Source organism: Xanthomonas sp. 1678 (genome assembly GCF_031455575.1).
Taxonomy (GTDB): domain Bacteria; phylum Pseudomonadota; class Gammaproteobacteria; order Xanthomonadales; family Xanthomonadaceae; genus Xanthomonas_A.
The window spans coordinates 1-112,099 of sequence record NZ_JAVDSZ010000003.1 but is presented as its reverse complement, the minus strand read 5'-3'; the positions used below and the strand labels follow the sequence as shown (position 1 = coordinate 112,099).

At 69.8% G+C, this 112,099-nt stretch carries 100 protein-coding genes and 1 tRNA gene (1 of these 101 cut by a window edge); 40 read left to right on the top strand and 61 right to left on the bottom strand.

Annotation, left to right across the window (positions count from 1 at the left end; genetic code table 11):
• The 10 genes from pgsA to J2Y70_RS06655 all read right to left on the bottom strand — a co-directional run.
• On the bottom strand, positions 1-515 hold the 5' portion of the coding sequence (gene pgsA, locus J2Y70_RS06700) for a CDP-diacylglycerol--glycerol-3-phosphate 3-phosphatidyltransferase (RefSeq protein WP_309914994.1). It extends 121 nt beyond the left edge of the window; the window shows 515 of its 636 coding nt (coding positions 1-515); the start codon lies at positions 513-515; its stop codon lies off the left edge, out of view.
• Between the two features lie 9 nt (positions 516-524).
• Entirely contained in the window at positions 525-2,381 is a 1,857-nt protein-coding gene (gene uvrC, locus J2Y70_RS06695; RefSeq protein WP_309914992.1) for an excinuclease ABC subunit UvrC, read from the bottom strand.
• Positions 2,378-3,799 carry a hypothetical protein gene (locus tag J2Y70_RS06690; RefSeq protein WP_309914989.1) on the bottom strand — a complete coding sequence of 474 codons (1,422 nt, stop codon included), beginning with the start codon at positions 3,797-3,799 and terminating at the stop codon, positions 2,378-2,380. Before J2Y70_RS06690 ends, uvrC begins: the two co-directional genes overlap by 4 nt.
• Positions 3,796-4,284: a low molecular weight protein-tyrosine-phosphatase gene (locus J2Y70_RS06685; RefSeq protein ID WP_309914986.1), complete on the bottom strand. Its 489-nt coding sequence runs from the start codon at positions 4,282-4,284 to the stop codon at positions 3,796-3,798. The genes J2Y70_RS06690 and J2Y70_RS06685 overlap by 4 nt, the downstream gene beginning before the upstream one ends.
• Complete coding sequence (gene kdsB, locus J2Y70_RS06680) at positions 4,281-5,069, bottom strand: 3-deoxy-manno-octulosonate cytidylyltransferase (RefSeq protein ID WP_309914984.1); 789 nt, start codon at positions 5,067-5,069, stop codon at positions 4,281-4,283. Before kdsB ends, J2Y70_RS06685 begins: the two co-directional genes overlap by 4 nt.
• Before the next feature lie 530 nt (positions 5,070-5,599).
• Complete coding sequence (gene lpxK, locus J2Y70_RS06675) at positions 5,600-6,634, bottom strand: tetraacyldisaccharide 4'-kinase (RefSeq protein WP_309914980.1); 1,035 nt, start codon at positions 6,632-6,634, stop codon at positions 5,600-5,602.
• Complete coding sequence (gene msbA, locus J2Y70_RS06670; RefSeq protein WP_309916209.1) at positions 6,634-8,370, bottom strand: lipid A export permease/ATP-binding protein MsbA; 1,737 nt, start codon at positions 8,368-8,370, stop codon at positions 6,634-6,636. The genes lpxK and msbA overlap by 1 nt, the downstream gene beginning before the upstream one ends.
• Positions 8,371-8,378: 8 nt before the next feature.
• Positions 8,379-8,801, bottom strand: coding sequence for a biopolymer transporter ExbD (locus J2Y70_RS06665; protein WP_263398019.1), 423 nt, complete (start codon positions 8,799-8,801; stop codon positions 8,379-8,381).
• A gap of 4 nt (positions 8,802-8,805) precedes the next feature.
• Positions 8,806-9,483 (bottom strand): MotA/TolQ/ExbB proton channel family protein, encoded by a 678-nt coding sequence (locus tag J2Y70_RS06660; protein WP_309916206.1) that lies wholly within the window; start codon positions 9,481-9,483, stop codon positions 8,806-8,808.
• On the bottom strand, positions 9,377-11,929 hold the full coding sequence (locus J2Y70_RS06655; protein ID WP_309914977.1) for a DNA internalization-related competence protein ComEC/Rec2: 2,553 nt from the start codon (positions 11,927-11,929) through the stop codon (positions 9,377-9,379). The genes J2Y70_RS06660 and J2Y70_RS06655 overlap by 107 nt, the downstream gene beginning before the upstream one ends.
• Here J2Y70_RS06655 and J2Y70_RS06650 point away from each other — a divergent pair.
• Positions 11,921-12,151: a hypothetical protein gene (locus J2Y70_RS06650; protein WP_309914975.1), complete on the top strand. Its 231-nt coding sequence runs from the start codon at positions 11,921-11,923 to the stop codon at positions 12,149-12,151. The two genes, J2Y70_RS06655 and J2Y70_RS06650, sit on opposite strands and share 9 nt — an antisense overlap.
• A 108-nt stretch (positions 12,152-12,259) precedes the next feature.
• Positions 12,260-13,324, top strand: coding sequence for an SDR family oxidoreductase (locus J2Y70_RS06645; RefSeq protein WP_309914972.1), 1,065 nt, complete (start codon positions 12,260-12,262; stop codon positions 13,322-13,324).
• Positions 13,325-13,990: 666 nt separating this feature from the next.
• On the opposite strand, the gene lolD is transcribed toward J2Y70_RS06645, so the two are convergent.
• The 9 genes from lolD to J2Y70_RS06600 all read right to left on the bottom strand — a co-directional run bounded on the left by lolD (position 13,991) and on the right by J2Y70_RS06600 (position 20,509).
• The gene (gene lolD, locus J2Y70_RS06640) at positions 13,991-14,728 is read right to left on the bottom strand and encodes a lipoprotein-releasing ABC transporter ATP-binding protein LolD (RefSeq protein ID WP_263398432.1); all 738 of its coding nucleotides are present in this window, start codon (positions 14,726-14,728) and stop codon (positions 13,991-13,993) included.
• Positions 14,729-14,738: 10 nt separating this feature from the next.
• The gene (locus J2Y70_RS06635) at positions 14,739-15,983 is read right to left on the bottom strand and encodes a lipoprotein-releasing ABC transporter permease subunit (RefSeq protein WP_309914969.1); all 1,245 of its coding nucleotides are present in this window, start codon (positions 15,981-15,983) and stop codon (positions 14,739-14,741) included.
• 23 nt (positions 15,984-16,006) lie between these two features.
• On the bottom strand, positions 16,007-16,462 hold the full coding sequence (locus J2Y70_RS06630; RefSeq protein ID WP_309914966.1) for a hypothetical protein: 456 nt from the start codon (positions 16,460-16,462) through the stop codon (positions 16,007-16,009).
• Positions 16,413-16,661, bottom strand: coding sequence for a succinate dehydrogenase assembly factor 2 (locus J2Y70_RS06625; protein WP_039006563.1), 249 nt, complete (start codon positions 16,659-16,661; stop codon positions 16,413-16,415). The genes J2Y70_RS06630 and J2Y70_RS06625 overlap by 50 nt, the downstream gene beginning before the upstream one ends.
• A 127-nt stretch (positions 16,662-16,788) precedes the next feature.
• Positions 16,789-17,571 carry a succinate dehydrogenase iron-sulfur subunit gene (locus J2Y70_RS06620; RefSeq protein ID WP_179564023.1) on the bottom strand — a complete coding sequence of 261 codons (783 nt, stop codon included), beginning with the start codon at positions 17,569-17,571 and terminating at the stop codon, positions 16,789-16,791.
• A 105-nt stretch (positions 17,572-17,676) separates the two neighbouring features.
• On the bottom strand, positions 17,677-19,467 hold the full coding sequence (gene sdhA / locus J2Y70_RS06615) for a succinate dehydrogenase flavoprotein subunit (RefSeq protein ID WP_309914959.1): 1,791 nt from the start codon (positions 19,465-19,467) through the stop codon (positions 17,677-17,679).
• 34 nt (positions 19,468-19,501) lie between these two features.
• Positions 19,502-19,888: a succinate dehydrogenase, hydrophobic membrane anchor protein gene (gene sdhD / locus J2Y70_RS06610; protein ID WP_184411015.1), complete on the bottom strand. Its 387-nt coding sequence runs from the start codon at positions 19,886-19,888 to the stop codon at positions 19,502-19,504.
• A complete protein-coding gene (sdhC, locus tag J2Y70_RS06605; protein WP_263398012.1) occupies positions 19,885-20,277 on the bottom strand; it encodes a succinate dehydrogenase, cytochrome b556 subunit in 393 nt (130 codons plus the stop codon). The genes sdhD and sdhC overlap by 4 nt, the downstream gene beginning before the upstream one ends.
• Positions 20,278-20,338: 61 nt before the next feature.
• On the bottom strand, positions 20,339-20,509 hold the full coding sequence (locus J2Y70_RS06600; RefSeq protein ID WP_263398011.1) for a DUF1674 domain-containing protein: 171 nt from the start codon (positions 20,507-20,509) through the stop codon (positions 20,339-20,341).
• A gap of 38 nt (positions 20,510-20,547) precedes the next feature.
• Here J2Y70_RS06600 and J2Y70_RS06595 point away from each other — a divergent pair, with 38 nt between their 5' ends.
• Positions 20,548-21,414, top strand: coding sequence for a folate-binding protein (locus J2Y70_RS06595; protein ID WP_309914953.1), 867 nt, complete (start codon positions 20,548-20,550; stop codon positions 21,412-21,414).
• A 32-nt stretch (positions 21,415-21,446) separates the two neighbouring features.
• Here the strand turns inward: J2Y70_RS06595 and J2Y70_RS06590 are convergent, their stop codons facing one another.
• On the bottom strand, positions 21,447-22,571 hold the full coding sequence (locus J2Y70_RS06590; protein WP_263398009.1) for an ABC transporter ATP-binding protein: 1,125 nt from the start codon (positions 22,569-22,571) through the stop codon (positions 21,447-21,449).
• Positions 22,572-23,007: 436 nt separating this feature from the next.
• Between J2Y70_RS06590 and zwf the strand changes: the two genes are divergently transcribed.
• The 5 genes from zwf (at position 23,008) to J2Y70_RS06565 (ending at position 28,965) form a co-directional block, all read left to right on the top strand.
• Complete coding sequence (zwf, locus tag J2Y70_RS06585) at positions 23,008-24,444, top strand: glucose-6-phosphate dehydrogenase (RefSeq protein WP_309914948.1); 1,437 nt, start codon at positions 23,008-23,010, stop codon at positions 24,442-24,444.
• Positions 24,441-25,448, top strand: coding sequence for a glucokinase (gene glk / locus J2Y70_RS06580; protein WP_309914946.1), 1,008 nt, complete (start codon positions 24,441-24,443; stop codon positions 25,446-25,448). Before zwf ends, glk begins: the two co-directional genes overlap by 4 nt.
• Positions 25,445-26,164, top strand: a complete 720-nt coding sequence (gene pgl, locus J2Y70_RS06575) for a 6-phosphogluconolactonase (protein WP_263398006.1) — start codon at positions 25,445-25,447, stop codon at positions 26,162-26,164. The genes glk and pgl overlap by 4 nt, the downstream gene beginning before the upstream one ends.
• 127 nt (positions 26,165-26,291) lie before the next feature.
• Entirely contained in the window at positions 26,292-28,208 is a 1,917-nt protein-coding gene (gene edd / locus J2Y70_RS06570; protein ID WP_309914941.1) for a phosphogluconate dehydratase, read from the top strand.
• A 97-nt stretch (positions 28,209-28,305) separates the two neighbouring features.
• Positions 28,306-28,965, top strand: coding sequence for a bifunctional 4-hydroxy-2-oxoglutarate aldolase/2-dehydro-3-deoxy-phosphogluconate aldolase (locus tag J2Y70_RS06565; protein ID WP_309914938.1), 660 nt, complete (start codon positions 28,306-28,308; stop codon positions 28,963-28,965).
• Between the two features lie 221 nt (positions 28,966-29,186).
• On the opposite strand, the gene J2Y70_RS06560 is transcribed toward J2Y70_RS06565, so the two are convergent.
• The 9 genes from J2Y70_RS06560 to J2Y70_RS06520 all read right to left on the bottom strand — a co-directional run bounded on the left by J2Y70_RS06560 (position 29,187) and on the right by J2Y70_RS06520 (position 42,531).
• Positions 29,187-32,330: a discoidin domain-containing protein gene (locus tag J2Y70_RS06560; protein WP_309914935.1), complete on the bottom strand. Its 3,144-nt coding sequence runs from the start codon at positions 32,328-32,330 to the stop codon at positions 29,187-29,189.
• Between the two features lie 509 nt (positions 32,331-32,839).
• Positions 32,840-33,676 carry a carbohydrate ABC transporter permease gene (locus J2Y70_RS06555; RefSeq protein ID WP_184411024.1) on the bottom strand — a complete coding sequence of 279 codons (837 nt, stop codon included), beginning with the start codon at positions 33,674-33,676 and terminating at the stop codon, positions 32,840-32,842.
• Positions 33,673-34,554: a carbohydrate ABC transporter permease gene (locus J2Y70_RS06550; RefSeq protein ID WP_263109714.1), complete on the bottom strand. Its 882-nt coding sequence runs from the start codon at positions 34,552-34,554 to the stop codon at positions 33,673-33,675. The genes J2Y70_RS06555 and J2Y70_RS06550 overlap by 4 nt, the downstream gene beginning before the upstream one ends.
• Positions 34,551-35,849, bottom strand: coding sequence for a sugar ABC transporter substrate-binding protein (locus tag J2Y70_RS06545; protein WP_309916203.1), 1,299 nt, complete (start codon positions 35,847-35,849; stop codon positions 34,551-34,553). Before J2Y70_RS06545 ends, J2Y70_RS06550 begins: the two co-directional genes overlap by 4 nt.
• Positions 35,850-35,860: 11 nt before the next feature.
• On the bottom strand, positions 35,861-37,486 hold the full coding sequence (locus J2Y70_RS06540; RefSeq protein ID WP_309914929.1) for a glucoamylase family protein: 1,626 nt from the start codon (positions 37,484-37,486) through the stop codon (positions 35,861-35,863).
• A gap of 100 nt (positions 37,487-37,586) precedes the next feature.
• On the bottom strand, positions 37,587-40,550 hold the full coding sequence (locus tag J2Y70_RS06535; protein WP_309914926.1) for a TonB-dependent receptor: 2,964 nt from the start codon (positions 40,548-40,550) through the stop codon (positions 37,587-37,589).
• Positions 40,551-40,668: 118 nt separating this feature from the next.
• On the bottom strand, positions 40,669-41,688 hold the full coding sequence (locus J2Y70_RS06530; RefSeq protein ID WP_309914923.1) for a LacI family DNA-binding transcriptional regulator: 1,020 nt from the start codon (positions 41,686-41,688) through the stop codon (positions 40,669-40,671).
• 247 nt (positions 41,689-41,935) lie between these two features.
• On the bottom strand, positions 41,936-42,235 hold the full coding sequence (locus tag J2Y70_RS06525; protein WP_309914920.1) for a BolA family protein: 300 nt from the start codon (positions 42,233-42,235) through the stop codon (positions 41,936-41,938).
• Complete coding sequence (locus tag J2Y70_RS06520; protein ID WP_309914918.1) at positions 42,232-42,531, bottom strand: YciI family protein; 300 nt, start codon at positions 42,529-42,531, stop codon at positions 42,232-42,234. Before J2Y70_RS06520 ends, J2Y70_RS06525 begins: the two co-directional genes overlap by 4 nt.
• A gap of 363 nt (positions 42,532-42,894) precedes the next feature.
• Here J2Y70_RS06520 and J2Y70_RS06515 point away from each other — a divergent pair, with 363 nt between their 5' ends.
• The 4 genes from J2Y70_RS06515 (at position 42,895) to J2Y70_RS06500 (ending at position 47,751) form a co-directional block, all read left to right on the top strand.
• Positions 42,895-43,833 (top strand): ScpA family protein, encoded by a 939-nt coding sequence (locus J2Y70_RS06515; protein WP_263397997.1) that lies wholly within the window; start codon positions 42,895-42,897, stop codon positions 43,831-43,833.
• Between the two features lie 22 nt (positions 43,834-43,855).
• A complete protein-coding gene (gene scpB / locus J2Y70_RS06510) occupies positions 43,856-44,875 on the top strand; it encodes an SMC-Scp complex subunit ScpB (protein WP_309914915.1) in 1,020 nt (339 codons plus the stop codon).
• Positions 44,868-46,430, top strand: coding sequence for a pseudouridine synthase (locus J2Y70_RS06505; RefSeq protein ID WP_263397995.1), 1,563 nt, complete (start codon positions 44,868-44,870; stop codon positions 46,428-46,430). Before scpB ends, J2Y70_RS06505 begins: the two co-directional genes overlap by 8 nt.
• A 628-nt stretch (positions 46,431-47,058) precedes the next feature.
• A complete protein-coding gene (locus J2Y70_RS06500) occupies positions 47,059-47,751 on the top strand; it encodes a hypothetical protein (RefSeq protein WP_309914913.1) in 693 nt (230 codons plus the stop codon).
• Positions 47,752-47,833: 82 nt separating this feature from the next.
• Here J2Y70_RS06500 and J2Y70_RS06495 read toward each other — a convergent pair whose 3' ends face one another.
• The 3 genes from J2Y70_RS06495 to J2Y70_RS06485 form a co-directional block, all read right to left on the bottom strand.
• Positions 47,834-48,268: a hypothetical protein gene (locus tag J2Y70_RS06495; protein WP_263397993.1), complete on the bottom strand. Its 435-nt coding sequence runs from the start codon at positions 48,266-48,268 to the stop codon at positions 47,834-47,836.
• A gap of 90 nt (positions 48,269-48,358) precedes the next feature.
• Positions 48,359-49,195, bottom strand: coding sequence for an amidohydrolase (locus J2Y70_RS06490; protein WP_309914908.1), 837 nt, complete (start codon positions 49,193-49,195; stop codon positions 48,359-48,361).
• A gap of 125 nt (positions 49,196-49,320) precedes the next feature.
• Positions 49,321-50,469, bottom strand: a complete 1,149-nt coding sequence (locus J2Y70_RS06485; protein WP_309914904.1) for a pyridoxal phosphate-dependent aminotransferase — start codon at positions 50,467-50,469, stop codon at positions 49,321-49,323.
• 229 nt (positions 50,470-50,698) lie between these two features.
• Here J2Y70_RS06485 and ccmA point away from each other — a divergent pair, with 229 nt between their 5' ends.
• From ccmA to J2Y70_RS06435, 10 genes are all read left to right on the top strand, one after another.
• Positions 50,699-51,346, top strand: coding sequence for a heme ABC exporter ATP-binding protein CcmA (gene ccmA, locus J2Y70_RS06480; RefSeq protein ID WP_263397989.1), 648 nt, complete (start codon positions 50,699-50,701; stop codon positions 51,344-51,346).
• On the top strand, positions 51,343-52,038 hold the full coding sequence (gene ccmB / locus J2Y70_RS06475) for a heme exporter protein CcmB (RefSeq protein WP_179563973.1): 696 nt from the start codon (positions 51,343-51,345) through the stop codon (positions 52,036-52,038). The genes ccmA and ccmB overlap by 4 nt, the downstream gene beginning before the upstream one ends.
• Before the next feature lie 115 nt (positions 52,039-52,153).
• Positions 52,154-52,903 (top strand): heme ABC transporter permease CcmC, encoded by a 750-nt coding sequence (ccmC, locus tag J2Y70_RS06470; protein ID WP_309914893.1) that lies wholly within the window; start codon positions 52,154-52,156, stop codon positions 52,901-52,903.
• Positions 52,900-53,073 carry a heme exporter protein CcmD gene (locus J2Y70_RS06465; RefSeq protein WP_309914891.1) on the top strand — a complete coding sequence of 58 codons (174 nt, stop codon included), beginning with the start codon at positions 52,900-52,902 and terminating at the stop codon, positions 53,071-53,073. The genes ccmC and J2Y70_RS06465 overlap by 4 nt, the downstream gene beginning before the upstream one ends.
• Positions 53,070-53,522, top strand: a complete 453-nt coding sequence (ccmE, locus tag J2Y70_RS06460) for a cytochrome c maturation protein CcmE (protein ID WP_263397986.1) — start codon at positions 53,070-53,072, stop codon at positions 53,520-53,522. Before J2Y70_RS06465 ends, ccmE begins: the two co-directional genes overlap by 4 nt.
• A gap of 120 nt (positions 53,523-53,642) precedes the next feature.
• Positions 53,643-55,577 carry a heme lyase CcmF/NrfE family subunit gene (locus J2Y70_RS06455; protein ID WP_309914886.1) on the top strand — a complete coding sequence of 645 codons (1,935 nt, stop codon included), beginning with the start codon at positions 53,643-53,645 and terminating at the stop codon, positions 55,575-55,577.
• Positions 55,574-56,182: a DsbE family thiol:disulfide interchange protein gene (locus J2Y70_RS06450; RefSeq protein WP_309916200.1), complete on the top strand. Its 609-nt coding sequence runs from the start codon at positions 55,574-55,576 to the stop codon at positions 56,180-56,182. The genes J2Y70_RS06455 and J2Y70_RS06450 overlap by 4 nt, the downstream gene beginning before the upstream one ends.
• Complete coding sequence (locus tag J2Y70_RS06445; RefSeq protein ID WP_309914883.1) at positions 56,179-56,622, top strand: cytochrome c-type biogenesis protein; 444 nt, start codon at positions 56,179-56,181, stop codon at positions 56,620-56,622. The genes J2Y70_RS06450 and J2Y70_RS06445 overlap by 4 nt, the downstream gene beginning before the upstream one ends.
• A 4-nt stretch (positions 56,623-56,626) precedes the next feature.
• A complete protein-coding gene (locus J2Y70_RS06440) occupies positions 56,627-57,703 on the top strand; it encodes a tetratricopeptide repeat protein (protein WP_309914880.1) in 1,077 nt (358 codons plus the stop codon).
• 459 nt (positions 57,704-58,162) lie between these two features.
• On the top strand, positions 58,163-59,275 hold the full coding sequence (locus J2Y70_RS06435) for a homoserine O-acetyltransferase (protein ID WP_309914877.1): 1,113 nt from the start codon (positions 58,163-58,165) through the stop codon (positions 59,273-59,275).
• Between the two features lie 455 nt (positions 59,276-59,730).
• Here the strand turns inward: J2Y70_RS06435 and cydC are convergent, their stop codons facing one another.
• Positions 59,731-61,407, bottom strand: a complete 1,677-nt coding sequence (gene cydC / locus J2Y70_RS06430; RefSeq protein WP_309914875.1) for a thiol reductant ABC exporter subunit CydC — start codon at positions 61,405-61,407, stop codon at positions 59,731-59,733.
• Positions 61,404-63,371: a thiol reductant ABC exporter subunit CydD gene (cydD, locus tag J2Y70_RS06425; protein ID WP_309914872.1), complete on the bottom strand. Its 1,968-nt coding sequence runs from the start codon at positions 63,369-63,371 to the stop codon at positions 61,404-61,406. The genes cydC and cydD overlap by 4 nt, the downstream gene beginning before the upstream one ends.
• A gap of 201 nt (positions 63,372-63,572) precedes the next feature.
• On the opposite strand from cydD, the gene J2Y70_RS06420 reads away from it, so the two are divergent.
• The 4 genes from J2Y70_RS06420 to J2Y70_RS06405 all read left to right on the top strand — a co-directional run bounded on the left by J2Y70_RS06420 (position 63,573) and on the right by J2Y70_RS06405 (position 66,615).
• The gene (locus J2Y70_RS06420) at positions 63,573-65,162 is read left to right on the top strand and encodes a cytochrome ubiquinol oxidase subunit I (protein WP_263397979.1); all 1,590 of its coding nucleotides are present in this window, start codon (positions 63,573-63,575) and stop codon (positions 65,160-65,162) included.
• Positions 65,163-65,181: 19 nt separating this feature from the next.
• A complete protein-coding gene (cydB, locus tag J2Y70_RS06415; protein WP_309914868.1) occupies positions 65,182-66,333 on the top strand; it encodes a cytochrome d ubiquinol oxidase subunit II in 1,152 nt (383 codons plus the stop codon).
• 34 nt (positions 66,334-66,367) lie between these two features.
• Complete coding sequence (cydX, locus tag J2Y70_RS06410) at positions 66,368-66,478, top strand: cytochrome bd-I oxidase subunit CydX (protein ID WP_309914865.1); 111 nt, start codon at positions 66,368-66,370, stop codon at positions 66,476-66,478.
• A 60-nt stretch (positions 66,479-66,538) separates the two neighbouring features.
• Positions 66,539-66,615, top strand: a tRNA-Pro gene (locus tag J2Y70_RS06405).
• Between the two features lie 368 nt (positions 66,616-66,983).
• Here the strand turns inward: J2Y70_RS06405 and J2Y70_RS06400 are convergent.
• Complete coding sequence (locus tag J2Y70_RS06400; RefSeq protein WP_309914862.1) at positions 66,984-68,900, bottom strand: CocE/NonD family hydrolase; 1,917 nt, start codon at positions 68,898-68,900, stop codon at positions 66,984-66,986.
• A 238-nt stretch (positions 68,901-69,138) separates the two neighbouring features.
• Here J2Y70_RS06400 and J2Y70_RS06395 point away from each other — a divergent pair, with 238 nt between their 5' ends.
• A complete protein-coding gene (locus J2Y70_RS06395) occupies positions 69,139-70,299 on the top strand; it encodes a GGDEF domain-containing protein (protein WP_309914859.1) in 1,161 nt (386 codons plus the stop codon).
• A 51-nt stretch (positions 70,300-70,350) separates the two neighbouring features.
• Here the strand turns inward: J2Y70_RS06395 and J2Y70_RS06390 are convergent, their stop codons facing one another.
• The 12 genes from J2Y70_RS06390 to J2Y70_RS06335 all read right to left on the bottom strand — a co-directional run bounded on the left by J2Y70_RS06390 (position 70,351) and on the right by J2Y70_RS06335 (position 82,728).
• Positions 70,351-71,598 (bottom strand): glutamate-5-semialdehyde dehydrogenase, encoded by a 1,248-nt coding sequence (locus tag J2Y70_RS06390; protein ID WP_309914854.1) that lies wholly within the window; start codon positions 71,596-71,598, stop codon positions 70,351-70,353.
• A gap of 179 nt (positions 71,599-71,777) precedes the next feature.
• Positions 71,778-72,962, bottom strand: a complete 1,185-nt coding sequence (gene proB / locus J2Y70_RS06385) for a glutamate 5-kinase (protein WP_309914851.1) — start codon at positions 72,960-72,962, stop codon at positions 71,778-71,780.
• A gap of 4 nt (positions 72,963-72,966) precedes the next feature.
• Positions 72,967-73,224: a YciI family protein gene (locus tag J2Y70_RS06380; RefSeq protein WP_309914846.1), complete on the bottom strand. Its 258-nt coding sequence runs from the start codon at positions 73,222-73,224 to the stop codon at positions 72,967-72,969.
• A gap of 134 nt (positions 73,225-73,358) precedes the next feature.
• The gene (gene argH, locus J2Y70_RS06375) at positions 73,359-74,657 is read right to left on the bottom strand and encodes an argininosuccinate lyase (protein WP_309914843.1); all 1,299 of its coding nucleotides are present in this window, start codon (positions 74,655-74,657) and stop codon (positions 73,359-73,361) included.
• Positions 74,658-74,764: 107 nt separating this feature from the next.
• Entirely contained in the window at positions 74,765-75,736 is a 972-nt protein-coding gene (argC, locus tag J2Y70_RS06370; RefSeq protein ID WP_309914840.1) for an N-acetyl-gamma-glutamyl-phosphate reductase, read from the bottom strand.
• Entirely contained in the window at positions 75,733-76,344 is a 612-nt protein-coding gene (locus tag J2Y70_RS06365; protein WP_309914837.1) for a GNAT family protein, read from the bottom strand. The genes argC and J2Y70_RS06365 overlap by 4 nt, the downstream gene beginning before the upstream one ends.
• 5 nt (positions 76,345-76,349) lie before the next feature.
• Positions 76,350-77,666 carry an acetylglutamate kinase gene (locus tag J2Y70_RS06360; protein WP_309914834.1) on the bottom strand — a complete coding sequence of 439 codons (1,317 nt, stop codon included), beginning with the start codon at positions 77,664-77,666 and terminating at the stop codon, positions 76,350-76,352.
• A gap of 85 nt (positions 77,667-77,751) precedes the next feature.
• On the bottom strand, positions 77,752-78,849 hold the full coding sequence (locus tag J2Y70_RS06355; RefSeq protein WP_309914830.1) for an acetylornithine deacetylase: 1,098 nt from the start codon (positions 78,847-78,849) through the stop codon (positions 77,752-77,754).
• Between the two features lie 5 nt (positions 78,850-78,854).
• Positions 78,855-79,298, bottom strand: a complete 444-nt coding sequence (locus tag J2Y70_RS06350) for a GNAT family N-acetyltransferase (protein ID WP_263397966.1) — start codon at positions 79,296-79,298, stop codon at positions 78,855-78,857.
• 250 nt (positions 79,299-79,548) lie between these two features.
• Positions 79,549-80,790 carry an argininosuccinate synthase gene (locus tag J2Y70_RS06345; RefSeq protein WP_309914827.1) on the bottom strand — a complete coding sequence of 414 codons (1,242 nt, stop codon included), beginning with the start codon at positions 80,788-80,790 and terminating at the stop codon, positions 79,549-79,551.
• Between the two features lie 73 nt (positions 80,791-80,863).
• The gene (locus tag J2Y70_RS06340; protein ID WP_309914824.1) at positions 80,864-81,889 is read right to left on the bottom strand and encodes an N-acetylornithine carbamoyltransferase; all 1,026 of its coding nucleotides are present in this window, start codon (positions 81,887-81,889) and stop codon (positions 80,864-80,866) included.
• A gap of 296 nt (positions 81,890-82,185) precedes the next feature.
• Positions 82,186-82,728: a hypothetical protein gene (locus J2Y70_RS06335; RefSeq protein WP_309916197.1), complete on the bottom strand. Its 543-nt coding sequence runs from the start codon at positions 82,726-82,728 to the stop codon at positions 82,186-82,188.
• Between the two features lie 389 nt (positions 82,729-83,117).
• Here J2Y70_RS06335 and cysS point away from each other — a divergent pair, with 389 nt between their 5' ends.
• From cysS to J2Y70_RS06320, 3 genes are all read left to right on the top strand, one after another.
• Complete coding sequence (gene cysS / locus J2Y70_RS06330; RefSeq protein ID WP_309914821.1) at positions 83,118-84,527, top strand: cysteine--tRNA ligase; 1,410 nt, start codon at positions 83,118-83,120, stop codon at positions 84,525-84,527.
• A 422-nt stretch (positions 84,528-84,949) separates the two neighbouring features.
• On the top strand, positions 84,950-85,387 hold the full coding sequence (locus J2Y70_RS06325) for a SufE family protein (protein WP_309914818.1): 438 nt from the start codon (positions 84,950-84,952) through the stop codon (positions 85,385-85,387).
• Positions 85,384-86,631, top strand: a complete 1,248-nt coding sequence (locus J2Y70_RS06320; RefSeq protein WP_309914813.1) for an MFS transporter — start codon at positions 85,384-85,386, stop codon at positions 86,629-86,631. The genes J2Y70_RS06325 and J2Y70_RS06320 overlap by 4 nt, the downstream gene beginning before the upstream one ends.
• Positions 86,632-86,653: 22 nt before the next feature.
• On the opposite strand, the gene J2Y70_RS06315 is transcribed toward J2Y70_RS06320, so the two are convergent.
• The 4 genes from J2Y70_RS06315 to J2Y70_RS06300 form a co-directional block, all read right to left on the bottom strand.
• Positions 86,654-87,778: an alpha/beta fold hydrolase gene (locus J2Y70_RS06315; RefSeq protein WP_309914810.1), complete on the bottom strand. Its 1,125-nt coding sequence runs from the start codon at positions 87,776-87,778 to the stop codon at positions 86,654-86,656.
• A gap of 529 nt (positions 87,779-88,307) precedes the next feature.
• On the bottom strand, positions 88,308-88,799 hold the full coding sequence (locus tag J2Y70_RS06310) for a S41 family peptidase (RefSeq protein WP_309914806.1): 492 nt from the start codon (positions 88,797-88,799) through the stop codon (positions 88,308-88,310).
• Positions 88,751-88,945 carry a hypothetical protein gene (locus J2Y70_RS06305; protein WP_309914803.1) on the bottom strand — a complete coding sequence of 65 codons (195 nt, stop codon included), beginning with the start codon at positions 88,943-88,945 and terminating at the stop codon, positions 88,751-88,753. Before J2Y70_RS06305 ends, J2Y70_RS06310 begins: the two co-directional genes overlap by 49 nt.
• Positions 88,946-89,103: 158 nt before the next feature.
• Complete coding sequence (locus J2Y70_RS06300) at positions 89,104-89,352, bottom strand: hypothetical protein (RefSeq protein WP_309914800.1); 249 nt, start codon at positions 89,350-89,352, stop codon at positions 89,104-89,106.
• Between the two features lie 364 nt (positions 89,353-89,716).
• On the opposite strand from J2Y70_RS06300, the gene J2Y70_RS06295 reads away from it, so the two are divergent.
• Positions 89,717-90,289 carry a peroxiredoxin gene (locus tag J2Y70_RS06295; RefSeq protein ID WP_263397958.1) on the top strand — a complete coding sequence of 191 codons (573 nt, stop codon included), beginning with the start codon at positions 89,717-89,719 and terminating at the stop codon, positions 90,287-90,289.
• Between the two features lie 277 nt (positions 90,290-90,566).
• Here the strand turns inward: J2Y70_RS06295 and dksA are convergent, their stop codons facing one another.
• Positions 90,567-91,670, bottom strand: a complete 1,104-nt coding sequence (dksA, locus tag J2Y70_RS06290) for an RNA polymerase-binding protein DksA (protein ID WP_309914794.1) — start codon at positions 91,668-91,670, stop codon at positions 90,567-90,569.
• 115 nt (positions 91,671-91,785) lie between these two features.
• On the opposite strand from dksA, the gene yidD reads away from it, so the two are divergent.
• From yidD to J2Y70_RS06275, 3 genes are read left to right on the top strand one after another with little or no spacing between them, the layout of a single operon-like run.
• Complete coding sequence (gene yidD / locus J2Y70_RS06285) at positions 91,786-92,058, top strand: membrane protein insertion efficiency factor YidD (protein WP_263113679.1); 273 nt, start codon at positions 91,786-91,788, stop codon at positions 92,056-92,058.
• The gene (locus tag J2Y70_RS06280) at positions 92,059-93,396 is read left to right on the top strand and encodes a dihydroorotase (RefSeq protein WP_309914790.1); all 1,338 of its coding nucleotides are present in this window, start codon (positions 92,059-92,061) and stop codon (positions 93,394-93,396) included.
• Positions 93,396-94,256 carry a M23 family metallopeptidase gene (locus J2Y70_RS06275; protein WP_309914787.1) on the top strand — a complete coding sequence of 287 codons (861 nt, stop codon included), beginning with the start codon at positions 93,396-93,398 and terminating at the stop codon, positions 94,254-94,256. The genes J2Y70_RS06280 and J2Y70_RS06275 overlap by 1 nt, the downstream gene beginning before the upstream one ends.
• Positions 94,257-94,733: 477 nt before the next feature.
• On the opposite strand, the gene J2Y70_RS06270 is transcribed toward J2Y70_RS06275, so the two are convergent.
• Together J2Y70_RS06270 and J2Y70_RS06265 are read right to left on the bottom strand one after the other, a co-directional pair.
• On the bottom strand, positions 94,734-95,690 hold the full coding sequence (locus J2Y70_RS06270; protein WP_309914784.1) for a hypothetical protein: 957 nt from the start codon (positions 95,688-95,690) through the stop codon (positions 94,734-94,736).
• Entirely contained in the window at positions 95,687-97,372 is a 1,686-nt protein-coding gene (locus tag J2Y70_RS06265; protein ID WP_309914781.1) for a diguanylate cyclase, read from the bottom strand. Before J2Y70_RS06265 ends, J2Y70_RS06270 begins: the two co-directional genes overlap by 4 nt.
• Before the next feature lie 494 nt (positions 97,373-97,866).
• Between J2Y70_RS06265 and eat the strand changes: the two genes are divergently transcribed.
• The 4 genes from eat (at position 97,867) to J2Y70_RS06245 (ending at position 102,165) form a co-directional block, all read left to right on the top strand.
• Positions 97,867-99,234 carry an ethanolamine permease gene (eat, locus tag J2Y70_RS06260; RefSeq protein ID WP_309914776.1) on the top strand — a complete coding sequence of 456 codons (1,368 nt, stop codon included), beginning with the start codon at positions 97,867-97,869 and terminating at the stop codon, positions 99,232-99,234.
• A gap of 49 nt (positions 99,235-99,283) precedes the next feature.
• Complete coding sequence (locus tag J2Y70_RS06255) at positions 99,284-100,678, top strand: ethanolamine ammonia-lyase subunit EutB (RefSeq protein ID WP_309914773.1); 1,395 nt, start codon at positions 99,284-99,286, stop codon at positions 100,676-100,678.
• Positions 100,679-100,688: 10 nt separating this feature from the next.
• Positions 100,689-101,510 (top strand): ethanolamine ammonia-lyase subunit EutC, encoded by an 822-nt coding sequence (eutC, locus tag J2Y70_RS06250; protein WP_309914770.1) that lies wholly within the window; start codon positions 100,689-100,691, stop codon positions 101,508-101,510.
• Positions 101,511-101,664: 154 nt separating this feature from the next.
• The gene (locus tag J2Y70_RS06245) at positions 101,665-102,165 is read left to right on the top strand and encodes a MarR family winged helix-turn-helix transcriptional regulator (RefSeq protein WP_263397949.1); all 501 of its coding nucleotides are present in this window, start codon (positions 101,665-101,667) and stop codon (positions 102,163-102,165) included.
• A gap of 114 nt (positions 102,166-102,279) precedes the next feature.
• Here the strand turns inward: J2Y70_RS06245 and J2Y70_RS06240 are convergent, their stop codons facing one another.
• The 7 genes from J2Y70_RS06240 to efp form a co-directional block, all read right to left on the bottom strand.
• Positions 102,280-103,797, bottom strand: a complete 1,518-nt coding sequence (locus J2Y70_RS06240) for an FAD-dependent oxidoreductase (protein WP_309914766.1) — start codon at positions 103,795-103,797, stop codon at positions 102,280-102,282.
• A gap of 744 nt (positions 103,798-104,541) precedes the next feature.
• The gene (locus tag J2Y70_RS06235; protein WP_309914763.1) at positions 104,542-105,243 is read right to left on the bottom strand and encodes a phytoene/squalene synthase family protein; all 702 of its coding nucleotides are present in this window, start codon (positions 105,241-105,243) and stop codon (positions 104,542-104,544) included.
• 22 nt (positions 105,244-105,265) lie between these two features.
• A complete protein-coding gene (locus tag J2Y70_RS06230) occupies positions 105,266-106,003 on the bottom strand; it encodes a phosphoglycolate phosphatase (RefSeq protein ID WP_309914760.1) in 738 nt (245 codons plus the stop codon).
• A 49-nt stretch (positions 106,004-106,052) separates the two neighbouring features.
• Entirely contained in the window at positions 106,053-106,772 is a 720-nt protein-coding gene (gene ubiG / locus J2Y70_RS06225) for a bifunctional 2-polyprenyl-6-hydroxyphenol methylase/3-demethylubiquinol 3-O-methyltransferase UbiG (RefSeq protein ID WP_309914756.1), read from the bottom strand.
• A 55-nt stretch (positions 106,773-106,827) separates the two neighbouring features.
• Positions 106,828-108,162 (bottom strand): TRZ/ATZ family hydrolase, encoded by a 1,335-nt coding sequence (locus J2Y70_RS06220; protein WP_309914754.1) that lies wholly within the window; start codon positions 108,160-108,162, stop codon positions 106,828-106,830.
• Positions 108,163-108,187: 25 nt separating this feature from the next.
• Positions 108,188-108,838 (bottom strand): TMEM175 family protein, encoded by a 651-nt coding sequence (locus J2Y70_RS06215; RefSeq protein WP_309914751.1) that lies wholly within the window; start codon positions 108,836-108,838, stop codon positions 108,188-108,190.
• 158 nt (positions 108,839-108,996) lie between these two features.
• Positions 108,997-109,563, bottom strand: coding sequence for an elongation factor P (efp, locus tag J2Y70_RS06210; RefSeq protein ID WP_263397942.1), 567 nt, complete (start codon positions 109,561-109,563; stop codon positions 108,997-108,999).
• Between the two features lie 101 nt (positions 109,564-109,664).
• On the opposite strand from efp, the gene epmB reads away from it, so the two are divergent.
• On the top strand, positions 109,665-110,696 hold the full coding sequence (epmB, locus tag J2Y70_RS06205; protein ID WP_309914746.1) for an EF-P beta-lysylation protein EpmB: 1,032 nt from the start codon (positions 109,665-109,667) through the stop codon (positions 110,694-110,696).
• Positions 110,697-110,954: 258 nt separating this feature from the next.
• Positions 110,955-111,983 (top strand): glycoside hydrolase family 43 protein, encoded by a 1,029-nt coding sequence (locus J2Y70_RS06200; RefSeq protein ID WP_309914743.1) that lies wholly within the window; start codon positions 110,955-110,957, stop codon positions 111,981-111,983.
• The last annotated feature ends 116 nt before the right edge of the window (positions 111,984-112,099 follow it).

Genomic DNA, 112,099 nt, shown 5'->3' with positions numbered 1-112,099 from the left:
GCGATCGCCAGCGTCCAGTCGCCGATGCGGAAGATGAACCGCCCCATCCACACGCTCTCCGGCGGCGAGCCGTCGGGCATCACCGAGTACAGCAGGCACAGCAGCGCGACCATCTGCGCGGTGGTCTTGACCTTGCCGATCATCGCCACCCGCACCTTGGCGCGCTGGCCGATCTCGGCCATCCACTCACGCAGCGCCGACACCGCGATCTCGCGGCCGACGATCACCGCCGCCCAGAACGCCATCCACGGCGTCGGGTGGCCCTGCACGATCAGGAACAGCGCCACCGCGACCATCAGCTTGTCGGCCACCGGGTCCAGGAACGCGCCGAACGCGGAATACTGGTGGTAGCGCCGCGCCACCCAGCCGTCCAGCCAGTCGGTGAACGCGGCCAGGCCGAAGATCGCCGCCGAGGCGAAGTTCGTCCACGTGTACGGGAGGTAGAACACCAGCACCAGCACCGGAATCATCACGATCCGCAGCAGCGTCAGCCAGGTGGGGATGGTCAACTTCATTGCGCTGCTCTACTCGCCTGCCGGATCGGGCACCGGCAGTCCGTGCAGGTTAGCGTAGATTCGCGCAGCGAGTGCGTCGTTGATGCCTTCCACGCGCGCGATCTCCGCTTCGCCGGCGGCCTTGAGCCCGGCCAGCCCGCCGAAATGCTTCAACAGGCTTGCGCGGCGGCGCGGACCGATGCCGGGGATGTCTTCCAGCTTGCTGGTCATGCGCGCTTTCTGGCGCCGCCCGCGGTGGCCGGTGATCGCGAAACGGTGCGCCTCGTCACGTACCTGCTGAATGAACTGCAGCGCCGGCGACGCCGCGCCGGGGCGCAGTTCGCGCCCGTCCGGCATCACCAGGGTCTCGTGGCCGGCGCGGCGTTCGGCGCCCTTGGCCACGCCGATCACCAGAATGCCTTCCACGCCCAGGTCGGCGAGCGCGGCGTTGGCCTGCGCCAGCTGGCCGGCGCCACCGTCGATCAGCAGCACGTCGGGCAGCACCACGTCGGCCTTGTCGCCCTCCGCGGCGCGGCGGAAACGGCGTTCGATCGCCTGACGCATCGCCGCGTAGTCGTCGCCCGGCTCGATGCCGCTGATGTTGTAGCGCCGGTACTGGCTGCGCACCGGGCCGCTGGCGTCGAACACCACGCACGAGGCCACGGTGGCCTCGCCCATGGTGTGGCTGATGTCGAAGCACTCCGCGCGCCTGACCGGTTCGGCCAGCCCCAGCATCTCGCGCAGCGCCTCGCTGCGCGCGTGCTGCGCGTTACGGCTGGTCAGTTCGGTGGCCAGCGTCGCCTGCGCGTTGCGGCTGGCCAGTTCCAGGTAGCCGGCGCGCTCGCCGCGCACGTTCCATTTCAACTGCACCTTGCGCTCGGCGGCCGAGCCCAGCGCCGCTTCGATCAGCTCGGCATCGGGGATCTCGCGGTCCAGCAGCACCTCGCGCGGCGGCGGCTGTTCGGCGTAGTACTGCGACACGAACGCGCCGAGCACTTCGGCGGCGCTGTCCTCGCCGTTGGTTTTGGGGAAGAACGCGCGGGTACCGAGATTGCGGCCGTCGCGGAACGCCAGCAGCAGCACGCAGGCGTTGGCGCCCTGCATCGCGCAGGCGAGCACGTCCAGGTCGGCGGCGCGGCCGTCCACGTACTGCCGGCTCTGCATGCTGCGCAGCGAGCCGAGCAGGTCGCGCAGGCGCGCGGCGCGCTCGAACTCCAGCTGTTCGCTGGCGGCCTGCATCGCCTGCACCAGTTCCTCGCCGAGCTGGTCGCTGCGTCCGTCCAGGAACATGGTCGCGCGGCGCACCGACTCGGCGTAATCGTCGGCCGGCACCAGCGCCACGCACGGCGCGCTGCAGCGCCCGATCTGGTATTGCAGGCACGGCCGCGAGCGGTTGCGGAACACGCTGTCCTCGCAGCTGCGCAGCTTGAACAGCTTGTGCATCAGGTTCAGCGTCTCGCGCACCGCGGTCACGCCCGGATACGGGCCGAAGTAGCGCCCGGGCACCGCGCGCGGGCCGCGGTGCAGCGCGATCCGCGGCCACTCCTCGCGGGTCAGCAGCACGAAGGGGTAGCTCTTGTCGTCGCGCAGCGACACGTTGTAGCGCGGCGACAGCGACTTGATCAGCTGGTTTTCCAGCAGCAGCGCCTCGCCTTCGCTGCGGGTCACGGTCACGTCCATGCGCGCGACCTGGGCCAGCATCGCCATGGTCCGCGCGTTCTTCGGCGAGGCGCTGAAATAACTGGACACGCGCTTGCGCAGCGCGCCGGCCTTGCCGACGTACAGCAAGGTGTCGTCGGCCGCGTACATGCGGTAGACGCCGGGCGCGGTGCTGAGGTTGGCGGCGAAGGCCTTGCCGTCGAACGGGGGCTGCAAGGACGCGGTCATTCGCTGATCGGCACGTCGCTCAGTTCGCCGCTGGCGATGTCGTAGCGCAGCACGGCGTGGGCGTCGGTCTCGGCGATCCACACCGTGCCCGCGGTCACCGCCAGCCCGGCCGGGCCGTGCAAGCGCCGCGGCAACGCAGTGGTGGACAGTTCGCCGCCGCCCAGGCGCAGGCTGCGCAGGCTGCCGTTGCCGCTGTCGGCGATCCACAGCAGCGGCGCGTCCGGGCTCAGCGCGATCGCCTGCGGGAACTGCAGGCGCGCGCGGCTGCGCGGGCCGTCCTCGTTGCCGAAATCCCACGGACCCTGCCCGCCGAGCAGGGTCTGCACCAGGTCGCCGCGCAACTGCAGCGAACGCACCGCCGAGCCCAGCGCGTCGCACACATACAGCGCCTGCTGCACCGCGGCCAGGCCGCACGGCTGCGCGAACGCGGCCAGGTGGCCGCTGCCGTCGCGCAGTTCCAGCACGCCCGAGCCGGCGCGCCAGCGCAGGCTGCGGTTGCCGAGTTCGTAGCTCCAGATGCGGTTGTCGCCGGCCATCGCGATATGCACCTGGTTGTCGGCCACCACCACGTCCTGCGGGTGGTTCAGCGGCGCTTGCTGCGCCTGCTGCACCGGTCCTTCGACCGGCTCGCCGGCGCGGCCGTTGCCGCACAGGGTGTCGACCTGGCCGTTGAGCAGGTTGATCCGGCGCAGCGCGTGGTTGCCGGTGTCGGCGACGTACAGCACGCCGCGCTCCAGCGCCAGGCCGCGCGGCCGGTGGAACGCCGCCTCGCCGAGCCCGCCGTCGATGAAATCGGCGGTGCCCAGCCCGAACTGGCGCAGGATGCGGCCGCCGGTGGTGCATTCGAGGATGCGGTGGTGGCCGCTGTCGGCGATGTACAGGCGATCGTCGGCGACCGCCAGGCCGACCGGGAAGCGCAGCGGCAGGCGCGGCTCGGGCTGGGTCTCGCGCGGCTGCCGCAGTTCGTCGTCCAGCGGCAGCGATTGCCCGGCGCACAGCGCGTTGAGCGCCTTCTCCAGGTCGGCGCCGCCGATCCCGACCAGGCGCTCGCGCTCGTAGCCGCCGGCGTCGAGCAGGACCAGCGTCGGCCACGCCTGCACGTCGAAACGCTGCCAGGCGGCCCAGTCGGCATCGAGCAGGATCGGCGCCGACACGCCCTGGCTGCGCAGCAGCTTCAGCGCCCGCTGCGGCTCGCGCTCGCTGTCGAAGCGCGGCACCTGCACCACGATCAGCTGCAGGCGCCCCGGATTGCGCGCCTGCCACTGGCTGAGCTCGGCCAGGCGCTGCGCGCACCACGCCGAGGCGGCGTTGACGAAGGCCAGCACCAGCGCCCGGCCCTGCTGCTCGCGCAGCGTGGTCGGCGCGGCATTGAGCCAGGTGCCGGGCTGCGGCAGTTCCAGGGCGGCGATCGAGTTCATCGGCCGATTATGCCGGAGCCGCCGTCGACGGACAGTCGCGCCACGCTGCCGGCGGCGGCTTCGTCTACCAGGCGCCAGACGTCCTCGAAGTGGTCGCTGCCGCCGGTGTAGGGGTCGGGGATCTCGCGGCGGCCCTCCAGCCCGGCCCAGGGCAGCCACAGCGCCACCCGCTCCCGCGCCGCGGCCGGAGCGCGCTGGCGCACGTCGCGCAGGTTGGCCGCGTCGGCGCACAGGATCCAGTCGAACCCGGCGAAATCGGTGTCTTGCAGCTGCCGCGCGCGCAGCCCGGCGATGTCCACCCCGTGGCCGCGGGCGCAGGCGATCGCGCGCCGGTCCGGCGGCTCGCCGCTGTGCCAGTCGCCGGTGCCGGCCGAATCCACCTGCACGCGCCCGGCCAGCGGCGAGCGCTGCAGGTGATGGCGCAGCGCGCCTTCGGCCATCGGCGAGCGGCAGATGTTGCCCAGGCAGACCAGCAGCAGCTTCATGCCAGGCTCCGCAGATGCGCCTCGGCGCGGGCCAGGTCCTCGGGCGTGTCGACCCCGGGCGGGAACGGCGCCGGCGACAGCGCCACCGCGATGCGGAAACCGGCTTCCAGCACCCGCAACTGCTCCAGCGCCTCCACCTGTTCCAGCCCGCCCGGCGGCATCGCCGCGAACCGGCGCAGGAACCCGGCGCGGTAGGCGTAGATGCCGATGTGGCGCAGCCATGGACCCGGCGGCAGGCGTTCGCGCGAGGCGGCGAAAGCGTCGCGGTGCCACGGGATCGGCGCGCGGCTGAAATACAGCGCATCGCCGCGCGCGCTGCGCACCAGCTTGACCACGTTCGGGTCGAACAGGCTGTCGGCCGACTCGACCGGCGTGCCCAGCGTCGCCATCTCCGCGCCGCTGGCGGCCAGCGCCTGCGCTACCGCGACGATTCCCGCGGCCGGCGCGAACGGCTCGTCGCCCTGCAGGTTGACCACCACGGTGGCGTCGTCCCAGCCGGCGATGTCGGCGCATTCGGCCAGGCGGTCGGTGCCGGAGGCGTGCGCCGCGGACGTCAGCGCAACGTGCACCCCTTCCAGGTCGGCCACCGCCGCGGCGATGCGCGGATCGTCCGCGGCCACCCACACCTGCTGCGCGCCGGCGCCCAGCGCGCGGCGCGCCACGTGCCGGACCAGCGGTTCGCCGCCGAGCGCGCGCAGCGGCTTGCCCGGCAGGCGCGAGGCGGCGTAGCGCGCCGGGATGGCGACCACGAACGGTGGCGGGGTCAGGTCGCGTTCGGCGCTCATGCGCGGCGCGCGCCGGCAGCGGCGGAATGCTGGAATTCGCGGAAGCCAAACATGGATGATCTTCTCCGTTGTCGATTCGGGGGCAACGCGTCTTCGCCAAGGCGCGGCGGCGGCAGGCGTTCGCTGCAGCGAGGCACGTCAGTTGCCGCGCGCGCGCGTGGCAGCCGCCTTCCCTGCCATTCTATAGGCCCTGCCGATCGCAGCTCTGCACACGCTCCAGTGCGCGAAAGCGTCTGCAGCGTCAGCGCCGGCTATGGCAGGCCCGCCGTGGGAGCAGCAGCGCACGCAACGCCTTCCCGTGCCGGACGACGGTGTTCGACGGCAGCACTTCAGCCGGCGCAGGATCTTGTGGGAGCGACTTCAGTCGCGACGGGCTTTACCGGTAACGCCCCGTCGCGACTGAAGTCGCTCCCACAGGATTCGGCGCTGCCATGCTTCGTCGCTGCAAACGTCACGGATGCGCCCTGTGCGCATGCTCCAGCTGCTTCACTCGATGCCAAGCCCGTGCGACGGCACGAGCGCACGCGCCGCTATTCGCTGGCGTCGCCGCTGCGCCCGCGCAGCTTGTCCAGCCGGTCGAGCAGGCCGATCCAGAACGCGGCCGGCAACTCCGCCACCAGCGGCACGCTGAAGCACCAGTCGTCGACCAGCGACGCGCACTTGACCGCGTCCTTCTCGGTCATCAGCACCGGCAGTTCGCTGCCGAACGATAGGTCGGCGGCGCGGTAGCGGTGGTGGTCGGGAAACGCATGCGGCACCACGCCGATGCCATGCGCGCGCAGCATGTCGAAGAAGCGCTGCGGATGGGCGATGCCGGCGACAGCGTGCACGCGCTGCCCGGCGAAGCTGCGCAGGGGCCGCGCGCGGCCGCCCTGCAGCGGTTGCGCGCTGTCGATGCGCAGGCGCATCGCCCACTCGCCGAAACCGGCCTGGATCTCGCCAGCATCGCTGGCCTGGCCCAGGTTGATGACCCGGAAATCGCATTCGCGGCCGCGCGCCACCGGCTCGCGCAATGGCCCGGCCGGCAGCAGGCGGCCGTTGCCGTAGCGGCGGTGGCCGTCGACCACTTCGATCTCGATGTCGCGCTGCAGCCGGTAGTGCTGCAGGCCGTCGTCGCAGACCACGATGTCGCAGCCGGCCTGCAGCAGCGCGCGCGCGGCGGCGACGCGGTCGCGGTCCACCCGCACCGGCGCGCCGGTCTTGTGCGCGATCAGCACCGGCTCGTCGCCGCCCAGCTCGGGCGTGGTGCCCGGCTCGATCCAGCGCGCGACCTGGTCCTGGCTGCGGCCGTAGCCGCGGGTGGCGACGCCGGGCTTCCAGCCGGCCTCCTGCAGCTTGCGCACCAGGGCGATGGTCAGCGGGGTCTTGCCGGTGCCGCCGGCGGTGAGGTTGCCGACCACGACCACCGGCACCGCGACGCTGTAGCGCTTGCGCCAGCCGCGCCGGTACAGCGCGCGGCGCAGGCCGATCGCCGCCGCGTACACCGGGGTCAGCAGGCGCGCGTACAGCGGCGGCGTGCCCTGGCCGTACCAATAGCCGGGCGTGTGGGGCCCACGACCGCTCATCAGGCCTGCCTTTCGCGGAACTGCATGCTGTGCAGGTGGGCGTACAGGCCGCCCTGGGCGAGCAGCGCGTGGTGGGTGCCGCGCTCGACGATGCGGCCATGATCCATCACCAGCACCTGGTCGGCGTGTTCGATGGTGGACAGGCGGTGCGCGATGACCAGCGTGGTGCGCTCGGGCATCAGCCGATGCAGCGCGTCCTGCACCAGCCGCTCGGACTCGTTATCCAGCGCGGCGGTGGCTTCGTCGAGGATCAGGATCGGCGCGTCGCGCAGGATCGCGCGGGCGATCGCCAGGCGCTGGCGCTGGCCGCCGGACAGCAGCGCGCCGTTCTCGCCGACCGGGGTGCGCAGCTGCAACGGCAGGCGCTCGATGAACTCCCAGGCGTTGGCGGCCTCGGCCGCGGCACGGATCTGCGTGTCGCTGGCCTCGGTGCCGTAGGCGATGTTGGCGGCGATGGTGTCGTCGAACAGCATCACCCGCTGCCCGACCAGCGCGATCTGCCGGCGCAGATCGTGCAGGCGGTAGTCGTGCAGCGGCACCCCGTCCAGGGTGATGCGGCCGCCGCTGGGTTCGTAGAAGCGCGGCACCAGCCGCACCAGGCTGGTCTTGCCGCTGCCGGAGCGGCCGACGATGGCGGTGACCGTGCCTGGCCTGGCGCTGAAGCTGATGTCGTCCAGCGCCAGCCCGGCGTCGTCGCGGTAGCGCAACATCACCCGGTCGAACTCAAGTTCGCCGCGCACGCGCTGCACCGACACGCTGCCACTGTCGCGCTCCTCCGGCGTGTCCAGGATCGAGAACAGCCGCTCGGCCGCGGCCACGCCGCGCGAGATCGAGGTCTGCACGCTGGTCAGCCGGCGCAGCGACGGGATGATCGCCATCATCGAGGTCATTAGCGCGATGAACTGGCCCGGGTTCAGGCGCCCGGCCAGCGCCTCGCGGGTGGAGACCCAGACGATCGCCGCCAGTGCCACCGCGGCCAGGAACTGGACCATGCTCGAGGCCAGCGCGCGGGTGGTCTCGACCTTCATGTTCAGGCCCAGCATGCGGTTGGCCAGCGCCGCGTAGTGGCTGATTTCCAGGGCCTGGGTGCCGTGCACCTTCACTTCCTGCTGCGCTCCGAGCGACTGCTCGGCGCGTTGCGCCATCGAGCCCATGCCGTCCTGGATGCCGCGGCTGATCTTGCGGTAGCGCTTGCCGACGTAGGACACGATGACCCCGATCAGCGGCGCCACCACCAGCAGCGCCAGGGTCACCTTGACGCTCATCTGCAGCATCACCACCAGCATGCCGACGATGGTCAGGGTATCGGCCACCAGCGTCTTCAGCGCATCGGAGGCGGCCTGGGTGACCTGTTCGGTATCGAAGTTCAGCCGGCTGACCATCACCGGCGTGGCCTCCACGTCGAAGTGCGAGGACGGCAGGTGCAGGTACTTGGCCAGCACCTGCTCGCGCAGGTCGCGCACCACGCTGCGCCCGGTGCGCGCCATGCAGTAGTCGCCGACGAAGGTGGCGACGCTGCGCATCAGGAACAGGCCCAGGATCGCCAGCGGCAGCAGCACCGCCATGCGTGCCTCGGGATTGACGAAGCCGCGGTTGACCAACGGATCCATCAGCCGGGTGAAGCAGTAGCCGGCGGTGGCCTCGACCACCATCGCTACCACCGCCGCGGTCAGCATCACCCAATAGGCGCGGGTATAGCCGAGCAGCCGACGGTAGATCGGCCATACCGGGGTCATCTTGCCGCTCACGGTTTGACTTCCGGCGCGGTGGCGATGGCGATGCGGCGGAAACCGAGCTGGCCCAGCGCGTCCTGCGCGGTGACCACGGCCTGGTAGGGGGTGCGCGCATCGGCCCGCAGCAGCACCGGCTGCTCGCGGTCGTCGCCGGCGACCTGGGCGATGCTGCGCTTGACCGACTCCACGTCGGTGCGCAGCACTTCCTGGTCGTTGATGAAATAGTGCCCGTCGGCATTGACCAGCACGCTCAGCGCGCGCGGCGGCGCCGGGTTGTGCTGGTCGCTGGCGTTGGGCAGCTGCAATTGCAAGGTGGAACGGGCGTCGAAGGTGGTGGTCACAACGAAGAAGATGATCAGCACAAGGATGACGTCGATCAGGGGCACCAGGTCGATCTGCGGCTCGTCCTGGCCGCGGTCGTCGCGGATCCGCACCGGCTTAGCCCTTGGCCGGCGCAGCGGCGCCTGGACGCGAGGCCGAGCGCGGCGTGCCCGGTGCCGGCGCGCCAGGGCGGCCGTGACCGTCGAGGACATCGCTCAGCGCGGTGGCTTCCTGCTCCATCTCGATGACGTAGCCGGCGATGCGGCCCTTGAAATAGCGGTGGAACACCAGCGCCGGCACCGCGATGATCATGCCGGTGGCGGTGCATACCAGCGCCTTGCCGATGCCGCCGGCGAGCTGGTTCACGTCGCCGACGCCGTGGTCGAGGATGCCCAGGAACATCTGGATCATGCCGACCACGGTGCCTAGCAGGCCGAGCAGCGGCCCGGCCGAGGCCACCGTGCCCAACGCGTTCAGGAACCGCTCCATGCGATGCACGACGTGGCGGCCGGTGTCCTCGATCCGCTCGCGGACGATCTCGCGCGGGCGGTTGCGCACGTCCAGCCCGGCGGCGAGCAGCGCGCCCAGCGGCGAGTTGTGCCGCAGCGACTCGATGTGGGTCTGGTCCAGCTTGCCGCGCGTGGCCCAGTTGCGCACTTCCTGGCCCAGCCCCGGCGGCAGCACTTCGCTACGGCGCAGGCTCCAGAACCGCTCCAGGACGATCGCCAGCGCGACCACGCCCAACAGCAGCAACGGCACCATCGGCCAGCCACCGGCCTTGACCAGTTCCCACACGTCGCAACCCTCCGGCACGTTCGGCCGTTCGTTCACTGGCCGATAGGATAGCAGCCGGCCGCGCCCGCTCCGCGGCATCCCACAGCCGCGCCCGCCACGGCCGCCGTTCGCGCAGCTGCAGCCCCGCCCGCCCCAGCCACACGCGCAGCGCGCCGCCCTGCGGGGTGGTCACGACTTCGGCGCCGGACGCCTGCCAGCGCGCCACCACCGCCGGCCGCGGGTGGCCGAAGCGGTTGCCGTCGCCGGCCGAGATCAGCGCCAGCCGCGCGCCGGTGGCGGCGACGAAGGCCGGCTGCGAGGAATGCGCGCTGCCGTGATGTGGCGCCAGCACCACGTCGGCGCGCAGGTCCTGCGGCCTCTGGCGCAGCAGGCGACTCTCGACGACCTCGCCGATGTCGCCGGTCAGCAGCATCGCGCCGTGCGCGCTTTCCACCCGCAGCACGCAGCTCGACTCGTTGCCGAGGTAGGGAAACCCGGGCGTGGGATGCAGGAAGCGGAAGCGCACCCCGTCCCACTCCCAGGCCGTCCCGGCCTGGCACGGGCGGTCCACCCGCACCGGCGCGCCGGCCGGCGCCTCGGCCAGGGCCACCGGCAGCGCTGCGCGGACCGCATCGAAGCCGCCGGCGTGGTCGTTGTCGCCATGGCTGATCACCGCCCGGTCCAGCCACGCCACGCCGAGCGCGTGCAGCGCCGGCACCACCGCGCGCTCGCCGGCGTCGTAGCCGTCCTTGATCGCCGGCCCGGCGTCGTACAGCAACTGGTGCCGTGCGGTGCGCACCAGCACCGACAGGCCCTGGCCGACGTCGATCATCACCAGTTCCACCTCGCCCGGCGCCGGCCGCTCCAGCGGCGGCCAGAACAGCGGCAGCCACAGCAGGGCCGCCAGCGGCTTGCCCGGGACCGCGCGCGGCAGCAACAGCCAGAACGCGCCCAGCAGCGCCAGCGGCAGCGCCCAGTCGCGCGCCTCGGGCAACCACCACAGCGCGAAGCGGCTTTCGCCCAGGGTGCTGAACAGCGGCCAGGACAGGTCGAAGCACGCCGCCGCCGCGCGCCATGCCCAACTCCCGGCACCGGCATGCAGCGCTTCCAGCGCGGTGCCGAGCAGCGCCAGCGGCACCACCACCAGGCTCCACCAGGGAATCGCCAGCAGGTTGGCCAGCGGCCCGGCCGCCGAGGCCTGCCCGAACAGCATCGTGCTCAGCGGCAGCAGTCCCACGGTGGCCACGCCCTGCGCCGACAGGAACTCGCGCAGCTTGTCGCGCCAGCCGCTGCCGGCGACCGGCATGCACCAGGCCAGCCAGGCCACGCCGAGGAAGCTCAGCCAGAACCCCGCCGACAGCACCGCCAGCGGGTCGAAGACCAGCATGACGATCGCCGCCAGCGCCAAGCCATCGACCACCCGCACCGGTCGCCGCCACAGGCGCGCGACCACCACCACCGCGATCATCAGCAAGGTGCGCACGGTCGGCAGCGCCATTCCCGACAGCACGGTGTAGCCACCGGCGCCGAGCACCGCCAGCAACACCGCCGCCTGGCGTCGCGGCCAATGCCGTCCCAGCCGCGGCCACAGCCGCCACAGGCCGCCGCCGAGCAGCGCGAACGCACCGGCGACCAGACCGACATGGAAGCCGGAGATCGCGATCAGATGGGTCAGGCCGGCGGCGCGCAGGATGCGCCAGTCGCGGTCGTCCAGCATCCGCGTATCGCCGAGCGCCAGCGCCTGCACATAACGTGCCGACACCCGCGGCACCGCGGCCGCGATCCGCGCCGACACGCGCTCGCGCCAGGCATCGATGCCGCGCCCGGGCGCCAGTTCGGTGGCCTCGCGCGGCGCCGCCACGTAGCCGGTGGCGCTGATCCGCTGCGCCAGCGCATACGCCTCGGCGTCGAAGCCGCCGGGGTTGCTGAGCCCGCGCGGCGCGCGCAGGCGCACGCTCAGGCGCCAGCGCGCGCCGGCATGCAGCGCGGTACGCGGACCTGGCGCCTGCGCGCCGAAATCGTCGTACCAGGCCAGTTGCAGCAGGCGCCCGCGCAACGGCGCCGGCTGCGCGGGGTCGGCATCCACCCGGAACAGGAATCGCGTGCGCCGTACCTCTGCCTGCGGCAACTCCACCACCTGCCCGCTCAGCGTGGCCACGCGCTTTTCCAGGTTCGCCGGCAGTTGCCGCGCCAGCACCATGCCGGCGACCAGCCCCAGCCATCCGCAGCCCACCGCGAACGCCCCTAGCCACCGCCAGCGCGGCAGGCCGACGAACAGCGCGATGCCGCCCAGCAGCAGCGCCAGCGACAGCGGCCACGGCGCCAGCCGCGGCAGCCACAAGGTCGCCAGCACGCCGGCGGCCAGAGCGGCGGCGACGGCGATGCCGAACGGCGCGACCGCGCTGCCGCGCGAAGGCGCCGATACGCGGACGGCGTGGCCGTCGGCAGGTGCCGAGCATTGCCGCATGCGATCGCCTCCTTGGCATGGACGGGTGAAGATGCACGGGTGGCCGCAGCCATCGCGCCGGACGACGGCGACCGCGTCGGGCGACATCGAGGTCAGCAGACGACCCGGGGCCGCCGCTACCTGCCGCGGTTTTTCGTGGTCATCGTCATCGCGCTGGCTGCATCGACAGGCTCTCGCACCGTGCCGATGCGCGCTATCGGCCAAGCCCTGCAGGCCGCGTAGGAATTCGCCGCGCGCGCCTTGCGTCGTCACGTGCAGCGCACGGTCGCTTTCGCCGCATGTTCATCGGCGTCTCGCTAGCGTGCCGGTTTGGCTGATGAGGATCCGCGCATGCGCAAGGGCACCGCACTGGTGGTCGGGGTCACCGGCATTTCCGGCTACAACCTGGCCAGGGTCCTGGTCGCGGAAGGCTGGACCGTCTATGGCCTGGCGCGCCGCCCGGTCCCGCAGGAAGGCGTGATCGCGGTGGCCGCCGACCTGCTCGACCGCGAGGCGACGACGGCCGCGCTGCGCGGGCTGCCGATCACCCACGTGTTCTTCTGCACCTGGACGCGGCGCGCCACCGAAAAGGAAAACGTCGCCGCCAACGGCGCGATGCTGCGCCATCTGTGCGAAGGCCTGGACGGCGCCACGCTGCAGCACATGGCGCTGGTCACCGGCACCAAGCATTACCTGGGTTCGTTCGAACACTACGGCAGCGGCAAGGCGGAGACGCCATTTCGCGAGAGCGAGCCGCGCCAGCCCGGCGAGAACTTCTACTACACGCTGGAAGACCTGCTGTTCGACGCCGCCGCGCGCCACGGTTTCGGCTGGAGCGTGCACCGCTCGCACACCATGATCGGCCAGGCCAACGGCAGCAATGCGATGAACATGGGCGTGACCCTGGCGGTGTACGCGACGCTCTGCAAGCACAGCGGGCAGCCGTTCGTGTTCCCCGGCTCGCGCGCGCAGTGGGACAGCCTCACCGACCTCACCGACGCGGGCCTGCTCGGCCGCCAGTTGGCCTGGGCCGCGACCAGTCCGGCCGCGCGCAACCAGGCGTTCAACACGGTCAACGGTGACGTGTTCCGCTGGCGCTGGATGTGGGGCGAGATCGCTGCGTTCTTCGGCCTGGAGGCGGCGCCGTATCCGGATGCGCCGATGCCGCTGGAGCCGCGCCTGAAGGACAGCGCACCTGCGCAATGGCGCCAGATCGCCGAGCGGCACGCGCTGGTGCAGGCGGACGTGAATCAGCTGGCGTCGTGGTGGCATACCGATGCCGACCTCGGCCGCGAGATCGAGTGCGTCAACGACATGACCAAGAGCCGCGATCTCGGCTTCCTCGGTTACTACGACAGCCGCGCGTCATTCCTGGAACTGTTCGCGCGGCTGCGCGCGCAGCGGGTGATTCCCTGACGGTCGCAGAGTCGCAGCATCGGCGGGTTGGCTGCTGCCGCTGTGAGAGCGGCGATGAGGGATTGTCGAATTGACAGAATCTGAGGGTCTTCGTCCGGTGCGGCTGGAGCGACTTCAGTCGCGACGAGCGAAGCATTGGAGGTGCCGCGACCGAATCGCGTCGGGACTGAAGTCCCTCCCACAGTGCACCCAGCGAGCAGGCCACGAATCCTTTGTGGGAGCGACTTCAGTCGCGACGAGCGAAGCGGTGGAGATGCCGCGACCGAACCGCGTCCGGACTGAAGTCCTCCCACAGTGCACCCAGCGAGCAGGCCACGAATCCTTTGTGGGAGCGACTTCAGTCGCGACGAGCGAAGCATTGGAGGTGCCGCGACCGAATCGCGTCGGGACTGAAGTCCCTCCCACAGTGCACCGCCCTCGTTGTGGAGCGACTCCGCGTGGCTTCGGCCCATCGGGCCACCGGTTGTTCCATGACCGGAAAAACTCCGGCTTCGTTCGTCGCGGCTGAAGCCGCTCCTACAGGGGGGCGTGGCCGGCGGCTCGGTGCACTGTAGGAGCGGCTTCAGCCGCGACCGATCGCCGGAACCGCCATTGTTCCGAAATGCATTCGTCGCAGCCGCCGGGTCGCGACCATGCCGGCGCATTCCACGCCGGCACACGCCCGCGCTACACGTCGGCAGGCGCCAGTTCGCGCAGCTTGCCCTGGTGCAGCTCCAGCACGCGGTCGAGCTTGCGCGCCAGGCTGCGGTCGTGGGTGACCAGCGCCAGGCTAGTGCCGTGCGCGCGGTTGAGGTCGAGCATCAGCGCGAACACGTTGGCCGCGGTCTTGTCGTCGAGGTTGCCGGTCGGCTCGTCGCCGAGCACGCAGGCCGGGCGGTTGACCAGCGCGCGCGCCACCGCCGCGCGCTGGCGTTCGCCGCCGGACAGTTCGCCCGGCTTGTGCTCCAGGCGATGGCCCAGGCCCACCGATTCCAGCAAGGCGCGCGCGCGCGCCTCGGCGTCCTTGACCGCGGCGCCGCCGAGCAGCACCGGCATCATCACGTTCTCCAGCGCGGTGAATTCCGGCAGCAGGTGATGGAACTGGTAGACGAAGCCCAGCGAGCGGTTGCGCAGCTGGCCGCGCGCCGCGTCCGACAGCGCCGACATGCGCTGCCCGGCCACGTACACCTCGCCGGCGGTGGGCACGTCGAGGCCGCCGAGCAGGTGCAGCAGGGTGCTCTTGCCGGCGCCGGACGCACCGACGATGGCCACGGTCTCGCCCGGCGCCACGGCCAGGTCCAGCCCGTCGAACACCGGCGTGCGCATCTTGCCTTCGGCGTAGGTCTTGCCCAGGCCTTCGGCGCGGATCGCCGCATCGGCACGCTGTGGCTTTTGCACTTCCGAGTCCCGAGTCCCGAGTCCCATGTCCCGATGCTCATTCATAACGCAGCGCCTCCGCCGGTTGCGTACGCGCCGCGCGCCAGGCCGGGTACAGCGTGGCCAGGAAGCTCATCAGCAGCGCGACAAGGGTGATCACCACCACGTCGTGCGGCTGCATGTCGGTGGGCAGGCCGGTGATGTAGTACACGTCCTCCGGCAGCAGCTTGATGTTGAACAGCGCCTCGATGCCGGCCAGGATCCGCTCCAGGTTCAGGGTCAGCACGATGCCGCCGATCACTCCGGCGACGGTGCCGATCACGCCGATCAGCGTGCCCTGCACCATGAACACCTGCATCACGCCGCCCGGGCTCAGCCCCAGCGTGCGCAGGATGGCGATGTCGGCCTGCTTGTCGGTGACCAGCATCACCTGCGAGGACACCAGGTTGAACGCGCCCATCGCGATGATCAGCGACAGCAGGATGCCCATCACCGTCTTTTCCATCTTCAGCGACTGGTAGAGGTTGGCGTTCTCGCGGGTCCAGTCGCTGACCATGTACGGGCCATGCAGGTTCAGCGCCAGGTCGCGGGCCACGTTCCAGGCCAGGTCCATGTTGTGCAGCTTCAGGCGCACGCCGGTGACGCCGTCGCCCATGCGCAGCACGCGCTGCATGTCCGCCATGCTGGTCACCGCCAGACCGCGGTCGATCTCGTTGTAGCCGGCCTCGAAGATGCCGCTGACGGTGAAGCGCTTGTAGCGCGGCACCATGCCCATCGGGCTGGCCTGCGGTTCGCCGAGCATCACCACCACCTTGTCGCCGACGCCCACGCCCAGCCACAGCGCCAGTTCCTGGCCGAGCAGGATGTTGTACGAGCCGGGGGTGAGGCTGTCGATCGAGCCCTGCTTCATCTTCTGCGCCAGCACCGAGACCTTGGCCTCCTCGCCGGGCAGGATGCCGCGCACGATCGCCGGCTGATTGCGCTGCCCGGTGAGCAGCGCCTCTTCCTCGACGTACGGCGCGGCGCCGGCCACGCGCGGATCGCGCTTGGCCACGTCCACCGCGTGCTGCCAGTCCTGCATCGGCGCGCCCTGCGCGCTGACCGTGGCATGCGCGGCCATCTGCAGCAGGCGGTCGCGGATCTCCTTCTGGAAACCGCTCATCACCGCCAGCGTGGTGATCAGCACGGTCACGCCCAGGGCGATGCCGAGGATCGAGGCCATCGAAATGAAAGAGATGAAGTTGTTGCGGCGCTTGGCGCGCAGGTAGCGCAGGCCGATGGCCACGGGTAAGGGTTTGAACATGCGCAGCCACCGTCCAGGGAGCGCTATGGTGCCATCTGCGGGGGCGCAGACGAAGCGGCACGGGCCTGAGCGGCCAGACGCAGTTCACGTCGCGCCGGCGCCGGCAGCGTGTCCGGCCACCAGGCCAGGCGCCCTACCCGGCCGTGCGCGTCGCGCCAGCGCACGAACGCCAGCGGCCCGCGCCAGTCCACCTGCAGCGCCGCCACCGGCTGGCCATCGACGCTCGCCGCCACGCTGCCCTGCGGCGGAATCAGCAACGCGCGCGGCGCGCGGCGGGCTTCGCGGCGCAGCAGCAGCGCCGCGTACAGCGCGGCCAACGCCGCTGCCGGCCAGGCCCAGGGCCGCGGCATGTCCGAGCCCAGGATCGACAGCGGCGCCAGCACGCTCAGCAGCGCCAGTGCCGCCAGCAGCCAGCGCGATGGGCGCCACTCAAGCCGGCATGGCGCGGATGGTGGCGATGAGATCGGCGGCGCGTGCATCGGGACAAGCCTCGTAGCCCATGAACCAGCGCCACAACTTATCGTCCTCGCATTCGAGCAGGTATAGGAAAACCCCGCGCTCGGCCTCGGAGGCTTGCGCCCAGCGCCGGTCCAGGTAGCGCCCGAACAGCTGGTCCAGCTCGCGCATGCCGCGCCGGCAGCGCCAGCGCAGCTTCTTCAGTTCGGTGGCTTCGTCCATCGCATCGCACCCATTCTTGGTGGACGGGCGCCTGCTGCGGCGACCGCCGGAAACGCGCGCGGCACCGAACCCGAAAGCCGGTGCCGCGCAGTCGACGGGCACGCCCGCCGTGTGTGGAGCTAACCGATCAGGCGCGGCGCGCCATCATCAGCTTCTTGATCTCGGCGATCGCCAGCGCCGGGTTCAGCCCCTTCGGGCAGGTCCGCGCGCAGTTCATGATGGTGTGGCAGCGGTACAGCTTGAACGGATCTTCCAGGTCGTCCAAGCGCGCACCGGTGTCCTCGTCGCGCGAGTCGATGATCCAGCGGTAGGCCTGCAGCAGGATCGCCGGGCCCAGGTAGCGCTCGCCGTTCCACCAGTAGCTCGGGCAGCTGGTCGAGCAGCACGCGCACAGGATGCACTCGTACAGGCCGTCGAGCTTCTTGCGGTCTTCCGGCGACTGCAGCCGCTCGCGGTCCGGCGGCGGCGGGGTCTGGGTGCGGATCCACGGCTTGATCGACGCGTACTGCGCGTAGAAGTGGGTCAGGTCAGGCACCAGATCCTTGATCACGCTCATGTGCGGCAGCGGATAGATCGGCACTTCGGCCTTGTCGCAGTCGGCGATCGCCTTGGTGCACGCCAGCGTGTTGGTGCCGTCGATGTTCATCGCGCACGACCCGCAGATGCCCTCGCGGCAGGAACGGCGGAAGGTCAGGGTCGGATCGATCTCGTTCTTGATCTTGATCAGCGCGTCCAGAACCATCGGGCCGCACGCGTCCAGATCCACCTCGTAGGTGTCGGTACGCGGGTTGCTGTCGTCGTCCGGATTCCAACGGTAGACCTTGAAGGTGCGTGCATTCTTCGCGCCGGTGGCGGGAAAGTGCTTGCCCTTGCCGATCTTGGAATTCTTGGGGAGGGTGAACTCTGCCATGGCTTTTAAAATCCGGGATTGGGGATTAGGGATTGGGGGGTGCGTTGGGCGCAGGAAACGAAGTGCTTCGAATCCCGAATCACCAATCCCCAATCCCGGCTTTGGTCAGTACACGCGCGGCTTCGGCGGCACCACGTCAACGTCCTTGCTGAGCGTGTACATGTGCACCGGGCGGTAGTCGAAGCTGCACTGGCCCTTGTCGTCGACGGTGACCAGGGTGTGCTTCTGCCAGTTGACGTCGTCGCGGTCGGGGAAATCCTCGTGCGCATGCGCGCCGCGGCTTTCCTTGCGCTGCTCGGCCGAGTTGATCGTCGCCACCGCGTTGAGCAGCAGGTTGTTCAGTTCGTAGGTCTCGATCAGGTCCGAATTCCACACCAGCGAGCGGTCGGAGACCTTCACGTCCTCGAAGGTGGCGAAGATCTCGGCCATCTTGTCCACGCCTTCCTGCAGCGTCTTGCTGGTGCGGAACACCGCCGCGTCGGACTGCATGGTGCGCTGCATCTTGTCGCGGATCACCGAAGTCGGGGTGCCGCCGTTGGAGTTGCGCAGCTTGTCGAGCAGGCCCAGCGCCTTGTCGCACGAATCGCTGGGCAGGGTCTTGTGCGGCGCGCCGGACTTGATCGTCTCGGCGCAACGGATGGCCACCGCGCGGCCGAACACCACCAGGTCCAGCAGCGAGTTGGAGCCCAGGCGGTTGGCGCCGTGCACCGACACGCAGGCCGCCTCGCCGATCGCGTACAGGCCGGGCACCACCGAATCCGGGTTGTCGCCGTCCTTGCGCACCACTTCGCCGTGGTAGTTGGTCGGGATGCCGCCCATGTTGTAGTGCACGGTCGGGATCACCGGGATCGGCTGCTTGGCTACGTCGACGCCGGCGAAGATGTGCGCGCTCTCGGCGATGCCGGGCAGCTTGTCGTTGATCACTTCCGGGCCGAGGTGGGTCAGGTCGAGCAGGATGTGGTCCTTGTGCTCGCCGACGCCGCGGCCTTCGCGGATCTCGATGGTCATCGAACGCGACACCACGTCGCGCGAGGCCAGATCCTTGTAGTGCGGGGCGTAGCGCTCCATGAAGCGCTCGCCGTTGCTGTTGCGCAGGATGCCGCCTTCGCCGCGCACGCCCTCGGTGATCAGGCAGCCGGCGCCGTAGATGCCGGTGGGATGGAACTGCACGAACTCCATGTCCTGCATCGGCAGGCCGGCGCGCATCACCAGGCCGCCGCCGTCGCCGGTGCAGGTGTGCGCCGAGGTGGCGCTGAAGTAGGCGCGGCCGTAGCCGCCGGTGGCCAGCACCACGCCATGGGCGCGGAACAGGTGCAGCGAGCCTTCGGCCATGTCCAGCGCAAGCACGCCGCGGCACACGCCTTCCTCGTCGAAGATCAGGTCCAGCGCGAAGTACTCGATCATGAAGCGCGCGTTGTGCGCCAGCGACTGCTGGTACAGCGTGTGCAGCATGGCGTGACCGGTGCGGTCGGCGGCGGCGCAGGTGCGCTGCGCGGACGGGCCTTCGCCGTACTTGGTGGTCATGCCGCCGAACGGACGCTGGTAGATCTTGCCGTCCTCGGTACGCGAGAACGGCACGCCGTAGTGCTCCAGCTCGATGATCGCCGGGATCGCCTCGCGGCACATGTACTCGATCGCGTCCTGGTCGCCCAGCCAGTCCGAGCCCTTGATGGTGTCGTAGAAGTGGTAGCGCCAGTCGTCCTCGCCCATGTTGCCGAGCGCGGCGGAGATGCCGCCCTGCGCGGCCACGGTGTGCGAACGGGTCGGGAAGACCTTGGTCAGGCAGACCGTCTGCAGGCCCTTCTGGGCCAGGCCGAAGGTGGCGCGCAGGCCGGCGCCGCCGGCGCCGACCACGACCATGTCGTACTTGTGTTCGGTGATCTTGTAAGCGGACATCGAAATGGGGGTTCCTAGAAGGGTCGCCGGCGGATCAGGCAATGCCCAGCGCGATGCGCGCCACGGCGAAGATGCTGACGATGGCGCCGAGCACGGCGACGAAACGCACGATGGTCTGCGCCGCGAGGGCCAGCAGCGAGGTGTGCACGTAGTCTTCCAGCACCACCTGCATGCCCAACTGCGCATGCCAGAACGCGGCGATGAGGAAGCCGACCAGCAGGATCGCGTTCCACGGCTTGGCCACCGCCTCGGTGGCGGCGACGTAGTCCGAGCCCATCAGGCCCAGCACGAAGATCAGGAACCAGATCGACAGCGGCACCAGCGCGGTGGCGGTCAACCGCTGCACCACGAAGTGCTCGGTGCCGGTCTTCGCAGCGCCCAGGCCGCGCACGTTCTTCAGCGGAGTACGGTAACGGTTCATGCGCCAGCTCCCAGCAACACGTAGGCCCACACGGCGCCGGTCAGCACGAAGCTGAGGATCACCGACAGCCAGCCGATGGTGACGAAGGCACGCACCGCGTAGCCCTGGCCGAAGTCCTGCAGGATGTGGCGCAGGCCGCCGAACAGATGGAAGGCGAAGCACCAGGTCCAGCCGAACAGGAACACCTGTCCGTACCAGGCGCCGGCGATATCGCGGAAGAGGTTCCAGGAGGACGGGCCGAGCATCAGCGCCAGCAAACCGGCGGCGATGACCAGGGCGCCGATCGAAAGCACGATGCCGGTGGCTCGATTCAGGATCGAGGTCACCATCTGGATCTGCCAACGATAGACCTGCAGGTGGGGGGAAAGAGGACGTTCGCGGGTCGCCATTCGCTGGGCTCGTTGTCTCGGCTGGGCGGCGTGCTTAAGGCCGCGTTGGCTCAAAGCTGGATCAGAAATCGATGCAGCGTCCGTTTTTCTCCCAGTCGCCGTAGCGCGTCGGCTCGAGGCCGCCGCGACCGCCGATTTCCCGCGGCGCAGGCGTCGCTTCCGGAGTCGTCTCCTCGGCGGGTCGCTGCGTTTCGGGATCGGACTCGGGTGTGGGGGTTGGTTGGCCTATCATGCGGGTCTCACAACAGCGTAATTTTAGTCCTCCCCCTCGTGCCTGACAACCTGAATCTCACTTTCGACCGTTTTTCCGCGCTGCCAGACCTGCAATACGTAGGCTTGAGCGGCGTGGATGCAGTGGCTTTCGCCCAGGCGCAGTTCGCCAACGACGTGCAGGCGCTGCGCAACGGCCATTGGCAGTGGAACGCCTGGCTGACCGCGAAAGGCCGCGTGATCGCGCTGTTCGCGCTGCTGCGGCGCGCCGACGACGACCTGCTGGTGCTGCTGCCCGACGGCGGCGCGGCGGACCTGGCGACGGCGCTGAACCGCTTCGTGTTCCGGCGCAAGGTACGCATTGCGGTGCGTGAGGATCTGCATGGCTTCGGGCGCCTGAGCATGCCCGAGCAGGCCCGGGGCGCAGCGTCTGCGCCGGGTGACCACGGCGTGATCGAGCTGGACATGGGCGGCGGCGCGATGCCGCGCACGCTGCTGCTGGCACCGGCCGCCGATGCCGGCGCGGCCGATCCCGCATTCGCCGCGGCGTGGCGCCGGACGGACCTGGCACTGGGCCTGGCCCGGCTCGACGCCAGCCAGCGCGAACAATGGACCCCGCAGCAGCTGGCGTTGGACCGGCTGCATGCCTTCAGCGTGAAGAAGGGCTGCTATCCGGGCCAGGAGATCGTCGCCCGCACCCATTTCCTGGGCAAGGCCAAGCGCGCGCTGCAGTTGCTGGCGGTGGACGGCGTGGCCGAGGTCGGCGCGCAGGTGCTGCGCGACGGCCAGGCGCTGGGCAGCGTGGTCAGCGTCGCCGGCGCGCTGGCGCTGGCGGTGCTGCCGCTGGAGGACGCGCCGCCGACCGGCCTGTCCATCGGTGCGCAGGCCGCGCAATGGCAGCCGCTGCACGAAGGCCTCGCGCGCTGAACCCGGCAGCGGCCGGGAACGCCCACCTTGGCTTATTGCGGTTGCGAGTCCCGAGTCCCGAGTCCCGAGTCCCGCGCTTCCAAACGCTCGCCGCTCTCCGGATCGAAGAAATGCAGCGCCTCGCCGCGCACCGCCACGCGCAGGCTTTCGCCCAGCCCCGGCAGCGCGCGCGGCGCCACCCGCATCACCAGCGGCTGGCTGCCGTAGCTGAGGTTGACGAAGATCTCGTTGCCGACCGGCTCGATCACCTCGATGGTGGCCGCGAACCCGCCCTGCCCGTCCGCGCTGGGCTGCAGGTGCTCGGGCCGCACGCCGATCGCGATCGGCCGGCCCAGCCACTGCGGCGCGACATGCGCGCCGTGCAGCGGCACGCGGCTGCCGTCGGCCAGTTGCAGGTGCACGCCGTCTTCCTCGACCAGCTGGCCCTGCAGCACGTTCATCGCCGGGCTGCCGAGGAACCCGGCCACGAACAGGTTGGCCGGGCGTTCGTACAGCGCCATCGGCGTGTCGATCTGCTGGATCAGTCCGTCCTTGAGCACGACGATGCGCTGGCCCAGGGTCATCGCCTCGACCTGGTCGTGGGTCACGTAGATCATCGTGGTGCCGAGCTTGCGGTGCAGCTGCGCGATCTCGGTGCGCACCGAATGGCGCAGCTTGGCGTCGAGGTTCGACAGCGGCTCGTCGAGCAGGAACACCGCCGGCTCGCGCACCAGCGCGCGACCCAGCGCCACGCGCTGGCGCTGGCCGCCGGACATCGCCCGCGGCAGCTTGCCGAGCATCGGGGTCAGGCCCAGCGTCTCGGCGGCGGCGGCGACACGGCGCTCGATGACGTCCTTGGGTTCGCCGCGCAGCTTCAGCCCGAACGCCAGGTTCTCGGCCACGGTCATGTGCGGGTACAGCGCGTAGCTCTGGAACACCATCGCGATGTCGCGGTCCTTCGGCGCCACGTCGTTGACCACGTTCTCGCCGATGCGCAGTTCGCCGCCGCTGATCTCTTCAAGCCCGGCGATCATCCGCAGCAGGGTGGACTTGCCGCAGCCGGACGGCCCGACCAGCACCATCAGCTCGCCGTCGGCCACTTCGAAGCTGGCCCCGTGCACGGCGACCTGGCCGTTGTCGTAGACCTTGCGGATGTTGTCCAGTTGTACTTTCGCCATGGTGCGGTATCCGGTTTCCGGCTGGGAGAGACGGGCTGCCGCCGGTCCCTCCCGATGGCAGTGCATACGAATGCGGTTCGCATCGTGCCAGCGACACAGGCAACAATGGGAGCGCAATGCGGTATTCTGCCATGTAACCGTTTTCACGGGGCAACATCGACGCCTGCGAGGGCCTGCGATGCGATCCGCCAACCCGCCGCCGTCCCGGCGCGCGCACGAGCAGCAGCCTGATGTTTGAGGCATTAGACAGGTATGCTCAGAGGTCTGGCAGTCGTATTCATCTCCAGGATCGTGCGGTCCCGCTGGCGGTCACCCGCTATGCCCGCACGAGCCGCAGGACGGATACAGGCCGGTCCCGCCGCTTGCTTACCAACGCCACGTCACTTCTAGCCCCCAGGTGATCGACGAAATGTCACCCGAAACCGAAAACCGGTCGATGCACGATACCTTCCTGCTGTTTGGCGCCACCGGCGATCTGGCCCAGCGCTACCTGTTCCCCTCGCTGCTGCGCATGCTCGACGACGGCTTCCTGCCGGAAGACTTCCGCATCCGCGCGCTGGCGCTGTCGCCGCACGACACCGCCAAGTTCCACGAGATCCTCAAGCCGCGCCTGCAGGCGGCGATGCCGCAGGTCAGCGAAGCGGTCATCCAATCGCTGCTGGATCGCACCGACTACCGCTCGGTGGACCTGCGCAACGCCGAGTCGGTGGCCGATGCGGTGCGCGAGCTGGCCTCGCGCAAGTGCGTCAGCTACCTGGCGATCCCGCCGGGGCTGTACATCAGCACCTGCCAGGGCCTGGCCCTGGGCGGCGCGCTGGCGGCGCCGAACCGGCTGATGCTGGAGAAGCCGATCGGCCACGACTCGGCCAGCGCGCGCGAGATCCTGCAGGCGATCGGCGCGCTGATCGACGAGGACCGCGTGTTCCGCCTGGACCACTACCTGGGCAAGGCCGCGGTGCAGAACCTGATCGCGCTGCGCTTCGGCAACACGCTGCTGGAAGCGGTGTGGAACCGCAACTACATCGAGTCGGTGGAGATCCTGGTCGCCGAGAGCGAAGGCGTGGACGGCCGCGACGCCTACTACGCGCGCTCCGGCGCGCTGCGCGACATGGTCCAGAGCCACATCCTGCAGTTGCTGTGCCTGGTGGCGATGGAGCCGCCGGCATCGCTGGAAGCGGACCGCATCCGCGACGAGAAGGTCAAGGTGCTGCGCGCGCTGCGCCCGCTGCAGGCCGCGCACGCCGCGCGCGACAGCGTGCGCGGGCGCTACACCGCCGGCACCATCAACGGCCAGCCGGCGCAGGCCTACCAGCCGCCGGAAGGCAGCGACGTGGAGACCTTCGTCGGCGTCACCGCCTACATCGACAACTGGCGTTGGGCCGGCGTGCCGTTCCGGCTGTGCACCGGCAAGCGCCTGGCCGAACGCACCACGCGCATCGTGGTCACGCTCAAGCCGGTCACCCACTGGCTGTTCGAGCGCCCCGACGCGACCCACGTGGCGCCGAACCGGCTGACCTTCCAGCTGCAGCCGCAGGAAAACATCGAACTGGGCCTGATGAGCAGCCTGGCCGGCCCGGAATGGGGCGCACTGGAACTGCAGCCGCTGGAGCTGGAGCTGTCGGTGCCGACCGGCCTGCACCGCCGCATCGCCTACGAGCGGCTGATGCTCGACGCGCTCAACGGCAACCACGCGCTGTTCGTGCGCGACGACGAAGTGCGCGCGGCCTGGGCCTGGATCGACAGCGTCAGCGACGCCTGGGCGCAGGCGCAGTCGCCGCTGCTGCCCTACCCGGCCGGCAGCTGGGGTCCGCAGGAAGCCGAACGCTACGTCTCCGCCGACGACGCCAGCGCCGTGCAGCGGGACACGCCATGACCGCGCCGCTGCGGCCGGTGCTGGTCGCCGACATCGGCGGCACCAACGCGCGCTTCGCGCTCGCCGACCTCGGCGCGTCCGCGCCGCTGCTCGACGACAGCACCCAGACCTTCGCGGTGGTGGACTTCCCGTCGCTGGGCGATGCCGCGCGCTACTACCTGCAGCAGACAGGGGTGGACGCGCGCAGCGGCGTGTTCGCCGTGGCCGGGCGCGTGGACGGCGACGAGGCACGGATCACCAACCATCCGTGGGTGATCTCGCGCTCGCGCACCCGCGCCATGCTCGGCTTCGAGGAACTGCACCTGATCAACGACTTCGCCGCGCAGGCGATGGCGATCAGCCTGCTGCAGCCGCAGGACGTGATCCAGGTCGGCGGCGCGGTCTGGCAGCCGGCGCCGATCGCGCAGCCGCGCAACTACGCGGTGATCGGCCCGGGCACCGGCCTGGGCGTGGGCGGCCTGCTGATCCGCGGCGGCCGCTGCTATCCGCTGGAGACCGAGGGCGGCCACGTCAGCTTCCCGCCCGGCACGCCCGAGGAGATCCGCATCCTGGAATTGCTGTCGCAACAGTTCGGCCGCGTCTCCAACGAGCGCCTGATCTGCGGTCCCGGCCTGGTCAACATCCATCGCGCGCTCAGCGAGATCGCCGGCGACGACCCGGGCCCGCTGCAGCCGGCCGACATCACCGCGCGCGCCGCGCAGGGCGACTACCGCGCGATGCGCACGATCGACGTGTTCTGCGCGGTGTTCGGCGCCATCGCCGGCGACCTGGTGCTGATGCACGGCGCCTGGGACGGCGTGTTCCTGACCGGCGGCCTGGTGCCGAAGATGCTCGATGCGCTCCAGCATTCCGGCTTCCGCCAGCGCTTCGAGCACAAGGGCCGCTTTTCGTCGATCATGGCGCGGGTGCCGTCGCTGGCGGTGATCCATCCGCGTCCCGGCCTGCTCGGCGCCGCTGCCTACGCGGTCGATGCCGAGCGCGAATCCCCAGGAGTCGTCGCATGAACCCCACGTTGTCCGATCGCATCACCCTGATCCGTTACGACGATCCCGACGAATGGATCGACGCGGCGGCGGCCGAGATCGGCGACGCGCTGCGCGAGGAGATCCAACGGCGCGGCGGCGCGCGGCTGCTGCTGTCCGGCGGCACCACCCCGGCGCCGGTGTACCAGGCGCTGGCCGAGCTGCCGCTGGATTGGTCGAAGCTGGACGTGGGCCTGGTCGACGAGCGCTGGCTGTCGCCGCAGGACAGCGACAGCAACGCCTACCTGGTCCGGCAGAGCTTCCTGGAGCGTGCCGAAGGCGCGCGCTTCGAGCCGCTGGTGCGGGTCGGCAAGCCGCTGCAGGACTGCGTGCATGCCGCCAACCTGCATGCGCAGCACGCGCCGGCCGCGTGCCTGGCGGTGCTGGGCATGGGCGGCGACGGCCACACCGCGTCGCTGTTCCCCGGCGCCACCGACCTGAGCAAGGCGCTGGCCAATCCGCTGCCCTACGCCGCGCTCGACGCCACCGGCTGCCCCGGCGCCAATACCTGGCCGCTGCGCATCACCCTGACCCCGGCCGGGCTGGCACCGATCGGCCGGCGCATGCTGCTGTTGCGCGGCAAGCAGAAGCTGGACGTGCTCGAACGCGCGCTGGCCGGCACCGATCCGCACGAATTCCCGATCCGCGTCGCTTTCGATACGCCTGGTGCGCGCTTGCGCGTGCTTTGGTGCGAATGAAGCCGGGACCGGGGACTCGGGACTCGGGACTCGTAACAGCCCAGGGCTGGCGCATTCCCGCTCTTTCGAGTCCCCAGTCCCCCGTCCCGAGTCCCGACATCCCCACACTTCATAGCCACTTCAGCCAATGAGCCTGCATCCGAAAATCCATGCGATCACCGAACGCATCCGCGAGCGCAGTGCGCCGTCGCGGCGCGCCTACCTGGCCGGCATCGACGCCGCGTTGCGCGATGGCCCGTTCCGCGCGCGGCTGAGCTGCGGCAACCTGGCGCACGGCTTCGCCGCCTGCGGCCCGACCGACAAGAGCCGGCTGGAAGGCGGGATCACCCCGAACCTGGGCATCGTCACCGCGTACAACGACATGCTGTCGGCGCACCAGCCGTTCGAGCACTATCCGGAGATGATCCGCAGCACCGCGCGCGCGCTCGGCGCCACCGCGCAGGTCGCCGGCGGCGTGCCGGCGATGTGCGACGGCGTGACCCAGGGCCGCCCGGGCATGGAGCTGTCGCTGTTCTCGCGCGACGTGATCGCCCAGGCCACCGCGATCGGCCTCAGCCACGACATGTTCGACACCACCCTCTACCTGGGCGTGTGCGACAAGATCGTGCCCGGCCTGCTGATCGGCGCGCTGGCCTTCGGCCACCTGCCGGCGGTGTTCGTGCCGGCCGGGCCGATGACCCCAGGCATCCCCAACAAGCAGAAGGCCGAGGTGCGCGAGCGCTACGCTGCCGGCCAGGCCACCCGCGACGAGCTGCTGGCCGCCGAATCGGCCTCCTACCACGCGCCCGGCACCTGCACCTTCTACGGCACCGCCAACTCCAACCAGGTGTTGCTGGAGGCGATGGGCGTGCAGCTGCCCGGCGCCTCGTTCGTCAATCCCGGCACGCCGCTGCGCGATGCGCTGACCCAGGAGGCGACCGAACGCGCGCTGCGCATCACCGCGCTGGGCAGCGACTTCCGCCCGCTCGGCCGGCTGATCGACGAGCGCGCGATCGTCAACGCCGCGGTCGCGCTGATGGCCACCGGCGGCTCCACCAACCACACCATCCACTGGGTGGCGGTGGCGCGCGCGGCCGGCATCGTGCTGACCTGGGACGACCTGGACGAGCTGTCGCAGATCGTGCCGCTGCTGACCCGGGTGTATCCCAACGGCGAGGCCGACGTGAACCATTTCGCCGCGGCCGGCGGCATCGGCTTCGTGTTCCGCGAACTGATGGACGCGGGGCTGATGCACGACGACCTGGCCACCATCGTGCCCGGCGGCATGCGCGCCTACGGCGACGAGCCGTGCGTGCAGAACGGCGCGCTGGCCTACGTGCCGACTCCGGCCAAGAGCGCCGACGAGACGGTGGTGCGCCCGGCGTCCAACCCGTTCGAAGCGCAGGGCGGGCTGCGCCTGCTGCGCGGCAATATCGGCCGCTCGCTGATCAAGCTGTCGGCGGTGAAACCGGAATTCCGCACCATCGAGGCGCCGGCGGTGGTCATCGACGCGCCGCAGGTCCTGAACAAGCTGCATGCCGCCGGCGTGCTGCCGCACGACTTCGTGGTGGTGCTGCGCTACCAGGGCCCGCGCGCCAACGGCATGCCGGAACTGCATTCGCTGGCGCCGCTGCTGGGCCTGCTGCAGAACCAGGGCCGGCGCGTGGCGCTGGTCACCGACGGGCGCCTGTCCGGCGCCTCGGGCAAGTTCCCGGCGGCGATCCACGTGACCCCGGAAGCGGCGCGCGGCGGCCCGATCGCCCGCGTGCGCGAGGGCGACATCGTGCGCCTGGACGGCGAGGCCGGCACCCTGGAAGTGCTGGTGGATGCGGTCGAATGGGCCTCGCGCGCGCTGGCGCCGAACACCGCGCCGGCCGCGCACGACATCGGCCGCAACCTGTTCGCGATCAATCGCCGCGTGGTCGGCCCCGCCGACCAGGGCGCGATGTCGATCTCCTGCGGCCCGCCGGCCGCCGACGGCGACGTGTGGGACTACGACGCCGAGTACGACCTGGGCCGCAGCGCCGAAGCCGCCGCCGCGCCGCACGAGGAAAAGGACGCCTGAGCCCGCGGCCCGGCAGGCGCCGCGCGCGCCTGCCCTCCCCTGCGCCGGCCGCATGCGGCCAACGAACCCCTGCCATCATCGCCAACACGAGACTGTCATGACGATTGCCGAATACCAGAACACAGCCGAAGCGCTGCTGCGCGCTGCCGGCATCCTGCCGGTTGTCACCGTCCACACCCTGGACGAGGCGCGCCGCGTGTCCGCTGCCTTGCTCGAAGGCGGCCTGCCCGCGATCGAGCTGACCCTGCGCACGCCGGTGGCGATGGACGCGCTGGCGATGCTCAAGCGCGAGCTGCCGGACATCAAGATCGGCGCCGGCACCGTGCTCAGCGAGACCCAGTTGCAGCAGGCGATCGACGCCGGCGCCGATTTCATCGTCACCCCGGGCACGCCGCCGGTGCTGGCCGACGCGCTGGCGCGGGCGCCGCTGCCGGTGGTGCCGGGCGCGGCCACCCCGACCGAACTGCTGGCGCTGATGGCGCGCGGCTTCCGCGTGTGCAAGCTGTTCCCGGCCTCGGCGGTCGGCGGCCTGGCGATGCTCAAGGGCCTGGCCGGCCCGCTGGCCGACCTGAAGCTGTGCCCCACCGGCGGCATCGGCGAAAGCACCGCCGCCGAGTACCTGGCGCAACCGAACGTGGTCTGCATCGGCGGCTCGTGGATGGTGCCCAAGGACTGGCTGGCCAACGGCGAGTGGGACAAGGTGCGGGAGAGCGCGGCGAAGGCGGCCGGGATCGTGCGGTCTGTCAGGGCTGGGTAAGGCCGGGACCTGGGACCGGGGACCAGGGACCCGGAAAATCAAAAGCAAAAGAAAAGCGCCGGCATGCCGGCGCTTTTTGTTTGGCTGTTGCTGTCGCGTTTGCCGTTCCGGGTCCCCGGTCCCTGGTCCCGGCTGTTGCTGTCGCGTTTGCCGTTCCGGGTCCCTGGTCCCCGGTCCCTGGTCCCGGCTCCACCGAGTCCCCAGTCCCGAGTCCCGACACCTCACCTCACCTCAATCTGCACATCCGCCGGCAACGAACGGATCCGCAGTTCGCCGTGTTCCCACTGCGCCGCTTCGCCGTTGATCTGGGTGCGGCCGGGCTCGCCCGGGTACGGCCAGGGCAGCACCAGGCCGCCGCTGGGCACGCGCAGGCCGCCGGCGATGCCGAGGGTCAGGCGGTTCTTCTGCCGGCGCAGCTGGTAGCTCAGTTCGCCCTGCGCGGTGCGCAGGTCCTGGATGGCGATGCCCTTGCCGTCGAACCACGCCGCCGGCACGCCGGCCGCCAACACCAGGCTGTCGTCGACGTCGCGCGCGTAGGCGAACATGTCCAGCACCGAGCGCACGAAGTCCGAGCCGACCCAGGCATGCGGCAGGTCGCCGACGAAGAACGGCTTGCGCGGCGTGCGCGAGACCACTTCGGCCCACTGGTTCCAGGGTTGCGGCGCGCGGTCCTTGAAGAAGAACTGGGTCGCGTCCCAGGCGCGCTCGCGCCAGCCCAGGCGCACGAACGCGGCGACGTTGCGCCATTCGTACGGCGTGTAGTCCTTCCATTCGCGCTTGCCGTCGCGGCGGCTGGCGAACTCGCCCCAGTAGCGCTCGAAGGTGTTGCCCAGCAGTTGCGGCGGCAGCCGCCCCTGCTCGCCGCCCGGCGCCAGCGCGATGGTCGTGGAGGTGGGATCGAAATCGCCCAGCTCGGCCGAACCCGGCAGGAAATCGATGTGGTGCTGCTGCGTGGCGCTGTCCAGCGAGGCGTACAGGTCCTGGCGGAACTCGTCGCGCGCGGCGGCGAAGCGCGCCGCATCGTCGATCCGGCCCAGTTCGGCGGCGATCTCCACCGCGTCCTTGTAGCCGCGCAGCGCCCAGAAGTTGTCCCAGTACGAATGCATCGGCTTGGCCGAATAGCCTTCGTGGCTGATCGACACCGGCATCATTCCGTAGAACGCCGGGTTGCGCGCGCGGTTCTCCTCGGTGCGCTCGCTGAGCCGCAACTGCTCCATGTACTCGTACGCGGCCAGCACGTGCGGCCACATCTTCTCCAGGAACGCGCGGTCGCCGCTGTAGCGGTAGTAGTCGGCGACGCCGAAGATCAGTTCGCCGTGGCTGTCGTTCTCCGGCACCGGATCGCTGCCGCGGTCGTCCACGCAGCACGGCACCATGCCATTGGCGAACTGGTACGGCGCGTACCACTCCAGGTATTCGCGCGCCACGTCGGCGCGACCCAGGCGCAGCAGGCCTTCGGAAATCATCGCGCCGTCGCGGATCCAGCTGCGCGAATACGAGCGCGTGCCCGGCTGCAGGCGCGGCCCGATCCGCGAGATCAGCATGTGCGCCAGCGCGGTGCGCAGGGTGTCGGCCAGCGCCTTGCCCTCGGCCGGCACGTGCAGCTGCACCCGGTCCAGCTTCTCGCGCCATTGCGCGGCGACCTGCTGCTGCGCCTTGGCCGGGTCGAAACCGGCCGGCAACGCCTGCGCGCCGGTCTGCGGGATCAGCAACGCCACCTCGCGCACTTCGCCCGGGGCCAGGCGCCCGCGGTACAGCAGCGCGCCCGAGGCCAGGCCGTCGGCGTCGGACGCCTGCTGCGGCAGCGCGGCGCCATCGGCAGACAAGCGCTCCACGTCGATGCCGGCGTCGAACGCGGTGGCATAGGCCGCATCGGGCTTCTGTACCGCGAACACCCGCGGCTCGCCGTTGACCTGCACCTGGTCGCCGTCGAACACCAGCAGATGGATCGGACTGACCCCGCCGACGGTGTTGAGGAACTGGCTCGGCGGGTTCACCTGGAACGGCCGCACCGCCAGCGCCAGGGTGTAGTCGTGCGGCTGCTTGCTCGGGTTGCTGAGCCGATAGCGCGCCACCAGCTGCGCCTGCTCCGGGGTGCCCTGGACGAAGGCGGTGATGCGCAGGCCGGCATTGTCGTGGCTCCAGTCCACGCTCGGGATCGGCAGGTAATCGTCCTGCAGGCTCTGTGCGGTCTTCACGTCGGCCCAGCTCAGGCGCTTGCCGTCCAGCAGCAGGAACGGCTCGATGCTGAAGCCGCCCTTGCCCACTTCGATCGCGCCGTCCTCGCCGACCAGGCCCTGCTCGCGGCCGCCGTCCAGGCCGACGATGGTCCAGTACGGCTGCTCGCCGCTGAAGCCGCGCGGGAACCAGCCGCGGGTGGAATCGGCCGCCACCGACTTGACGAAGTCGTTCGGGGTGGCGGCGAAGGCCAGCGGCTGCAACGCGATGTCGGCGATGCCGTAGCGGAAGCTGGGGCCGTCCTCCAGGTCGATGCGCACGTAGCGCGCCTCGGTCTCGGGCATCGGCAACCAATCGGTGCCGCCGTTGCCGGCGGTGACGTTGCGCAGTTCGCGCCAGCTGCGGCCGTCGGCCGAACCCTGCAGCCGGTAGCGCGAGGCGTACACGCCCGGCGCCCACTGCAGCTTGGCGCCGCCGAACTCGCGCACCTTGCCCAGGTCCAGCATCACCGTCTGGGTCTTGGCGTTGCCGCTGTACCACACCGTGTCCGCCTTGCCGTCGGCGATGCGCTGCTCCAGCGCCGGCGCGGTGTCGGCGCTGACCTTCACCGCCAGCGGCGAGGTGTCCTGCGGCGGCAGCGGGGTCAGCGCCAGCTGGTCGAAGCACACCGTGCCCTTGCCGCCGACCTGGTTGTAGATGGTGAACTCGATCTGCGCGCTGCGCTTGAGTTCCTTCTCCGGGCTCGGCCCCCAGGCCTTGTCGATCTGCCGCTTCTTGAAGGCGACCGTGGTCCATTGCTTGGGAAAGTCGTAGCGCGGCCGGTTGACCCACCACACGTTGTCGCCGCTGGCGTCGACCAGCTTGAACTGCAGGTCGTTGCTCGGCGAATCGCCGCGCAGCTGGAACGAGAGCTGGTAGTTGTCCGGATACTCGACCGGCAGCGCGCGGCGGATGCCGGCGTAGCCGGAGACGCCGTTGAAGTCGTAGTCCAGGCAGATCGCCTTGGCGCGGCCGCCGCTGGCGGCCTGCACCAGCCGGGTCGAGGCGGTGACCTGGTTGGAGACGACGATCTGCCAGTTGTCCAGGTTGTTGAAGCCGTCCAGCGCCAGCGGCGCGGTCGGCCCCGCGGCGAAGGCCTGCGCCACCGCCAGTCCCAGCACCGCCACCAGCCACCGCCCGCTCTTCATCGCCGCACCGTCCGTCATAGACCTCGCCCTGCTCGTCGTTGGTTTTTGCAGGAGGGGCGTCGGCCCTGGCTCTACCAGCAAGGCGTCGGGGCCGACGCCCCTCCTGCACGTACGTCCATCATGGCCTGCAGTTCAGCGCGAAGCGATGCAGGCGCGTCCCCACACTCGCCCGGTTCCGATGCCGTCCATGGCGCAACCGATCGGCTCCGGACAAACCGGCCCGGCCATCCGTGGCCGGGCGTCCGGCGCAACGCGCGCCAGTGGCGCTCCATGATCGGCAAAACTGCTGCCATCCATGGCGCAACACTCGTGCACCAGAACGTCCGGCCTGGCCATCCCTGGCCAGGCGTTCGCGGACGCGCGAGCCAGTGGCTCGCAAGCGCGTCGCCGCACTCGCATCTTTCCCATGCCATCCCTGGCGCAACCGATCGGCTCCGGACAAACCGGCCCGGCCATCCGTGGCCGGGCGTTCGGCGCAACGCGCGCCAGTGGCGCGCAAGCGTTGCGCCTCACCCCTTCACGCTACCCAGCAGCAAGCCCTGGATGTAGTAGCGCTGCAGCGCCAGGAACAGCGCCAGCACCGGGATCACCGTCACCACCGCGCCGGCCATCATCATCTCCACGTCCATGATGTGCTCGCGCGACAGTGCCGCCAGCGCCACCGGCAAGGTGTAGTGCTCCTGGTCGGTCAGCACGATCAGCGGCCACATGAAGTCGTTCCACGCGGCCATGAAGGTGAAGATGGTCAGCGTCACCAGCACCGGCTTGAGCATCGGCAGCACGATCTGGAAGAAGATGCGCAGTTCGCCGGCGCCATCGATGCGCGCCGCCTCCAGCAGTTCGTCCGGGATCGAGCGCGCGTACTGGCGCACCAGGAAGATGCCGAACACCGTCGCCAGCGCCGGCACCACCACGCCGCCGAAGTTGTTGACCAGGTGCAGCTGCTTCATCAGCAGGAACAGCGGCAGCATCGCCACCTGCGCCGGGATCACCAGCGCCGCCAGCAGGATCTGGAAGATCCGCTCCTTGCCGACGAAGCGCAGCTTGGCGAAGGCGTAGCCGGCCATGGTGTTGATCAGCAGCGAGCCGAAGGTGATCGCGCACGACACCAGCAGGCTGTTGGCGAAGTTGCGGGCCATGCCGGTGCGCGAGAACAGCTCGCCGTAGTTGGCCAGGGTCGGGCCGGTCGGCAGCATCGGCGGCGGGAAGCGGCTGGCCTGCCCGGCCGGCATGAACGACACCGACACCATCCACAGCAGCGGCGCCAGGCTGACCAGCGCCAACACCAGCAGCCCGCCGTTGACCAGCAGCGTGTTCCAGCGCGAAGCGCCGATCTCGCGACTCATACCAGGTCCTTCTTGCGGCCGAAGCGCAGCATCACGGAGGTCACTCCCAGGATGATCAGGAACAGCAGGAACGCCACCGCCGACGCGCGGCCGAGGTTCCACCACTTGAAGCCTTCCTCGAACATGAAGTACAGCACGCTGACCGTGCTCTGCAGCGGGTCGCCGCGGGTCATCACGTAGGGTTCGGCGAACAGCTGGAAATAGCCCGACACGGTGATCACCCCGACCACCAGCAGCACCGGCCCCAGCATCGGCAGGGTGATGTGCAGGAACTGCCGCCACTTCGATGCGCCGTCGATGCGCGCGGCCTCGTACAGGTCCTGCGGGATGCCCTGCAGGCCGGCCAGGAAGATCACCATGTTGTAGCCGAAGTTCTTCCACACCGCGAACAGCATGATCGTCGGCATCGCCCAATGCGGGTCGCCGAGCCAGTCGACCGGGCCGATGCCCAGGTGGCTCAGGCCGTAGTTGACCAGGCCGTAGCTGGTGTGGAACAGGTAGCGCCAGATCACCGCCACCGCCACCAGCGTGGTCACCACCGGCGCGAACAGCGCGGTGCGGAACAGCGGCTTGAACCGCGCCACCGGCGCGTTGAGCAGCAGCGCCGCGCCCAGCGAGGCGCCGATCGACAGCGGCACGCCGACGATGACGAAGTAGGTGGTGTTCCACAGCGACTTCCAGAACATCTGCGTCTGCAGCAGTTCGATGTAGTTGCCGAAGCCGACGAAGCGCAGGTGGTTGCTGTCGGCCAGCGCGTACAGGTCGAAGTCGGTGACGCTCAGCGCCAGTGCCGACAGCACCGGCAGGCCGAAGAACACGCCGATCACGATCAGCGCCGGGCCGGCGAACAGCCAGCCGGCCAGGGACCCGCGCTTCATGGCGTCGCTCCCGCGGCCGGCGCCGCCGCTGCCTGCGGATGCTGCTGCTGGTAGATCCAGCGCCGCTTCTCCAGGATCTCGTCCACGCGCTTGTCCAGGTCCTGCACCGCTTTCTCCTGGCTTTCGCCGCCGCGCACCACGCGCTCGGTGACCAGCCGCATTTCCTGCACGATGCGCTCCCATTCCAGCACCTTCGGCGCCGGCTTGACCCGCTCCAGCTGGTCGCGGAACGCATGCGCCAGCGGATCGTTGGCCAGTGACGGGTACTCCCAGGTGCTGCGCCGCGGCGGCATGTCGCCGATCAGCGCGTGGAAGCGCGCTTGGGTCTGCGGCCGCGACAGGAACTCGATCAGCTTCCACGCCGCGTCCTTCTGCTGCGACTTGCGGAAGATCACCAGGCTGGTGCCGCCGGCGATGCCGGCCCCCGGACCGTCCGGACCCGGCAGCGGCATCGTGCCCCACTGCCCTTTCAGCGCCGCCGGTTCCAGCTTGCGGAACTCGCGGATGTTCCATGGCCCGGAGATGTAGAAGGCGTAGAAGCCGTTGAAGAACTCGTCCCACACGTTGGAGATCTGGGTCTCGGACATCTTCGGCGCCCAGTCCTGCTCGAACATGTTGGCGTAGAAGCCCAGCGCCTTGCGGAAGCCGGGGCTGCGGAAGTTGCCGTAGTTGTTGTGGTCGCGCAGCAGCGGATCGTCCAGCTGCAGGCCCAGCGACAGCTGCTGCTCGAATTCGTTGATCGGCATCAGGATCGCGTAGCGCTTGGGCCCCACGTGCTTCTTCACCGCGGCCATGGCCTGTTCCCACTCGGCCCAGGTCTGCGGCAGCGTCTCCACGCCGGCGTCGCGGAGCATGTCCTTGCGGTAGAACAGCAGGCGCGTGTCCACGTACCACGGCACCCCGTACAGCTGGCCGTCGATGACGCTGGTGTCCCAGATGCCGGCGAAGTAGTCCTTCGGATCGACCACCTTGGAGCTGTCCACGTAGGGCTGCAGCGGCTGCAGCGTGTCCAGCGCGGCGAACTCGGGGATCCAGGTGTTGCCGAGCTGGCACACGTCCGGCAGCCCGTCGGCGGCGAACGCGGTCAGCAGCTTCTCGTGCGCGGCGGTCCACGGGATGTTCTGGATGTCCACGCGGATGCCGGGATTCTCCTTCTCGAATTCCGGGATCAGCTCGGCCACCACCTCGGCCTCGCGGCCCATCGCCCAGAACCGCACCACCTCGCCCTGCGGCGTACGCGCGCAGCCGCAGACGGCCACCATCAGCGCGCCCAGCGCCAGCCAGCGACGGGTCATCCGCAGTGCGCTCATTCGGGCTTCTGCGGTTGGCGCTGCGCGGGATTCTGCTGCGCCTCGGCGGACGCGGCGCGCGACTCGGCGATGCCCAGCGCACGCGCGACCGCGGCCTGCTCGTCCTTTTTCGGCACCGATTGCGGCTCGCCTTCCGGAGTCAGCCAGCCGCCGCTGAATCCCGCTCGCTCAAGGCCGGTGCGTAGGTACTTGTTCTTCTTCATCACGTTCCAGACGAACTCGTTGCGGTAGTTCGCGATCATGGTGACGATCGCGCCCTGGTCGATGCCGATGTAGTCGCCCGCCACCCAGCCGCGGTTCGGGACCATGCGCCCGGTCTTGAGTGGAATATCGTAGTTGAAGCTGGGATTGAACGCGTCCAGGAACCCGTAGCTGGAATAGATGTAGTCGCCGAAGCGCTTGTGCATCTCTTGGGTCGCCGGAATGACCACCTCCGGCGCGAACACGATCGAGGACACCGCCGCGGTGGGCGCGATGGTGCCGTCGTCGAAGTGCTCGAACAGTCCGGCGCCGCGGGTGCGGTAATGGAAGAACTGGCGTTGCTCGCCTCGGTACTCCTGGGTGGTGTTCTGCGGGCCGTCGCTGGCGGTCAGGCCCCAGACGTTCTCGCCGTACTCCTTCCACTTCATCGGGTTGTCGATGGCGTAGTCGCGCTGCGCCAAGGTGGCGCGCCGGCTGTTGAGGAAGTAATCGATGCCGTGCTCGCGCATGTACTGGTCCTGGATGTCGCGGAAGTCGATCCAGACATGGTTGTACTGGTGCGCGAACAACGGACCGAAGGACAGGTACTCCTGGCCCTGGAACACGCCCCAGTCCTTGTTGTAGGTCCGGGTCCATTCCAGCCATGCATCCGGTTCCACCGGATGGGTGGGCGAGCCTAGCGCCAGGATGTAGACCATCATGCCTTCGTTGTAGCCCATCCAGTCGTGCTGGATGAAGCCGCGTTCCGGATACCAGCCCATCGAGATCAGCGGTTTGCGCTGCTGCATCCATTTCCAGTCGACGCGGCGGTAGAGCGCATCGGCAATCTCGCGGATCTCGCGCTCGTCGGCGTTGTCGCCCTCGTAATAGGACTGCGCGAACAGCACGCCCATCATCAGCAGCGCGGTGTCCACGCTCGACAGCTCCACCCACTGGTCATAGCGAAGCCCCTTCTGCATGTCCAGGAAATGGTAGTAGAAGCCTTTGTAGCCGGCGCGGCCGGCGCGTTGCGGGCCAACTGGCGCGTCACGCAGGAAACGCAGTGTGGTCAAGGTGCGTTGCACCGCCTGTTCGCGGTTGATCCAGCCGTTCTCGTAGCCGATCGGGTAGACGGTGAGCGCAAAGCCGATCGAGGCGATGCTGGCGAACGGGCGCGACGGGTAGCGATCCACCGACATGCCGTTCTGCTCGTTGGTGGTGTCCCAGAAGAACTGGAACGTGCGCCGTTCGATGTCGTCGAACAGCGGCGGCAATTCGGGTTTCAGCAGTTTGGGAGGCAACTCGGCTTCCACCAAGATGACCTTGACCGGCGCCTGGTCCGGCGCGGTCGGTTCTTCGGTTTTCTTGCACGACGTCAACAACACGCCGGCCGCGATCGTCAGGACCAGCGAAAAGCGTACGAAAGCGCGCTGCTTCATCATCGTGCCACCCCTGTGAAATCGTTTACATCCACACCCGAAAATATACCCCACTCTGCGACCGCCGCGGCTCCCGATCGTTCGGGAGCCACGGCAGCAGGACTTACCAGTTCAAGCCGAAGGACAGCTTGAACGTGCGCATCGGCGAGGCCAGCACCCCATTCGGCGTGCCGTACGACGTGTTCAGATCGTCGAAGGTGCCGGTGGCGGTGTTGTAGTCCGCATAGTTGGTCCAGTTGAACAGGTTGATGACGTCGGCACGCACGTTGAACTTGATGCCGGCGCCGGTATCCCATTCCTTGTTCACCGCCAGGCTGAATTCCTTGTAGCCCAACGTGGAATCCGGCTTGTACTGAATGATATAGCACTGCTCGTTGCCTGCCAGGCAATTGGTGCCGTAACGCGGCGTCTGGCTGGCCAGCGACAGCTTGCCGGACAGGGTGATGGCGTACGGCAGGTCGTAGATGCCGGTCACCACCAGGCGGTTCTTGGGGATGCCGCCGGCCTCGCGCCAGCCGTAGCCGGCCATCGACTCCTGGTCCAGCGCGTAGTGCTCGCCGTACTGGCGGTTCTCCTTGGCGTCGGAGAAGGTGTAGGCCACGGTCAGGCCCCAGCCCGATTCCTTGTCGTACGGCTTGTCCAGCTTCAGCGCCAGCTGGTTGTTGCGCGTCTCCAGGCCGTTGGTGCCCAGCACGATCGCGCTGTACCCATCCGGCGACTCGGTCGGCACGCCGGAGGTGGTGCCCGGCAGGAAGAACGAACCGTCGGCACGGCGGTTGCCGCGCAGGAACACGAAGCCGTCCTTGCTCACGATCCGGCTCAGGGTCACGTCGGTGTACCAGTCGTTGCCCCAGAAGTGCAGCATGTTGCGCATGCCGATGCTGAACTGGTCGGAGTACGGCACCTTGATGTTGTTGTCGATCAGGTAGATCTCGCGACCGCCGCCGCCGGTGTTGCTGGTGGCCAGCCCGTCCAGGCCGGCCTGGGTGGCATAGCTCTCGTTCCAGGCCACGCAGGGGTCGCCCAGGCAGGGGTTGTTGGCGCTGTTGAAGTAGTAGCTGTACGACTTGAAGCTGTTGTTGAGCTGCTCCAGCGCCAGGTAGTCGAAGATGTTGCGGTCGTAGGCACGGCCGGCGCCGCCGTAGATCACGTGCGCCTGATCGCCGGCCAGGTCGTAGGAGAAGCCCAGGCGCGGCTGCCAGGCGTCCTTGAACGCCTTGCGGTTGTTGCCGGTGCTGATGTAGTTGGAGATGTCGTAGTTGGCGTTATTGAGATTGCTCCAGTTCTGCAGCGCGCCGGCCACGTCGGCCGGGGTCACGAAATCGAGGAACGACGGGGTCTTCTCGTAGTCGTAGCGCACGCCCAGGTTCAACGTCAGGTGCTCGTTGACCTCCCAGTCGTCCTGCAGGTAGATGCCGTACTGCTTGTTCTTGGACACCACCGAGCCGCCGCTGTTGGTGTCGCCCCAGCGCACCCGGTACGGCGTGTCGGTATCGGTCAGGATGTTGTAGTAGTACTGCGGATTGGCTGGATTGATCTGGGTCGAATCCAGCTCGATGTCCTTGTACTTGAAGCCCATCTTGACCGTATGGCTGCCGTGCCAGTCCATGCTGTTCAAGGTCAGGTCGTCCTGCAGGGTCCAGCCTTCCTGGCCCTTGTTCTGGAAGCTGCTGCCGGCGCCGGCGGTGAGGATGGTGGTCTCGTTGCCGGCCTGCGGCACGTACGACAGCACATAGCCGCTGCCGTTGGTCAGCGGATCCTGGGTCCAGTAGGCGCTTTCGTAGCTCAGGTTCAGATCGTTGAGGAACGCCGCGCCGGTGTACTGCCAACGCAGGTTGGCGCGCTTCTCTTCCTGGCCGTTGGTGCTGCCGTGCTGGTAGGTGGTGGTGTCGCCGATGTCCGACAGCTCATCTTCCTTGCGGTACTTGCCGGACAGTTCGAACAGGTGGTTGTCGCCGATCGTCCAGTCGATCTTGCCGAAATACAGGTCTTCCTTGAACGGGGTGCTGTAGGTGGCGACCAGCGGCTGCAGTTCGCCCGGCAGCTGGTCGACGCGATCGGCATAGATGCCGCCCGGGATCACCGTGTTGGGCGTGGTGTATTCCTTGGCCTCGTAGGCGACGAAGAAGTGCGCGCGGTCCTGCAGGATCGGGCCGCTGAACGTGGCGCCGTACTGGGTTTCGGAGAAATCGTCGCGCTTGCCGGCTTCACGCTCCAGCGGGCTCTCGGCGCGCCAGTCGTCGTTGGTGGTATCCCAGAAGAAGCTGCCGTGGAAATCGTTGCCGCCGGACTTGGTCGAGGCGACGATCGCCGCACTGCTGACCTGGTCGAACTCGGCCTTGTAGTTGGAGGTGATGACCTTGTACTCGCCGATCGCCGACTGCGGGAACGGGTTGCCGCGGCTGGAATCCTGGCCGCTGACGCCGCCGGTCAGCACGTAGTTCTTCTGGCTGATGCCGTCGATGTAGACGTTGGTGCCGTTGGCCGAGGTCGCGCCGGAGCGCACCGAGGTGTTGCCCTTGGCGTCGCGCTGGAACTGCACGCTGGGCACGCTGTCGGCCAGCTCGAGGAAGTTGCGCGTGGCCTGCGGCAGCTTCTCGATCTGCACGTTGGAGATGTAGGTGGCGTTCTCGGAGGTGCGGGTTTCCACCAGCACCGGCGGCGCGGTGACCTGCACCGCGTCGAGCGTGGTGGCGCCTTCGCCGTTGGCGGTGGCGGCCGGCGCGGCGGCGCCGAGGTTCAGCGTGGCGGTCTGGCCGACCTGCACGGTGACGTTCTGGGTGGTGGTCTGGCCATTGGCGGTCAGGTCGATGCGGTATGAGCCCGGCGGCAGGCCGCCGACCGAATAGCTGCCGTTGTTGACCTGCACGGTGCGCGACAGGCCGGTCGCCAGGTTGGTGGCGGTGACCTGGGCCTGTGCCGCCGCGTCGCTCGCGACCTGGCCACGGATCGTGGCGGCGGTGCTCTGCGCGAACGCCGGCGCGGCGCTCAGCAGCAGGCAACTGGCCAACGCTGCGCTGAGCAGCTTGCGGACCGGCTTGGCTGCCGTGTGAGTACGATGATTCATGAAACCCTCCAGGGTGGTTCTTGGTTGTTGTAGTGACTGCGTCAACAAGGGAGAAAAGTGCAACAAGTGAAGCGTTATGAACGACAGCGACAAACAGGCGGCGACGACGTTGCGCCACCTATTGTTTCCTTGCGTTGATGCTCGAATCGCGCACGACCAGCAGCGGCGTCAGCGTTTGCCGATGCCGCGCGTCGCTTCCGGGCTGGTCGATCAATTGCAGCAAACGCCGCATCGCCTGCTCGCCAAGGCCGGCGATACTCACCTGCATCGTGGTGAGAGACGGGTGAACGAAACGCGCCAGCGGGATGTCGTCGAAACCGGCCAGGGCGACGTCGTCGGGTACGCGCACGCCGGCCTGGGCGAAGGCGTACAGACAGCCGAGCGCGGTCATGTCGTTGGCGGCGAACACCGCGTCCGGCAGCGTGCCGGCCTGCAGCATCGCCTGCCCCGCGCGATGGCCCGAGGCCTCGTCGAAGTCGCCCGGAAACTCCTGGCCTTCGGCCACGCCCGGATGGGCGGCGATGACGTCGCGGAACCCGCGCAGGCGCTCGCGCGCATCGAAGTTCAGTTCCGGACCGGCGACGAAGGCGATGCGGCGATGGCCCATCGCCAACAGGTGCTCGGTCATCGCCACCGCGCCGGCGTGGTCGTCGATGCTCAGCACCGGGTAGTCGGCATCGGGCAGATGGGTGTTGATCAACACCGTCGGCAACGCCTGCGGCAGGTTGTCGGTGAGGAAGCCGGGGCGTTCGGCGTACGGCGACAGCACCAGCAGGCCGTCCACGCGCCCGCGCATCGCGCGCAGCGCGCGGCCCTGCTCTTCCGGATCGCCGTGGTAGCTGGACACCAGCAGGTGCTGGCGGCGCGCGCGGGCGGCACCGTCGATGCCGCGGATCAGCTCGGAGAAGAACTCGCCGTACAGGTCCGGCAGCACCACGCCGATGGTCTGGGTCGAGCGGCTGCTGAGGCTGCGCGCGGCCGCGTGCGGGCTGTAGCGCAACCGCTCGGCCACCTCGAGCACCAGCTTGCGCACCGGCTCGGCGACGTTCTCGTGGCCGTTGAGCGCACGCGACACCGTGGCCACGGATACCCGGGCCTCGCGTGCGACATCTTTGATGGTGACCGCGCTCTTCGCCATCGTGCCGCCCTCCGCGGCAGTGACTAGTGAGAAACTGGCGCGGACTGTAATCGTTTTCAGCGCGAGGCAGAAGCCTTTTGTTATTTTTCCAATAAATTCTTTTGGATTCAGCTAGTTGGGCAAACGGGAAATCGGCCGAATCATGATGCGACGCAGCATAATCGACGCATGTATCCCGGATTTTTGCCCCTGTTCCGGCGCGTCGGCAGGCCTGGCCGCGCCGTTTGCGCCGGAATGCGACGACCTGTCAGGCGACGTCGCGCGGCACTTCGGCGCGGATCGACAGCGCGTGGATGTCGGTCTGCATCATCTCGCCGAGCGCGGCATAGACCGCGCGGTGCCGGGCCAGCGGCGCCATCCCCGCGAAGGCGGCGCTGACGATACGGACATTGAAATGCCCGCGCCCGTCGCGCGCACCGGCATGGCCGGCATGGCGATGGCTGTCGTCCTCGACCTCCAGCGCCTGCGGCGCGAACGCCGCCTGCAGCGCCGTGCGGATGCGCTCGACCCGGTCTGCGGCGGCCTCGCTCGGGGCTGGCGCGCTCATGGCAAGGTCTTCCGGAACGGCCGCACTTCGACCCCCGCATACACGCCCGCGGCCACGTACGGGTCGGCCTCCGCCCACGCCCGGGCCTGCGCCAGCGAGTCGAATTCGGCCACCACCAGGCTGCCGCTGAAGCCGGCCGGGCCCGGATCCTCGGCGTCGATCGCCGGGCATGGACCGGCCAGCAGCAGGCGTCCGGCCTCCTGCAGCGCCACCAGCCGGGCCAGGTGCGGCGGCCGCGCCGCCGCCCGCCGCGGCAGCGCATCGGCGCCGTCGTATCCCTCGATCACGTACCACATCGCGCCACCTGCCCTTCGCTTCGCATATGAACCCCGCACAATTCTAGCGCCACAGCGCTGGACACCGACCCGGCAGGCGCATTACCCTTGGTTCCATTGCACGCGGCCGGATGCAGCGGCCCGTCGGTGATTGGCGCCCCAGCCCCTTCCGACGACCGATTCGCTGCCCGATACCCGCCCGCGCAGACGTCATCCTCGAGCTGTTCCGTCGCCGCGACTCGTGCGGCGTACGCCTTGTGTCCTGTTGAAGTGTGGATCGCGTTGCGGGGATGACGCGACGTGAACCGCAGTACTGCAGGCAAGGCGCCGAGCCGGATCGCCCCTGCCCGGCCCTTCGCTACCGCAACACCTGATGTCCAATCGATGACCTCTGAACTCGCGCTCGCCGCGAACCCGCCAATCCAGCCGACCGCGCCACAGCAGCAGGAAATGCCGCTGGCGGTGGTGCATGGGCAGCCGGTGCTGCAGATCCCGCAGGACCTGTACATCCCGCCGGATGCACTGGAAGTGATCCTGGATGCGTTCGAAGGCCCGCTGGACCTGCTGCTGTACCTGATCCGCCGGCAGAACCTGGACATCCTGGACATCCCCGTCGCCGAGATCACCCGGCAGTACGTGGACTACATCAACGTGATGCAGGAGCTGCGCTTCGAACTGGCGGCCGAATACCTGGTGATGGCCGCGATCCTGGCCGAGATCAAGTCGCGCATGCTGCTGCCGCGGCCGCCGGCGCAGGAAGGCGAGGAAGCCGATCCGCGCGCCGAGCTGGTGCGCCGCCTGCAGGAGTACGAACGCTTCAAGCAGGCCGCCGAGGACATCGACGCGCTGCCGCGGCAGGACCGCGACACCACGCCGGTGCAGGCGCACGTGCCGGACCGCGCTGCGGTGAAGCTGCCGCCGCCGGTGGAGCTGAAGGAGATGCTGCTGGCGCTGTACGACGTGCTCAAGCGCGCCGAGCTGTTCAGCGGCCACGCGATCAAGCGCGAGGCGCTGAGCGTGCGGCAGCGGATGGGCGATGTGCTGAGCCGGCTGGACGACGGCCGGTTCTACCGTTTCGAATCGCTGTTCAACGCCGAGGAAGGCAAGCTCGGCGTGCTGGTCACCTTCCTGGCCTTGCTGGAACTGGCCAAGGAACAGCTGCTGGACATCGTCCAGGAGCCGATGGAGCACGTCGTGCGCAACGGCGAACGGCTGCCGCTGGCGCCGATCTACGTCAAGTCGCTGGCGCTGGGCAACACCAACGAACCGCTGCAGTTCAACAGCGAGTTCGACGACACCGACGCCGCCAACGACCCTACCTGAGTCCACGAAGACCCACTTACGCATGGATCAAGCGCTGATCAACCGCATCGTCGAGGCCGCCCTGCTCGCCGCCAACCAGCCGCTGCCGCTGGCCCAGCTGCACGGCCTGTTCCCCGAGGACGAGCCGGCGCCGCCGGGCAGCATCGAGCGCGCGCTGGAGCAGCTGCGCGAGGCCTGCGCCGGGCGCGGCGTGGAACTGGTGGAAGTGGCCTCCGGCTTCCGCTACCAGGTCAACAGCGAGGTGCACCCGTGGGTGGCGCGGCTGTGGACCGAACGCAAGACCCGCTACACCCGCGCCACCCTGGAGACGCTGGCGCTGATCGCCTATCGCCAGCCGATCACCCGCGGCGAGATCGAGCAGGTGCGCGGCGTGGCGGTCAGCAGCAACATCATCCAGGCGCTGGAAGAGCGCGAGTGGATCCGCGTGGTCGGGCACCGCGACGTGCCCGGCAAGCCGGCGCTGTTCGGCACCACCAAGGGCTTCCTGGACTACTTCGGGCTCAAGCGCCTGGACGAACTGCCGCCGCTGTCGGAACTGAAGGACATCGGCGAACTGGAACCGCAGCTGCAGCTGGACCGCGACACCCTGCCGGTCGGCGACATGGCCCAGGCCGGAGCGGCCGATGGCGATGCCGACGCGGCCAAGTCGGCAACGGATGCCGGCGCAGTTGACGTGGCGCCTGCCGAGGCGAGCGTCGACAACGACACCACATCCGATCCGGATACTGCACCCGATCCAGATGCTCAGGCCGAAGCCGACAGCGCAGCCGATCCCCACGCTGCAGACGAAACGGCCGCCGCGCACAGCGATGGCGATACCGACACCGAAAGCGACACCGATGCAGACGCCACCACGGCCGATGCCTCGTTTCCCGATACCGCCCCGACGGGCGAACCCGAAGCCGCGCCGGGCGAGCGCGCGGCGGATGCGAACGAAGCCGAAGACAACGCCGTCGCGACGACGACCGTGGCTGTTGACGATGCCGATTCCGAACCACAGGCCGACGCACCGCGCGCCGGCCGGAGCCAAGTAAATGAGTGACACCTCCCGCAAGCCGTCGTTGAACAAGCTCTCGCTCAAGCGTGATGCCGCCGAGCAGCCGAAACTGGAAGAACGCCTGCACAAGGTCCTGGCGCAGGCCGGCCTGGGTTCGCGCCGCGCGCTGGAACAGCGCATCGCCGACGGCCTGGTCAAGGTCAACGGCGAGGTCGCGCAGACCGGCATGTCGGTCAAGAGCGGCGACAAGATCGAGCTGGACGGCCGCAGCTTCGTCGCCAGCGCGCTGACCGAGCCGGCGCGCGTGCTGATCTACAACAAGCCCGAAGGCGAAGTGACCACCCGCGAGGATCCCGAAGGCCGCCCGACCATCTTCGAGGCGCTGCCGGCACTGAAGGGCGCGCGCTGGATCGCGATCGGCCGCCTGGACATCAATACCACCGGGCTGCTGCTGCTGACCACCGATGGCGAGATGGCCAACGCGATGATGCATCCGTCCTATGAGATCGAGCGCGAGTACGTGGTGCGCGTGCGCGCCCCGGAAGGCGAGGACAAGGTGCCCGACAGCATGGTCGAGCGCCTCTCGCGCGGCGTGCTGCTGGAGGACGGCGGCGCCAAGTTCGACGAGATCGAACGGATCGGCGGCACCGATTCGCACGACTGGTTCCGCGTCGTGGTCAAGGAAGGCCGCAACCGCGAAGTGCGCCGGCTGTGGGAATCGCAGGGCTGCCAGGTCAGCCGCCTCAAGCGCACCCGCTACGGCAAGGTGGCGCTGCCGCGCGAACTGCTGCGCGGGCAGTCGCTGGAGCTGGCGCAGGACAAGGTCGAGGCGCTGCGCGCCGAACTGAAGCTGGAGGAAGGCACGCCGTCGGCGCTGACCCTGCAGCCGGTGATCGGCCAGCGCAAGGCGGCCAAGGCCACCGTGCAGGTCGGCCGCGGCGGCAACGCCTACGTCAACGGCCACAACGTCGCCGACGAAGGCCGCGAGCTGCGCCGCTTCGACAACTTCCGCGAGGACCGCGGCCGCGGCCGCGGCGGCAAGAAACCGCACGGCGGGCTTACGGTCAGCGGCGAGATGGCCGCCCAGCAGGCGCAGAAGCCGTTCAAGCAGCGCAACCCGAAGGGTCCCAAGCCGCTGCCGGACGGCAACCCGGCCGCGTTCCGCACCTGGTACGTGCCCGACGGCGTCAGCACCGGCCCGACCGGCCACCGCAATGCCGGTCCCGGCCCAGGCCGTGGCGGCCAGGGCCAGGGACAAGGCCGGCCCTACGGCAAGCCGCGCCCCGCCGGTGCCGGTGCCGGCCAGGGCGCAGGCCCGGGCCGCGGCGGCCAGGGTCAGGGACAAGGCCAGCGCAAGGCGCACCCGTACGGGCATCCGGGCAATGCACCGAGCTTCCCGTCCGACCACGCCAACCCCGGTTTCAGCCCCTACGGCGCCGCCCCGCGCTCGGCGCGTCCGGCCGGCCCGCGTGCCGACGGACAGAAACGCGGCCCGGGCGGCCCCGGCGGTCGTCCTGGCGGCAACCGCCCCGGCGGCGGGCGTCCGGGTGGCGGCGGCCGCCCCGGCGGCGGCAACCGCGGTCCACGCGGCGGCGGCTGAGCGACAGCACCGGCGTCCGCGCCGGTCACGTCGACCAGGATCAAGGGCGCCTGCGCAAGCGGGGCCCTTTTTGCTGGGAGCGGATACGGTGGATCGCAACGGATGGCCTGATCCCGAGCAATACGACCGGCCGGACGCGGACCAAGCCCACGCCGATCACGGTCCCCACCGCGTTTCGGGCTAGCGACCGCGTGCAGGCCGCCGCACGCGAGCAGCGCGCGTGCCGCGCCCGGCTGCGAACCACGTGGCAAGGACACGTGCGCCTCGCGGGATACGCGCGGCGTCCCTCCCATCGAGTTCGCGATACCCACTGCGGCTCGGGCAAGTGCTCGTGTACAGGCCGTTGCCCGCGAACAGCTTGCGCGCCGCTCCCGGCCGCGAACCGCATGGTCCAGGCATTGAGGAACTCGTGCGCCACGCGGGCTGCGCGCGGCGAAACCGCCCCCACAGCCAGCGGCATGGGCGCGTCGGCAGCCCGATGGCGGCATCCGTTGGTGAGGACGGTCTCCGACCCGGTCGCCTTGGCCGATCGGCAGGTGCGCGCCCATGCGCGCGCAGCGCGAAGCCGATATCCTAGCCGGCCTCGCTGCCGCTCCTCGGCGGCGCACTCACCTATCGGGATATCTCCATGTCACGGAAGATACTGCTGCCGTTGTTGATCGCCGCCGTGCTGAGCCTGGGCGCCTGCAAGAAAGTGCAGGAAGAAGTCGCCGCCGCGCAGAACCCCTACCCCAAGAGCTCGCCGCTGCACGAGCCGTTCGACCGCATGCTGCGCAAGCTGGTCAACGACCCGCGCTACGTGGCGCTGCTCAAGCAGGGCGACAAGGCGCAGGCGCAGCGCGCCGGCTTCGAACTGGCGCAGAAGGGCATCGCGCGGCTGGACCACGCCACGCTCGAACAGCGCCTGGAGATCCTGGCCGCGGTCAGCGACAAGGTGGACGTGCCCAAGTGCGCGCTGCTGGCGCGCGGCGGCAATCCCAACGATGCGCAGGCGATGAGCGCGGCGATGCTGCAGGGCCTGGAGACGCTGCCGCCGGCGCAGATCGATCGCTGGTTCGAGGTGTCGCTCAAGGCCACCGATGCGCAGCTGAGCAATACGCCGCCGCAGACGGTGGCACCGGCCGACGTGGAAGCGGCGATGAGCAGCCTGATCGGTGGCCTGCCCTCCGATGAGCAGCAGCGCCTGGTGAAGGTGTTGCCGCAGATGGCGCAGGCCAGCGACGAGGACGCCTGCTGGGCCGCGCGCACGCTGTACAGGCAGGCATTGGCCGCCAAGGAACCGGTGCGCGGCCAGCTGGCCTGGGTGTTCGCCCAGCAGTAAGCGCAACTGCCGGCGCAGCGGGCTTTTTCAAGCGACCCGCTGCGCCCCGGCGCCGCTGCGATCGCAGGCGGCGCCGCGCGGCTCAGCGCCGCTCGATGGTGAAGCCGCCGACCGCTACGCCCAGGTCCCAGCCCTTGCCGGTGCCGGCCAGGGCCAGCGAGATATCGCCCTTGGTCATCACCTGCGCGTCGGAGGACTTGGCCGCGCCGGCGTGCGCCTCAGCCGTTGCGTAGGTGCCGAACAGGTCGTTTAGGGTGTAGGCGCCGGTGAAACGCCCGCGGCCGTCGACGATCTTCGACTTGCCCACGCTCAGCCCGCCGCCCTTGGCGCTGATCTTGACCGGGATCTTGGAGCCGTTGTCGCAGGTGATGGTGCCGGTGCCGGACGCGGTCTTGTAGAACACCGACCAGCCGGACAGGTTGAAGCGCAACTGGCAATCGATGTTGCCGGCGGCATGCGCCTGCGGCATGAAGGCGATGCCGGCGAGCAGCGCGGCGGTGGTCAACAGCTTGTTCATGGCACGCTCCGTGGATGTGAAAACGACGCCGAGCCTAGCAGCGCGCCGCCCAAGGCGGCGTGGTGGAAACCGGGTCCGGCACGGCGCCGTTCAGCGATCGGCGTTGGCCGCGCCGAGGCTGAAGGCGTCGGCATCGAGCATCGCCGGGAAGCGCTCGCGGTGCGCGGCCAGCGCCGCCGCCGAGATCGTGGTGGTGGCCACCTGCTCGCGCTCGCGGATCTCCAGCTGCGGCTGGCCGAGGAAATCGATCACCGCGCTGTCGCCGGCATAGTGCAGGCCGTTGCCGTCCTCGCCCACCCGGTTGACCGCGGCCACGAAGCACAGGTTCTCGATCGCGCGCGCGCGCAGCAGCGTGCGCCACGGATAGGCGCGCGCCGACGGCCAGTTGGCGACGAAGAGTTGCAGGTCGAAGTCCAGCTGGCCCGGGCGTTCGACGTCGTAGCGGTTGCGGCAGAACACCGGGAAGCGCAGGTCGTAGCAGACCTGCGGATTGATCCGCCAGCCCTTCCAGTCCACGCACAGCCGCTCGCGCCCGGCGGCATAGCGCTGGTGCTCGTTGGCGTAGCGGAACAGGTGGCGCTTGTCGTAGTGCTGCAGCGCGCCGTCGGGCGTGGCCCACAGCAGGCGATTGAAGACCTGGGTCGCCCCATCCTCGCCGGCCACGCGCAACTGCACGCTGCCGGTCACCGCCGCGCCCAGCCGCGCCGCCTGCTCGCGGATCCAGGCCACGGTCGGCCCGTCCATGCCCTCGGCCTGATCCAGCGCCTCGTTGGAGAAGCCGCTGGTGAAGGTCTCCGGCAGGATCACCAGGTCGGTAGCACCGACCAGCGGCGCCAGCAGTTCGGCGTAGTGCGCGCGATTGCCGGCCGGATCGTGCCAGCGGGTGTCGCCTTGGACCAGGGAGATGCGGAGGTCGATGGGGTGCATGCAGAGTGTCCGGAGGTTTGAAGGATCGGGACCAGGGACCAGGGACCGGGGACCCGGAAAATCAAGAGCGAGCGGCTTTTGCTCTTCCGGGTCCCCGGTCCCCGGTCCCTGGTCCCGGCGGCTCGTCAGAGCCGCCGCAATCGCTCGATCGCGGCATCCAGCGTTGCTTCGTTCTTGGCGAAGCACAGCCGCGCCAGGCGCTGGCCGGGCGGCGGGGTCTGGTAGAACGGCGACAGCGGGATCGCGGCCACGCCCTTCTCGATGGTCAGCCACTTCACGAACTCGGTGTCGGGCAGGTCGCTGATCGCCGAATAGTCGACCAGCTGGAAATAACCGCCCGGCACCGGCAACGGCTTCAGCCGGGTGGTCAGCAGCTGTTCGCGGAAGCGGTCGCGCTTGGCCTGGTAGAACGCGCCCAGCTGCTCGTCGTGCTCGGGTTCGTCGCGGATCATCGCGGCGAAGGCGTACTGGGCCGGGCCGAAGCTGGTGAAGGTGTTGTACTGGTGGACCTTGCGGAACTCGGCGCTGAGCGCCGGCGGCGCGATCGCGTAGCCGATCTTCCAGCCGGTGCAGTGGTAGGTCTTGCCGAAGCTGGAGATGACGAAGGCGCGCTCGCGCAGTTCCGGCCAGCGCAGCACCGATTCGTGGCGGCGGCCGTCGAACACGATGTGTTCGTAGACCTCGTCGGAGATCAGGAAGATGTCGCTGCCGCGCAGCAGCTCGGCGACCGCCTGCAGGTCGTCGGCGCCGAGCATCGCGCCGGACGGGTTGTGCGGGCTGTTGAGGATCAGCAGCCGCGTGCGCGGGGTGATCGCCGCGCGGACCCGCTCCCAGTCCACCGCGAAGGTCTGCGGGTCCAGCGGCACGTGCACCGCGCGCGCGCCGGCCAGGTCGATCGCCGGCTCGTAGCTGTCGTAGGCCGGATCCAGCACGATCACTTCCTCGCCCGGCCGCACCACCGCATGGATCGCGTTGAACAGTGCCTCGGTGGCGCCGCTGGTCACGGTGACCTCGGTGTCCGGGTCGACCTGCGCGCCGTAGCAGCGCAGTGCCTTGCCGGCGATCGCCTGGCGCAGCGCCGGCACTCCGGTCATCGGCGGGTACTGGTTGTGGCCGTCGCGCATCGCCTGGGCGAGCGTGTCGATCAGCCGCGCCGGCGCGGCGAAGTCGGGAAAGCCCTGGCCCAGGTTGACCGCGCCGTGCTCGGCGGCCAGTTGCGACATCACGGTGAAGATGGTGGTGCCCACCTTGGGCAGCTTGGTCTGCGGGTGCATGCGTCCGGGTACGGGAGCGGGAAAGCGCCGAGTGTACGCAAAGCCGCTTGCCGGCGATGCGCCGCCGCCACGCAAAACAGCGTTCCCTGCACGGCGTGCGCCGCCGCGCCACGCCACAGGCGCCGCACGCCGTGCAGCGGCGCCCGCGGCGGGCGGCCGCATGCCGATACAATGCGCGCCTCCCGCACCCACCGCCTGCCGCCGCGCCGTCCGCTGCGGCCCTTCGCCAATGACCGATCCGTTGCATTCCCCGCCGCCGCTGCTGGCCGCGCACGGGCTCACCTTCGCCCGCGACGACGCCGCCGTGTTCGGCCCGCTGGACTTCCACCTGGATGCCGGCGAAGCGCTGCTGGTGCAGGGCGACAACGGCGCCGGCAAGACCACGCTGCTGCGCGTGCTGGTCGGGCTGCTGCGCGCCGAGGCCGGGCGCATCGAGATCGACGGCCATCCCGTGCGCCGCGGCGACCGCGCGCGCTACATGGCCTACCTGGGCCACCTGGGCGCGCTGAAGGCGGACCTGAGCACGCTGGAGAACCTGCACTACCTGTGCGGCCTGCAGGGCCGCCGCGCCAAGCAGATGCCGGGCAGCGCGCTGGCCATCGTCGGCCTGGCCGGCTACGAGGACACGCTGGTGCGGCAGCTGTCGGCCGGGCAGAAGAAGCGCCTGGCGCTGGCCCGGGTGTGGCTGTCGCCGGCGCCGCTGTGGCTGCTCGACGAGCCCTACGCCAACCTCGACCTGGACGGCATCACCCTGGTCAACCGGATGATCGCCGCGCACCTGCGCAGCGGCGGCGCGGCGCTGGTCACCACCCATGGCGCCTACGCCGCGCCGCCGGTGCGTACGCGCATGCTGAGCCTGAGCGGGGTGGCGGCATGAGCCTGGCCGCGCCGGTGCCCTCGTTGTGGCAGGCCACCCGCGCGCTGCTGCTGCGCGACCTGCGCCTGCTGTGGCGGCGCCGCGGCGACGCGCTGCAGCCGGCGCTGTTCGCGCTGCTGATCGTGGCCCTGTTCGCGCTGGCGCTGGGCAACCAGCCGCGCCTGCTCGGCGAGGTCGCCGGCGCCGCGCTGTGGCTGGCGGCGCTGCTGGCCGGGCTGCTGGCGCTGGACAGCCTGTTCCGCGGCGACGCCGAGGACGGCTCGCTGGAACAGTGGCTGCTGGCGCCGGTGCCGCTGGCCTGGCTGGTGCTGGTGCGGGTGCTGCTGCACTGGCTGACCACCGCGCTGCCGCTGATCGTGGCGACCCCGCTGCTCGGCGAATTGCTGCACCTGCCGCATGACCGAATGCCGGTGCTGCTGGCATCGTTGGCGCTGGGCACGCCGCTGCTGAGCCTGATCGGCGCAGTGGTGGCGGCGTTGACGGTGAGCATGAAGCGCGCCGGGATCCTGGTCGCGCTGCTGGCGCTGCCGCTGTACGTGCCGGTGCTGGTGTTCGGCGCCGGCAGCGTGGCGGCCGCCGCGCAGGGCCTGGACCCCAGCGGCGGCCTGCTGCTGCTGGCGGCCGGATTGGTGCTGGGACTGGTGCTGGCGCCGCTGGCGGCGGCGGCGGCGATCCGCATCTCGTTGAGCTGAGCGCACGTGGCGCAGCGCCAACGCGTCGCGGGCCGCACCATCGCCTTGTCCTGCGCTATCGTCGCACCGTTGTCGCCGCACCGTAGCACGCCCTCCGCCCGCTAGAATCGACCGCATGTCCTCCGTCGTCCGCTGGTTCCACCAACTCGGCTCGCCCCCCGCCTTCGACCGCTTCGCCGCGCGCTGGACGCCGTGGTGCTACCTGGCCGCGCTGCTGCTGGGCGGGCTGGGCATCTGGCAGGCGCTGTTCGTGGTGCCGGCCGACCGCCTGCAGAGCGACGCCTTCCGCATCCTCTACATCCACGTGCCCAGCGCCTGGATGAGCCTGTTCGTGTTCGGGCTGATGGCGCTGTACGCGGCGATCGCGGCGGTGTGGCGGATCAAGCTGTGCGAGGTGCTGGCGATGGCCTGCGCGCCGATCGGCGCCGCCTTCACCGTGATCACCCTGCTGACCGGCAGCATCTGGGGCAAGCCGATGTGGGGCGCCTGGTGGGACTGGGACCCGCGCCTGACCACCGAACTGATCCTGCTGTTCCTGTACATCGGGGTGATGGGCCTGTACCTGGCGATCGAGGACCGCCGCAACGCCGCGCGCGCCGCCGGGCTGCTGGCCATCGTCGGCGTGGTGCTGCTGCCGGTGATCCGCTATTCGGTGGTGTGGTGGAATTCGCTGCACCAGGGCCAGACCATCCGCCTGTTCGGCGAGTCGAGCATGGATGCGAGCATGCTGCCGCCGCTGTGGCTGATGGTGGCGGCGACCAAGTTCTGGTTCGCCGGCTCGCTGCTGGCGCGCGCGCGCGCCGACAACCTGCGCCGCGAGGCCGGCAAGGACTGGGTGGCGAAACTGGCGGAGGCGCGCGCATGAACTACCTGCCCTACGTGATCGGCGCCTATGCGGTGTTCGTCGGCGTGCTGCTGGCCGACTTCGTGCTGGCGCGGCTGCAGCTGCGCGGCGCCCTGCGCGCGGCGCGGCTGCGCGCGCAGCGCAAGCAGCAACCCAAGGCCGACCCGGCCACGCTGGACCTGAGCCGATGAACCCGCAACGCAAGCGCCGCCTGCTGCTGCTGATGGTGCTGGTGCTGGCCGCCGGCCTGACCACCACGCTGGTGGCGATGGCCCTGCAGCGCAATACCGCCTACCTGTACACCCCGGCCGAAGTGCTGGCCGGCAAGACCGGCGAGCACGCGCGCTTCCGCCTCGGCGGCATGGTCGAGAAAGGCTCGTTCCAGCGCGCGCCCGGTTCGCTGCTGGCACGGTTCCGGGTCACCGACGGCGACGCGCAGCTGACCGTCAGCTACGACCGGATCCTGCCCGACCTGTTCCGCGAGGGCCAGGCGGTGGTGGCCACCGGGCGCATGCGCGACGGCGTGTTCGTGGCCGAGGACGTGCTGGCCAAGCACGACGAGACCTACATGCCCAAGGAACTGGAAGACAAGATGGGCAGTGCGCATCGCAAGCACGCTGTGCCGGAGACGGCGCAGTGACGGGAGTGTTTTGCGGGACTCGGGACTCGGGACTCGGGACTCGTAACAGCAAGACCGCGCGCGGCCTGAGCGTTGGCTTTTCCGGGTCCCGAGTCCCGAGTCCCGAGTCCCGGCTTCACCATGCTCCCTGAACTCGGCCAAGTCCTGCTGATCCTGGCCCTGCTCGCGGCGCTGCTGCAGGCGGTGGTGCCGTTGGCCGGTGCGCAGCGCGGCGACGCGCGCTGGATGGCGGTGGCGCGGCCGGCCGCGTTCGCGCAGCTGGCGCTGGTCGCCGGCGCCTTCGCGGTGCTGACCCATGCGTTCCTGGTGCAGGACTTTTCGGTGCGCTACGTGGCCGAGAATTCCAACTCGCTGCTGCCGCTGATGTACCGCTATTCGGCGGTGTGGGGCGCGCACGAAGGCTCGCTGCTGCTGTGGACGCTGATCCTGGCGCTGTGGACCGGCGCGGTGGCGCTGTTCTCGCGCAGCCTGCCGACGCCGGTGATGGCGCGGGTGATCGGCACGCTGGCGCTGGTCAGCCTGGGCTTCCTGGCGTTCCTGCTGTTCACCTCCAACCCGTTCGCGCGGCTGCTGCCGGCGCCGCTGGAAGGCCGCGACCTCAATCCGCTGCTGCAGGACCCGGGCCTGGTGATCCACCCGCCGCTGCTGTACGCCGGCTACGTCGGCTTCGCGGTGCCGTTCGCGTTCGCGATCGCCGCGCTGCTCGACGGCCATGTCGATGCGCGCTGGCTGCGCTGGACGCGGCCGTGGACCAACGTGGCCTGGGGCTTCCTGACCATCGGCATCGCGCTGGGCAGCTGGTGGGCGTACTACGAGCTGGGCTGGGGCGGCTGGTGGTTCTGGGACCCGGTGGAGAACGCCAGCTTCATGCCGTGGCTGGCCGGCGCGGCGCTGCTGCATTCGCAGGCGGTGACCGAAAAGCGCGGCAGCTTCACCGCCTGGACGCTGCTGCTGGCGATCGCCGCATTCTCGCTGTCGCTGCTGGGCACGTTCCTGGTGCGCTCGGGAGTGCTGACCAGCGTGCACTCATTCGCCGCCGATCCCAGCCGCGGGCTGTTCATCCTGGTGTTCCTGAGCCTGGTCTGCGGCGGCGCACTGCTGCTGTACGCGCTGCGCGGCGGGCGCATCGGCGCCACGGCCGGCGACGAGCGCCAGCGCTTCGCCGCATCCTCGCGCGAGACCCTGCTGCTGGCCAACAACCTGCTGCTGACCTGCGCCTGCGCGATGGTGCTGCTGGGCACGCTGTATCCGCTGCTGGCCGACGCGCTGGGGCTGGGCAAGCTGTCGGTCGGCCCGCCCTACTTCGGCACCCTGTTCGTGGTGCTGATGGCGCCGCTGGTGGCGCTGCTGCCGTTCGGGCCGCTGACCCGCTGGCAGCGCGAACAGCCGTCGCGGCCGCTGGCGCTGCTGGCGCCGTGGGCCGGGCTTGCCCTGTTGGCCGGTGTGCTCGGCTTCTTCCTGGCGCCGCAGGGCCCGTGGAAGACCGCCGCCGGCGTGGCCGGCGCGGCCTGGGTGCTGCTCGGCACCGCGCGCTTCGTGTGGAGCCGGTTCCAGCTCAAGGGCAGCCGCTTCACCGCCGAGATGCTGGGCATGACCCTGGCCCACGCCGGCATCGCGGTGTTCCTGACCGGCGCGCTGCTGGTCGAAGCGCTGGACCAGCAACGCGAAGTGGCGCTGGCGCCGGGGCAGAGCCTGCAGATGGGCCGCTACCGTTTCGAGTTCCAGAGCCTGGACGAGATCCGCGGCCCCAACTACGTGTCCGAACGCGCGCACGTGCAGGTGTTGCGCGACGACCATCCGCTGGCGCTGCTGCATCCGGAGAAGCGTGTGTACGCCAGCGGTGGCCAGAGCCTGAGCGAGGCCGGCATCCACCCCGGCCTGTTCGGCGATGTCTACATCGCCCTGGGCGAACCGCTGGGCGGCAACGCCTGGGCGATGCGCCTGCATGTCAAACCGTTCGTTCGCTGGATCTGGCTCGGCGCGGCGCTGATGGCGCTGGGTGGCTTCGTCACCGCCGGCGACCGGCGCTTCCGTCGTTCCCCGGAGAAATCCTGATGTCCGCCCCTGCTCCCCGCCGCCGCCTGCCGCTTGCCGCCATCGTGCTCGGCGCCCTGTTCTTCCTCGGCCTGCTGGCGCTGATGTTCTATGCGGTACAGCGTTCGGGCATGGCCGATCGCGACGCGCTGCCGTCGGCGCTGATCGGCAAGCCGGCGCCGGCGTTCGAGCTGCCAGTACTGCACGATGCGTCGATCCGCGTGCGCAGCACCGAGCTGCGCGGCGCGCCGTACGTGCTCAACGTGTGGGGCAGCTGGTGCCCGGCGTGCCGCGAGGAACATCCGGTGCTGACCCGCTTCGCGCTGACCAAGCGCGTGCGGGTGATCGGCTACGACTGGAAAGACACGCGCGAAGACGCGCTGCACTGGCTGGAGCAGTTGGGCAACCCGTTCTTCGTGGTGCTGTTCGACCCGGACGGGCGCACCGCGATCGACTGGGGCGTGGCCGCCGCGCCGGAGACGTTCCTGGTCGACGCGCACGGCGTGGTGCGCTGGAAGCATTCCGGCGCGCTGACCGACCAGATCGTCCAGGACGAACTGCTGCCGGCGCTGCTCAAGGCCGAACGCGATGCGCCGACCTCCAAACAGGGCCGGGCTGCGCCGTGAACTGCCGCTGGCTCGTGCTGCTGGTACTGCTGGCCTGCGCCGCGCACGCAGGCGCGCAGCCGGCGTCCGACCCGACGCCGCTGGCCTATCGCTCGGCGGCCGAGGAAGCGCGCTTCCATGCGCTGACCGCCGAACTGCGTTGCGTGCAGTGCCAGAACCAGTCGCTGGCCGACTCGCATGCGCAGATCGCGCTGGACCTGCGTCGCGAAGTGCTGCAATTGATGCAGCAGGGAAAATCGGACGCGCAGATCAAGCGCTTCCTGGTCGATCGCTACGGCGAATTCGTGCTGTATCGGCCGCAGGTGGAATCGCGCACCTGGCTGCTGTGGTTCGGACCGCTGGCGTTGCTCGGTGCGGGCGCGCTGCTGCTGGTGTGGGTGGTGCGCCGCCGCGCGCCGGCCGACGCGGCGCCGCCGGCGCAGGACGAACAGGAATGGTGAGCCGATGCTGAGCTGGGGCATGCATGGCGCCGCGGCGGTCCTGGCCGCGCTGGTCTTCGCTGCGGTGCTGTGGCCGTTGCGGCGCGGCCGAGGCGGAATGGCGCTGCTGGTCGTGGCGGTGCTGGCGCTGGGCGTGGCGTCGGCCGCGCTGTACGCGCTGGTTGGCACGCCGCGCGCGCTGCAGGCGCAGAACCGCGAGGCGCCGCGCACCCTGGAAGACGGCGTGGCGCAACTAAAGGCGACGCTGGCCAAGGACCCCAATCGCGCCGACGGCTGGGCGCTGTTGGCGCGCTCGCAGATGTCGCTGGGCCGCCCCGCCGAGGCCGCCGCCGCGTTCGCGCGCGCGGTGCAGCTGGCGCCGGACGAAGCGCAATGGCTGGTGCCGGCGGCCGAAGCGCGTGCGCTCGCCGATCCGCAGCGCCAGTTCGACGACCAGGGCATTGCGTGGCTGCGGCACGCCTTGCAGGTGGCGCCGGACAGCGAGCGCGCCGCGTGGTTCCTGGGCATCGCGCAGCGCCAGCGCGGCCGGAATGCCGAGGCCGCCGCCACCTGGGAAGCGCTGCTGCCACGCGTGGATGCGGCCACCGCCGCCGCGCTGCGCCCACAGATCGATGCGGCGCGCGCCGATGCCGGGTTGCCGGCGCTGCCGGCCGCTGCGCCAGGCGCGGCGGCAACGGCTACGGCAAGCGCAACGGCCGCGCCGAACGCCGCAGCTTCGCCTGCCCCCGCCGCTGCCGGCACGCTCAGCGTTGCGGTATCGCTGGACCCGGAATTCGCCGCACGCGTGCGCCTGCGCGGCGACGCCAGCGTGTTCGTGATCGCGCGCGTGCCCGGCGGCCCGCCGATGCCGGTCGCGGTGCAGAAGCATCCGCTGCAAGCGCTGCCGCTGCGCGTGACCCTGAGCGACGCCGACAGCCCGATGCCGACGCAGAAGCTCTCGCAACTGAAGCAGGTGCAGGTCCTGGCGCGGCTCTCGGCCAGCGGCAACGCGATGCGCCAGGAAGGCGACCTGGAATCGGCACCGGTCACGGTGACGCTGCCGACGGCGACGCCGGTGGAACTGGTGATCGGAAAGCGCTGACGGGTCCTCCTGTAGGAGCGGCTTCAGCCGCGACAGAGATTTTCCGCAGCCGACATCTTTCCGGCACCAATGTCGCGGCTAAAGCCGCTCCTACAGGGAGCAGTGACCTTGCGCGTCGCCGCCGCATCGTCCTTCGCCACACCGTACGCAGGTCCTGCCGCGGCTCTCGACCAGCGGCAACGCGATGCGCCAGGAAGGCGACCTAAAAACTGTGCCGGTCACGGTAACGCTCCCCGCGGCGGCGCCAGTGGAGTTAGTGATCGGAGAGCCTGACGGATGCTCCTGTAGGAGCGGCTTCAGCCGCGACAGAGATTTTCCGTAGCCGACATCCTTCCGGCGCCGATGTCGCGGCTGAAGCTGCTCCTAGAGGAACATCGGCCTTGCGTGCATCGCCTCCGCATCGTCCTCCGCCACGCTGCGCGCACGCCGCGCCCGCCGCCGCACGGCTAGAATCGGCGCATGACCGAATTCATCCCTCCCGGCAGCCGCTTCCTCGCCCTGCCCTCGCCGTTCCCGATGAAGCGCGGCGGCCAGCTGCGCGATGCGCGCGTCGCCTACGAAACCTGGGGCACGCTGGCGCCGGACCGCAGCAACGCGATCCTGATCGTCACCGGGCTGTCGCCGGACGCGCACGCCGCCGCGCATGCCGACGATCCCAGCCCCGGCTGGTGGGAGGCGATGCTCGGCGCCGGCAAGCCGATCGACACCCAGCGCTGGTTCGTGATCTGCGTGAATTCGTTGGGCAGCTGCAAGGGCTCGACCGGTCCGTCCTCGCCGCATCCGGACGACGCGCAGCCGTATCGCCTGCGCTTCCCGGAGCTGTCGATCGAGGACGTCGCCGACGCCGCCGCGCACGTGGTGCGCACGCTGGGCATCGAACGGCTGGCCTGCCTGATCGGCAACTCGATGGGCGGCATGACCGCGCTGGCGCTGTTGCGCCGGCATCCGCGGCTGGCGCGCAGCCACATCAACATCTCCGGCAGCGCGCAGGCGTTGCCGTTCTCGATCGCGATCCGCTCCCTGCAGCGCGAAGCGATCCGTCTGGATCCGAACTGGAACGGCGGCGACTACGACGAGGCCACCTATCCCGAGTCGGGCATGCGCATGGCGCGCAAGCTGGGCGTCATCACCTACCGCTCGGCGCTGGAATGGGACGGCCGCTTCGGTCGCGTGCGGCTGGATTCGGAGCAGGCGCACGACGACCCGTTCGGCCTGGAGTTCCAGGTCGAAAGCTATCTGGAAGGCCATGCGCGGCGCTTCGTGCGCCGCTTCGATCCGAACTGCTACCTGTACCTGAGCCGTTCGATGGACTGGTTCGACCTGGCCGAGTACGCCGATGGCGACGTGCTCGCCGGACTGGCGACGATCCACGTCGAGCGCGCGTTGGCGATCGGCGCCAACACCGACATCCTGTTCCCGGTGCAGCAGCAGCAGCAGATCGCCGACGGCCTGCGCGCCGGCGGCGCCGATGCGCAGTTCCTGGGCCTGGACTCGCCGCAGGGCCACGATGCGTTCCTGGTGGATTTCGCGCGCTTCGGGCCGGCGGTGAAGGGGTTTCTGGACGCGCTGTAGCGGGCGGATGTGTGCCCCGGCCGCAATGGCAGGCGGATGATTCAACGCTCTGCTCGTCGCGACTGAAGTCGCTCCCACAAGGATTTCCGGCAACGTAGAGGCCCAAGGCCTCTTGTGGGAGGGACTTCAGTCCCGACTGCATCCTGTCTCGGAAAGTTCGCTGCTGCCTGTTGCGTTGGTCGCGGCTGAAGCCGCTCCTACAAGGAGCTTCTTGCGACCGCAGGAATCTGCTGCTTTTTGTAGGAGGGGCTTCAGCCCCGACATGTAGTTCGGCTCCGAGAGGTGCTCGCTGACGGATGGCTCGCGGTTTCTCATCATGGTTGATGGCGCCAGGCTACGCGGCACCGCTCGCGACGATGCAACGGCATGCTGCTGCCCTTGTGGGAGGGACTTCAGTCCCGACTGCATCCGCCCTCAGCCCATGCGCTGATGATCATCGCGGCCGATTCCGGGCACTACGGCTCGGCCTGCAGTCGCCCCTGCTGCATGCGATAACGCGTATGCACCACGCCTTCGGGCAGCGCGTCGTGGCTGATCAGCAGCAGGCTGCGCTGGCCCAGCGCCTGGGTCAGGTCGCGCAGCAGGGCCTGTGCGGTGTCCACGTCCAGGCCTTCGGTGGGTTCGTCCAGCACCAGCAGCGGCGCGTTGCGCAGCAGCGCGCGGGCCAGGGCCAGGCGCCGGGCTTGGCCGGCGGACATGGTCGCGCCGTTCTCGCCCAGCCAGGCGTCCAGGCCGCCGACTTCGAGCAGCCATGCGTCCAGGCGTACGTCGGCGAGCGCGCGTTGCAGTGTGGCGTCGTCGGCGTCGGCCGCGCCCAGGCGCAGGTTGTCGCGCACGCTGCCGGCGAACACCGGGGCGCCCTGCGGCAGCCAGGCGATGCGCTGGTGCCATTGCGCCTGCGCCAGGTCGCGCAGGTCGACGCCGGCGAAACGGATGCTGCCCTGCTGCGGATCCCATAGCCGCAGCAGCAGCGCCGATAAGGTGGTCTTGCCGCTGCCGCTGTCGCCGCTGATGGCGATGCGCTCGCCCGGCGCGATGCGCAGGTCGATGCCGTCGAGCACGCGCCGGGTCTCGCCGGGCCAGGCGAAGCCGACCGCGTCGAACCGCACCTCGCCGGCCGCGGGCACCGGCTGCAGCTGCGCACTGTCGGCCACCGGCGGGCGCTGCCCGGCGATCGCCTGCAACCGTTGCGCGGCCACGCGCCCGGATTGCAGCGCCTGCCAGGCCAGGCCGGCACCGGCCCAGACCTCGAGCAGGGCCACGGTCAGGAATAGCAGGCCGGCCGCCTGTTCGGCGCCGATCCGGTCGGCGCGTGCCGCGCCCAGCGCCAGCCACAGCATCGCCAGCAAGCCGAGCGCAGCGCACAGCGCATGCAGCGCATTGCCGCCGATCAGGCGCTGCCGCTGCTGGCGATCCTGCGCGCGCAGGTCGTGCGCGCTGGCGTCCACGCGCGCGACCCAGTCGGCCTGGGCGTCCAGCGCGGCCAGGTCGGCGGCGCCTTCCAGGCCTTCGTAGGCCAGCGTGCGCAAGGTCTCGCGCCGCTGCGCGCGGCGCTGCTCGCGCATGCGCCCGCCGCGCGCGACCACCCACGGCACGCCGGCACCGATCGCCACTGCCAGCAGCGCCAACACCAGCGCTGCCGGCCAATAGATCGCGGCCGCCGCGGCCACGCCGACCGCGCCGACGCCGAGCAGGGCTGCCAGTGGTCCCAGTGCGCGCACCACCAGGCCATCGACCTCGCCGATGTCGGACATCAAGCGCGCCAGCAGTTCGCCGGTGCGGCTGGCGCCGAGCCTGGCCGGGGCCAGCGGCAGCGCGCGGCGGAAGAACCACACGCGCAGGTCGCGGGCGATGCGCAAGGTGGCGTCGTGGCCGACCAGCTTTTCGCCGTAGCGCGAAGCGATGCGCGCGAAGGTCAGCGCGCGGATGCCGGCCGAGGGCGAGAAGAAGTTGAAGCCGCTGCCCATGCCGGCCACGCCGGCCAACGCCGCGGCGGTCAGGAAGCCGCCGGACAGGCCGAGCAGGCCGACCCCGGCCAGCATCGTGCACAACAACAGCAGCGCGGTCAGCAGCAGGCGGCCGTAGTGGCGGCCGAACACGCTGCGCAGGTCGTCGCGTGCGGGACCGCTCATGGCGCCGCTCCGATCGCGGCGTCGGCCGCGGCGCGCGCCGGCAGCCGCAGCACGCTGTCGGCCCAGCGCATCGCCGCCTCGCTGTGGGTGGCGACGATCACGCTGCGGCCGTGGCTGAAGGCGGCCAACGTGCGCAGCAGTTCGGCCTCGGTCTGCGGATCGAGGAAGGCGGTGGGTTCGTCCAGCAGCAGCAGGTCCGGATCGCGCAGCAGCAACCGCGCCAGACCGATGCGCCGCGCCTCGCCACCGGACAGGCCGAAGCCGCGTTCGCCGATCACGGTGTCCAGGCCCAGCGGCAGGCGCGCGGCGAAGCGCATGACCTGCGCCGCCTCGGCCGCGGCCTGCAATTGCGCGGCACTGGCCTGCGGATCGGCCAGGCGCAGGTTGTCAGCGATGCTGCCGTGGAACAGGTAAGGGCGCTGCCCGGCATAGCCGACGCGCAGCCCGGGACGCAGCTGCAGGCGGCCGGCGCGCGGCGGCAGCCAGCCGGCCAGCGCTTCGAGCAGCGTGCTCTTGCCGCTGCCGCTGGGCCCGACCAGGGCCAGACGCTGGCCAGGCTGCAGGCTGAAGGACAGATCGCGCAACGCATCGCAGCGCGCGCCCTGCGGCCGCAGCGTCACGTCCTCGGCGCGCAGCAGCGGCTGGGTGGGCGCTGCCGGCGTCGCCACCGCTGTGGGCATGGCGGGCAATGAGGATCCTTCAGGCACTGCGCGCGTTGCAGGCACCGTGGGTGCCCCAGCAGATGCTAAAGGTGCTGCAGGTGCCCCGGATGCCGCAGGCACTACGGGCGCTGCAGGCGACGCGGTCGCTACGACTCCATCAGGTGCCGCCGGCGTCGCAGGAGCAGCCAGCGCAGACAACGGCGGCGTCAGCGACGCAGGCGGCGCGGCAACGGACGGCGACGACACGAACGGCGCCAACGATGCCGCCGCATCCGGCAGCTCGCCGAGCAGGCGCTCCACCTCGGCCGCGGCCGCCAGCGCGTTGGCGCGGTCGTGGTAGTGCGCGGCCAGGCGCCGCAGCGGCGCGTAGAACTCCGGCGCCAGCAGCAGGCAGAACACGCCCACGTCCAGCGTCGGCACCGCCGCGTGCAGCGCGATCATGCCCAGGTAGCTCAGGCCCAGGTACATCGCCACCATCGCCACGCTGACCGAGGCGAAGAACTCGAGCACGGTCGAGGACAGGAACGCGATGCGCAGCACCTTCAACGTGCGTTCGCGCACGCCCTCGGCGGCGGCGGCGATGCCGCGCAGTTCGTCCTCGCCGCGGCCGTACAGGCGCAGCAGGCCCAGGCCCTTGAGCCGGTCGGCGAAATGCCCGCCCATCCGCGCCAGCTCGCGCAGCTGGCGGCGCCCGGCCGCCTCGGCGCCCCAGCCGACCAGCATCATGAAGATCGGCACCAGCGGCGCGGTGAACAACAGCAGCAGGCCCACCACCCAGTCGCTCCAGCCGACCGCGAGCAGGATCAGCAGCGGCACCACGCTCACTTCCAGCCGCGCCGGCTGATAGCCGGCGTAGTAGCCGTCCAGCGCGTCGCCGTGCGCCAGCAGCAGTTCGCCCAGCTCGCCGTTGCGCTGGCCGCGCAGCCACAGCGGGCCGCGCTGCAGCAGGCGCCGGTACACGCGCCGACGCAGCTCGAACTTGGCCGCGTCGGCGACATCACCAGCGGCGCGCTGCGCGCAGGCGCCGAGCAACGCGCGTACAACCAATACCAGCGCCAGCACGGCGAATGCGGGCAGCGCCTGCTGCAGCTCGCCACGCTCCACCAGCAAGGCCTGCAGCAGCCAGGCGATGGCGCCGGCCTGCACGATCAACAGCGCCCCGGACAGGCTGATCGCCGCGGCGGCCATCCGTTGCGGCCCACGCGCCGCCGCGGCCAGCGACGCCAGCCAGCGCACGCGCTGCTGCCGCAGGTGCGGCGACTCGGCGGGCGGTGCGGCGGACGACTCGGCGGGATCGGTCAAAACGGGCTCGGCGCGGCGAACAGGCCGCCATTGTAAGGCGGCATCCCGGTCGGGGCCGCCGCGTGCCGTCACGATGCCGATCCCGGCCAGCACCGGCATTGATCTGGATCAAGGCCGGATCCGCGACGGAAGCGGAACATCGCCCCCAACCTACCGCCACCCGGCCACCCAGATGCACATTCTCCACGAGGTAGCACAGCCATGATCGACACCACTGTCGTAGAGCTGTCGCGGCTGCAGTTCGCCATGACCGCGATGTACCACTTCCTGTTCGTCCCGCTCACTCTCGGCCTGTCCTTCATGATCGCGATCATGGAGAGCGTGTACGTCATGACCCGCAAGGAGGTGTGGCGGCGCATGACCCTGTTCTGGGGCGTGCTGTTCGGCATCAACTTCGCGATGGGCGTGGCCACCGGCATCGTGATGGAGTTCCAGTTCGGCATGAACTGGTCCTACTACAGCCACTACGTCGGCGACATCTTCGGCGCGCCGCTGGCGATCGAGGGGCTGATGGCGTTCTTCCTGGAGGCCAGCTTCATCGGCCTGTTCTTCTTCGGCTGGAACAAGCTCTCGCCGGTCAAGCACCTGATGGTGACCTGGCTGGTGGCGCTGGGCACCAACCTGTCGGCGGTGTGGATCCTGATCGCCAACGGCTGGATGCAGAACCCGACCGGCGCGGTGTTCAACCCGGACACGATGCGCATGGAGGTGGTCGACTTCATGGCGGTGCTGTTCAACCCGGTGGCGCAGGCCAAGTTCGTGCACACGGTCAGCGCCGGCTACGTGACCGGCGCGGTGTTCGTGATGTCGATCAGCGCGCTGTACCTGCTGCGCGGCAAGCACCGCGACATGGCGCGGCGCTCGTTCGCGGTCGCCGCCGCGTTCGGCCTGGCGTCCTCGCTGTCGGTGGTGGTGCTCGGCGACGAGAGCGGCTACGCCGCCAACGAACACCAGAAGATGAAGCTGGCCGCGATCGAGGCGATGTGGGAGACCGAGCAGGCCCCGGCCGACTTCACCGCCTTCGGCATCCCCAACCAGACCACCGGCAAGAACGACTACGCGATCAAGGTGCCGTACCTGATGGGCCTGGTCGCCACGCGCTCGTTGAACACGCCGATTCCCGGCATCCTGGAACTGGTCGGCCGCGCCGAGCACCGCATCCGCGGCGGCCAGATCGCCTACGGCGCGCTGGAACGGCTCAAGGCCGACCGCAACGACGCGCAGGCGCGCGAAGTGTTCGACCGCCACTGGCAGGACCTGGGCCACGGCCTGCTGCTCAAGCGCTACCGCGACGACATCCTCAACGCCACTCCCGAGGAGATCTCCAAGGCGGCGCTGGATACCGTGCCGCGCGTGCTGCCGCTGTTCTGGACGTTCCGGGTCATGGCCGGCCTGGGCTTCTACCTGATCGCGTTCTTCATCGCCGCGATGTGGTTCTCATGCAAGCACAACTTCGAGCAAAAGCGCTGGTTCCTGAAGCTGGCGGTGTGGACCCTGCCGGCGCCGTGGATCGCGATCGAATGCGGCTGGTTCGTCGCCGAATACGGCCGTCAGCCGTGGGCGGTGGAAGGTGTACTGCCGACCTTCTACGCCGCCTCCGGCCTGGCCCTGCACGACATCCTGATCACCCTGGCCGGGTTCGTGGCGATCTACACCGTGCTGCTGGTCATCGAGATCAAGCTGATGCTCAAGGCGATCCGCAAGGGTCCCGACGACCTGCCGGCGCTGCTGCAGCCGACCCCGCGCCCCGCCGCGCCCCTTGCCGCCACCGCGGCCGCCGGTCAACTCTGATCCCGGCAGGAGAATGACGATGGACTTCATTGCATTGGACTACACCACGCTGCGCCTGATCTGGTGGCTGCTGCTCGGCATCCTGCTGATCGGCTTCGCGGTGATGGACGGCTTCGACCTGGGCGTCGGCGCGCTGCTGCCGTTCGTGGCCAAAAACGACGCCGAACGCCGGCTGGTGGTCAACACCATCGGCCCGGTCTGGGAAGGCAACCAGGTCTGGCTGGTGCTCGGCGGCGGCGCGATCTTCGCCGCCTGGCCGCCGCTGTACGCGGTCAGCTTCTCCGGCTTCTACCTGGCCATGTTCGTGATCCTGTTCGCGCTGATCCTGCGCCCGGTCGGGTTCAAGTTCCGCGGCAAGCTGCCCAGCCAGCGCTGGCGCAACGGCTGGGACTGGGCGCTGTTCATCGGCGGCTTCATCCCGGCGCTGATCATGGGCGTGGCGGTGGGCAACGTGCTGCTCGGCGTGCCGTTCCACTTCGACGACACGCTGCGGGTGTTCTACACGGGCGGCTTCTTCGGCCTGCTGATGCCGTTCGCCCTGCTCGCCGGCCTGCTCAGCGTGAGCATGCTGGTGGCGCACGGCGCGGCGATGCTGGTGCTGAAGACCGACGGCCCGGTGGCCGAGCGCGCGGCCCGCTACGGCAGCGTGGCCGCGCTGGTGGCCTGCGCGCTGTTCGCCGCCGCCGGCGTGTGGGTGGCGATGGGTCTGCCCGGCTATGCGGTGACCTCGCAAGTGGTCACCGACGGCGCCACCAACCCGCTGCTGAAGACCGCGGTGCTGGGCGAGATCGGCGGCTGGATGCACAACTACCAGACGATGCCGCTGACCGCGCTGGCGCCGGTCGCCGGCCTGCTCGGCCTGCTGCTCAGCGCACTGCTGCTGCGCAAGCGCCGCGGCGGGCTGGCGTTCATCGCCTCGGGCACGGCCATCGCCGGCATCATCCTGACCGTGGGCTTTGCGATCTTCCCGTTCCTGCTGCCCTCTTCCAGCCAGCCCGGCTCCAGCCTGACCGTGTGGGACGCCTCGAGCAGCCGCCTGACCCTGTGGATCATGCTGCTGGCCACCGTCGTGTTCCTGCCGATCATCATCGGCTACACCACCTGGGTGTACCGGGTGCTGAAGGGTAAGGTCAGCGCCGCGTCGATGGACGAAAACCCCAACGCGTACTGAGCGCGTTCAACCCGATTGCATAGGAGATTGCACCATGTGGTATTTCGCCTGGATTCTCGGTGTCGGCCTGGCCTCCACCGCCGCCATCCTCAACGGCATGTGGTTCGAGGCCCGCGAGGCCGCCGCCACGGAGGCCGCGGACTGAAATTTTTTCGCAAAGGATCTTGCCGAATGCGGGTGACCCCCGTATCATGTGCGGCTCCTTCGGGGTGTAGCTCAGTCTGGTAGAGCGCTACGTTCGGGACGTAGAGGTCGCAGGTTCGAATCCTGTCTCCCCGACCAGTTTCAAGGTCACAAGAAGCCTGGAAAACCAACGTTTTCCGGGTTTTTTTGTGCCTGCGGCGCGGCGCCGGCGAGGTTGCGCCCCGCGCGCCACGGCTGGCAACCGGCCACGGCAGCCGATGCAACGCCTTCGCCACTCCGAAGCCGGCATAACGCATCCGCGCCGCCGCGCGAACGCCCCACTCCTGTCCGGTCGATCTTGCAGCCAACCTGCGAGCCGCTCACTGACGGATCGCGTGCCTCACGATGGCCTTAGCACCCGCAGGTCGCGCGCCGCCGCAAGAGGCATCCATGCGCTGCTGCCGCGCCGGCGAAGGCGCCACACGCACACGTCCCCGGCACGCGCTGGCGCGCGCCGGGGACCGCGCTCAACGCACCGGCAGACTGATGTAGCTGGCCTGCTGCGGCGTATGCCAGATGCGCTGCGTCGCCTTCTGGTAGTCGCCCGGCTTGGCGAAGTAGATGTTCGGCACGTAGGTCTGCGGGTTGCGGTCGTACAGCGGGAACAGGCTGGACTGCACCTGCACCATCACCCGGTGGCCGCGCTGGAAGGTGTGGTTGGCGGTGGGCAGGCCGAAGCGGTAGGCCAGCGGCTGGTCCGGCGCGATCGGCTTGGGCGTTTCGAAACTCTCGCGGTAGCGGCCGCGGAAGATCGCCATCGACACCGCCAGTTCGTAGCCGCCCATCTTCGGATCGGACGCCATCTCGTCCGGGTAGACGTCGATCAGCTTCACCACCCAGTCGCTGTCGCTGCCGCTGGTGGAGGCCTGCAGGTTCACTTCGGGCACACCGGCGATGCTCAGCGGCGCGTCCAGCGGTTCGCTGACGAAGCTCAGCACGTCCGGGCGGCCGTCGACGAAGCGCTGGTCGTGCACCAGCCAGGTGGTCCACACGTCGCGGTCGCCGAAGTCGACCGGGCGCGGCACGAACGGCACCGGCTTGGCCGGGTCGGACACGTACTCCTCGTAGTCGCCCTGCCCGGCCGTCGGCGCGTCGAACGACAGCGTGCCGCCAGCGCCCAGGTACAGCGGCTTGCTGCGCGCCGCGCAACCCTGCGCACAGCTGCGCGGCCAGGCCTGCAGGCGATCCCAGTGGTTTTCGCCGGTGTTGTAGATGAACACCGGCGGCGTGTCGGCCTTCGGCGCGCCGTCGACCAGGTACTGGTCGAAGAACGGCTTGAGCACGTCGCGGCGGAACTGCAGCGCAGTGTCGCCGTCGAACTTCAGCGCCCCCAGCGACGCGCCGTCGTAGTTGACCTGGCTGTGCCGCCACGGCCCCATCACCAGGTAGTTCTTGTCGTTGCCGGCGTCGCGCGGTTCCATCGCCTGGTAGCTGTGGATCGCGCCCCACATATCCTCCTGGTCCCACAGGCCCTGCAGCCACAGCGTCGGCACCTTGAGCGGGGTGCGCGCCATCACCTTGTCCAGCGCCTGGCCCTGCCAGAACGCGTCGTAGGCCGGATGTTCGGTGAGCTTGCGCCACCACGGCAGCTGTTCCAGGCCGGCGGCCTTGGCGTAGTCGCCGGCCGAGCCGGCGCGCAGGAAGTTGCTGTAGTCGTCGTGGCCCTGGCGCGGAATGCCGCTGCCCTTGCCGCGCTGGGTGAGCTGCCCGGTGAAGTAGTCGAAGTTGACTTGGCGGAAGGCGCCGTAGTTGAGCCAGTCGTCGCCCATCCAGCCGTCGATCATCGGGCTTTCCGGGGCGGCCACCTTCAGCGCCGGATGCGGATCGGTCAGCGCCATCACCACAGTGAAGCCTTCGTAGGACGAGCCGATCATGCCGACCTTGCCGTTGGATTCGCGCACGTTCTTGACCAGCCAGTCGATAGTGTCCCAGGCGTCGGTGGCGTGGTCGACCTTGCTGCCGTTGAGCGGGCCGCGCAGCGGCCGGGTCATCACGTAGTCGCCCTGCGAACCGTACTTGCCGCGGATGTCCTGGAACACGCGGATGTAGCCGCCGTCGACGAATACCTCGTCGCCCTGCGGCAACAGGTCGCGCATGTGCGGCGAGGCCATCCGGCTGGCGCGGCCGCTGGCGTCGTAGGGCGTGCGCGTCAACAGCATCGGCGCATGCTGCGCGCCCTTGGGCAGCACGATCACCGTGTGCAGCTTGACCCCATCGCGCATCGGGATCATCACCTCGCGCTTGACGTAGTCGTTGGCCTCGGTCGGCGCGACGAAGGTCTTGCCGGTGATGTCGGGGGTCATCGGCGCGGTCTGCGCCTGGGCGGCGGCAGCCAGCGCGGCGGCAATGACGGTGACGAGCAAGCGGGCGGCGATGGGGCGCATGGGACCTCCGGACAGTGAGAAGGCGACTGTAGGCGCAACCGCGGCCCGGGCGGAAGTGTCGCTCCGGCCTCGGCGCACGTGGCGACTTCGTGGTGAACCTGAAGCGGCGACGGCCGCCGACGCGGAAAACGGCGGCAGGCAACGCACCCCGCCCGTGCCGGAGCAATGGGGGGATAATGGGCGTTTTCCGAGAGGGCCCGCCTGGCTGCCACGCGCCAGCAAGGCCCTTGTTGCCGCCATGGTCGATGTCCCCACGCTGCTCGGCTACACCACCGTGGTGCTGCTGTGCCTGTCGTTGCTGGTGCTGATCGCGCGCCCGCAGGCGGGCAAGCGCCTGTGGTTGGCGATGCCATTCTTCGCCGGCGCCTGCGGCTGCGCCTTCCTGATCCAGCCGCAGGCGTTTCCCGGCAGGCTCGGCCTGCAACTGGGCGCGTTCTGCATCACCCTCGCCTATGCGTTCGGCTGGCAGGCGATCCGCGCGTTCTACGACCGTCCGCCGAAATGGGGCTGGCTGCTGCTGCCGGCGCTGCTGTGGCTGGGCTTGGCGATCGCCGTGTTCGACCGCCACGGCTGGGCCATGGCCAACGCGGGCCTGCGCGTCGGGCTGGTCTGCCTCTACAGCGCGCTGCCGGCGAGGGAACTGTGGCGCCGGCGCAACGGCGGCCTTCCGTCGGCCAGGCTGCTGGCCATCGTGTTCGGGGTGGCCGCCGTGCTGGCGGCGCTGGCGGTGGCCTTCGCGCACTGGCTGCCGCAGCCGTTGGGCGCGGCGCCCGCGCAGACCTGGGCAGTGGTCTTCTACAACGTGAGGATCCTGCTGCACGTGCTGCTGGCGAGCGCGCTGCTGGTGGCCATGCACAAGGAGCGCGAGGCGCTGCGCTACTACGACGACTCGGTACGCGATCCGATGACCGGCCTGTACAACCGCCGCTTCTTCGAGCAGCGCGCGGAGCAATGGCGCGATCGCGGCGCGCGCCGCCGCTCGGTGCTGTTCTTCGACATCGACCACTTCAAGCGCATCAACGACCGCCATGGCCACCGGCTCGGCGATGCGGTCATCGTGCTGGCCGCGCAGATCGCGCGGCGCAGCCTGCGCAAGGGCGACTGGATCTTCCGCTTCGGCGGCGAAGAGTTCGTCTGCGTGCTGCCGGACACCGACCTGGCGCAGGCCAATGCGATGGCCGAGCGGCTGCGCCTTGCGTTCATGGCCGATGCCCGGGAAGTGGAAGGACGCCGCATCGACGCCACCATCAGCATCGGCGTGGCGACCTCGGTCGGCGGCGTGCCGCGGATCGATGCGTTGGTAGCGGAAGCCGACCGCATGCTCTACCGGGCCAAGGCCGCCGGACGCAACCGCGTGGTCTCCAGCATCAACCACGATCCGCTGCCGACCGGATCCTAGGCGCGCCGCCTGCCGCGCCCTTCCCGCAGCGCAGGCAGGAGGCTGCAGCGATCAGTGCCGCACCTGCCCCGCGCCGCGCACCACGAAGCGCTCCACGGTCAGCGCTTCCAGGCCCATCGGGCCGTAGGCGTGCAGGCGCGTGGTGGAGATGCCGATCTCCGCGCCCAGGCCCAGTTCGCCGCCGTCGGAGAAGCGCGAAGACGCGTTGACCATCACCACCGCCGCGCGCAGCGCCTGCACGAACGCCTCGGCATTGGCCGCATCGGCGGTGGCGATGACCTCGGTGTGGTCCGAGCCGTAGTGGCGGATGTGCGCGATCGCCGCGTCGATGTCCGGCACCACGCGGATCGCCAGGATCAGGTCGAGGAATTCGGCGGCGTAGTCGGCGTCGCTGGCTGCGTCGATGTCCGGCAGCAATTCACGGCTGGCGTCGTCGCCGCGCAAGACCACCCCGCGCTGCTGCAGCGCCCGCGCCGCCAGCGGCAGGAAGCGCGCGGCGACGTCAGCATGCACCAGCAGCGTCTCCAGCGAATTGCAGGCGGCCGGGCGCGTGGTCTTGCCGTCCACAAGCAGCTTCACCGCCAAGTCCAGGCCCGCCGAGGCGTCCACGAACAGATGGCACACGCCCTTGTAGTGCTTGATCACCGGCACCCGCGCATGCTCGGCGACGAAACGGATCAGGCCCTCGCCGCCGCGCGGGATCGCCAGGTCGACGATGTCGTTGAGCTGCAGCAGTTCCAGCATGGTCTCGCGGCGCAGATCCTGCACCAGGGTCAACGCGTCCTCGCCGATCCCGGCCTCGCGCAGCGCGCGCCGCAGCGCGGCGGCGATGGCGGTGTTGGAATGGATCGCTTCGGAGCCGCCACGCAGGATCACCCCGTTGCCGGCCTTGATGCACAGCGCCGCGGCGTCGGCGGTGACGTTCGGGCGCGCTTCGTAGATCATCGCGATCACGCCCAGCGGCACCCGCACCTTCTGCACGCGGATGCCGTTCGGGCGCACGTCGTCGCGGGTGACCTGGCCGACCGGATCGGGCAGCGCCGCGACTTCGCGCAGCGCCGCGGCGACACCGGCCAGGCGCGCGCCGTCCAGCGCCAGCCGATCCAGCATCGCGCTGCCGACGTCCCTGGCCCGCGCCGCCTCCAGATCGCGCGCATTGGCGGCGAGGATCGTTTCCGCGTCCGCCTCCAGCGCCGCCGCCATCGCCTCCAGCAAGGCCTGCTTGGCCGCGGACGACAACTGCGCCAACGCCTGCGCGGCGTCGCGGCATTGCAGGGCTTGGGTTCGGATGGTGCTCATTGATGGTTCCAGTTTGTTCGGGACTCGGGACTCGGGACTCGGGACTCGGGACTCGGAAAGGCTGTGCGGGCGATCGGGATTGTCAAGCCGTCGGAGCGGAACGCATCGCCATTTTCGCGATCGCTGCGAGCACGCCACGCGATTCCTTTTCCGCGCGACGTCGCACCGGTCTCGCGCGCTTACGTCGAGTCCCGAGTCCCGAGTCCCGAGTCCCGAACAACAACCAGATCGTCGCGGTGAATCACATTCTCTCCATAGCTATACCCCAGGATCGATTCGATGTCGCGCGAGTGGCGGCGGGCGATGCGGCGCACGTCGGCGGCCGAGTACTGGCTGACGCCGCGCGCCAGGCAGCGTTCGCCGGCGGCGTCGCGCAGGCGCACTTCGACCATGTCGCCGCGGCGGAAATCGCCTTCGGCACCGGCCACGCCGCCGGGCAGCAGCGAGGCGCCCCTGTCGGCCAGCGCGGCGGCGGCGCCGGCGTCGACCAGGATCGCGCCGGGTTCGACCGGCACCTGCCGCAGCCAGTACTTGCGCGCGGCGATGCGGGTGCGCGCGGGATGGATGCGGGTGCCGCGCAGGCGGTCCTGGGCCAGGCCGCGCACTACCTCGGCGCTGCGGCCGTTGAACAGGTAGGTCTCGATGCCGGCGGCGCCGGCCCTGGCCGCGGCCTCCAGCTTGGTGCGCATGCCACCGGTGCCGACGCTGCTGCCGCTGCCGCCGGCCATCGCCAGCACCGCCGCGGTCAGTTCGGTCACCTCGTCCAGCGGCTGCGCGTGCGGATCGCTGCGCGGGTCGGCGGTGTACAGGCCGTCGATGTCGGTGGCGATGAACAGCGCGTCGGCATCGACCAGCGCGGCGACGATCGCGGCCAGGTTGTCGTTGTCGCCGAGCTTGAGTTCGTCCACCGATACGGTGTCGTTCTCGTTGACCACCGGCAGCGCGCCCAGCCGCAGCAGTTCGCCCAGGGTGGCGCGCGCGTTGAGGTAGCGGCGGCGGTTGCGCAGGTCGTCGTGGGTCAGCAGCACCTGCGCCACCGGGCGCTCGAAGAAGCGCTGCCACAGCGCGATCAGCTGCGCCTGGCCGAGCGCGGCCAGCGCCTGCCGCGCGGCGATGGCGGCGCCGGCCTCGGCGGCGCGCGGCAGGATCGCGCGGCCGGCGGCGACCGCGCCGGAGGACACGATCACCAGTTCGCGCCCGGCCGCCAGGTTGGCCGAGACGAACTGCGCCAGCCCCAGCGCGAAGCGCGGCGACAGCCCGCCACCGCCATCGGCGGCGAGCAGGCTGCTGCCGACCTTGAGCACCGCGCGCCGCCACGGCGGCAGGCGTTGTTCGGCGAAGGGCGATGGCGTCTGCGGGGTCATGGGATCAGCGCGTGTTCCATTCGTGGACGGTGAGTTCGGAGCAGTCGTGGATTGCCAGCGGATCGGCCGCCACGATCGCCTGCGCCTGCGCCAGGTCGGCCACGCCCTGCAGCAGGTAGGCGCCGCCGCTGCGGTCGCTGAAACCGCCGGTCAGCGCCAGCAGGCCGCGCTCGCGCAGTGCGTCGAGGAAGGCCAGATGAGGGGCGACCACGGCCTCGTCGAAACTCGGCTTGCGCATCGCCAGAACCAGGTAGTGCTTCATCCTACGGTGTTCCTTGTGCATCGGTTCGAATGTTCGGCATTTTCGCCGCGCACCGCGGCGAACGCTCTTTGCAGGACGGGCTTCAGCCCCGACGCCTTACCGGTAGGCGTCGGGCCGAAGCTCCTCCTACAGGATCAAGCGTCCAGCGCCTGCCAGCGCGCCTGCAGTTCGGCCAGGCGCAGGTCGGCGGCGGCGCCGGGTGAAACCCGCGCGGCCAGGCTGCCTTCCGGCGTGCGGCCCTGCCCTGCGCTGTCCGATGCGGCGGCGGCGGCCTGGTAGGCTTCGCGGAACGGTACGCCGGCCAGCGCCGCCTCGACCGCGACGTCGGTGGCGTACATGCCCGAGTCGATCGCCGCGCGCAGCCTGTCTTCGCGCCACTCCAGGTTGGCCAGCAGCGCCGGCAGCAGCTCCAGCGCGGCCAGGCCGCGGCCGAAGCCGTGGAAGATCGCGCCCTTGCTGCTTTGCAGGTCGCGGTGGTAGCCGGACGGCAGCGACAGCAACTGCTCGATCTCGGTGCGCGCGGCGGCCACGCTGGCGTGGGTGGCGCGCATCAGTTCGATCACGTCCGGGTTGCGCTTGTTGGGCATGATCGAGCTGCCGGTGGTGTATTGCGCCGGCAACGCGACGAAGCCGAACTCGCCGCTGGTGAACAGCGACAGGTCCCAGGCCAGCCGGCGCAGGTCCAGGGTCGCGCTGCCCAGCGCTTCCAGCGCGGCCATCTCGAACTTGCCGCGCGAGAGCTGCGCGTAGATCGGGCTCACCTGCATGCGCGCGAAGCCGAGCGCGGCGGTGGTGTGTTCGCGATCGAGCTTGAGGTTGACGCCGTAGCCGGCGGCGGTGCCGAGCGGATTGGCGTCGATCAGGCGCAACGTGTCGCTGGCGCGGATCGCATCGTCGATGAAGGCTTCGGCCCAGCCCGCCCACCACATCCCGGCCGAGGACACCACGGCGCGCTGGATATGGGTGTAGCCCGGCAGCGGCAGCGCCTGCTCGGCCTGCGCGCGGTCCAGCGCGACCTTGGCGATCTCGCGGCTCAGCTGCGCCAGGTGCGCCAGCCGTTCCTTCAGCCACAGCCGGGTGGCGACCAGGATCTGATCATTGCGGCTGCGCCCGGTGTGGATCTTGCGGCCGGCATCGCCCAGGCGCTCGGTCAGCCGCGCCTCGATCGCCGAATGGCCGTCCTCGAAGCGCTCATCGAGCACGAACGCGCCGCCGCGGAAATCCTCGGCCAGGATCGCCAGCTCGCGCTGCAACCCGGCCAGTTCGTCGGCCGACAGGATGCCGATGCGCTGCAGGCCTTCGGCATGCGCGCCACTGGCGGCGATGTCGTGCAGGAAGAACTCGCGGTCCAGGATCACGTCGTCGCCGGCCAGGAAGGCCTGGATCTTGGCGTCGACGGCGACGCCGGGTTTTTGCCAGAGCAGGTTGGTCATTGGGGGTCCTTATGGGGACCGGGGACCGGGGACCGGGGACCCGGAAAAGCAGGAGCGCGTGCTCTTGCTCTTCCGGGTCCCCGGTCCCCGGTCCCCGGTCCCGTTGATCACAGCGGGATCGCGGTCAGCTCGTCCAAGCCGAGCGCCAGGTTCAGATTCTGCATCGCCTGCGTCGCCGCGCCCTTGAGCAGGTTGTCCAGGGTCGCCACCAGCACCAGGCGCTTGTTGCCCGGGGCCAGGGTGAAGCCGCCGATCTGCACGCCGTGCCTGTCGGCGATGCGGCTGACCCATGGCGCTTCGTCGAGCACCTCGATCAGCGGTTCGCCGGCGTAGCGCTCACGGTAGCGGCGCTGGATCGCATCCAGCGCCAGCGGTTGCTGCAGCCACAGGTTCACGGTCATGGTGATGCCGCGGAAATGCGCCGCCACGTGCGGCATGAACTCCACCGGCACGCCCAGTTGCGCGGACACTTCGCGCTCGTGCATGTGGTCGGTCAGCGCGTACGGCATCAGGTTGTCGCGCAGCAGCTCGGGGTTGTTCTTGTCCGACGGCGTGGTGCCGGCGCCGGAATAGCCGGACACGCCGAAGCACTGCGGCGGGCCGGCCAGCTGGTCGAGCAGCGGTGCGATCGCCAGCTGCATCGCCGTGGCGTAGCAGCCGGGATTGCTGATCCGCTTCTGCCCGGCGTAGCGGTCGCGGGTCAGTTCCGGCAGGCCGTAGTACCAGGCCGGGTCGAAGCGGTAGTCGGCCGACAGGTCGACCACGACCGGATCGACCGCGGCCGGATCGGCGACCAGCGCCGCATCCAGCGCGGCGACGTAGGGCGCGGCCTTGCCGTTGGGCAGCGCCAGCACCACCGCGTCGGCCTGCTTGGCCGCGGCCGCGTCGGCGTCCAGGTTCTCGTAGCGCAGCTCGCCCTGGTAGTCGCGGCTGTGCTCGGCCACGCGCTGGCCGGCCAGCTCGCGCGATGAGACGAACGCCAGCTGCAGCTGCGGATGCGCGGCGACCAGCTTGATCAGTTCGGCGCCGGTATGGCCGCGCGCGCCGACGATGCCGACGCCATAGGTCTTGGTAGTCATGTATGCGAGTCCAGGCGGAACTGCAGGTGGCGTTTCACCCCGGCCCATTCCGTGTCGATGATGGAGAACACCACGGTGTCGCGCGGGGTGCCGTCGGCGTGGCGCTTGTGGTTGCGCAGCACGCCGTCCTGCTTGGCGCCGAGCCGGGCGATGGCGGTGCGCGAGGTATGGTTGAACCAACTGGTCTCGAAGCCGACGCTGATGCACTGCAGGGCCTCGAACGCGTACTGCAGCAGCATGCGCTTGACCTCGGTATTGACCCCGCTGCGCTGCACCCGCGGCGCGTACCAGGTGTAGCCGATCAGCAGCGTCGGCACCTCGGCGTCGAGCCCGTAGAAACGCGTGCTGCCGACCACCGTGCCGGCCGCATCGCGCACCACGAACGGCAGCACGCGGCCCTGCGCCTGCGCGTCCAGCGCGGCGGCCACGTAGCCCTCGACCTGGTCCGGCGCCGGCACGCTGGTGTACCACAGCCGCTCCAAGCCGCTGCCGTGCAGCGCCGTGCGCAAGGCGTCGGCATGCGCGGCCTGCAACGGCTCCAGCGACGCATGCAGGCCCTGCAGAGTCGGCACCTCGCGCCACAGCGCAGGCAGCAATTCCAGGCTCATCGCGCTCAGCCCAGCAGGGTTGGCGTGCGAGTGGCGCAATGCGCCACGCAGTGCTGGATCTGCTCGAAGTCCTCCAGTCCGTACCAGAACACCTTCCACTTCTCCTGCTTGAAGCAGCCGTCGGACTCGGCGTAGTAGAAGATGTTGACCTGGTTGTTGTGGCGCGAACGCCAGAACAGCTGCGGGGTCTCCTCGCGCATCACGTTCCACACCGCGCGGCCCAGGCCCTCGCCCTGCGCGTCGTCGAGCACCGCGAACTTGTCCAGGTAGGTGTAGCCATCCTCGTCGGTGAGGATCACCGCGGCGCGGTAGTTCTCGCTGACATAGGCGCGCAGCAGCCGGGTCTTGTCGAAATAGTCCGGCACCAAGGTGCGGCCGAAGCTGGATTCGATCAGCGACTGCAGCCGCGGCGTATCCAGCTCGCTCCACGCGGTGGCGCGCAGCACCTTCTCGCCGCGCCGCACCAGCGTGCCAGAGCCCTTGTGGGTGAACAGCTCCTTGGCCAGGTCGGCCGGGCGCGTGATCGACACCGACGACTCCAGCGGCAGCCGGTCCAGCAGGTCCTTGATCTGCTCGATCTTGACCCGCATGCCGCCGTTGATCCACGGCTGCTGCATCAGGGTGTCGTATTCGGTGGACAGGTTGATCGAGTCGATCACCCTGCCCTGCTCGTCGAGCAGCCCGCCGGTGCCGGTGAGGAAGATGATCTTGTACGGCTGCAGTTCCTGCACCAGTTCGTTGGCGGCGAAGTCGGCGTTGATGTTGAGGATCTGCCCGCTCGGGGTTTCGCCCAGGCTGGTGATCACCGGGATCGAGCCGGCCTGCAGGCTGGCCTCGATCGGCGCCAGGTTGACCGCCTTGACCTCGCCGACCAGGCCGTAGGTGTCGCGGTCCAGGTACTGCGCCTCGAACACCCCGCCGGTGATCGAGGTGGCGCGCGCGCCGTTCTGCTGCAGCGCCTCGACCAGCTTGAGGTTGGAGGCCTGGAACACCTTGCGCACGATCGCCAGCGCTTCGGGCGAGGTCACGCGCAGGCCGTTGACGGTCTGCTTCTCGATCCCGGCCGCCGCCAGTTCCGCGTCCAGCTGCGGACCGGCGCCGTGCAGCACGATCGGGGTCAGCCCGACTTCCTGCAGGAACGACAGCGACGAGGTCAGCGCCTCCAGGTCGTCGCGCAGCACCGCACCGCCGACCTTGACCACGGCGAAACGCTTGGCGTCCAGCTGCGAGAAACGCTTGAGGTACTGGCTGATCTCCTTGGCGCTGGCCATGCTCGAGAGCAGGCGGACGATGGTCTGACGGGTTTGCTTGTTGGCGTGCATGGCGGCGATGGCGGTTCCGAAAGAATCCAGATGAACGGGTGTGGGCAGCCCAACGGCGCGGGCCAGGAACGGGACGAAGCGCGGCTCAGCGCGCGCCGTTGATGATGCGGTCCACCGACGTCGCGTAACGCTGCAGTTGCTCCAGCGTCACGAACTCGTCGGCCGTGTGCGCCTGGGCGATGTCGCCCGGGCCGTAGACCAGGGCGATGTAGCCGCCGGCCGAGAACAGCGAGGCTTCGGTCCAGAAATCCACCGCATTGCCGATCGGCAGGTGCAGCGCATCGGCGACGTCGCGCGCGGCCAGGCGCTTGTCCTCGGCGTGCGCGATGTCCCCGCTCGGCAGGCTCGGCCCACGGAACGTCTCCTCGAACTGCGCGGCGGCCGGATCGGCGAAACCGGCGAAGGTCGCCAGCAGCGCGTCCACGTCCATCGACGGCAGCGGCCGGAAGCCGAAACGCAGCTCGGCCGCCGGCGCAATCATGTTGGCCTTGATGCCGCCTTCGACCCGGCCGATGTTGAAGCGCAACCCGGTCAGGCCGCCGAAGCGCGCATGCGCCAGCGTCTCGACATGGTCCAGCGCGCGTGCGCCCCAGCGCATCGCCTGGTGCAGCGCGCTGGCCGACGGATCCTGCTTGCCCGACGCATGCCCGGCGCGGCCGGCGAAGCGCATCAGCACCGAACTGATGCCGCGATGCGCCAGCACCGCCTCGCCCATGGTCGGTTCGGCCACCAGCACCGCTTCGTAGGGAATGGCGCGCGCCAGGAACGCGGCGATGCAGCGCGGATCGTTGGCTTCCTCGTCGCTGGAGAACAGGAACGCGGCATCGCCGTCGCCGGCATTGGCCGCGGCCAGCAGCGCCGCGGCCGCGCCCTTGATGTCGCACACACCCAGGCCGACCACGCGGTCGTCGCTGCGGCGCATGACGTGCGGGTCGGCGCTCCAGTGCGGCGAATCCGGCACCGTGTCCAGGTGCACGTTGAACAGGTACTTCGGCGCACCGCGCACCGCGTACAGGCTGATCGCACCGGCGCCGTGATCGATGACCTCGACCTGGAACCCGGGCAGCTGCGCGCGCAGGTAGTCGAAGATGCCATCGGTGCCGATCGCGCGCGGCGGATTGCGGGTGTCGAAGGACACCAGCTGCTGCAGGTGCGCGAGGGTGGATTCGAGCAGATCGGTCATGGCGGTCAGGCAGCCGGGGTGCTGGTGCGGTAGAGGTCGGGATGGGCGATTTCCATCAGCGACTGCGGACGCGCCGGCGCGGCGAAGCCATGCTGGGCGTACAGCGCATGCGCGTCGGAAGTGGCGAGCATGAAACGGCGCAGCCCCTGCAGCTGCGGATGCGCCATCACCGCGGCGACCAGCTGCTTGCCGTAGCCGCGGCCGCGGTAGGCGTCGAGCACGAACACATCGGCCAGGTAGGCGAAGGTCGCGCCGTCAGTGATCGCCCGTGCGAACGCCACCTGTCCCGCGCCGGCGACATGGCCGCCGAAGCACAGCGAACCGGCGATCGCCCGCTGCACCGTGTCCAGCGGGATGCCCAGGCACCAATAGGCCTGCTCGCTGAGGAAGCGATGGATCAACGGCAGATCCAGGTCCTGCTTGTCGGTGCTGATGCGCAGTTGGCTCATGGATTAATCGCAACAGATCCTTCTCCCACCGGGAGAAGGTGCCCCGAAGGGGCGGACGAGGGGCGCCTCAAGAAATTTCGAGAAGCAACCGGGACGAACGCGTCGCCACGCGCCCGTATGGAGAACAATGGAAGTAGGCGTTGCAGTAGTTCCCCATGGCTGGCGCGTGGCGACGCGTTCATCATGATGGTCCCGAAGCTTTCCTGCGGCGCCCCCAACCCCTCTCCCGACGGGAGAGGGGCTTTGAGCTTCAGCGATTAACCTGGGCGTACAACGTCGAGCTCATCCCGAACAGCTTGATGAAGCCTTCCGCCTCGGCCACGCCCCAGTCCGCCGACTGCGCATAGGTCGCGCCCTTGGCGTTGAGCAGGTGCGGCGACTTCACCGCCACTGCATCGACGCGGCCGCCGCGGGTCTCCAGCGTCACTTCGCCGTTGACCTTGGCCTGCGAGGAATCCAGGAACGCCTCCAGGTCGGTCTTCAGCGGATCGTGGTAGAAGCCTTCGTAGACCAGCTCCACCCACTTGCGCGCCACGTCCGGCTTGAAACGGTTCTGCTGCTTGGTCAGCACCGCGTCTTCCAGCGCGCGGTGCGCGGCCAGCAGCGCGATCAGGCCCGGCGCCTCGAACACGATGCGGCCCTTCAGCCCGATCACGGTGTCGCCGGTATACATGCCGCGGCCCACGCCGTACGGGGCGAACAGCTTGTTGAGCTTGGCCAGCAGCTTGGCACCTTCCAGCGGCTTGCCGTCCACCGCCACCGCTTCGCCGTGCTCGAACTTCACCGTCACCGTCAGCGGCTCGATCGGCCATGCGCTGCGCGGCGCGCACCAGCCGCGGGTGCCCTCGCCCGGCGCTTCCCAGCGGTCGATCTCGCCGCCTGACATGGTCACGCCGAGCAGGTTCTCGTTGATCGTGTAGGCCTTCTGCTTGGCGCGCACGCCGAAGCCGCGCTCTTCCAGGTACTTCTGCTCGTAGGCGCGGGTCTGGGTGTGCTCCTTCTGGATCTCGCGGATCGGCGCCACGATCTCGTAATCGCCCAGCGCCTTGACCGCCAGGTCGAAGCGCACCTGGTCGTTACCCATGCCGGTGCAGCCGTGCGCGATGACCTTGGTGCCCAGCTCGTCGGCGCGCTTGAGCGCGGCATCGACGATCAGGTAGCGGTCGGACACCAGCAACGGGTACTGGCCCTGGTAGCCCTCGCCGGCCCACACGAACGGCTTGACGAAACCGCTCCAGATCGCCGGGCCGCCATCGACGGTGACGTGGCTGGCCGCGCCCAGCTCGGCCGCGCGCTTCTCGATGAAGTCGCGCTCCTCGTCGTCCACCCCGCCGGTGTCGGCGAACACCGTGTGCACGGCGTAGCCCTTGTCCTGCAGATAGGGAATGCAGAAGCTGGTGTCCAGGCCGCCGGAGAAGGCCAGCACGATGTCCTTGGGGCCGGGAGTGGAGATTGGGGATTCGGGATTCGTAGAAGCGGTTTGCTGCGACATGGGGGAGTCTCTCTGCGGTTGACTAAATTAAGAGCGGGAAGGGAGGTCGCCGTTGCGAATCCCCAATCCCGAATCACGAATCCCGGCGGCCCTGGCCCACCAGGGCCGCCATGATCGCCTTCTGCACATGCAGCCGGTTCTCGGCCTCGTCGATGGCGATGCAGTTCGGCGAATCCATCACTGCGTCGGTGGCCTTGACGTTGCGGCGCAGCGGCAGGCAGTGCGAGAACACGCCGTTGTTGGTCAGCGCCATCTTGCGCTCGTCGACGATGAAGTGCTGGTACTGGTCGCGGATCGGCTTCTCCGGGCCCCAGTTGCCGAAGAACGGCAGCGCGCCCCAGCTCTTGGCGTAGACCACGTCGGCGCCGGCGTAGGCGCTGTCGGTGTCGTGGCTGACGGTCAGCGAGCCGCCGCTCTCGGCCACATTCTGCGCCGCCCAGCCCATGTAGCGCTCGTCCAGCACGTAGTCCGGGGTCGGGCACAGCAGGGTCACGTCCATGCCCAGTCGGGTGGCGATGGTCAGCGCCGAATTGGCCACCGCGGTGTTCAGCGGCTTGGGGTGGTAGGTCCAGGTCAGCACGTACTTCTTGCCGCGCAGGTCCTGGGTGCCGAAATGCTCCTGCAGCGCCAGCGCGTGCGCCAGCTCCTGGCACGGATGGGTGATGGTCTCCATGTTGATCACCGGCACCGGCGAATACTTGGCGAAGCTCTTCAGCACCTGGTCCTCGCGGTCCTTGGACCAGTCCACGAACTTCGGGAACGCGCGCACCCCGATCAGGTCGACGTAACGGCCGAGCACCCGCGCCACCTCGGCGATGTGCTCCTCGGTGTCGCCGTCCATCACCGTGCCCAGCTCGAACTCGATCGGCCAGGCGTCCTTGCCCGGCTGCAGCACCACCGCATGCCCGCCCAGCTGGAACGCGCCCAGCTCGAAGCTGGTGCGGGTGCGCATCGACGGGTTGAAGAACACCAGCGCGATCGACTTGCCCTTCAGCTCGCTGCCCAGCCGGTTGCGCTTGAACAGCGCGGCCTGGGTCAACAGCGCATCCAGCTCGGCCCGGCTCCAGTCCTGGGTGTTCAAGAAGTGCTTCAGAGACATCGATCCATCCTTTGCTGCGTGGAGCCACCGGGCGGTGGCGTGCGCGGGACGCGCGGTTAGTTCTTTACGGGTGAAACCTTTCCGGGGCATGAAAACGAAAAAACCCAGCCTCGGGCTGGGTTTTCAGAACGAACGGCACAGCGCTCCGGTTACCCAGCCAGGATGTGGGATTCCGGTCGGCGCGCGCGCGACGTCATGCCCGAGGCCATGCGGGCGGCGCTGAGATCGTGTTGGGGCAGGTTCGCTTTCATCGGCGCGCATCCTCGCACGCGCACGCCGCAGGCGCAAGCGCGCGCTCAGCGCGGCGGCACCACGAGCGCATCGGGCACGTACGGCGCCACCGACACGCGGATGCGCAGCCGGTTGCCCGGATCCTCCGGCAGTCGCGAGCGGTACTTGGTGCCCTTGTACACATAGTCCACGTCGTAGGCGATCGGGCGGCGGAACTCGCGGCCGACCTCGACCATGCGGCAGTTGCGCCCGCTCGACGGCGGCGCCGGCGCCGCGGCGGCCACCGGCGCGGGCGCCTCTTCGTGGCGGCGGCTGAAGATGTCCTTCACCGAATCCATCAACCGGTTCAAGCGGCTGTCGTCCTGCGCCGGCTTGGCCGCGGCCGCGGCCGGGGCCGGCGGTGGCGCCTCGACCGCGTCGCACTGCTGCTCGGTGCGGGTCGCGCGCAAGGTCTGGTAGACCGGCTCCACGTTGAGGACCTGCGCGTAGTCGAGCCTGACGTTCTCGATCACCACCACGCGGTTGCGCGTCTCGCTGTCCTGCGCCCAGACCGGCGCCGCGCCGCATGCGAACAGGCCGACCAGCGGCAACAACAGGTACGGACGCATCGGCACCAGGCTTCGAAGGACAGAACGAGCAGTGTAGGCATGGCGCCTTGCGTCGGGCTGAACGCGAGCCTACGCCCAGGCGGCCTGCCCCGCCCCGGGGCACCCGTCCATTCGGGACAGGCGTCGCGCGCGCGGCGCGAGGAAGTGAGAGGCAGCGAATGCGTGCCCGCATGCGTTCGATGCGCCGGTCGGACGCACGACAGGCGACGGTCGAAGCTGCTGCCCGCAGGATGCCAGCCGCCTGGCGCACTCTGGCCGCTGGCCGCCGGTCGTGACTGCCACCCTTGCCGGCTGGGGCCTGCCGGACACGATTCGGCGGCCACGGCAACGGATGAGACGCCCCGGGCCGCTGCCGGTAGAATCGACCGGCTTCCCCACGCCCGATGCCGATGACCCTGCGCCTGCACAACAACCTGACCCGCCGGGTCGACGCCTTCGAACCGCTCGACCCGGTGGCCGGCCCCACGCTGTATGTCTGCGGCCCCACCGTCTACAACTACGCGCACATCGGCAACGCGCGCGGCCCGGTGGTGTTCGACGTGCTGGCCGCGCTGCTGCGGCGCCGCTACGGCGCGCTGCGCTACGCGCGCAACATCACCGACGTGGACGACAAGATCAACGCCGCCGCACAGGCGCAGGGCGTGCCGATCGCCACCATCACCGACCGCTTCGCCGCCATCTACCGGCAGGACATGGCCGCGCTGGGCGTGACCCCGCCGGACCTGGAGCCGGAGGCCACCGCGCACATCCCGCAGATCGTGGCGATGATCGAACGGCTGGTCGGCAGCGGCCACGCCTACGCGGCGGAGGGCCACGTGCTGTTCGCGGTGGCCAGCTTCGCCGGCTACGGCAAGCTGTCGCGCCGCGACCCGGAGGAGATGCTGGCCGGCGCCCGCGTCGAGGTCGCCCCGTACAAGCGCGACCCGGGCGACTTCGTGCTGTGGAAGCCGTCCAGCGACGACCTGCCCGGCTGGGATTCGCCGTGGGGCCGCGGCCGCCCCGGCTGGCACATCGAATGCTCGGCGATGGCCGCCGCGCACCTCGGGCCGACCATCGACATCCACGCCGGCGGCGTGGACCTGCAGTTCCCGCACCACGAGAACGAGATCGCGCAGAGCGAGTGCGCCCACGGCGGCGCCACCTTCGCCCGGTTCTGGCTGCACAACGGCATGCTCAACTTCGGCGGCGCCAAGATGAGCAAGTCGCTGGGCAACATCGAGACCGTGCACGCACTGATCGACCGGCACCCGCCCGAAGCGCTGCGCTACGCGCTGCTCAGCGCGCACTACCGGCAGCCGCTGGACTGGTCCGATGCGCTGATCGAGCAATCGGTGCGCACCCTGGACCGGCTGTATGGGACGTTGCGCGATCTGGACGGCATCCAGGCGGCCGCTGCGATTCCGGCAGCCATCGAGGAGGCGCTGAACGACGACCTCAACACGCCGCAGGCGCTGGCCGAAGTGTCGCGGATCGCCGCTGCCGCGCGGCAACTGCTCGCGCCGGCCGGCGCTGCCGATGCAGCGCGCGACGTGCAGTTGGAAGCGCAGTTGCGGCAGGCCAAGTCCGACCTGCTCGGCGCAGGCTTGGCGCTGGGCCTGCTGCAGCAGACACCGACGGCCTGGTTCAACCGTGGCGCCGGCGACGGCGACGATGCGCGCATCCAGGCGTTGATCGACGAACGCAGCGCCGCCAAGAAGAGCCGCGACTTCGCCCGCGCCGACGCGATCCGCCAGCAGTTGGCCGCCGAAGGCGTGGTGCTGGAAGACACCGCGCAAGGCGTGCGTTGGAAGCGCGGCTGAGCGCTTCCTTCTCCCATCGGGACCACGGCCCCCTTTTCGGGGGAAGGTGGCGCGCAGCGCCGGATGAGGGTACGGGCGAAGCAACTGGCGTCGATTTTTCACGAGGCTGCGCCCGTACCCTCACCCCAACCCCTCTCCCCGGGGAGAGGGGCTTTACCGCTTGACCTTGGATTTGCGATGACCGATACCGATTTCCCGCTCGATCCCAGTCCTCGAAAAGGCGCGTGCTGGAATCGCAGCCGAGCTCTTTCCTTCTCCCACCGGGAGAAGGTGCCCCGAAGGGGCGGATGAGGGTACGGCAGCGCCGATGAGGCTACGGGGCGTAGCACCTGGCGTCGATTTTTCGCGAGGCTGCGCCCGTACCCTCACCCCAACCCCTCTCCCGAGGGAGAGGGGCTTTACCGCTTGACCTTGGATTTGCGATGACCGATACCGATTTCCCACTCGAACCCACGCCCGCCGACGCCCAGGCCGCCATCGCCGAAGAATTCGGCTTCTTCGGCGACTGGTCCGAGCGCTACCAGTACCTGATCGATCTGGGCCGCAAGCTGCCCGCGTTCCCCGAGGAATGGAAAATCGAGGAGCACCGCCTGCACGGCTGCCAGTCGATGGTCTGGATCGTGCCCGAGGGCGGCGCGCAGCGCCTGGTGTTCCATGCGATCAGCGATTCGGCGATCGTCTCCGGGCTGATCTACCTCGCGCTGCGGGTCTACTCCGGGCGCAGCGCCGCCGACATCCTCGCCACCGCGCCGGACTTCGTCGCCGCCATCGGCCTGGGCAAGCACCTGTCGCCGACCCGCAGCAACGGCCTGGCCGCGATCCTGGCGTTCATCCAGGACAGCGCGCGCGCGCAGGCATGAGCGCCCCGCTCCCTCCTGCACAAAGCCTGCGCACGCTGCTGGCGCATCCCGGCTTCGCGCTGGTGCTGGCCTACCGCATCTGCACGATGCTGTCCTACCAGATCGTCGCGGTCACGGTCGGTTGGCACATCTACGAGATCACCCGCAATCCGTTCTCGCTGGGGCTGATCGGGCTGGCCGAGATCCTGCCGTTCTTCTGCATCGCGCCGTTCGCCGGCTACCTGGTCGATCACCTGCCGCGGCGCCGGCTGGGCATGCTCGCCAGCCTAGGCCTGGTCGCGACCGCAGGAGTACTGACCGCGCTGACCCGTGGCTGGCTGCCGATGCACGGCGTATGGCCGATCTACGCGGCGATCGCGCTGACCGGCGCCGCGCGCGCGTTCCTGTCGCCGGTGTACAACGCGCTGTTCGCGCGCGCCTTGCCGCGCGAGGCCTATGCGCGCGGCGCCAGCATCGGCAGCGTGGTGTTCCAGACCGGCATGGTGATCGGGCCGGCGCTGGGCGGGGTGCTGGTCGGCTGGGGCGGCAAGGGCCTGTCCTACGGTGTGGCGATGGCGGTGGCCTGCGTGGCGATGCTGGCGCTGTTCCTGCTGCGCGTCGCCGAGCCGGTCAACGACGGCCCGCGCGCGCCGATCTTCCGCAGCATCGCCGAAGGCGCGCAGTTCGTGTTCTCCAACCAGATCATGCTCGGCGCGATGGCGCTGGACATGTTCTCGGTGCTGCTCGGCGGCGCGGTATCGATGCTGCCGGCCTTCATCCACGACATCCTGCACTACGGTCCCGAGGGCCTGGGCATCCTGCGCGGCGCGCCGGCGCTGGGTTCGGTACTGGTCGGGCTGTGGCTGGCGCGGCGCCCGCTGCAACGCAACGCCGGCCGCATCCTGATGCTGGCGGTGGCCGGTTTCGGCCTGTGCACCATCGCCTTCGGCCTGTCGCGGCATTTCTGGCTGTCGGCGGCGATCCTGCTGGTCTACGGCATGTGCGACGGCGTGTCGGTGGTCGTGCGCTCGACCATCCTGCAGCTGGCCACGCCGGATGCGATGCGCGGGCGCGTGTCCTCGATCAGCGGCATCTTCATCGGCTCGTCGAACGAGCTGGGCGCGTTCTACGACGGGGTCATGGCGCGACTGGTCGGCCTGGTGCCGGCGGTGGTGATCGGCGGTTGCGTGACCCTGGGCGTGGTCGCGACCACCGCCTGGAAGGCGCCGAAACTGCGCAAGCTGGACCTGCGCGAACTGCAATGACGGCGTGCGGGCGGCGCGCCGCTCAGCGCGCCGCAGCCGCGTCCGCGCGCTCGTCGGCAGCCCATGCCGCGGCGCAGTCGGGCAGCTCCGCCGGCTGGGTCAGTCCGCCCTTGCCGGCCAGGAACCGGCAGGTCGCCGCGAACACCGCCGGCACCGCCCTGGAGCGGATCGGCGAGGCCAGCACGTGGTTGCCGGCCTCCGGAAAATCCACCGCCTGGCGCAGCGCCTTCGGCGTGCCCAGCTGCGCGAACATCGCCTGCATCGCCGCCACCGATACCGTCGCGTCCTGCTGCTGCGCGTCGCGATAGTAGTAGCCGAGGAACACCGGCACGCGGATCCGCGCATAGGTCGCCGGCAGCATGCCGCCGCGGGTCAGCGCGGCCAGCGCGCGGTAGCCGTCGACATGGGTGGCGTCGGCCCAGTAGCCGCTGTCGACCGGATAGCGCATGACCGGATCGCCGCCGTTGCGCGACCACAGCAGCAGCTGCGCGCCCCACGGCCACAGCAGCGGCTGCAGTTGCTCGCCGTGCTCGCGCACCAGCGGCGACCACAGCACCAAGGCCTGTACCTGCTGCGGATGCGCAGCCACGGTCTGCAGCGCCAGCGCGCCGCCCATCGAATTGCCGATCACCACCACCCGCCGGCCCAGCACCCGCGCCACCGCCAGCGCCTCGGCGGCGCCGCCGAGCAGGCGCGGCGCATCGACGTCGCGCAAGGCGTCGGCGGCGACCAGGCCGTGCCCCGGCAATCGCGGCAGGTACAGGTTGCAGCCGAAGCTGCGCGCCAGGCGCAGATGGGTCGGCGCGCCCTCGCCCTGGCTGGCGGTGAAGCCGTGCAGGTAGACGATGGCGCAATCGCGGCGCCCTGGATGCGCCGGGTCGGCCCAGACGATGCGCGCCTGGTTGTCCTTGCGCAGGCCCGGCGTGGCCCGTTCGCGCGCGTCCAGCCAGACCTGCAGCGCAAGCGGGTCCTGCGGCACGCTCGGCATCGCGATCTGCGGCAGCGCCGAATCGACCCGCGGCCCGAGCGCCAGCGCCGCCAGCAGCACCAGCACGATCAGCAGCGGCCAGCGCAGCCTGCGCCATTTGCCGCTGCGCCCCTCGCGCGTGCCAGGCCGCCGCGCATCGCGCACCGATGCGCGACTCATGCGCATGCTCCCGCGGCGCGACACGGACAGCGCCGAGCCAACGTCGGCGTCCCCGTCCGCTGGTGCTGCGCCGCGCGTCCGCTACGCGCGACGATGCGGCGCACCGCTGCAGGCGCGTGCGCGATCGTCATGGCCACGCACTGCGGCATCCGGGAAAGGCGACTGAAAAGCATCGGGAGGCGGCGGCCGCGTGGCCATGCGCCACGCGTTCAGTCTGCGGCGGCGGCATGACAGGCGGATTTAAGCCACGGCACCTGCCCGGCATGCACCGCGTCACCCAGGACCGAGCCTAGTGATCGGACAGATGGTCATGGGCAACCGGTTATTGCTGCAGCTGCCGGTGTCGGACCTCGGCCAGGTCGCCATGCAACGCAACGCGCGCGGCGTGAGGCGCCGCATCTGCAACGCCGCATCTGCAACGCCGCAGATGGCCACCGCGCGGGGCGTCGCATGCGCGCGGCCTGGCACGAGCGCGACCGTATATTGGGTCGTCGCATGCGCCGGTATCGCCGGCATTGCAGCGCGCGGGCTATTGGCCGTGCGTTTCCAGCAATCCACGCAGGCGTTCGGCCTCGCCCGCATCGCGGCTCGCCGCCAGCAGGCCCTCCAGGCTCATGCGGTAGGCCGTCTGCAACGCCTGGGCCGCCGGCACCGCGACATCCGGCGCCACCCCGTCACCCTCCCAGTTGCCGCCGGTGATCGGGCTCACCGATTTCGCATACGGCACGCTGATGGCGAAATGCTCGGTGAGCCGGAAGGCGCGGCTGGGATGCGCGCCGCCGCCGGTGGCCTCGCCGACCACGGTGGCGCGCTTGAGATGCTTCAGCGCGTAGGCGAAATCCTCGGCCGCAGAGAACGTCTGCTTGCTGGTCAGCACGTACAGCGGCTTGCTGCCGCCGAACGCGCGCCCGGGCACCGTCGGCGTGGTCCAGAACTGCTCGGTCGCGCCGTGCTTGCGGGTGTAAATGTCGTTCAAGTGCACGCGGCCGTCGAACAGATAGCTGGCGATGAACGCCGCCATCGCCGGATCGCCGCCGAAATCTCGCGCAGGTCGATGATCAGCGCATCGGTGTTGGCGACGAAGTCCATCGCCCAGCTGGCGGTCGCCGCCGCCAGGTAGGGATAGGCGAAGATGCGGAACTTGACGTAGCCGACGTTGCCCTGCATCCGCTCGACCTTGTCGAACGCGAAATTGTCCCTGGCGACCGCCGGCCGCGCCGCATCCAGGTCGGCGCGGCTGGGATACAGCGGTTCGTCGCGGGCGCCCTCCGGGTGGTATTCCAGCCACAGGTGCCCGTCGTGGCTGACCGCGCGCAGGTCCTCGGTCAGGCGGCGGTCAGTGCGGCGGGGTCGTCGATACGTTCGTAGTCGCCGCGCGCGGCGTGACGCTGCAGCGCCTTGCCCATTTTCCTGGCCAGCAGTGGATCCATGTACTCCGCTTCCAACTTGACCGCCACCGCATGGATCAGTGCGTCCCGCTCGGCAGAGGTCACCGCTGCGGTTTGCGCCTGTGCCGGCGTCTGCAGGCAAAGAAATGCCCACGCCGCCGCCCCGTAAATCGCCATCCGCCACATGATCGGCCTCCTCGCGCCCGGACACTACCGCCCTGGCGCATGCTAGCGATTGCAGGCGACAGGCGCACCACCGCCGAAAGCGCGAGGCATGACCGACCGGACACGCCGCAATGCACCGCGGCCGACCGCTGGATCGACGCCAATGCCATGGTTCGACACGCCGGCAGTTGCTCTGCCGACGTGCGCGAATCGGCAATGCTGCAAGCGGATGCGGCGCGCCCTTTCCGCTGTCCTAGGTGCGTTCGGCGAACTGGGATGAACATCCATCACCGGGTTCGCAGCTCGCGCTTACCCTGCGGACAAGGACGACGGCGTGCGGCAGTGCTCACTGCAAACGCGCACCCTGGATATGGGAGATCTCACGATGAGAAGTACGCCCCTGTTGGCCATTGCCTTGGCAGTCGCCTGCAGCCTGGTCGCCGTGCTCGGCTATCAGAACCGCCAGTTGCAAGAGCTTCAAGACCAAGCCTTTTACCGAAGCCTGCGGCCGCAGCCGGGCACATGGCTGCCCCCGCTCGAAATGGTGGATGTGCAGGGGCGAGCGTTGACCGTGGCCGGCGGGAGCGGACAGTTGATCTACTTCTTTCAACCCGGCTGTCCTGTCTGCGAGCGCTCCAATGCTGCCGTCAGGTCGTTGCAGCAAACCCTGCAACAGGCAGGGACCGCAGCGCCGTCGATGATCGGGATGGGCAGTGGCGCAGCGCAGGCGCTTCGGCATTACGCCCAGAGCAATGCGTTCGCGTTCCCGGTGGCGCAGCTTTCCGGCAAATCCCAGCACTTGCTGGGGGCAAAGCAGGTACCTCTCCTGGTGCTGATCGATGACGACGGCAAGGTTCTCTATTCCCATGTCGGGCTGATCACCAACAAGAACAAGGACGACGTGACCCACCTGATGATCAAGGCCGCGCGCAAGGATGCGTCGGTCGCGATCCAATGACGGAGCTCCAACCATGAAGACGGCAGCACAGCGAATCAAGGGTGCCCTGGTGGCATTGGCAGTGATCGGATCCCTGAGCTTCGGCGCAGCGCAGGCGGTGAGCTCCCACAGCTCCGGCAGCAAGTGCGTCAACCCCGATACAGGGTGCCCGTGCAAGCCCGGATGTCAGTATGGCGGTCAGAGGATCGGGTGTTGTCTGCTGCCCTAACCTCAATCGCAGCAACGAAAAAGGGCCGGTCATTGGACCGGCCCTTGATGTTGTCGCCAGGCAGACGGCTCAGTCGCCCTGCTGCTTCTGCAGGTGTTCCCAGCGTTCCTGCGCGTCGATGGTGCGCTCTGCGGTCAGGCGCGCCTCCAGGCGCTCCAGGCCGATTTCTTCGCCGGTATCGACGCAGTAGCCGTAGTCGCCGGCATCCAGGCGCTTGAGCGTGCTGTCGATCTTGCCGATCAGCTTGCGGTAGCGGTCGCGGGTGCGCAGTTCCAGCGAGTTCTCGGTCTCGCGGGTGGCGCGCTCGGCCTCGTCGCCGATGTCGCGGACTTCGTCGCGCAGGTTCTCGATGGTCTGCTTGGACTCCTCCACCAGATCGGCGCGCCAGTTGAGCAGGCGCTGGCGGAAGTACTCCTGCTGCAGCGTGCTCATGTACTCCTCGTCGCCGGCCGGCTTGTAGCCCTTGGGCAGGATCGGACGGCCCGTGGCTTCGTCGGTCTTGTACTCGACCACCTTGTACTTGGCCGGCTTGGTGGGCGTGTTGGACTTGGCGGTCACGGCGACGGCAACCTTGCCGGTCGGCTTGGCGATCGGCGCCTTGGGGGTGGATTCGGATTTGGTCGGGGTTTTCGCGGAGGATTTCGAAACGGACACGGGATTCTTATGTGGCGGGGCCGAGGGCGCGGCAGGCTTGGCGGCGACCGGCTTGGACACCGGGGCTGCGGCAGGCGTGACGGCCTTGGCCGGGACAGACTTGGCCGGCGCCGGCTTGGCAGCCGGCTTCGGTACGGATTTGGACACCGCCGGGGTGGCCGGGGCGGTAGCCGATTTCTGCTTTGCTGCGGGCACGGCCTGCTTCGCCGCCGGCGTGGCCGACTTTGCTGCGGGCGCGGCCTGCTTCGGCGCGGCGGCGGGCTTGGCCGCCGGCTTGGCTGGCTTGGCGGGCGGCTTGGCCTGGGCCTTCTTGGCGGGCGCGGCGGCCGGCTTGGGCGCCGGCTTCTTCGCCGCCGCCTTGGCCGGGACCTTCTTTGCCGGCGCAGGCTTGGCTGCCGGCTTCGCCACCGGTTTCTTCAGCGGCTTGGCAGCAGCGGACGCCGTCGCCTTCTTGGCAACGGGCGGGACGGGCTTCTTGGCGGCCTTGACGGCCTTCTTTGCAGGTTTTTTAGCAGCCACGAATCGCTCTTCCTTGGTTTCCCCGGGGCCCGGGAAAGCGGGCCTTTATAGCCTACCCGCCCCCCAGCGGCAACCACACCGCCTACACGCCGGTGAACGGCGGCCCGTCGCGCAACTGGCATATCATGGCCGGGTGATCGCCCGCGCTCTCATCGCCTTGCTGCGCCTGTACCAGCGCTTCATCAGCCCCCTGCTGGGTCCGCGCTGCCGTTTCGTGCCCAGTTGCTCGGCCTATGCGGTCACCGCCCTTGCCCGCTACGGCGCGCTGCGCGGGGGCTGGATGGCCGCCCGCCGCGTCGGCCGTTGCCATCCCTTCCATCCCGGCGGGTTCGACCCGGTGCCCGATCCCGCGGCGCCGCCGGCCTGCCGCTGCCCAGGAAAACACTGAATGCCCTCCTCCTCCACCCTCATCGTCAACGCCCGCCTGGTCAATGAAGGCCGGGAAACCCAGGGCGACCTGCGCATCGCCGACGGCCGCATCGCCGCGATCGCCCCGCAGCTGGCCGTCCGCGACGGCGAAACCGTGGTCGACGCCGCCGGGCGCTGGCTGCTGCCCGGCATGATCGACGACCAGGTGCACTTCCGCGAACCCGGCCTGACCCACAAGGGCGACATCGCCAGCGAGTCGGCGGCCGCGGTGGCCGGCGGCCTGACCAGCTTCATGGACATGCCCAACACCAACCCGCCGACCCTGGGCGCGGCCGCGCTGCAGGCCAAGTACGACGCCGCTGGCGGCCGCGCCTGGGGCAACTACGGCTTCTACCTGGGCGCCAGCAACGACAACCTGGCCGCGATCCAGACCCTGGACCCGAAGACCGCACCCGGGATCAAGGTGTTCATGGGCGCCTCCACCGGCAACATGCTGGTGGACAACCCGCAGACCCTGGACGCGATCTTCCGCGACGCGCCGACCCCGATCATCACCCACTGCGAAGACACCCCGACCATCGACGCGACCCTGGCCGCGTTCAAGGAAAAATACGGCGAGGCGCTGACCCCGGAGATGCACCCGGACATCCGCTCGCGCGAGGCCTGCCTGAAGTCCTCGCAGCTGGCGGTGTCGCTGGCCAAGAAGCACGGCACCCGCCTGCACGTGCTGCACATCTCCACCGCCGACGAACTGGCGCTGTTCGCGCCCGGCCCGATCCAGGGCAAGCGCATCACCGCAGAGACCTGCATCCACTTCCTGCGCTTCGACCGCGCCGACTACGCCACGCTGGGCAACCTGATCAAGTGCAACCCGGCGATCAAGGACGCCAGCGACCGCGAGGCGCTGATCCGCGCGCTGGCCGAGGACGTGATCGACGTGCTCGCCACCGACCACGCGCCGCACACCTGGGAAGAGAAGAGCAAGCCGTATGCGCAGGCGCCGTCGGGCCTGCCGCTGGTGCAGTACGCGCTGGTCGCGGCGCTGGAACTGGTCCACGAGGGCCGGCTCAGCGTGGCCCAGGTGGTGCACAAATTCGCGCATGCGCCGGCGCTGCTGTTCGACGTGCACGAGCGCGGCTTCCTGCGCGAGGGCTACCACGCCGATCTGGTGCTGATCGACGACGTCTCCTTCACCGTGCGCCGCGAGGACATCCTGTCCAAGTGCGGCTGGTCGCCGTTCGAGGGCCGCAGCTTCCGCTCCAGGATCGCGGCGACCTGGGTCAACGGCGAGCTGGCCTGGGACGGCACCCGTCTGGTCGGCAGCCCCAACGGGCAGCGCCTGGCGTTCGACCGCTGATGCGGCGCCGGATGCTGCCGGGCGCCGCGCTGGCGCTCGGCCTGCTGGCGTGGGGCGCGGCGATGCCGTCGCTGCAGGCGCAGGCCGCGCCCGCCGCCAGCGCCGACACGCGCAGCGTATTCCCCGCCAGCGCCTCGCAGGGCGCGCTGGTGATCGGCAAGGTGCCGCCGGGCAGCCGCGTGCAGTACGCCGGGCGCACGCTGCGGGTCAGCGGCTACGGCAGCGTGGTGTTCGGCATCGGCCGCGACGAACGCGGCCCGCTGCGGCTCCTGGTGCAGCGCGCCGACGGCGGCAGCGAGAGCATCGACATCGCGGTGACCCCGCGCGACTGGCCGCTCGAACGCGTCAACGGCGTGCCGCCGAAGACGGTCAACCCGCCGCCGGCGGTCGCCGAGCGGATCAAGCGCGAACAGGCCCAGGTCACCGCCGCGCGCGACCGCGACGACGACCGCACCGACTTCGCCGCGCCCTTCATCTGGCCGGTGCAGGGCCGCATCAGCGGCCGCTTCGGCAACGCCCGCGTGTACAACGGGCAAGCCGGCGCCGGCCACTCCGGCATGGACATCGCCGTGCCCACCGGCACCCCGGTCAAGGCGCCGGCGGCCGGCGTGGTCACCTTCGCCGCGCCGGACCTGTACCTGACCGGCGGCACCGTGCTGCTCGACCACGGCTACGGGGTCAGCTCCAACTTCCTGCACCTGTCGCGGATCGACGTGAAGGTCGGCGACCGTATCGCCCAGGGCCAGGTGCTCGGCGCGGTCGGCGCCACCGGCCGCGCGACCGGGCCGCACCTGCATTGGGGGATGAACTGGTTCGACATACGTGTGGATCCGCTGCTGGTGCTGGAGCGGACCAAGTAACAGCCTGGTGATTCACCTGCAGCGGCGCGCGGCGGCGCGCTCTTCGTCTCCGCAGCCGAAGCGTTCGTCTTGCGCGGTTCGACGTACGTGTGGATCCGCTGCTGGTGCTGGAGCGGACCAAGTAACAGCAACTGTTTTTTGTGGGAGCGACTTCAGTCGCGACGGGCCTTACCGGTAGAGCCCGTCGCGACTGAAGTCGCTCCCACAGAAGTCGCTCCCACAAATGTCGAAGCGCGCTTGCCCTTCCTGTAGAACCGGCTTCGGTCGCGATCGGCGCAGCGGCGGACCTTTCGGCTTCGGACAAGGTCGCGGCTGAAGCCGCTCCTACAAAAAGCACAGACACTTGCCATGCGCACTGTAGGAGCGGCTTTAGCCGCGACAGGCACTATCCGCCAACGCACTGCCGCAGCTGCCACAACCGTCGCAGCTGATGCAGCAGTCACAGCTGACGCAGTTTCCCGCATCCCCACCTAGAAGCTACGCCGGCGCATCCTCCGCCTGCAGCAGCCGGCCCAGCACCACGTGCGACGGGCTGTTGGCCAGATCCAGCGGCATCACCAGCTTCGGATTGGGATGCGGCAGCGGCGTCGGCGTGGCGTCGGCGGCAGCCTCCAGCAGCAGCGAGCCGTCGTCCTGCGCTTGCGTGGTGATCGGCAGCGGGTCCAGGCCCAGCCCGGCGCGGACCGCATTGGCGCGTGCGGCCAGTTCGTCGTCGCCGACGGTGGTCAGTGACGACGCCAGCATGCCCGCCGGCGCCCCCTCCACCGCGGCCAGGCGCTGCGCCACGTCGCCGAGCGCCTGCTGCCGCTTGGGGTGCAGCAACTGCCAGACCTCCTCCCACAGCGCCTTCCAGTCCATGTCCGGGAACGGCAGGTGGGTCGGCCCGCTGAGCACGATCTGCGGCGCCAGCCGCCCGCTCGGCTGTGCGTCGCATTCGGCCAGGGCGCGATACACCACTTCGCTGCACACCATGTGCGAGGGGGTGTCGCGGACCAGATGGTCCAGCGCCTCGCGCACCACGATCCGCGCCAGCCAGTGTTGCGGCCACTTGCCGCGGATCGCCACCAGCACGCCCAGCGTGGCCAGGCTGTCCAGTGGATACGGGACCCCGAGCAAGGACTGTGCCTTGGCCAGCACGCTGGCGCGATCGGCGTCCTCGAGCGCGAGGCCGGCGTAGCTCAGCGGCCGGTAGGCATCGATCAGCAGATAGTTGCCGGTATCGGCCAGCCGCTGCTGCAGCGGATAGCGGCGCACGCCGTCGGCCGCCGCTTCGATCAACTGGTCCTGGTCGACCACGATCGCGGCATGGCTGTAGATGCTGTCGCCGCACCAGGCGATCAGTTCCGAGACCGGGCCGCGGCCCAGTTGCAGCAGGATGTCGGCGACGCGCAGTTGCGCTGGATCGAGTGCGGAGACGGCGGGACGTGCGCTCATGGCGGAGACTCCTGGTGGGTGGACGTGATCGCGGAAACGCTGACCCGGTTGCGGCCGGCGGCCTTGCTGGCGTAGAGCGCGGCGTCGGCGCGCTGCAACAGCGACTCGATGCTTTCGCCTGGCCGCCATTGGGCCACGCCGACGCTCAGCGTGCATGACAGCGTCTGCCCGTCGCGCTGCAGGGGCTGTTCGTGCAGATGCCTGCAGATGTCCTCGGCCACGCGTCGCGCCGCGGCAAGCGTGGCGCCCGGCATCAGCACCAGCATCTCGTCGCCACCTTGGCGGCCGAGCGTGTCGGTGCTGCGCAGGCGCGCACGGGCGCAGGCGGCGACCCAGCGCAGGCAGTCGTCGCCGGCGGCGTGGCCGTGCACGTCGTTGATGCGCTTGAAGTGGTCGATGTCGATATAGGCCACGGCCAGCGGCTGCGCGGCGGCCGTGGCGTCCAGCATCGCCTGCGCCAGGCGCTGCTGCGTGGCCGCGCGGGTCAGCATGCCGGTGAGGCCGTCCACCGTCGCCAGCCGGCTCACCCGGTCGCGGTCGCGGCGCAGCTCCAGCATCTGCTCGGCCAGGCCGATCGTCACCAGCAGGCACGAACTGGCCAGCGCCAGGCTGATCCCGTGCGCCACCCACGGCGTGGCCTGGTCCAGGCGCAGCCAGCCGCTCAGCTCCAGGCAGCGCAGCACGCAGAACGTCAGCAGCGGCGCCCACGACGCCAGCAGGTGCCAGGCGTAGCGCTGCCCGCGCAAGGCCAGCAGCAGCGAGCACGGCAGCAGCAACATGGCGCCGAGGATCAGCGCCAGGTTGCCCAGCAGGCTCAGCCAGGACGCCGTCGACACCAGGCAGGCCACGGCGATGCACAGCAGAACGGTCGCGCAGGCTTGCAGCACCCGGTCGAGCCGCGGCAGCTGCCGGTGCATTTCCAGTTGCCGGCGCTGGAAGTTGATGATGAAGAAGCCGCCGAGCGCCGCCACGATCCGTATCGGCGCCGGCGAAGAAGCGAACAGGACGTCCAGGCCCGGCACCGCCCGCGCTTCGCCGCCGATGCCGAGCAGGTACAGCAGCACGCACAGGACGTTGGCGGTGAAATAGCCGTAGACCCGCTCGCGCAGGCGCGCCCACAACGCGATGGCCAGGATCGCCAGCACCGCGGTCGAGCCGATGATGAAGGCGCGCCAGCCGACGTAGTGCAGATCGTCGCGATGCACCTGCGCCAGCGGCGCGATCGACACCGGCATCGGGACCGCCGCCGGCGCCTGCACCCGCAGCCAGACCGAGGCACCTCGCGGCAGGCCATGCGGCAGCGCGATGACGAGCGCGCGGGTCGAATAGCCGAGGTCGGCGTCGGCGCCGTACAGCGCATGCCGGGTCGGCGCGGCCTGGCCCGGCACCCAGGCTTCCACCCGGGTCAGGTACGGCGCCTGCAGCACCAGTTGCGGATCGCCGTCGGCGCCGATCGCGCGATCGGCGCGCACCCGCCACCAGGTCGGCGTCTTCGACGGCTCGTACAAGGTGCTGCCATGCACGTCGTCCTGCAGTTGCGCCAGGTGTGCGCCCGCCACCACCTCCGCGGCGGGCGGATCGGCGGGCAGCCGTTGCAAGTGCACGCGCTGCGCGAGCGCGGCGTCGGCCGCGCACACGCACAGCAACAGCAGCCAGCGCGACCAACGGCACGTGCGCGTCATACGTCGATCATGGCCTGTCGGCGCGCCGGGGGCTGGGCCACGCTGCGTACCCGGCGTCCAACTGCGCGCCTGGCGCCACGGCTCGCGCGCCGCCTGTCGATGGCGCGCAGGCGCCTGGGCACCGAACACGACGAACCGGCCGGACGCGCTTGCGCCCGCCCGGTACGGCGGCGACACGCGCCCGCTCATCGGCATGAATCCACTCGATCTTCCTCGTCCCGTCCGCGCCGAACACGGCGTAGCCCGTCCCCACCGGACTGACGGCCCCCCTGACCTCTGCGCCGAGCATAGCGCAGCCACCACCATCGATCGTATCCAAATGCGGCCGCGGGCCAGGCGCGCGACGCCATGCTGCTTTGCGGTATAACCGTTGGACGGCCAGCCTGCAGCGGCTGGCCCGGCGCCCGCAACGGCGCGCAATGCGCAATCGCAATCCCCGCGGCGGATCTCGCCGCGGCGTTCGCTCTCCCTCCCCCCGTCCAGGAGATGTGCGCATGACGATCGAAAAGCTCAAACCCACCCTCGGCACCCTGCACCTGTGGGGCATCGCCGTGGGCCTGGTGATCTCCGGCGAATACTTCGGCTGGAGCTATGGCTGGGGCGCCGCCGGCACGCTCGGCTTCCTGGTCACCACGGTGCTGGTGGCGGTGATGTACACCTGCTTCATCTTCAGCTTCACCGAACTGACCACCGCCATTCCCAACGCCGGTGGTCCGTTCGCCTACAGCCTGCGCGCATTCGGCACCGCCGGCGGGATGATCGCCGGCATCGCCACGCTGATCGAGTTCGTGTTCGCGCCGCCGGCGATCGCGATGGCGATCGGCGCCTACCTCAATGTGCAGTTCCCGACGCTGGACCCGCGCCTGGCCGCGGTCGGCGCCTACGCCATCTTCATGACCTTGAACATCCTCGGCGTCGGCATCGCCGCCACCTTCGAATTAATCGTCACCGTGCTGGCGGTGATCGAGCTGCTGGTGTTCATGGGGGTGGTCGCGCCGGGCTTCAGCGTGGCCAACTTCGCGCGCGGCGGCTGGGCCGGGTCGGACAGCTTCAGCCTGGCGGCGGTCGGCGGCATCTTCGCCGCGATTCCGTTCGCGATCTGGTTCTTCCTGGCGATCGAAGGTGCGGCGATGGCCGCCGAGGAGGCCAAGGACCCCAGGCGCACCATTCCGCGCGCCTACATCGCCGGCATCCTGACCCTGGTGACGCTGGCGTTCGGGGTGATGATCATGGCCGGCGGCGTCGGCGACTGGCGCACGCTGTCCAACATCAACGATCCGCTGCCGCAGGCGATGAAGGCGGTGGTCGGCAACGACTCGACCTGGCTGCACATGCTGGTGTGGATCGGCCTGTTCGGCTTGGTGGCCAGCTTCCACGGCATCATCCTGGGCTATTCGCGGCAGTTCTTCGCGCTGGCGCGCGCCGGCTTCCTGCCGCACGGCCTGGCCAAGCTGTCGCGCTTCCGCACCCCGCACCGCGCGATCCTGGCCGGCGGCGTGGTCGGGGTGGCGGCGATCTACAGCGACGGGCTGGTGCAGGTGCAGGGCATGTCGTTGACTGCGGCGATGATCACGATGTCGGTGTTCGGGGCGATCGTCATGTACATCATGAGCATGCTCAGCCTGTTCAAGCTGCGCCGCGCCGAGCCGCAGTTGCAACGCAGCTACCGCGCGCCGGGCTATCCGCTGGTGCCTGCCGTGGCGCTGCTGCTGGCGCTGGTGTGCCTGGCGGCGATGGTGTGGTTCAACGCGCTGCTGGCGCTGCTGTTCCTGGGCCTGATGCTGCTCGGTGCGGGCTGCTGCGCGCTGAGCCTGCGCCGCAGCGGCGGCGTCATCGCCGCCGAGGCCACCGGCGAGGCATGATCGAGAACACGGCGCCCGCCGCGCGCGGGCGCCTGCAGGAGGATCCGGCATGAGCGGTTTCGCACACAGCGTCGGCGGCCAGACCTGGCGCTTCGACGACCTCAAGGACCTGCTGGCCAAGGCCACGCCGGCGCGATCGGGCGATCGCCTGGCCGGGCTGGCCGCGGCCAGCGAGCCGCAGCGGGTCGCCGCGCAGATGGCGCTGGCAGACCTGCCGCTGCGGCATTTCCTGCACGAGGCGGTGATTCCCTACGAAGAGGACGAGGTGACCCGGCTGATCGTGGACAGCCACGACGCGGCTGCGTTCGCGCCGGTGGCGCACCTGACCGTCGGCGGCTTCCGCGACTGGCTGCTCGGCGAGGCGGCCGACGAGGCGGCGCTGGCCGCGCTGGCGCCGGGGCTGACCCCGGAGATGGCCGCGGCGGTCTGCAAGCTGATGCGGATCCAGGACCTGGTGCTGGTGGCGCAGAAGATCCGCGTGGTCACCGCGTTCCGCAACACGCTGGGGCTGCGCGGGCGGCTGTCGACGCGGCTGCAGCCCAACCACCCCACCGACGACCCGGCCGGCATCGCCGCCAGCGTGCTCGACGGGCTGCTGTACGCCAACGGCGACGCGGTGATCGGGATCAACCCGGCCAGCGACAACACCCGGACCATCTGCGAGTTGCTGAAGATGCTCGACGCGGTGATCGCCGGCTACGAGATCCCGACCCAGGCCTGCGTGCTCACCCACGTCACCACCGCCATCGAGGTCATCGAACGCGGAGTGCCGCTGGACCTGGTGTTCCAGTCCATCGCCGGCACGCAGAAGGCCAATGCCGGCTTCGGCATCGACCTGGCGCTGCTGCAGCAAGGCTACGAGGCCGGACTCAGCCTCAAGCGCGGCAGCGTCGGCGACAACGTGATGTATTTCGAGACTGGCCAGGGCAGCGCGCTGTCGGCCGACGCGCACCACGGCGTGGACCAGCAGACCTGCGAGGCGCGCGCCTACGCGGTGGCGCGGCGGTTCAAGCCGCTGCTGGTCAACACCGTGGTCGGCTTCATCGGCCCCGAGTACCTGTACGACGGCAAGCAGATCATCCGCGCCGGGCTGGAGGATCACTTCTGCGGCAAGCTGCTCGGCGTGCCGATGGGCTGCGACATCTGCTACACCAACCATGCCGAGGCCGACCAGGACGACATGGACGTGCTGCTGACCCTGCTCGGCGCCGCCGGCATCAACTTCATCATGGGTATCCCCGGCTCCGACGACGTGATGCTCAACTACCAGACCACCTCGTTCCACGATGCGCTGTACGCGCGCCAGGTGCTCGGGCTGCGCCCGGCGCCGGAATTCGAGGCCTGGCTGGAACGGCTGGACATCCTGCGCCTGGACAACGGCCGCTTCCGGCTCGGCGATGCGCCGCCGCCGGCGTTCCAGCGCGCGCTGGCGCAATTGGACTGAGGGACCGCGGATGCACGACGACAGCGACCGCCCCGCCCGCGCCGACCCCTGGCATGCGTTGCGCCGGCTGACGCCGGCGCGCATCGCACTCGGCCGCGCCGGTACCAGCCTGCCGACCGCCGCGCAGCTGGATTTCCAGTTCGCCCATGCGCAGGCGCGCGACGCGGTGCACCTGCGCTTCGATCACGCGGCGCTGCGCGCGGAACTGGCGCGGCGCGGCCGCGAGCCGCTGTTGCTGCGCAGCGCCGCCGACGATCGCCACGTCTACCTGCAGCGCCCCGATCTGGGCCGCCGGCTGAGCGAGGAATCGACCGACCAGCTGCGCGGCCACGCGGCGCTACAGCGCGCACCTGCCGACCTGGCAGTGATCGTCGCCGACGGCCTGTCGGCGCTGGCGGTGCACCGGCACGCTCTGCCGATGCTCGAGCGCATCGATGCGCTGGCCGCCGCCGAAGGCTGGTCGCTGGCGCCGGCGACGCTGGTCGAACAAGGCCGCGTGGCGATCGGCGACCAGATCGGCGAGCTCCTCGGCGTGCGCATGACGCTGATGCTGATCGGCGAACGTCCCGGACTGAGTTCGCCCGACAGCCTGGGCGCGTATTTCACCTACGCCCCGCGCATCGGCCTCACCGATGCCTGCCGCAACTGCATCTCCAATATCCGCGGCGAAGGCCTGAGCTATGCGCAGGCCGCACACAAGCTGGCCTATCTGATGCGCGAGGCCTGCCGGCGCCGGCTGTCCGGCGTGCAACTGAAGGACGAGGCGCAGGACGCAGCGCTGGGCCATGAGGGCGACGCGCCGCCAGCGGCGAATTTCCTGCTGCCGCGCTAGCCGTGCGGCGCGGCGCGCTCGCGCCATGATCGTTCGCGGCGACATTCGCGCATCACCGGTGCCACAACTGTGGCCGACATCTGGCATGGAACCGGCGGACATCGCGCCCGCGCACTGCATGTATATTGCACCCATTCCGCAAGAGTCCGCGCCAGTGCCGAAGAAAGCCGCCACGCCCCCCATCGACCTCGAGATCCAGATGCTGCATGGCGCGCTGATCGACCTGGTCGGCGTGATCAACCGGCCGCAGGGCGATGCGGCGATGGTCGAAGAAGCCGGCATTTCCCTGGACAGCACGTTGTTCCCGCTGCTGGTGGGCATCGCCCGCTTCGGCCCGATCGGCGTGGTCGAGCTGGCCGAGCGCTTTGGACGCGACTACACCACCGTCAGCCGCCAGGTGGCGAAGCTGCAGAAGCTCAAGTTGGTCACCCGGCGCGCGGCGCAGACCGACGCGCGCGTCAATGAGGCTTTGGTCACCGGCAAGGGCCGGGAGATGGTCGATGCGATCGACGCGGCACGCAAGCGCATCGTCAGCGCGATGCTCGCCGACTGGAGCGAGCAGGACGTACAGCGGCTGACGCTGCTGCTGCGGCGGCTGGCCGACAGCGCGCTGTTGTGGGAAGGCACTATCGCCCGCACGCGCGTGTCGGCGTAGCGCCAACGCCAGTGGTGGCCGGCACAGATCGCCGCCGGTGCCGCCACGATCGTCCGCATCGCCTGCGACTGGCGCTCGAACGCTGCCCTCGCCTGCGGGTGGCGCCGACAGCGATCAAGCCGCGTGCGCGTACGCCGCCAGACCCACCGCGCCGAGATACGCCTCCAGCCCCGCAGCCTCGTGCGCCGAGACGATGGCACCGACATGGCCATCGGGACGCACCAGCACCCAGTCGCCGGCCGCCAGGCCATACGCGGCGCGGAGATGCCCGGCATCGTCGACGATGTCGGCGTCCGGCCCCACCCGATGGACATGCAGGCCGGCGCGCGCGGGCGGCACCCACGCATCGCGTTCGACGTGGTAGCCGAGCAGTGTCCAATGCGGGCCCTGGAACAGCTCGAACAAACGCCGCGGTTGCCCACCCGCGCCGCGACACGGCGCGTCCGCCGCGCGGTCGCCGGCGCGGATGCCGCCATCGCGCGCCGGCCGCTCCAACGCCAGCGACGACCCGCGGTAGCCGATATCCAGCTGCTGCACCTCGCGACCGCGCCGCACCGGGCCGCTCGCCGACGCCTCCAGCAACCTGGTCGCCAGGCCCAGCATCTGCGCCGCGACCGGGCGGCGTTCTTCTTCGTAGCTGTCCAGCAGCGCCTGTGGCGCGCCGCCGAGCACCGCGGCGAGCTTCCAGCCGAGGTTGTAGGCGTCCTGGACGCTGGTGTTCAGGCCCTGTCCGCCCGTCGGCGGATGGGCGTGGGCGGCGTCGCCGGCGAGCAGCACGCGCCGATCGCGGTAACGCTCCGCCAACCGCGCCTGCATGTTGAACGCCGATGCCCAGCTGACCGAATCGACGACGATATCGCCGCGGCCGCTGCGGCTGACGATCATCTCGTTCAGCCCCTGCGCGCTGAGATCGACCTCGCCTTCCAGCGGGACCGGCGCCTGTAGCTGGAACAGCGGCGTGCCCATCAGCGGGCACAGCGACAACTGCGTCTGCATCGAGTCCTCGTTGAAGCGGTGCCAGGCATGCCGGTCCAGACCGCGCAGCATCAGGTCGGCGACGACGGCGCGCACGCCCAGGGTCTTGCCTTCGAAGCCGATGCCCAGCTCACGCCGCACGAAGCTGCGGCCGCCGTCGGCGCCGACCAGGTAACGCACGCGCACCGTTTCCTCGCCCTGCGCGCTGCGCAGTTGCGCGGTCACGCCGTCCGCATCCTGGGCGAAGCCGGTGAGTTCGCAGCCGAATTCCGGCCACCTGCCGAGTTCGGCCAGGCGCTCGCGCATCACCGCTTCGGTCAGGAACTGCGGCACCATCAGCGGGATTCGATACGGCTCGGCGGGAGTGGGCCCGTGCTGGTCCGCCAGCGCGGATTCGCGGTAGCTGCCGTCCTCGCGGTAGCTGCGCTGCGGCGGATAGACGCCACCGGCCGCCACCAGACGATCGACGATGCCCAGGTCCTCGAACACCTCCTGGCTGCGCGGCTGGATGCCCTTGCCGCGCGAACCGCGGAACGGCCCGTCCAGCTTGTCGATCAGCCGGAACGGCAGGTTGCGGCGGGCCAGGTCCAAGGCCAGGGTCAGGCCGGCGGCGCCGGCGCCCACGATCAGGATGTCGCTTGCGAAGTTCTGGGTCATTGCAATGTCCTTGCGGTGGCCGCCGTGATTTGGCGCGGAACGGCCTGTTAAGTGCAAAAAGCACGTTATTTTATAGATTCGGATAGAGCCAAGCGCGCTGGCGTGTCGCTCTGTGCTTTTATTTACGGTATCAACGGCTACAACAGCTGCCTCACGTGCATGATGGCACCAAATCTAAATATGTGCAAATTGCACTCATATTCTGAACGACAGCGGCGCCCGGCCGACCTGCCCGGTTGAATATGGAAGGACAGACGAAGCCGCATGAAAGCGCGCACGGCCCTGCACGGGCTCGGATCGGGTTGCAGGCGCCAACGGCGTTATCCGCAGTGCGGGCATCCCGCTCCATGCCCCGCCTCGGCATGGCGCTGCAGTGTCGCCGGGCGCACTACCCGCCCTGCGGCATGGACTTGCTGGCCCGGCGCAGGGCGCAGACGATCGCCACGTCCGCCCCAAGGCAGACGCCGGTATCTGGCATCACTGGACGGCGCGCGACCGCGGCGATTGCAAGCCACGCGCGCACCGATGACGGCCGGTCGGGCGTAGCTCGTTGGCCAGCTGGATTGCGCCGCCAGGCGAAACCTGCGGTCATGCGCCTGATCGCGCGCATCCACTGCGCAGGCTCGCGCTGCTACTCGCCGGCAGCGTCCGCACTTACTCCCACCGATCGGCTGCGGCAAGCGCGTGTGGCGACACCGAGCGGCACGCGCTCCGCCGCGGCGCCGCTCGATCCCTGCCCCGGCCTCAGCCCAGGCCGGCCCACCACGCGCGCCACAGCGAGGCCATCTGGCTCGGCGGCTTGCGCACGCCACGGGCCTGTTGCGCGATCCGCGCGCGCGCCAGCGCCGATACGATGCGCCGCGGCCGCGGCCCGTCCACGCGTCGCGGCCAGCGCTGCAGCAAGGCCTGCGCCCAGCGCTGTTGCGCCTGCGCATCGTCGCCGCCACGCAGCGACAGCGGCACCGCGGCGATGCCGGCGGCGGCCAGCCGCTGCGCCAAGACCTGCGTGGCCAGCGCGGACGCGGCATCGCGCTCGCCCTCGAACACCGTACGCTCGACCTGCGCGGCGGCCAGGGCGAACGCCTCCAGGCGCTCGTAGGCATGCGCCGGATCGGCCGCGGCCGCGCGCGAGGCGAGCAGGCCCGGCAAGGCCTCGGCCAGCTGCGCCCACGGCGCGGCCACCGGCTCCAGCACCCGCCCCAGCGGGTGCCGCGAGCGTTGCGCGGCCCAGCTGCGCAATTCCTCGCCCCACCAGGCTAGTTTGGCATCGGCCGGCAGCGGATCGCCGGCGATGTTGAGGATGTCGTCGAATTCCTGCAGCAGCGCGAACCAGGCCACGGCGCGCACGCGCTGCGTCGCGGGCACGAACGTTTCGGCCACCGCCCATTCCGGCCAGCGGCTGCGCCATTTGTCGAGGAAGGCATCCAGGGCGGAGGTGCTGCTCATGCGATCACGGGATTCCGGAAAGTCAGGGACGCTGCAGCGCGCCGGGCCAGGCGCTCGCATCGAACAGGTCGGACGGCGCGGCGACCAGCGCATCGGCGCGCCAGGCCAGCGGATCCTCGCCGTCCAGGCGATAGCCCCACAGCACCGCCACCGAGGCCATGCCGGCGGCACGCGCGGCGAGGATGTCGCGCTCGTCGTCGCCGACGTAGGCGACCTGCGCCGGCGCCAGGTCCAGGCGCTGTGCGGCGACCTGCAGCGGCAACGGGTGCGGCTTGCGCTCGGCCAGCGTGTCGCCGCCGATCAGCACCGCGCAACGCCGTTCCCAGCCCAGCTGCGGCAGGATCAGCCGCGCCAGGTATTCGGGCTTGTTGGTGACGATGCCCCACACGCAGCCGGCATCCTCCAGCCGCTGCAGCAACGTCGCGATGCCGTCGAACGGCTGCGAATGCCGGCCGATCAGGGTTTCGTACTGGCGCAGGAACTCGGGGATCAGCGCATCGCGCTCCGCGGCCGGCAACTCGGGAAAGGCCACACCCAGCATCGCCCGCGAGCCCTTGGACACCACCGGACGCAACTGTTCCAGGGTCAGCGCATCACGCCCGCGCTCGGCCAGCAGCGCATTGGCCGCAGCCAGCAGATCCGGCGCGCTGTCCAGCAGCGTGCCGTCCAGATCGAACAGCACCGCGCGCGGAAAATTCCGGGATGCCCCGGCCTGCAGCGGCTGGACATCGCGATCCTGGCTTCGGGAATCGGAAGGCATCACGCGCACGCACACATGCTGTTGCCAATCCTGAATCCCGAATCCCCAATCACGGCTTCACCGCACACGCCAGATAGTTCACCTCGGTGCGCGTGGACAGCCGCGCGCGGTTGCGCCACGGCTCGTAGGCCATGCCGCTGACGTCGTGCAGCTGCAGCTCGGCCTGGCGCAGCCATGCGGCCAGTTCGGCCGGCTTGATGAAGTCCTGGTAACGGTGGGTGCCGGTGGGCAGCAGCCGCGCCACGTACTCGGCGCCGACGATGGCCAGCGCGAACGCGGCCGGGGTGCGGTTGAGCGTGGACAGGAACAGCTGGCCGCCGGGCTTGAGCAGGGTCGCACAGGCACGCACAATCGCCGCCGGATCGGGCACGTGCTCGAGCATCTCCATGCAGGTGATCGCGTCGAAGCTGCCCGGCCGCTCGGCGGCGAGGTCCTCGACCGACTGCACGCGGTAGTCGACCTCCACGCCGGACTCGAGCTGGTGCAGCCGCGCCACCTTGACCAGCTCCGGAGCCAGGTCGATCGCGGTGACCTGCGCGCCCTCCTTGGCCAGCGCCTCGCTCAGCAGGCCGCCGCCGCAGCCCACGTCGAGCACGCTGGCGCCGCGCAGCGGCAGCCGGTCGGCGACGTAGCGCAGCCGCACCGGGTTCAGCGCGTGCAGCGGTTTCTGCGGGCCGTCGGCGTCCCACCAGCGGGTCGCCAGGGCACCAAACTTGTCCAGTTCGGCCTGGTCGAAGTTGACGGAGGCATTGGAAGCGGAAGCGGTCATGGCGGCATCTCGGGGGTTGGGCCGCGCGCGCAGCGCGGCACGGCAGTAGAGCGGATCAGGCGTGCACGCTGCGGATGCGTTCGCGCCATTGCCGCGCATTGGCGACCAGCGCACCCACGTCCATGTCCACCAGCACGCGCTGCTCCAGCTTGCGCTGGCCGGCGATCCACACATCGCTGACCTGCTGCCGGCCGGTCGCATAGACCAGCTGCGACAGCACGTTGTGCAGCGGCTGGGTCTCCAGCGCCGACAGGTCCACGCAGATCAGGTCGGCCTGCTTGCCGACCTCGATCGAGCCGATCTTCTCGCCGAAGCCGAGCGCGCGCGCGCCGCCCAGCGTGGCCGCGCGCAGCGTGCTGGCCGCGTCCAGCGCGGTGGCGTCGTTGGCCACCGCCTTGGCCAGGATCGCCGCGGTACGGTTCTCGCTGAACATGTCCAGGTCGTTGTTGCTGGCGCAGCCGTCGGTGCCGATCGCCAGGTTCACCCCCGCGCGCTGCAGCGCGCAGGCCGGGCAGAAGCCGGAGGCGAGCTTGAGGTTGGATTCGGGGCAATGCACCACGCTGACCCCGCGCTCGGCGCACAGGTGGATCTCCGCGTCGGTGAGCTGGGTCATGTGCACCGCGATCAGGCGGTCGTTGACCAGGCCGAGCCGGTCCAGCCGCGCCAGCGGGCGCTGACCGTACTGCTTGAGCGAGTCGGCGATTTCCTGCGCGGTCTCGTGGGTGTGCAGGTGCACCGGCACGTCGAGCTGGTCGGACAGCATCCGCACCCGCTCGAAGTTGGCGTCGTTGACCGTGTACGGCGCATGCGGGGCGAAGGCGATGCCGATCAGCGGATCGTCGCGCCACTGGTCGTGCACCTCGCAGGCGCGCTCGAAGTATTCGTCGGAGGTCTTGGCCCAGGCGGTCGGGAAATCGATGATCACCGTGCCCACCCGCGCGCGGAAGCCGTGCTGCTTGTACACCGCGGCCTGCACGTCGGCGAAGAAGTAGTTCTCGTTGGCGCAGGTGGTGCCGCCGCGCAGCATCTCGGCGATCGCCAGCGCGGTGCCGTCGGCGACGAACTCCGGGCCAATCACCGCGGTCTCCACCGGCCAGATGTGCTGCTGCAGCCACACCATCAGCGGCAGGTCGTCGGCGATGCCGCGCAGCAGCGTCATCGGGTTGTGGGTGTGCGCGTTGACCAGGCCCGGCAGCAGCGCCGCGTCCGGGCGCGACACGGTGCGCGCGGCGGAAAAGCGCGCGTGCGCCTCGGCGCGCGGCAACACCGCGACGATCTCGCTGCCGCGCACCGCCACCGCGTGATCCTCCAGCACCACCGCATGCGGCTCGATCGGGACCACGTAGCCGGCTTCGATCAGCAGGTCGCAGGATTCGGGAATGGAGGTCATCGCAAGTGCTCTGGAAAAGGAAGAATCAAGTCGCCGCGGCCGCCTGAAGAAGGATGCGCCGCCGGTATACGCGCATCACCACCCACTGCAGCACGAACACCGCCACGAAGCCCAGCCGCCCCAGCACCGGTGCGACCATCGCCAGCGGGATGCACAGCGCGAACACCACCGGCGCGATCGCCACGCGCAGCGTCATCGCCCTCGCCTGCAGCGCGCCCAGCCGCTGCACCAGGCCCTCCTTGCGCACCGCGTAGGCGTGCATCAGCAAGGCCGCCGCACCGATCGCGGCCAGGTGCGCGCAATACACCGCGAACGCCTGGTGGCTGCCGAAGTAGTCCGAATACAGCGCAGTTGAGAACGGCAGCAGGCCGATCAGCAGCAGCTGCAGCACGTTGAGCCAGATCAGCCGGTCGTCGAACTGGCGGATATGCCGGCACAGCTGCAGGTGCGACTTCCAGAACAGCGCGGTGACCAGGAAGCTCACCGCGAAGCCGATGAACAGCGGCAACATCCCGTGCAACGCGGCCAGGATGCCGCCGGCGGCCTCGACCTGGGCATGCCCCGGCACCTTGATCTCCACCGCCAGCAGGGTGATGGCGATGGCGAACACCGCATCGCTGAAGAACACGACCCGGTCGTGCGGGTACTTGGCGTCGGCGCTGTCGGCGTGGCTCATCGTCGCGGGATTTCCTGGAAACGGATCGGCCGCGATCGCGGTGCGGCGATTCGGCATTGCAGATACGTGGCGGCACGGCGACGCACGCGGCCGTGCGACGCCGGCCGCCGCCGCTGCCGGCAGGCGGCGCAGCGCCGCCGGCCGCGCAGGCGGTCGGCTTACTTGACGCGCGAGAAGTACTCGCCCGAACGGGTATCGACCTTGATGATTTCGTCCTGGCCGACGAACAGCGGCACCCGCACCACCGCGCCGGTTTCCAGCGTGGCCGGCTTGCCGCCGCCGCCGGAGGTGTCGCCGCGCACGCCCGGATCGGTCTCGACGATCTTCAGCTCGACGAAGTTCGGCGGGGTGACCTGGATCGGGGTGCCGTTCCACAGCGTCACCACGCAGTCTTCCTCGCCCTTGATCCACTTGGCCGCTTCGCCGACGCCGGCCTTGTCGGCCTGCACCTGCTCGAAGGTTTCCTGCTGCATGAAGTGCCAGTACTCGCCATCGGTGTACAGGTACTGCATGTTGGTATCGACCACGTCGGCCGCTTCCAGGCTGTCGGTCGCCTTCATGGTCAGTTCGACCACGCGCCCGGACTTGATGAAGCGGTACTTGATGCGGGTGAAGGCCTGGCCCTTGCCCGGCTTGACGTATTCGGTATCGGTGATGATCGCGGGCTCGCTGTTGACCAGGATCTTCATCCCGTTCTTGACGTCGTTCATGCCGTAGCTGGCCATCTGAAACTCCTCGGGTAAGGCAAACCCGCCGCGTTCGGCGGCCGGCCGGATAGAATGGGAAGCCCCGCCGCAACCGGCGGGCGCTCGTTTTATGACCGCATATGATAACCGCAGCCCCCCGCCCGATGCAGCCGTCCCCGTCCCCCACCGTATTGGCCCCGCCGCGCTGGCAGCAGCTGTGGCGCGATGCGTTGCGCGACCCGCATGAATTGCTGGCGCTGCTGGGACTGGACCCGCAGGCGCTCGGCGTCTCCGAACAGGCTGCGACGCAGTTCGCGTTGCGCGTGCCGCGCGGCTTCGTCGCGCGCATGCGCCATGGCGACCCGCACGATCCGCTGCTGCGCCAGGTGCTGCCGATCGACGCCGAACTGCGCCGGGTGCCGGGGTTCGCGCTGGACGCGGTCGGCGACGCCGCGGCGAAGAAGGCCGATGGGGTGATCCAGAAATACCGCGGCCGCGCGCTGCTGGTCGCCACCGGCAGCTGCGCGGTGCACTGCCGCTATTGCTTCCGCCGCCACTTCCCGTATGCCGAGGAAACCGCGGCGCGCGACGGCTGGCGCGAGGCGGTGGCGGCGATCGCCGCCGACCCGGACATCGACGAGGTGATCCTGTCCGGCGGCGATCCGCTGTCGCTGGCCACGCCCAAGCTGGCCGAGCTGACCGACGCGCTGGCGACCATTCCGCAGCTCAAGCGGCTGCGCATCCACAGCCGCCTGCCGGTGGTGCTGCCCGAGCGCGTCGATGCGCCGCTGCTGGCCTGGCTGCGCGCGCTGCCGTGGCCGCTGGCGTTCGTGATCCATGCCAACCATGCCAACGAATTCGACGCCGGGGTCGATGCGGCGCTGGCGCAGTTGCGCAGTACCGGCGCGCAACTGCTGAACCAGGCGGTGCTGCTGCGTGGGGTCAACGACAGCGTCGAGGCGCTGGCCGCCCTGAGCGAGCGCAGCTTCGCCGCCGGCGTGCTGCCGTACTACCTGCACCAGCTGGACCGGGTCGAGGGCGTGGCCCATTTCGAAGTGGACGACGCGACCGCGCGCGCGCTGCACCAGGCCCTGGCCGCGCGGCTGTCCGGCTATCTGGTGCCGAAGCTGGTGCGCGAGATTCCTGGCGATACGGGCAAGCGCGCGCTGTAGGCGCGGGCGCAGCGGTGGCTGCGCCGGGACCGGGGACCAGGGACCGGGCACCCGGAAAAGCAAAGCCGTGCGCTGAGGACGATCGCGACGCCATCGTTGGCAGCTCTATGCAAAATTAGAAAAGCCGCCATCCGCGTGGCTTTTTTCGGAATCTTGCAGCCTCGGGAACTCGCTGTTCCGGGTCCCTGGTCCCCGGTCCCCGGTCCCGGCTCCCAGTGAGTTAGCATCGCGATGCTAGCGCTACCAAAGGAGACCTCGATGAACGTCTTGACGATGACCTGGCGCCACCGGCAATGCCGTTTCGGACTCCTGGCGCTGCTTGCGGCGGCAGCAGCCGGCGCGGTTGCGGCCGAGCCCAAACCGGCCGCCGGCGCCAATCCGATCGTCCGCGACAAATTCACCGCCGATCCTGCGCCGCTGGTGGTCGGCGACACGCTGTATCTGTACGTCGGCCACGACGAGGCGCAGCGCGACGAGATGTTCACCATGCGCGAGTGGCTGGTCTATTCGACCAAGGACATGAAGACCTGGACCGCCCACGCCCCGATCATGCGCGTCAAGGATTTCAAGTGGGCCAAGCAGGACGCGTGGGCGTCGCAGGCCATCGAGAAGAACGGCAAGTTCTATTTCTACGCGGCGGTGGAGCACGACGCCACGCATCCGGGCAAGGCCATCGCGGTCGCGGTCGCGGACACGCCGACCGGCCCGTTCGTGGATGCGCGCGGCTCGGCCCTGATCACCAATGCGATGACGCCCAAGGGCACGCACAGCTGGGAAGACATCGACCCCACCGTGCTGACCGACGACGACGGCACCACCTGGATCGCCTGGGGCAATCGCCAGTGCTATCTGGCCAAGCTCAAGCCGAACATGATCGAGATCGACGGCCCGATCCGCGAGATCACCCCGCCGCATTTCGAGGAAGGCCCCTGGCTGCACAAGCGCGGCGATCTGTATTACCTCACCTACGCCTCGCTGGACCGGGACACGCAGCGCGACGAACACGTGTCCTATTCGACCGCGCCCGCTCTCACCGGGCCGTGGACGTATCGCGGCGAACTGACCGGCTCGGGCAAGTACAGCTTCACCATCCACCCGGGCATCGTGGAGTTCAAGGACCGCTGGTACCTGTTCCTGCACAACGCGACCCTGGCGATCGGCGACTTGAACGGCGCGATCGGCCGGCGTGCGGTGACGGTCGAATACCTGCATTACAACCCGGACGGGACCATGCAGCCGGTGCTGCAAACCGAGGCCGGAGTGTCGGTTCCAGACGTCGCGCGATGAGGCCTGATGCGAATAGCCAGGGCGATGCCGGCGATGTTGCCATCGCCTCTGTAGGAGCGGGGGGGGGCGCCCCCCGGCCGAAACCATACCGCCCGGGCCGCGGGTGACGCCCCCAC

What these genes read in the sequence shown, in the direction of transcription:
- J2Y70_RS06420 (WP_263397979.1), top strand. Translation starts at nt 63,573, where the DNA reads ATGATCGACACCACTGTCGTAGAGCTGTCGCGGCTGCAGTTCGCCATG.
- pgl (WP_263398006.1), top strand. Translation starts at nt 25,445, where the DNA reads ATGAACCCCACGTTGTCCGATCGCATCACCCTGATCCGTTACGACGAT.
- J2Y70_RS06345 (WP_309914827.1), bottom strand. Translation starts at nt 80,790, where the DNA reads ATGTCGCAGCAAACCGCTTCTACGAATCCCGAATCCCCAATCTCCACT.
- J2Y70_RS06545 (WP_309916203.1), bottom strand. Translation starts at nt 35,849, where the DNA reads ATGACCCGTCGCTGGCTGGCGCTGGGCGCGCTGATGGTGGCCGTCTGC.
- proB (WP_309914851.1), bottom strand. Translation starts at nt 72,962, where the DNA reads ATGACCCCGCAGACGCCATCGCCCTTCGCCGAACAACGCCTGCCGCCG.
- sdhC (WP_263398012.1), bottom strand. Translation starts at nt 20,277, where the DNA reads ATGGCGACCCGCGAACGTCCTCTTTCCCCCCACCTGCAGGTCTATCGT.
- J2Y70_RS06400 (WP_309914862.1), bottom strand. Translation starts at nt 68,900, where the DNA reads ATGCGCCCCATCGCCGCCCGCTTGCTCGTCACCGTCATTGCCGCCGCG.
- J2Y70_RS06310 (WP_309914806.1), bottom strand. Translation starts at nt 88,799, where the DNA reads ATGGCGGCGTTCATCGCCAGCTATCTGTTCGACGGCCGCGTGCACTTG.
- J2Y70_RS06530 (WP_309914923.1), bottom strand. Translation starts at nt 41,688, where the DNA reads ATGGCGAAGAGCGCGGTCACCATCAAAGATGTCGCACGCGAGGCCCGG.
- J2Y70_RS06440 (WP_309914880.1), top strand. Translation starts at nt 56,627, where the DNA reads ATGCTGAGCTGGGGCATGCATGGCGCCGCGGCGGTCCTGGCCGCGCTG.
- cydX (WP_309914865.1), top strand. Translation starts at nt 66,368, where the DNA reads ATGTGGTATTTCGCCTGGATTCTCGGTGTCGGCCTGGCCTCCACCGCC.
- J2Y70_RS06360 (WP_309914834.1), bottom strand. Translation starts at nt 77,666, where the DNA reads ATGCACGCCAACAAGCAAACCCGTCAGACCATCGTCCGCCTGCTCTCG.
- cysS (WP_309914821.1), top strand. Translation starts at nt 83,118, where the DNA reads ATGACCCTGCGCCTGCACAACAACCTGACCCGCCGGGTCGACGCCTTC.
- epmB (WP_309914746.1), top strand. Translation starts at nt 109,665, where the DNA reads ATGATAACCGCAGCCCCCCGCCCGATGCAGCCGTCCCCGTCCCCCACC.
- J2Y70_RS06685 (WP_309914986.1), bottom strand. Translation starts at nt 4,284, where the DNA reads ATGAAGCTGCTGCTGGTCTGCCTGGGCAACATCTGCCGCTCGCCGATG.
- ccmB (WP_179563973.1), top strand. Translation starts at nt 51,343, where the DNA reads ATGAGCCTGGCCGCGCCGGTGCCCTCGTTGTGGCAGGCCACCCGCGCG.
- J2Y70_RS06325 (WP_309914818.1), top strand. Translation starts at nt 84,950, where the DNA reads ATGACCGATACCGATTTCCCACTCGAACCCACGCCCGCCGACGCCCAG.
- J2Y70_RS06235 (WP_309914763.1), bottom strand. Translation starts at nt 105,243, where the DNA reads ATGAGCAGCACCTCCGCCCTGGATGCCTTCCTCGACAAATGGCGCAGC.
- J2Y70_RS06495 (WP_263397993.1), bottom strand. Translation starts at nt 48,268, where the DNA reads ATGAACAAGCTGTTGACCACCGCCGCGCTGCTCGCCGGCATCGCCTTC.
- J2Y70_RS06465 (WP_309914891.1), top strand. Translation starts at nt 52,900, where the DNA reads ATGAACTACCTGCCCTACGTGATCGGCGCCTATGCGGTGTTCGTCGGC.
- sdhA (WP_309914959.1), bottom strand. Translation starts at nt 19,467, where the DNA reads ATGTCCGCTTACAAGATCACCGAACACAAGTACGACATGGTCGTGGTC.
- J2Y70_RS06320 (WP_309914813.1), top strand. Translation starts at nt 85,384, where the DNA reads ATGAGCGCCCCGCTCCCTCCTGCACAAAGCCTGCGCACGCTGCTGGCG.
- J2Y70_RS06535 (WP_309914926.1), bottom strand. Translation starts at nt 40,550, where the DNA reads ATGAATCATCGTACTCACACGGCAGCCAAGCCGGTCCGCAAGCTGCTC.
- J2Y70_RS06625 (WP_039006563.1), bottom strand. Translation starts at nt 16,661, where the DNA reads ATGGACGAAGCCACCGAACTGAAGAAGCTGCGCTGGCGCTGCCGGCGC.
- J2Y70_RS06600 (WP_263398011.1), bottom strand. Translation starts at nt 20,509, where the DNA reads ATGATAGGCCAACCAACCCCCACACCCGAGTCCGATCCCGAAACGCAG.
- J2Y70_RS06505 (WP_263397995.1), top strand. Translation starts at nt 44,868, where the DNA reads ATGAGTGACACCTCCCGCAAGCCGTCGTTGAACAAGCTCTCGCTCAAG.
- ubiG (WP_309914756.1), bottom strand. Translation starts at nt 106,772, where the DNA reads ATGACCGCTTCCGCTTCCAATGCCTCCGTCAACTTCGACCAGGCCGAA.
- cydB (WP_309914868.1), top strand. Translation starts at nt 65,182, where the DNA reads ATGGACTTCATTGCATTGGACTACACCACGCTGCGCCTGATCTGGTGG.
- J2Y70_RS06655 (WP_309914977.1), bottom strand. Translation starts at nt 11,929, where the DNA reads ATGCGGCAATGCTCGGCACCTGCCGACGGCCACGCCGTCCGCGTATCG.
- J2Y70_RS06315 (WP_309914810.1), bottom strand. Translation starts at nt 87,778, where the DNA reads ATGAGTCGCGCATCGGTGCGCGATGCGCGGCGGCCTGGCACGCGCGAG.
- efp (WP_263397942.1), bottom strand. Translation starts at nt 109,563, where the DNA reads ATGGCCAGCTACGGCATGAACGACGTCAAGAACGGGATGAAGATCCTG.
- J2Y70_RS06240 (WP_309914766.1), bottom strand. Translation starts at nt 103,797, where the DNA reads ATGACCCAGAACTTCGCAAGCGACATCCTGATCGTGGGCGCCGGCGCC.
- J2Y70_RS06215 (WP_309914751.1), bottom strand. Translation starts at nt 108,838, where the DNA reads ATGAGCCACGCCGACAGCGCCGACGCCAAGTACCCGCACGACCGGGTC.
- J2Y70_RS06515 (WP_263397997.1), top strand. Translation starts at nt 42,895, where the DNA reads ATGACCTCTGAACTCGCGCTCGCCGCGAACCCGCCAATCCAGCCGACC.
- eat (WP_309914776.1), top strand. Translation starts at nt 97,867, where the DNA reads ATGACGATCGAAAAGCTCAAACCCACCCTCGGCACCCTGCACCTGTGG.
- J2Y70_RS06590 (WP_263398009.1), bottom strand. Translation starts at nt 22,571, where the DNA reads ATGGCGAAAGTACAACTGGACAACATCCGCAAGGTCTACGACAACGGC.
- J2Y70_RS06645 (WP_309914972.1), top strand. Translation starts at nt 12,260, where the DNA reads ATGCGCAAGGGCACCGCACTGGTGGTCGGGGTCACCGGCATTTCCGGC.
- J2Y70_RS06565 (WP_309914938.1), top strand. Translation starts at nt 28,306, where the DNA reads ATGACGATTGCCGAATACCAGAACACAGCCGAAGCGCTGCTGCGCGCT.
- ccmA (WP_263397989.1), top strand. Translation starts at nt 50,699, where the DNA reads ATGACCGATCCGTTGCATTCCCCGCCGCCGCTGCTGGCCGCGCACGGG.
- kdsB (WP_309914984.1), bottom strand. Translation starts at nt 5,069, where the DNA reads ATGAGCGCCGAACGCGACCTGACCCCGCCACCGTTCGTGGTCGCCATC.
- J2Y70_RS06355 (WP_309914830.1), bottom strand. Translation starts at nt 78,849, where the DNA reads ATGACCGATCTGCTCGAATCCACCCTCGCGCACCTGCAGCAGCTGGTG.
- glk (WP_309914946.1), top strand. Translation starts at nt 24,441, where the DNA reads ATGACCGCGCCGCTGCGGCCGGTGCTGGTCGCCGACATCGGCGGCACC.
- J2Y70_RS06485 (WP_309914904.1), bottom strand. Translation starts at nt 50,469, where the DNA reads ATGCACCCGCAGACCAAGCTGCCCAAGGTGGGCACCACCATCTTCACC.
- J2Y70_RS06200 (WP_309914743.1), top strand. Translation starts at nt 110,955, where the DNA reads ATGAACGTCTTGACGATGACCTGGCGCCACCGGCAATGCCGTTTCGGA.
- J2Y70_RS06265 (WP_309914781.1), bottom strand. Translation starts at nt 97,372, where the DNA reads ATGACGCGCACGTGCCGTTGGTCGCGCTGGCTGCTGTTGCTGTGCGTG.
- J2Y70_RS06500 (WP_309914913.1), top strand. Translation starts at nt 47,059, where the DNA reads ATGTCACGGAAGATACTGCTGCCGTTGTTGATCGCCGCCGTGCTGAGC.
- J2Y70_RS06395 (WP_309914859.1), top strand. Translation starts at nt 69,139, where the DNA reads ATGGTCGATGTCCCCACGCTGCTCGGCTACACCACCGTGGTGCTGCTG.
- argC (WP_309914840.1), bottom strand. Translation starts at nt 75,736, where the DNA reads ATGACTACCAAGACCTATGGCGTCGGCATCGTCGGCGCGCGCGGCCAT.
- J2Y70_RS06550 (WP_263109714.1), bottom strand. Translation starts at nt 34,554, where the DNA reads ATGAAGCGCGGGTCCCTGGCCGGCTGGCTGTTCGCCGGCCCGGCGCTG.
- J2Y70_RS06690 (WP_309914989.1), bottom strand. Translation starts at nt 3,799, where the DNA reads ATGAACTCGATCGCCGCCCTGGAACTGCCGCAGCCCGGCACCTGGCTC.
- J2Y70_RS06270 (WP_309914784.1), bottom strand. Translation starts at nt 95,690, where the DNA reads ATGAGCGCACGTCCCGCCGTCTCCGCACTCGATCCAGCGCAACTGCGC.
- J2Y70_RS06255 (WP_309914773.1), top strand. Translation starts at nt 99,284, where the DNA reads ATGAGCGGTTTCGCACACAGCGTCGGCGGCCAGACCTGGCGCTTCGAC.
- ccmC (WP_309914893.1), top strand. Translation starts at nt 52,154, where the DNA reads ATGTCCTCCGTCGTCCGCTGGTTCCACCAACTCGGCTCGCCCCCCGCC.
- J2Y70_RS06230 (WP_309914760.1), bottom strand. Translation starts at nt 106,003, where the DNA reads ATGCCTTCCGATTCCCGAAGCCAGGATCGCGATGTCCAGCCGCTGCAG.
- J2Y70_RS06340 (WP_309914824.1), bottom strand. Translation starts at nt 81,889, where the DNA reads ATGTCTCTGAAGCACTTCTTGAACACCCAGGACTGGAGCCGGGCCGAG.
- ccmE (WP_263397986.1), top strand. Translation starts at nt 53,070, where the DNA reads ATGAACCCGCAACGCAAGCGCCGCCTGCTGCTGCTGATGGTGCTGGTG.
- cydC (WP_309914875.1), bottom strand. Translation starts at nt 61,407, where the DNA reads ATGAGCGGTCCCGCACGCGACGACCTGCGCAGCGTGTTCGGCCGCCAC.
- J2Y70_RS06220 (WP_309914754.1), bottom strand. Translation starts at nt 108,162, where the DNA reads ATGACCTCCATTCCCGAATCCTGCGACCTGCTGATCGAAGCCGGCTAC.
- sdhD (WP_184411015.1), bottom strand. Translation starts at nt 19,888, where the DNA reads ATGAACCGTTACCGTACTCCGCTGAAGAACGTGCGCGGCCTGGGCGCT.
- J2Y70_RS06275 (WP_309914787.1), top strand. Translation starts at nt 93,396, where the DNA reads ATGCGGCGCCGGATGCTGCCGGGCGCCGCGCTGGCGCTCGGCCTGCTG.
- J2Y70_RS06435 (WP_309914877.1), top strand. Translation starts at nt 58,163, where the DNA reads ATGACCGAATTCATCCCTCCCGGCAGCCGCTTCCTCGCCCTGCCCTCG.
- J2Y70_RS06390 (WP_309914854.1), bottom strand. Translation starts at nt 71,598, where the DNA reads ATGAGCACCATCCGAACCCAAGCCCTGCAATGCCGCGACGCCGCGCAG.
- eutC (WP_309914770.1), top strand. Translation starts at nt 100,689, where the DNA reads ATGCACGACGACAGCGACCGCCCCGCCCGCGCCGACCCCTGGCATGCG.
- J2Y70_RS06350 (WP_263397966.1), bottom strand. Translation starts at nt 79,298, where the DNA reads ATGAGCCAACTGCGCATCAGCACCGACAAGCAGGACCTGGATCTGCCG.
- J2Y70_RS06335 (WP_309916197.1), bottom strand. Translation starts at nt 82,728, where the DNA reads ATGCGTCCGTACCTGTTGTTGCCGCTGGTCGGCCTGTTCGCATGCGGC.
- J2Y70_RS06540 (WP_309914929.1), bottom strand. Translation starts at nt 37,486, where the DNA reads ATGATGAAGCAGCGCGCTTTCGTACGCTTTTCGCTGGTCCTGACGATC.
- J2Y70_RS06635 (WP_309914969.1), bottom strand. Translation starts at nt 15,983, where the DNA reads ATGTTCAAACCCTTACCCGTGGCCATCGGCCTGCGCTACCTGCGCGCC.
- argH (WP_309914843.1), bottom strand. Translation starts at nt 74,657, where the DNA reads ATGACCAACCTGCTCTGGCAAAAACCCGGCGTCGCCGTCGACGCCAAG.
- uvrC (WP_309914992.1), bottom strand. Translation starts at nt 2,381, where the DNA reads ATGACCGCGTCCTTGCAGCCCCCGTTCGACGGCAAGGCCTTCGCCGCC.
- J2Y70_RS06300 (WP_309914800.1), bottom strand. Translation starts at nt 89,352, where the DNA reads ATGTGGCGGATGGCGATTTACGGGGCGGCGGCGTGGGCATTTCTTTGC.
- J2Y70_RS06520 (WP_309914918.1), bottom strand. Translation starts at nt 42,531, where the DNA reads ATGTGGTACGTGATCGAGGGATACGACGGCGCCGATGCGCTGCCGCGG.
- edd (WP_309914941.1), top strand. Translation starts at nt 26,292, where the DNA reads ATGAGCCTGCATCCGAAAATCCATGCGATCACCGAACGCATCCGCGAG.
- J2Y70_RS06490 (WP_309914908.1), bottom strand. Translation starts at nt 49,195, where the DNA reads ATGCACCCCATCGACCTCCGCATCTCCCTGGTCCAAGGCGACACCCGC.
- zwf (WP_309914948.1), top strand. Translation starts at nt 23,008, where the DNA reads ATGCACGATACCTTCCTGCTGTTTGGCGCCACCGGCGATCTGGCCCAG.
- lolD (WP_263398432.1), bottom strand. Translation starts at nt 14,728, where the DNA reads ATGGGACTCGGGACTCGGGACTCGGAAGTGCAAAAGCCACAGCGTGCC.
- J2Y70_RS06280 (WP_309914790.1), top strand. Translation starts at nt 92,059, where the DNA reads ATGCCCTCCTCCTCCACCCTCATCGTCAACGCCCGCCTGGTCAATGAA.
- J2Y70_RS06630 (WP_309914966.1), bottom strand. Translation starts at nt 16,462, where the DNA reads ATGCACGCGCCGCCGATCTCATCGCCACCATCCGCGCCATGCCGGCTT.
- J2Y70_RS06365 (WP_309914837.1), bottom strand. Translation starts at nt 76,344, where the DNA reads ATGAGCCTGGAATTGCTGCCTGCGCTGTGGCGCGAGGTGCCGACTCTG.
- J2Y70_RS06380 (WP_309914846.1), bottom strand. Translation starts at nt 73,224, where the DNA reads ATGAAGCACTACCTGGTTCTGGCGATGCGCAAGCCGAGTTTCGACGAG.
- J2Y70_RS06555 (WP_184411024.1), bottom strand. Translation starts at nt 33,676, where the DNA reads ATGAGTCGCGAGATCGGCGCTTCGCGCTGGAACACGCTGCTGGTCAAC.
- J2Y70_RS06525 (WP_309914920.1), bottom strand. Translation starts at nt 42,235, where the DNA reads ATGAGCGCGCCAGCCCCGAGCGAGGCCGCCGCAGACCGGGTCGAGCGC.
- msbA (WP_309916209.1), bottom strand. Translation starts at nt 8,370, where the DNA reads ATGACCCCGGTATGGCCGATCTACCGTCGGCTGCTCGGCTATACCCGC.
- lpxK (WP_309914980.1), bottom strand. Translation starts at nt 6,634, where the DNA reads ATGAGCGGTCGTGGGCCCCACACGCCCGGCTATTGGTACGGCCAGGGC.
- scpB (WP_309914915.1), top strand. Translation starts at nt 43,856, where the DNA reads ATGGATCAAGCGCTGATCAACCGCATCGTCGAGGCCGCCCTGCTCGCC.
- J2Y70_RS06455 (WP_309914886.1), top strand. Translation starts at nt 53,643, where the DNA reads ATGCTCCCTGAACTCGGCCAAGTCCTGCTGATCCTGGCCCTGCTCGCG.
- J2Y70_RS06295 (WP_263397958.1), top strand. Translation starts at nt 89,717, where the DNA reads ATGAGAAGTACGCCCCTGTTGGCCATTGCCTTGGCAGTCGCCTGCAGC.
- J2Y70_RS06620 (WP_179564023.1), bottom strand. Translation starts at nt 17,571, where the DNA reads ATGGCAGAGTTCACCCTCCCCAAGAATTCCAAGATCGGCAAGGGCAAG.
- J2Y70_RS06305 (WP_309914803.1), bottom strand. Translation starts at nt 88,945, where the DNA reads ATGCAGGGCAACGTCGGCTACGTCAAGTTCCGCATCTTCGCCTATCCC.
- J2Y70_RS06560 (WP_309914935.1), bottom strand. Translation starts at nt 32,330, where the DNA reads ATGAAGAGCGGGCGGTGGCTGGTGGCGGTGCTGGGACTGGCGGTGGCG.